We start from the raw sequence: 115,343 nt of genomic DNA, 5'->3' as shown, positions 1-115,343 counted from the left end.
CGCGGCCAGAAAGCAGACCGGGATCGGAACACCCTGGATCGATAAAAGTGCCGCAACCACGCCGCCGAGACTCACGATGTTTCCGATGGAAAGGTCGAACTCGTTGACGGTCATAACGAAGGTCGCTCCCAGCGCCACCATTGCGAGAGGCGCTGCCTGGCGTGTTATATTAAGGAAGTTTTTCAGTGTAAAAAACGACGCAGGTCTAAGGAGTCCGAAAATTCCGATGATGATGACTAACGCCGCCACCGTTCCGTAATTCTTTAATGCTTTTCCTCTCATCTGTCGTTTTCCTCCCTCCCCGCCTCATAACAGCACGCCAGCACGTCCGTCGGTTTCAGGTCTTTATTCTCAAATGTCTTTCGTACTCTTCCGCATGCCATGACAGCAACCTCATCGGCAACCTCTAAAAGTTCCGTGAGATCGGATGACACATAAAGGACGGCTTTGCCCTTTTTTGCCTCTTCCTTCAGAAGCCTGTGGATCTCCTGTCGTGTTGCCACATCCACCGCCTGAGTCGGCTCATCACAAAGCCAGATCGACGGCTCCGTAAGGAGTGCCTTCGCGAAAATGACTTTCTGCTGATTTCCGCCAGACAGCTCCTTTGCCGGCTGGCTCACACCAACGCATTTGATCTTTAATGCCTCGATCATGTCCATCGCCTTTTTGTCGGCCGCCCGCTTTTGAAACCAGCCGCTTTTCGTGTAGCGGTCGATGGAGGAAAGCATCATTTCCTCCTCGTTTTTGTCGACTGCCTCTTGCGGGAATCAGTAAGGGGTAAAGCAGCACGTTGAAAATAAGTAAAAACGAATGTGCCTTGGCACATTCTCGCGCCTCGCGCGGTCGCTTGCGACAATCTACATCTTCGCGCGAGTGCGCATCTTTGGCACGTTAATGCCTTTTTACGTAACAGGGAATTCCTCGGAATTTCCAGTTACATAAAAAAAGTCCCGGACATAGTTTTCACTATGCCGGGACGAAATTGTTCGTGGTGCCACCCGATTTCACAGATCAGTCTTCCTCGAAAGCCAACTGCTCCGTGCCTACGGCACTCCCACAGTTGCCGCCTCCATTCGTAATCCGGGCTATCGCCCTACTTACTCATGTAGGCTTGGTTGTCAAATGTCTATCCAGCCTGACAACACTTTCAAACAAAAATAGCAGCTATCCCACATCGGAATATCTGCCACCAATCTGTCTCATTTCAGAGTACGGAAATCTCTTTCGATACTCTTATCCTTTAACGCAGGAATCACGGCCGCAGCTACTCGAATCTCTTTCACCTGGCGTCTCACAAACCCATTCCATAGGGAATTCCATACTGTCTTCCACCACCGACAGCTCTCTGTGATTTCATTCCGAATGTACTCTCTTTGCTCATCGACTTTTTGTTTTTAATTTTTATGGATTAAAGATTAGCACACTTCTTTCCATATGTCAATTTTATTTTCAGAATATTTGCTATTAAAAATTCCTATATCCAGTCACTATTTTTTCCAATCATATCCGGTTCGAACAAAAATCGGCTCCTGAAAGACTTTCCAAGATCAGATCTATCATCTCTTTGTTGACAGTTTTTTCCATTTTGTAGAAACAAAAGTTACATAATTCTTATTTTTTGATTATTGTGCCGAATTAAGTAAAGTGAATTTAAAAAATACTTGACTTTTTTAAGTTATGGTTTTATTCTTAAGCACATAATTTTATTAACGATCCATTCCAACTATCAAAGGCGATAACTTCTGACAAAAGTGCGCCTTTCTTTTTTACCCGGACTTCACTGTAAGATTATTGAGCAGTTCCTCCGGTTCTCCGGAAGCGACTGCCGGATACCCACCGGCACCGGAGATTCCCCACCCGGATCGTTCGTAAAAGAAAAGAGAGAGGAGAGATTCATTTATGAAGAAGAGACGACTTATTGCACTCGCAGCTGCAGCCGTTATGGCAGCATCTTCCCTGGCAGGATGCGGCGGTTCCCAGACATCCTCCACAACAGCAGCCGGTTCCACCGCTGAAACAGCAGCGGCTTCCTCCAATGCGGTATCCCCGGACGCAAAGTCCACGGATCAGACACTCGGCGGAGGTATCGCGGTCGGCTCAAGTGACGGCGAAGCAGTAAAAGGCGGAACGCTTGTTGTGTCAATGCCTTCATCCCCACGCACTCTTGATCCAAAAGCCTACTCAACCATGTACGAAAACCACATTATGTACAATGTTCTCGATACCCTGTTTGTCTGGGATAAGGATTACAAAGAGGTGATTCCGAGTCTGGCAACTGATTACACTGTCAGTGATGACGGCCTGACCTACACCATCAACCTCCGTGATGATGTATACTTCCAGAAAGGTAAATTCCAGGACGGAAGAAAGATGACCGCGGATGATGTTGTATACTCTCTTGAACGAAGCAAGGAAGAGAGTACCACAGATCGTATCTGCCGTGATTTCTTCGATTACTGCGAAGCTGCAAGCCCGACACAGGTCGTTATCCATATGAAATCTGTTGCAGGACCGTTTATCTCTCAGTTAGCCGGTATCGGAAACGCAATCCTCCCGAAAGAGGAAGTTGAAGGCTGGGGAGAAGACTTCGGTTCCCACATCGTCGGCACAGGTGCTTTCACACTGGAAGAGATCGTAACCGATGAAAAAGTCACATTAAAGAAAAATGAGAATTACTGGGGCACAGAGCCGAACGTAGACGGCATCGAGTTCCGAATCATCTCCGATTCCAATCAGGCGATCAACGCAGTCCAGACCGGTGAGGTCGACATCGCGATGTATCTTCAGGGCGAAGCCATCAAGCGTGCGCAGGATGCGGACCTCTTACTTCAGGCACCGAGTTCCGCTGTCACCTTTGTCCGCTTCAATATGCAGAACGGACCGACCGCAAACGCTGATGTCAGAAAAGCACTCACAATGGCTGTCGATATCGACTCCATGGTAGCCGGTATCTATCAGTACGGCGAAGGCACAAGAGCTTATCAGCCGCTTCCGGTATACTCCTTCGCTTATGACACGGCATACAATGATCTTGTACCGTCCTACGATCCGGAAGGTGCAAAGAAGCTCCTCGCAGAAGCAGGCTACCCGGATGGCTTTACCATGAGCCTTTACATTGGTTCCACTACCTATCGCGAGAAGATGGCACAGATGTTACAGTACTACTGGAGCCAGATCGGTGTAACACTTGATATCAAGTCTTCCACCATGGCCGACTGGTCCGCAGCGGTCGTTGATTCCTGGCAGTCCGATGTTGTAAACAGCTACGGAGTAAGCTGGAACAGCGATCCGGATCCTTACGGTTTCCTTGGAAAGTTCTTCAGCTCCCAGACACTTCACGCCTCCTCCAACGCAGGCGGCTACAACGATGCGGAACTGGATGAGCTCTTAAATGAAGGCTTTGGCTCCACAGACAACGCAAAGCGCGCGGAGTCCTATAAGAAAGTCATTGAGAAGGTTATGAACGAATACACCGGTATCTACTACGCATACGAGTGCCGGAACTGGGCCGTATCCCCGAAGGTACATAACGCAGTTCTCCGTGCCGATAATCAGATGTTAGTCGCAACACCATTCAACAATATCTGGGTTGAAAAATAGAATTTGACGACCAAACCGGTTTGAGTAAGCAGGGTGATAGCCCGGATTACGAAAACCGGCGGTCGCTGCGTGAGTGCTAAAGACACAAAGCAGCTGGATTCCACACATAGAAAGGGGGAGGCAAATCCTAAGTTTGTTTCCCTTTTTCTGTACACTCACAGAGATTTAACTGTTCCATTCTCTTCACATTCTTCCCGGTGAAGAGAACAGGACAGCTATGAAAGGATTGGATTTATATGGGAAAGATCATCATAAAACGATTATTGCAGACGATTCCCACACTTCTGGTCGTCGTCACACTTACCTTCTGCCTCACACGAATGCTTCCGGGCGATCCGGCAGTGGCGATCTTAGGTATCGAGGCAAATGCGGAGGACATCGAAGCTATGAGAGCCGAGATGAACCTCGACAAATCACTCCCTGAGCAGTACGCCCTCTATCTTGGCGGACTTGTCCACGGTGACTTTGGTTACTCCTACAGCTACCGTCAGGACGTTCTTCCACTCATCACTTCCAGAATTCCGAACACATTAACCCTGACGCTGACAGCACTTCTCTTCGCTTTCATCATCGGAACCAGCGTTGGTATCATCGCTGCATTAAAGCAGAATACGATCTTCGATTACATTGTCATGGTCATCACGCTCATAGGTGTGTCCATGCCGATCTTCTGGCTGGCGCTCATGCTGGTTCTTCAGTTTTCCGTTAAAATGAATCTTCTGCCTGTTATGGGTATGGGCGATCTCTCCAAAGGCTTCGGCGATGTTGTGAGCCACATGATCCTTCCCGGCTTCTGTCTCGCGACGATCCCGATGGCAACCTTTGCGAGAACCATGCGTTCCAGCATGATCGATATCATGAGCAGCGACTACATCCGATGTCTCAGAGCCCGTGGAATCAAAAAACTCAAAGTCATCCTGATCCACGGATTAAAGAATGCTCTCCCGCCGCTCATCACAGTTTTAGGTCTGCAGATCGCCGGAACCTTCACCGGTGCCATCATCACCGAGGGAATCTTCTCCTGGCCGGGCATGGGAACCATGATCAACACCGCGATCAACAACCGCGATTATTCCCTGATCCAGGGTGCGGTCCTGTTCTCCGCGATCATGTTCGTCTTCTGCAACATGCTGGTCGATATCGCCTACGCGATTCTGAATCCGAAAGTTAAACTGGAAAAGGGGTGATGAGTTATGACATTATCAAAAAAGAAAAAACCTGCTGCTGCGTCCTCCGTTGTTTCCGGTGAGGCGCTTGGAATGGATGCCAATATCGCAATGCTCGTAAAAGAGCGGAACGCGAACAATGCCTGGCATAAATTAGCGAGAAACAAAACAGCCCTCGTTGGCTTCTTCATCGTGGCTTTTATGGTAGTCATCGCCGTATTTGCCCCGCTCATCGCGCCATATGACCCGAACGCGATCAACCCGGTCCTGCCCTTTAAGGGAATCGGCACTCCCGGACATCTCTTCGGCACGGATGACCTTGGCCGTGATATCCTGTCCCGTATCATCTACGGCTCCCGTATTTCCATGATCGTCGCCGTAGGCGCCACCATCGTCGGCGCGATCATCGGCGTTCTCATCGGACTTACCGCCGGATATTTCGGTGGATGGATCGACGCGGTGCTCATGAGGATCATGGACGGCATGTTCTCCTTTCCGTTCATCCTGTTAGCCATGATCCTGATCACCGTTCTCGGAAACGGCGTCATGAACGTCATTCTGGCCATCGGTATCGCAAGCGTACCGGGATTTGCCCGTGTCACAAGAGGCCAGGTACTGATCGTAAAGGAAGAAGAATACTGCAACGCCTGCCGCGTTGTCGGTGTTTCCCCGGTAAGACTTCTGTTCTTACATATTTTGCCGAACTGTGTATCCCAGATCATCGTTTACGCGACACTCCGTATCGCAAGCGCTATCATCTCCGAGGCATCCTTAAGCTTCTTAGGACTCGGCATCGCGCTTCCGACCGCCTCCTGGGGCAGCATTCTCCGTGTCGGCCGTGACTGCCTGACAACCGCCCCGCACGTTGCGGGAACCGCAGGCGCGTTTATCCTCGTGACTGTTATCGGTTTCAACCTGTTGGGCGATGGTATCCGTGATGTCATGGATCCGAAAATGAAACAGTAGGAGGTGCAGGCTATGAGTGAAAACGATGCAATCTTAAAAGTAAATGGATTAAAAACATATTTCTATCAGGCAAGCGGCGTTTCCAAGGCTGTCGATGGCGTAAGCTTCAGCCTGCGTCAGGGCACGACCATGGGGATCGTCGGTGAGTCCGGTTCCGGAAAGAGCGTCACAAGTGCCTCCGTGATGCGGCTCATGCCGTCAAAGACCGGAAAGATCGTAGATGGCTCCATCATCTTCGACGGTGTGGACATCCGGAATCTCTCTGAGGCACAGATGGAAAAGTTCCGCGGCGATGAGTGCTGCATGATCTTCCAGAACCCGATGACTTCCCTCGATCCGGTATTCAAGATCGGCCACCAGATGGTGGAAATGATCAGAGAGCATGAAAAGGTCAGCAAAAAGGAGGCCTGGAACAAAGCCGTTGAAGCCTTGAAGCTTGTCGGCATCCCGGAAGCCGAGAAACGGATGGATGCCTATCCTCACGAGCTTTCCGGAGGTATGTGCCAGCGTGTCATCATCGCCATGGCTGTCTGCGGACATCCGAAGCTCATCATCGCTGACGAGCCGACGACCGCCCTCGATGTGACCGTACAGGCACAGGTTCTTGAGCTTTTAAAGGATCTCCAGAAGAAGCTCAACACAGCGATCTTACTCATCACCCACAACCTTGGCGTTGTCTGGGAGATGTGCGACACCGTCATGGTCATGTATGCAGGAAATACCGTAGAATACGCGGATACAAAGACGCTCTACAAAGAGCCGCTTCACCCGTACACCTGGGGTCTTCTTGACTCCATGCCGAAACTCAGCAGCTCCACGAAGGAGGACTTAAAGACGATCCCGGGCACACCGCCGGATCTCCGCCTTACCGGCCACTGCTGCAACTTTTATAACCGCTGTCCTTACGCGACGGAGATCTGCAGACAGCAGGTACCACCGCTTAAGGAAGTTGCTCCCGGACATTTCGTGGCATGCCACAGACAGGACGGCGAGCACAGATTAACACGAGGGGAAGTGAATGTGACATGCAAAAAAATGTAATCATGAGCGTCGATCATCTCAGTAAGGATTTCGTGATCCGCGGGAAGAAATTAGGGGAAAAGAGTAAGCTTCTCCACGCATTGAGCGATGTTTCTTTTGATATTTATGAGGGTGAAACCCTTGGCATCATCGGTGAGTCCGGATGCGGCAAATCCACGCTTGGCCGCTGTCTTGTAAAGCTCCACAAGCCATCCGCCGGAACGATCACCTACAATGGCAAGGATCTCTGGAATCTGCCGGTCTACGAGCGCGAGGCAGCCCGCAGGGACATCCAGATGATCTTTCAGGATCCGTATTCCTCTCTGGACCCGAGAAAAACAGCTTCCTACTCTATTGAAGAAGCGATGAAGGTCCACCACATCGGTGACACCGCAAGGGAACGCCGCCAGAAAGCGTTAGAGTCTCTTCAGGAGGTCGGTCTCGACATCCAGCACATGGAGCGCTATCCCCACGAGTTCTCCGGCGGCCAGAGGCAGCGTGTGAACATTGCCCGCGCCCTCTCCATGGAGCCGAAGATCATCGTCTGCGACGAGCCGGTATCCGCACTGGACGTTTCGATCCAGGCACAGGTCATCAACCTCTTCCGCCGCCTGCGGAAGCAGTTTAACCTGACATATGTTTTTATCTCCCATGACCTCGGCATCATCAAGTACATCAGCGACCGGATCATGATCATGTATCTGGGACGTGTCATGGAGTTCTACACTTCGGAGGGAATCTACGCAGATCCGAAGCACCCGTACACTAAGGCGCTTCTCTCCGCGATCCCGCCGGAAAGCCCCTTTGATAAAAAAGAGCGTCTGCCCCTCACCGGCGATATCCCGAGCCCGATCGGGGATCAGGTAGGCTGCCCGCTCGCAGGCCGCTGCCCGCACTGCACGGAACGCTGTAAGAAAGAGATTCCGAAGCTCGTGGACACCGGTGACGGACATATGGTGGCTTGTTTCCTGTACGAATAAGCTTTCACATCCGCAGCACCTGTCCGGGCAGGAAAGTACCCGTTTCAGCTTTTTCTGCACCTGGCAGATTCATAACTGGCTTTGTAACTGTTCATTCCTCACAGTTACGCGCAAAAATCCATTCCACATCGGCTGTGCCGATAGGATTTTTGCCTTCTAGTCTAAGTTTTCTTACGGTCAGCGCAGTAAATGCGCAGACCTGCTGAACAGTTACCTGACTTTTTTATAAAGGAGTAATAAAACAATGGTAGATTCTAAAAAATTAATTTCTCTCGTCGAAAAATACGAAAAACTGATCTATGACACCGCTGACCATATCTGGGCACATCCGGAGACAGGATTCCGCGAGTGGAAGACTTCCGCCTACATGGAACAGCATTTTGAGGAGCTTGGCTACACACTTACAAAAGCCGGCAACATCCCTGGATTCTACACAGATCTCGACACCGGAAAGCCGGGTCCGAAGATCGCGATCCTCGGCGAGCTGGACTCCCTGATCGTTGCAAACCACCCGTGCTGTGATCCGGAGACCCATTACGTCCACGCCTGCGGCCATCATGCCCAGTGTGCCGTTCTTCTCGGAACTGCCGCTGCCTTAAAGGAGCCAGGCGCTCTCGACGGTCTCTGCGGATCCATCCGTTTCATCTCCGTTCCGGCTGAGGAGCTTATTGAGCTTGGATACCGCGAAAGCTTAAGAAAACAGGGCATCATCAAATATTTCGGCGGAAAAGTTGAATTCATCCATCGTGGATACTTTGACGGTGTCGATATGGCGATGATGATCCATTCCGGCAAGCTCCCGGAAGGAAAAGCGCTCTCCATCAGCGACGGATGCAACGGCTGTGTCACAAAAAATATCACATTCAAAGGGATTTCCGCCCACGCAGGCGGCTCGCCGGAGAACGGCAGAAATGCCCTCTACGCCGCAACCTGCGCTTTAAACTCCGTCAATGCCCTTCGTGAGACATTCACAGACAATGACCATATCCGCTTCCACCCGATCATCACAGAGGCCGGTCTCGCCGTCAATGCGATCCCGGAGACAGCGAAGGTGGAATCCTATGTGCGCGGCGCTTCCTTCGACGCGATCCGCAAATACAATACAAAAGTAAATCAGGCTCTCGCCGCTTCCGCCGCCGCCATCGGCTGCAATGTGGAGCTTGATGACCATCCGGGCTACTTCCCGTTAAATAACGATAAAAATATGGCCGCTGTCATGAAAGAGGCTATGGAGACTGTTGCAGGCCCTGACAGCGTCGTTGAGGGCGGCTGGGGAACCGGCAGCACCGATATGGGCGATGTGTCCGCCATCATGCCGGTCCTTCACCCGCACGCAAACGGTTCCATCGGAACAGGTCATGGCAAAGATTACTATGTTCAGGATAAGAAGCTCGGCTGTCTCTATCCGGCAGAATGCCTTGTGCTCACCGCCGCAAAACTTCTTGCGGACGATGCCGCTCTCGGAAAGAAAGTCATCGCGGAAGCAAAACCATATTTCAAGTCAAAAGATGAGTATCTTGCCGCCATCGATGCAATCACCATGGATAAGGATGCTGTTGTATACAACGAGGACGGTACGATCACCCTTAACTTTACAAAATAGATTTGTGCCCAACCTGCCACTTGACTTTTCTTGCTGTCATCATTGCAAATGTATACATCTGACAGTAATTCCGCACATTTTGTAACTTCGACTGAGTGCAATATTTCAACCGGTCTTATCAAACATTTATTCTGCTTTTATCTGCGTTAAATTTACGGAAAGGACGGGAGATCTTGTATGAAAAACTTTGTTATCACAGTTGCCAGAGGATTCGGTTCCGGCGGACGTGCAATCGCCGCCAAGCTGGCAGATGAGCTGAATATCCACAGCTACGACAACCGTATCCTGACGCTCGCTTCCCAGTACAGCGGTTATCCGGAACATTACTTTAAAGAGGCCGACGAGACCTTAAACGGCAGTCTGATCACGAAACAGCTTCAGACACTGCCGAAACGCCATTCACCGACCGGTGAGTTATCGAGATTTACTTCAGATGACCGGCTCTTCGAGTACCAGAAGATCATCATCGAGAAGCTTGCCGCTTCGGAATCCTGCGTGATCGTCGGAAAGTGCGCCGATTATATCTTAAAGGACTATGACAACGTGGTCAGCATTTATGTGGAGGCACCGAGAAGCTATACCCTGCGCCGTGTCATGGAACGCATGGATGACATTACTGTCGAGGAAGCGCACCATCTGATCACGAAAACGGACAAGTACCGCGCGGACTACTATAAGTATTACACCGGCGGCAACTACTGGACAAATCCGGTCAACTATGACCTGACCTTCAACAACGCCAGACTCGGTGACGATCGCTGCGTGAAGCTTGTTCTCGAGTGTATGAAGTTGAAATTTGGGGATGATTTCAAAGAATATATGAAGAGTATCGGAAAAGATATTTGATATGCTATTTCACTTAATTTTGTAATACCGGCACCGGGGTCTTTCCAATCCTGTCCCCGTGCCCGGGTTCCCCGCCGCGTTCCCCTCTCTCTCACGCGGCGGGGATATTTTATTTCTCTAAATTCTCAAAATACGCTCTCAGCTCATCCACCAGCTCACCGAACTCTTTTCCGGTCTCATCCAGTGTGATGTCCGCATATTTCTCGTAGTACGGAAGTCTCTCATTGTAGAGATCCCTGAGTGTCATGCCGTCCTTTAAGACAACACCGCGGTCCACAAGGTTTCCGAGACGTGATTCCAGATCCTCATAGCGAAGCTTCAGGTACACGATCGTCGCGGTCTCTTTGTAGTGTTCCATGGCCTTCGCCTCATAGATCACACTACCGCCCGGCGCGATCACGGACTTCTCTACATCCAGCTCTAGGTTTGCCTGCTCCTCGACACGCAGGAAACCGTCATCGCCCTCTTCCGCGATGATCTCCTTCAAAAGCTTTCCGGTCTTCTCCTGGATCACAAGATCCACATCCACGAAGGAATATCCAAGACGCTTCGCAAGCAGCACGCCGATGGTGCTCTTTCCGGACGCCGGCATTCCGATCATCAGAATATTTTTTTTCTTCATAACTTATGCCTCGCTCTTTTGTCTGTCGCTGTAATTATCTCTGGTTAACTGTTCCGTATGACTGCAGTCACTCTGCAGACTACTTCTGTCCCTTCTTATCATTCCGCGGACCGTCGGATTTCTGACTATTCGCCTTTCTGGTTTGTTCCGGCCGGGTAGTTGCTTTCTTTCCGCCGTTCACGTCTGCAGACTTTCGAACTTTCCCGGCACCTCCGGCTTTTTCCGCTGATTTTGAAGTTTTCCTGCCAGCCTTCGCACCCTTTTCCTGCTTTCTCACGCTGTACCCGAAGCTTCCCAGCTCCTCGCCCATCCCATAATATCTTCCATGGGAATAGGCTAACGGCTTCGCCATGGAAAGATGGAAGGTGTCCTTTTCATCCATGTACGCCTCGTCCACATCCACTGCCACGACATCGGCGATAAACATGTGATGGCTTCCCAGCTCTTCCACTTTCACAACACGGCACTCGATGTTCACCGGGCTCTCTTTGATCACCGGTACATCCACCACGTTCGCCTTCTCCGGGGTCAGCCCGGTCTCTTTCCACTTATCCACGTCGCGCCCGGAGCGCACGCCGCAGTAGTCTGTCGCCCAGGCCATGGACTCCGTCGTCAGGTTTACGACGAACTCCCCAGTTTCCTTCATCATATGGTAGGAGTGTCGTTCCGGCCGGACACTGATGGACAGCATCGGCGGATTCGTACAGATGGTTCCCGCCCATGCCACCGTAAAAATATTCGAATTTCCTTCCCGGTCAGCCACCGTCACAAGGACAGCCGGAACCGGGTACAGCATATTTCCTGGTTTAAACTGTCTTTTTCCCATCTTTACAGATCCTGCCTTTCTTCAATCGCAACCTTTCCGGCATCTTACACCTGCAGTGTCTGCCATCCGTACTTTCTGTAAAGCGGACATTCGCAATCCGCTTCGCTACTTGCTCATGAACGCAGTCGCTTCGCGATCTGTCAGTGGGAGCTTTCAACTCCCACTGACATAAGCATCCCACTCACCCACCGCTTAGTGCTCCGCGCACTTGAAGCGGGGGAATGCTTATCTGCGTTCAAATGTGTAACAACCGCTGCTTCCAACTTATAAATACGGCAGCCCGGTCATGACTTTTCCTGATCCAGCCGGTCCCACAGCCGAACTGCCGTCAAAAATTACTACTGTAATGCCATCATGATCTGCGGCGCAAGCTGTTTCTTTCTGGAAACAACGCCCGGAAGCTTCACGATTCCGGTCTGTCCGCTGACGTTCTCCACATCCTCATCCTTCACATGGAATGCATTGGCGACAAGCTGCTCCGCTCCCTGTCCGGTGCAGATCAGATCTGTGGACTCTGTCAGAATGTTTGTGAGCATGAAGAACATCATGTCGATCTCATGCTGCTCTCTCTCTTTCTCCGTATATGCGGACATTCTTGTTCTCAGATCCTTGAGCTCCACTGCATTTAAGGAAGTGATCTGGCCGATTCCGAATACGGAATTTCCTACCGTGAATCTCTTGAAATCCTGGTAGAAAATATCACCGTCGGATTTTCCCTTCAGGTTGCTTCCCGCGGCGAACATGTCGATAGCGTACTTCTCGATATCGAGACCAGCGATCTGCGCGAGCGCAAGTCCGGCTGCCTTATCGATCGGTGTGCAGGTCGGGGAACGGAATAACAGGGTATCGGAGATGATCGCGCTGCATAAGAGACCGGCGGTCGTTTTATCGATCTCCATGTGGTTCTCCTGGTACATCTGGTAGATGATGGTCGCGGTGCAGCCGAGCGGCTGGTTTCTGAAGAATACCGGGGACATGGTCTCAACAGTTCCGAGACGATGATGGTCGATGATCTCGCGGATATCGGCGCTCTCCATGCCCTCTACGGCCTGGCTCTTCTCGTTGTGGTCCACAAGGATGATACTCTTTCCCTTTGCGCCTAAGAGGTTACGTCTGGAGATCATGCCGATGTACTTTCCGTCAGAATCAAGAATCGGGAAATCGCGGTGTCTCTTGCTCGCCATGATCTCGCGGATGTCGTCGAGGTAATCTTCCTCAGAGAATTCGATGATGTTTTCCTTCGTCATAAAGTAGCTGATCGGCATGGACTGGTTGATCAGACGGGCTGTTGTGTAGGTGTCATACGGTGTCGTAATGACTGCACAGCCGCGCTCCTGTGCCAGTTTGCGGATCGTAAGGGATACACCTGCGCCCTCGCAGACGATAATGCAGCCTGCTTCCATCTCGATGGCGCAAAGCTGGGACTCATAGCGGTTTCCGAGAATGACCAGGTCATGTTTCTCGATGTAGTTCTCCATCAGGTCCGGGTTTGCGGCCGCGATCAGGACTTTTCCGCGGTCAAAATATGCCTCAGAATCGCCGACTACCATACTTCCTTCCAGAGTATCAAGGATGTTCGCGTACTTCGTGCACGCTTTTGAGATAATGCTGCTGTCATATAAGTTCATGTAGGACTTGGTGATATCGCCGATCGTGATAACGCCCTCCAGGAGACCTTCCTCCGTCACACACGGAAGTGTGACGACGTTGTTCTCCTGCATGAGTCCCCATGCATTCTTTAAGGAAATTCCACGGGACACACCTTTTGTCTTGCGGATCTCGATGTCCTTGACCTGCGTCTTGACGTTCTCCACGAGGCGCGGGGCCTTTAATTTAAAATAATCCAACACATACTGTGTCTCCGGGTTTACATTTCCGGCACGGCACGGCTCATAATTCTCGCCGGTAAGCTGATGCTTGAAACCAGCATAGCAGATGGCTGAGCAGATGGAATCCGTGTCAGGATTTCTGTGTCCCAGGACAAGTGTTTTTTTCAGTTCTTCAACTGCCATTGATCTTCTCCTTCTATTGCGTTTTTCTCAGACGTACAAATAAGAATGTGTTACAATAACTTCATAGTTCGTTCACAATTTGTTCACATTCGTTTTTTATACTTATTGCATAAACAAAAAGTCGTTTGACTTAACCAACTAGACAAATTGCACATAGATTTTTCATAATTGCCCCGGTTGTCGCGACCGGGGTCTCCTCTTTTTTAGAGGTAATGTGTGTCCGCTTATGGCGGACACTTTTCTTTTTCACCCATACATGCGCTATGTGCGTTCACAGCAAAAAGGGAGTCCGTCACCGGACTCTCTCTTCTTTATCCGATGATCAGCTTCGCGGCACCGTAGATTCCGGCATCATTTCCAAGCTTCGCAAGAACGATGTCCGCCTTCTTTGTTGCCATCGGAGATAACTCATCGTGGTACCTCTTAATAATATCAGTCAGGAATGTTCCGGCCTTGGATACACCGCCGCCGATCAGGAATGCCTGTGGATCCAGAACCATGGAGATCGTCGCAAGAGCCCAGCCAAGGTAATAGCAGGACTTATTGAGGGATTCCAGTGCAAGCGCATCTCCCGCCTTCGCTGCATCCAACACGTTCTTCGCGCTGATGTTCTTTAAGCTTCTGAGAGTGGACGGGCGGTTATCTGCCGCCAGCATTCTTCTTGCGGTTCTGGCGATTCCTGTCGCGGAAGCCACCTGCTCTAAGCAGCCGTGTCCGCCACAATTGCACGCTTCTTTCTCACCTTCCATCACATGGATATGGCCGATCTCACCGCCGACCCCCTGTTCGCCGGTCCAGATCTTTTCATTCAGGATAATGCCGCCGCCGACGCCGGTTCCCAGAGTTACCATGACAAGGTTTTTGTAGCCTTTTCCGCCTCCCTGCCACATCTCACCGAGAGCCGCGACGTTCGCGTCATTTCCGCTTTTTACGACCATACCATCCAGCAGTCTGCTGAGCTCCTGCTGTGGATTTCCGGCCTTCCAGCCGAGGTTTACACACACTTCGCAGTGTCCGTTCGGAAGAACCGGTCCAGGGAATCCCATTCCCGCTCCGGAAAAATCAGAGAGCTCCAGACCGCTTTCCTTTGCCATTCTGCGGATCGAAGCCGCAATATCGCCCAGGATATACTTTCCGTTCTCCTCTTTTCTTGTCGGAATCTCCCACTTCTTTACGAGAGTTCCGTCTTCCTCAAAGATACCGAGCTTCACGCTTGTTCCGCCGATATCGATTCCAATACACTTTAAACTCATGTGTGCTCCCCTTTTCCCTGATTTTCCGCTATCCGTCCAACAACGGCTTTCAGCCATCTGTCCGGACAGCACACGACCTTGCGGAGCTGCCGCCCCATAGTCCAGGCGCCAGCCCCTATTTTTCACAGCCGCCCATTTCACATCGGGCTGCCGCATTTTCCATCTATCTGATTAGAACAGGGTCTTTACAGTATTTACAACGTTCTCGACCGTAAATCCGAACTTCTCGAACAATTTTGCTGCCGGACCGCTTGCTCCGAAGCTCTTCATGGTCACATAAGCTCCGTCGAGGCCGACATACTTGCCCCAGCCGAAGTCGGAAAGTGCCTCAACGACAACTCTTCTTCTGACTTCCTTCGGAAGTACGGACTCCTTGTACTCTGCGCTCTGCTCCTCGAAGATATCCATACACGGCATGGATACGACGCGGATCTTCTTGCCTTCAGCTGTAAGCTCTGCTTTCGCCTTAACCGCAAGATCAACCTCCGAACCGCTTGCGATCAGGATTGCGTCCGGTGTTCCCTCGCAGTCATCGATCACATAGCCGCCCTTTAACGCGTCCTTGCTGCTTCCCGGGATCGGATTGAGGTTCTGTCTGGAAAGGACAAGCGCTGTCGGTGTCTTCTCAGATGTTACTGCAGACAGCCATGCTGCGGATGTCTCTGTCGCGTCACACGGACGGAATACATGGAAGTTCGGCATTGCGCGGAACATAGCGAGCTGCTCGATCGGCTCGTGGGTCGGTCCGTCTTCGCCAACGCCGATGCTGTCGTGAGTCAGAACAAATGTCAGCGGAACTCCCATCAGTGCGGAAAGTCTTGCCATCGGTTTTACATAATCACTGAACACGAAGAATGTCGCAACATAAGCGCGGAGACCGCCGTGAAGCATGATACCGTTGCCGATCGCTGTCATTGCAAGCTCTCTTACGCCGAAGTGGAGGTTTCTGCCTGCCGGGTTCTCTGCGGAGAAGTCGCCCGCATCCTTCATGGCTGTCTTGTTGGACGGAGCAAGGTCAGCAGAACCGCCGATCATGTTCGGCATGATGTCCTTTAAGATGTTGATCATCTTGCCGGAAAGGGAACGTGTTGCCTCTGCCTTGTCTTTTGTGAGCCAGAGTGCCTCGTTCTCGATCAGTGACTTTGCGTCCGGAGCTGTGTGGTACTGCTCCCAGAGCTTCTCCATCTCCGGGTACTCGTCGCAGTATGCGGCAAACATAGCGTTCCATGCTGCCTCAACGTCTGCCTTCTCCTCCGCGAGACGGGAATAATGCTCATAGACCTCTTCCGGTACAAAGAACGGCTCCTCATACTGCCAGCCGAGAGTCTCTCTCATTGCTTTGATGTTGTCAACACCTAACGGCTCGCCGTGGGCGCTTGCCTTGCCCTGTTTAGCCGGGCAGCCGAAGCCGATCTCAGTCTTGATGGTGATGAAGGACGGATGCTCAGTATCAGCCTTTGCAACCTCAATTGCTGCGCCGATGGCATCGATATCTGTTCCGTCTTCAACGGTAATTGTCTGGAAGCCGAATGCTTTCATGCGCTCTTCCACGTTCTCGCGGAATGCGATGTCTGTGCTTCCCTCGATGGAGATGCGGTTGGAATCGTAGAGAACGATAAGTTTACCAAGTCCAAGTGTTCCTGCAAGGGAGAATGCCTCAGAGGAAATTCCCTCCATCATGCAGCCGTCGCCGCCGAGTACATATGTGAAGTGATCGACAACCGGGTAGCTTTCCTTGTTGAATACGGATGCCAGATGCTTCTCAGCCATTGCCATACCAACAGCCATGCCCATACCTGCGCCTAACGGTCCTGTTGTAGCCTCAACGCCTACGGTGTGGCCGTATTCCGGATGTCCCGGAGTCAGGGAGCCGACCTGACGGAAGTTCATAAGGTCTTCCTTTGTAAGGCCGTATCCGAACAGGTGAAGCAGGGAATACAACAGCATGGAGCCATGTCCGCCGGATAAGATAAAGCGGTCACGGTTTGCCCACTCCGGGTTTGCCGGATTGTGGTTCATGTGGTGTGCCCAGAGCTCATAAGCCATCGGCGCACTGCCGAGGGGAAGTCCCGGATGGCCGGAATTTGCCTTCTGGATCGCATCTGCGGATAAAATTCTGATGGAATTGATCGCCAGATTGTCGATTGTGTTCATTGTTTCATTCCTCCTGATAATCCATAGGTGTGGTAACTGTTCATTTTCTTCACAGTTATCAGTGTTGTAACATGTTTTCACTATTACATTTATTTACCTTAATTTAATCTCTTTCATTACCTCGCTGCCTGCGGTAATCAGAGAATTGGTACGATTTTTGCCTGCTCTTACGAGCGATACAGAAAAGTCAAACTGTCCGTTAAACCTCTCGTGTCCGTCCAGGTTGTATTCCCTGCACGATTCCTCATTATACAGGATAAGCCTGTCCCCGTCAATGAGGACGCCTGTGTAGGCGTAGTCAAAATCAATGCTTGTAACCTTCTTTCCATCCGTGTTGTATACATCAAGCCGGTACGGACTTCCGGAGGTACTGTCGACAACGACAGCCGCATATTTATCTGAGTAGCAGATACTCTGGATCTCTTCATCCACCGGAACAAACGTGACATTTGTGTCCGGGATCACATTTTTTACAGAGATAAAGGTCAGCCCTTTATCGGAAAAGGCGCAGACCGTCTGATCATTTAAGTAGCGGATGCGTCCCACCATCTTGTCATCAAATTCTTCTTCAAAAGCGGCGATAAAACGGTTGTTGACATTTTTTCCGATCTCAGAGAAATCGTAGAACGCCACCTTGTTCTTCAGAGCGCCATTTTTCATATACATAACGGACATGACGATCTGTTTTCCGTCTGGAGAAAGCGCGATGTCCACCGGATATCCATCTCCGGATAAGAGCATCTTGATGTTGATCCCCAGCGACTCGCCGTCCTTCTTGAAGTAGAATATGTAGCTCGCCGTGCTGTCCTCAACGACTGCCGCCGTGACACCGCGGGCAGATACCGCCGCCTTCGTGATCGGAAGCTGCGTCTTCGCCGTTCCGGTACATCCCTCTTTGCTGCAGATGTACATCTCGTTTCCCTGCTGGTCCGCGATCACAGCGTAGTCCCCGTTGATGTTGATGATCGGTGTTTTCATCTCATAGCTCTGGGTCCAGATCGTTTTGCCGGAGGCATCGATATAGGAAGCGCCGTCCTTTGTATACTTGATCACGTTGTCGCCGAACATGGCGAACTTCACAAAGCTGCTATCGCCGACCGTTTTTGACGCTTCTGCCGGTGCAGAAGTTTCCGCGGACGCCGTCTCATCTGGGGTTCCGCTTCCCGCCCCGGAAGCGCCGGAGCTTTCTGCCGAAGCAGTCTCACCGGCTCCGTCTGTCCCTGCGCTGTCAGCCGCAGCACTTGTCTCTGCTACCTGTGTTTTCTTATCCGCGCCAGAGTTTTCTGTGTAGCGCATGGACCGCTCCCACTGGACGCTGTAGCCGGTATACTCATATTCATTCATGTACCGGTAGCCGGTAAAACCTAACGCCGCGATAAAGCAGACGGCTGCAACCGCGATGATCCGCTTTTTTCTTCTATATTTGGCAAGCCGGCCACCATCCATCGGTTCTTCCGATCCGTTGTCCGGCATCTGTACGATATTCTGTCTGAGCTGCCTTTTTTTGTTCTCTCTGTCCATAGATTGCATATCACTCATAAAAATCTCCTGAAAATGGACATATATAGGCTAGTATACACCATTTTCAGGAGATGCGCATTAAATTCTTTGTTTTTATTGCAGTTCATTTTGCGGGGCGGAACCAATCTTGACCTGCAAGATAATTTTTCAAAATTTTTACAGGTTCTGATACATTTTTAACAGGAGAAAAGTCTGAAATTTACGGCAGAACCAGCTTCTGCCCTGCCACAATATGGTCCACATTGTCCAGGTGGTTCAGTTCGCAGATTTCGGACAGCCGCTTCAAATTTCCATACTCTTTCCAGCAGATTCCGTATAACGTCTCCCCGTCACCGATCTCATAGATCCGGTAGCCGTTTGCGGACGCGGCAGCGTAATCGACGGGTTCCTTCTTGGAACTTTCCGTGCTGCTCTGTTCACTCTCTTTTCCCATTCCGACGCGGGGCTGGGTCGGAGACTCGGCGCTGGTGGACGGAACTGCCTCCTCTACAGCACCGGATGCGGCGGCGGTCTCATTGCTGGCTGCCGCCGCGGTGTCTGACGGCTGGCTCACTGTGCCCGTCTGCCCACCGGAACTGCCTGGCGTGGACTGCGCCTGCTGCCCATCTGTACTGCCTGTACTATGATTCTGCGTCTGATTGTCCACGCTGGCGGCCTCCGTATCCGTCGCGGCTTCCGTCGTCTCCATAGTCTCCGCCGCATAACTTTCCCCGGTCTCACCGCTGGCCTCTGTCGGGAACACATTTCCCGGGCGCTCCTCGATGACAAAATCCGGCTCCTGATTCAGCTTGTCCAGGTAATCACTCCAGTTCGCCGTCCCCGCAGGCACCACAGAAGTCAGCACAGACTCCATCTGCCGCATCTTGTGATAATTGTTGACGAGGACCACACCTCCTGCCAGCACCGCCACCGTGAGGACCCCGCAGGCCGTCCCCAGGATTCCGGACATATGCCGTCCGGCATCCGCCTGTTCTTTCCGAACCGTCATCCGCTGGCGGAAATCCTTAATGACCTTCTCGTGGGACCCGGACTCCACCCGGCGAACATCTTTCCGCGTCACCATGTAATCCTGCATCATCTGATTCCGCTCATAGTAGATACAGTGGCCCTTTAACCGGTAAAATCCGTCCTCCGACGTGACATAGACCGCCTCCTCGCCTTCCAGTCCATGATTCAGGTACATAAGCTTGTTCTTCCCATTGAAATACTGGTTGTGCTGCTTCCAGTAATTCAGCGGACTCAACTGGCTCGACGGCGCCCCGCAGATAAACCATCCCTGGACCGTCCGCTTCGGAAATGACTCCTCAATTCCCCGGTATGCCTTCTTCCAGGCATTCTCCGAGAATTCTATCTTCTCCCCGGACACCTCCACGTCCTCCATCTCGATGGCCCCATCGATAAAGATATACGGCGTCCCGTCATAATTTTCCGTGCTGCCCAGCAGAAGTCCCACCCGCAGCGTCTGGTTTCCCGCCGGATACAGGCGCTTTAAATATGTATTTACATAATCCTCCACATACAGCCGGACCACCTGGTCCGTGTCACCGATCTGGCGGATATTTTTCGGAAGTTTCGGAAACGGATTGTATAATTCTCCCATGCTGTCACCTCGTTCTATCTTCAGGCGGCCGGCATGTCCAGATACCGGCCGCCTCTATATTTACGCGAACCACGAAACCGTGCTTCGTCGGATTCTTTCCGAAGTATAGCATGATACACCCGCAAAACATGTCAAAACGGTGCAGCCTGACTGGAAAAGTTTTCGACACGTCTCCCAATGATCCGCATCCCGAGACAGATGCTGCGGCTGATGCAGTCCGCCAGGCGCATGACCATGGACAGGCGGATGCTCTGCAAAAACAGGGGATCCCCGCTCTCCGCCCCGCCGACGATCCCGGTAATGGAGATGTCACCCACGGCGGCAAGCTCCTTCCGAACGCCCAGTCCCGGGCGGAGCGGTCCTTTTTCCAGTGTCACGAGCCCCACATGATCCCAACGACCAACGGCGGCATCCACGGCGATGATGATCGCGTCCGGATAATGTTCCTCGATATGCTCCAGCGTCCGGTCAAGATTCACCGCATGGACCGGATGTTCCAGTGTCCCGATCACCACCACATTGCTGATCTCCTCCGCCTCCAGCCGTGAACCAATGAGCGGCCCCAGGCTGTCCCCCGTGGACCGGTCCGTCCCGATACACAAAAACACCACCTGGCGGCGGCCAGATGCCCGCATCTCATTCATCAAAAGAAGCAGAAGTCTCGCCGCAAATTTCTCCGCTTCAAATCCCGCTTCCGTATCATAATAAGTGATCTTCCGCCTCCCGAATCTCATGGTAAACACTCCGTTTCCTGGCTGGTTTCTATGAGACATTATAGGCAGAATACGCAGAGATTATACATGTTATTCCCTCTCCGTTCTGTTCGTTACTTTTCACGATATTTTTATGTAATATGGAATTTCTCAAAAATCTCCCATTATAAAAAAGAATGTGCCTTGGCACATTCTCGCGCCTCGCGCGGTCACTTGCGACAATCTACATCTTCGCGCGAGTGCGCATCTTTGGCACGTTAGTGCCTTTTTATGTAACAGGGAATTCCTCGGAATTTCCTGTTACATAAAAAAGAGACCAGGTACCCTCAAATACCCAGTCTCTCATCAAATCTCTATTTTGCTTAGTAATCAAAGTGCATCATATCCGCTCTGCTGAATCCGGCTCCCCAGTTCCATCCATGTTTTCCAAATGCCTTCACAACATCACTGTCACGTCCAATGGAATACGGATTCACGCCCGGCTCCCATTTATTTCCGACGAGAACTGTTGTACCGTCTACATCGATCTGCGGGTTTGCGTCAGGATTGATATCAATGGCAGTTCCAGAACTATGGTTGCTTCCAAGTCCGTTGCTTCTCCAGTTGTATCCGCCGACACTCTCGATCGGGAACTGCTCCGGTCCATTATAGATCTCTGTAAAGATCTCCTTTACATCATTCGCGATGGAGCTTAACACCTGCACATGCGCTGTTCCGGCAACCTTCTGGCCATTTCTCAGTCTCCATACCGGAATCTCCACACTGACCATCTCAGCGGATGCGGTCGCATCACACGGATTGGCCGCGATTCGGTCAACCTGTTCTCTCACTTTTGCTATTTCATCCGGATTGTAAGCATCCCAATTATAATATTTTGAAGAATAGTGATAAGCTGCCTTATCTATTTCGCTCAAGTAATCAGCTTTCAGATACCAGTCCGGATCATAATTATAGCCATAATTCCAATAACCGGAATTATTCGAATTGCTGTTACTGTTGGAACCACCGCTACTGTTTCCGGAAGTTCCAGAGCTGCTGTTCTTCGTCTCCCCACCGGCTTTCTGCTTTACCTCGCCGCCAACGACCCAGGCACCGATCCTGTTTACCTGATAGCCGTCCGGTGTTGTCGTATTTCTCAGGACATAGCCGTTTTCATCAAAATAGAAGCTCTCTGCCATTCCATCATTGTCCGTATCGATCCATGCCCATCTTCCCTTCGGATAGGAACCGTCATCAAACTGGTACCACATTCCGTTCGCGTCGGATTTCCATGTTCCCGCAAATGAGGCAAATGGCATTGCCATGCAGAATACCGCGGCAGCAACCGCAATCTTCATTCCAAGCTTTCTCATCTTTTGTTTTCCTCCCCTGTGATGCCGTTCTTCCTGTCTTTTTCGCACCACTTTAAAATATACTTTTTCTCCAACTATCCAGTACCTTTATAGTTACAAGCAAAAATCCATTCCGGATCAGCTGCGCCGATGGGATTTTTGCCTTCCAGCTTATGTTCTCTTGCGGTCAGCACAGCAAGTGCGCAGACCTACTGAACAGTTATCTTTTCCTTTTCCATTCGTTTTTTATACGAATCGGTATTTTCGTCGGACTTGCTGAGCGTTTTTTACTTTGCCGTCTCTTCCTGGCTCTTATAAACAGCAATCGCGTCACTTATATTGGACGCTGCTCCGCTTCTCACGATATCCGCCAGCGCCTGCAGCTTCTCAGAAGTCATATAGCCTTTTCCTATATATACCTCGTAGTTATCCGTAATAAACAGCGATTTCTCCTTCGCCGCTGTACGCGTACTGCGGAGTTTTTCCGACAAAGAAGCAAGATCATCCTCCATCCGGCCGATCTCTTCTTTATTGTTTGCCGTGATCTCGTCGGAGATGATCGTCCGCGTCACGGTATCGAAGGTCGTCAGCGCTTCTTTCTTTTTCCGGTTGATCTCAGCCACATCCTGATCGAGCTGGGCAATCTCGTCATCAAATTTCTGGAGATTGTAGATCGTCTCGTTCTTGTCCCGGCGGATCGTCTTCGCGATCACTTTCATCTCTTTTTTATTTGCACGGATCTTCGCACGGATGCCAAGTCCCTCTTTCAACACGTCCATGTAGCGCACCTTGGTCATATTTCCCACCGTCACATAGATTCCGCCGAAAATAAGGATCGCCACCACATAAATTCCAACGAGATACATGGTCCGTCTCTCCGGGATCAGAAAATACGTGCCGCAGGGAATCGCAAGAAAACAGATCAGGATCGTCACAAGAAGTGCCAGAAAATCCTTAAATGTCCTCGTAAAGTAAAGTGCGTAGTAATAATTTCCCCGGCAGAAGCCCGGAACATGATTGGCCTTAAATAAGGTCTTCATCTGATCCGCCAGTTCTTTATTTTCCCGCACAAGTCCCCGGGTGTCCTCCTCGATCCGTTCCTTGACGCCCTGGTTTTTTGCTTTTTCACGCTTCGCTTTTACTTTTTTAAGCCGCTCCTGGGCCTTTCCGAGTTCCGCGTCATAGCTTTTTGTGATCTCTTCTTTCCGCTGCTTCACCGTCTGACTGATGGTTTCTGTAACAGAACGCTGTTTTCCCTTAAGGGAACTCTCTAACTTTTTCTCGTCCGCTTCGAGCTGCTCCACTTCTGTATTCAGAGCTTCCAGTTCCTGTACTGCCTGTCCTGCGCTGGCAAAAAAAGCAGCATAATCTGTAATTGGCTGTCCCATCTTTTGTCCTCCTGGCTCTGGTTCAAGTATGTCATCAAAATGTCCATATAGATATAGATTACTACAATTTTTCTGACGATACAAGGCATTTTGGGCAAAATGTTGTGCCTTTACTTTCTGGAAAAAATCCGTTATACTGTTTTTCAAATCATGATCGTGAAAGCAATCGAATGGAGGACGTTTTTATGTTCCGGATCTGGGGAAAAATATGGAAAGATAACCATCTTGTGCGAGATATGGTTTCCTGCAATAACGACTATTCCATGTCAAGAACCGCCATGGTATTTCAGGCGTTGGATGAGATCTGCCATGAATTTGACTTAAGCCAGCCAATCTGGCTCGACTCGAATATCCGCGACTTTCAGCTGCATGATAAGACGCGGTTTACGAAGGACAGTTTTATTGAATCGATCGATTTTGATTATCTGGAATTTCAGGTGATCGAGGAGTAAGCTCCGGTTCATGCACCGTGCAGGCAAAAACCGGAACGAAAGCAGGATAACCTTCCGGGAAATATGGTAATCACCTGATGGATCTCCGCAGGCAGTGTCTTGCCGACGGAGAACAATCAAATTCAAGTCGAACGTCCGTGAGACTTGGCGCGTGATTCTGGTCAGCGCAAGCTGACATATTCTTTACAGAATCACTGCGCATCCTCGCGGAGCGTTTATCTCAGTTGGAGATTGGACTCCCACTGAGACTAATTCGTTATGACTCACCACCTGAAATGGTGGGAGTCTTCTCGACTGAGATAAAAATCAGCCCAACATCCTATCGTGTATTTCCTGTCTGGAGAACACCTGGATATCGGGCTGATTTTTATTTTCATCTCTATCTACGGCTGACTTTTTGCGAATGTTTTTTCTCTTTCTGCCATCTGCATACTTCGCCTCACAAGCCGCATAAAATATTCGTCCTTATAACTTATAATCTCTTGAGAAGCGCCTCTCTTGCCTCCTCATAGCCCGGTTTTCCAAGCAGGGCGAACATGTTCTTCTTGTAGCTCTCAACACCCGGCTGGTTAAACGGGTTGACACCAAGGATGTAGCCGCTGACGCCGCAGGCAAACTCGAAGAAGTAGAACAGCTGGCCAAGGCTGTAAGCATCCTGCGCCGGGATCTTCACCATAAGATTCGGCACGCTGCCGTCTGTGTGCGCGAGGATCGTTCCGTTCATGGCGCTCTTGTTTACAAAATCAACTGTCTTTCCTGCCAGATAGTTCATACCATCTGTGTCGACATCCTCTTTCTGAAGGACGATCTCCGCCGGAGATTCTTCCACGTTCAGAACGGTCTCGAACATGATACGTGCGCCGTCCTGGATAAACTGCCCCATGGAGTGAAGGTCTGTTGTGAGATCAACGGCTGCCGGGAAAATACCTCTCTGGTCTTTTCCTTCGCTCTCACCGAAGAGCTGTTTCCACCACTCAGATACATAATGAAGGCTCGGCTCGTAGTTTGCTACGATCTCCACCTGTTTTCCTTTTCTTAACAGGATGTTGCGGACCGCGGCATATAAAAGTGCCGGGTTCTTCTCATACTCTGTCTCAAGAGCGACCTTTCTTGCGTCCGCTGCACCTGTCATCAGGGCGTCGATATCTGCTCCGCTGACTGCGATCGGTAAAAGACCTACGGCTGTGAGCACGGAAAAACGTCCTCCAACGTCATCCGGAACAACGAAGCTCTCGTATCCCTCTTCGTTTGCCAGATTCTTTAAAGCTCCCTTTGCCTTGTCTGTGGTCGCATAAATTCTCTTGTTGGCCTCTTCCTTGCCATACTTGCCGATCAGCATTTCCTTGAATACGCGGAAAGCGATCGCCGGCTCTGTGGTTGTGCCGGACTTGGATATAATATTAATGGAGAAATCTTTTCCTTCCAGTACATCCTGAAGATCATGGATATATTTGCTGCTGATGCTGTTTCCTACGAAATAGATCTCAGGAGTTTTTCTCTTTCCCTTCGGCAGCACATTGTAGAAGCTGTGGGATAAAAACTCGATCGCAGCGCGGGCTCCGAGGTAAGATCCGCCGATACCGATCACGAGAAGCACATCGGAATCTCCCTGAATCTTTTCTGCCGCTTTCTTGATCCTTGCAAACTCTTCTTTATCATAATCAACCGGGAGGTCGATCCATCCAAGATAGTCATTGCCTGCACCGGATTTTGCTGTCAGGACATCTTTCGCGCCCATAACGGTGCTCTTCATGTTTTTCATTTCCTCTTCGCTGATAAATCCGGCTGTCTTGGAATAATCAAATACGATTTCTTTACCCATAACCCTGTCTCCTTTTCTTGTGTGAGATTCACAATCTCCGTTCGTTATTATACCACTTCGTGAAACCCTTGACAATGGACGGAAGCAATTTTATCGGCACTACATCTTCACTCATCATCCGCTTTCCTCCCCCAGGTTTTAAGCACTGCGCCGTGCTCCTGATTTTTCGATTTGTTTGCCGTTCTGTTTCACCGTCTGCCTTGTATTGTTAAAATATGGACTGCCTTGCTGATTTTATACCCCGCCACTCTGCAATGTATTAAACAGCGTCTTCAGCATGTCCAGCTCCGCCGGCGGGATTGAATTCCGTATCAGATCCAGCCTGTCCGAATCTTTCAGCATCTCCTCCGGTTGCTCCCTGCTCGCGGCGATCTGCTTCAGGCTCTCGCTCAGATGATTGATACTCTGGGCAAGCTCCGTCTCACTTGTCGGTACTTTTCCGCCTGTTCCTGAATTTTCCTGTCCAATATCCCGGACATTTTGAACTGTGCCTCTATTATAATCGGCCTTTCCCGCCGTTTTTTTTGATGAACTGCCTGCGCTGTTCCCATTTACGGCCTGGTCGTCCTCATTTTCCTGGAACGCGGGTCCTTTTCCGTCCAGACGTGACGTTCTCCCGGTGTCCCTGGTCCTGGCGAGACTCCCTTTTTCCACCTGGTCCGTTTCCCCGTTCCCGTTAGCAGCCTGTGCGTCCTTCTTTTTTCCAAGGACAGAAAAGCGGCTGTTGAGCTTTTCTTTTCTCGCATTCTCCTGGTTTCTTCCATATCCAATGCCGCTGGTGCCTGAAAAATCTACGATATCGGAAGAGCCCACCGCCTTTTTCCGCTCCTGCCCGGCGTAGGCGCTGTTATCCACACTTTTATAAAAATGCGGAGAGTTTTCCACATAATCAACTAAATGATCCGCAAGCTGTTTCCGTTTTGTCCCGGCACCGATCCCGTTGTCCACAAATGCGAGGAACAATCCGCCAAAAACGCCCGCTGCCCCGTAGAGCACAATATAATAGTTGTCACACCGATACCAGTAAGCACCGAACGCCGCCGCTCCGCCTGCCATAAAGCAGAGGATCATCGCCTGCACCGACAAATTGTCCCACCCGTCAAGGCTCATATGCAGGAAGCGGAATCCGTAGAGCTGTTTTTCTATGTACGCGTTCACATTTCGGATCCCGTGGTTAATAAGGAACACATTTTCCATGCGCTGTTTCAGCGCCTTTAAATTTTTATCCTTCGTGAGAGCCATGTTTCCGGTTTCCTTGATCAATCTTTTGTAGAGGCTGCCTGTTACGAGTGTGCTGAGTGTCCCGAGCGCACAGATCGCTGCCAGGACATAGAGCATTCTCCCTGTCTGTAAAAATTCCAGCATAATCAGTTCCCCTTTCTTCGTCCAGATCAATTCCAGATGATGCCACTAATTATACCGGGCTAGAATGTTTTTGAGAAGGTTGAGAACGGAAGAATCGTTCGTCAAATGGGGACAGGAATCGCGTTTTAAGGTGATAGTGGAGGTAAAATATTCTCGTAGAAAGTAGTTCTCGCAGCTTTCTTGCTCCAGAAAACTTTTTGAGTCTTCTCTTTTTAGATTCTCTTTACAAGTGCAAGCATCAGGTTCACGGAATGCTCAACAGCCTTTGCCTCAAACTCGCTGTAATCCATATGGGCGCTGTCATCTGCCTTGTCAGAGATCGCACGGACGATCAGGTACGGAACCTTGTTTAAGTATGCGGCCTGAGCGACTGCTGCGCCTTCCATCTCTGTGCAGTACGCGTCGAAGGTGTCATGGATCCAGTCCTTTTTCTCCTTGCTGTCGATAAACTGGTCGCCGCTGGCAACGCGTCCCTTGAAAGTGCTGATATCCGGGTTTGCCTCTCTGCATGCCTCTTCCGCGAGAGCTAAAAGTCGCTCATCCGCCGGGAATTCCTTCACGCCAAGCTGGGGAATCTCACCTGCCGGATATCCGAATCCGCCTGCGTCCACATCGTGCTGTACTGCAACAGTAGAGAGAACGAGGTCACCGATATTGATCTCATTTCTTAAGGAACCTGCGATTCCTGTATTTACGATTCCATCCACCTGATAAAGATCCACAAGGATCTGGCTGCAGATACCGGCGTTTACCTTACCGATACCGGAGCGAACGATGACAACGTCCTTTCCCTCCAGTTTTCCCCTGCAGAAATTCATTCCTGCCACTGTCTTCATCTCTGTCTCTGTCATTTTCGCGCGAAGCTTCTCGACTTCCACTTCCATTGCTCCGATAATACCAAGCATTTGAATTCCTCCGTGTTGTATCATATGATTTTAGTCTGATCTCGAAAGCAGCAGTTCATCTGCTGCTCTTAAACATAGATTCTATCTGAGTTTCAGACGCGTTCTTACCGTCTTTATCGTTCTCATTATACGGGATACAGAGCGGAAGGTCAAATAAAATCCTTAGCTCATCCGCCGATAAAATCCTCAACTCATCCGTCGATCTCCAGAATAACCAAGTCACTAAGTTCGCTCGCTCTTCTACTCACCTCGAACTAAGCTGGCCCGTTTTTAATAATTCCGATATTTGCTTCGTCTGTAACCTGTAAACTTATTTTTTCCGTCTGGAAATCTTGCTTTATCGCCTATCCTCAGCTCTTTCCGCGCTTCTCTTGACAATGATTCTCTGCTGTGAGTATAATAAGGATACTTTCAAACTGGCCGCAAGGTCATATTTTTTACAAACGGAGGTTTTTATATGGTATACAAGACACAGGGCACCTGCTCCAGAGAAATCCATTTTGATGTAGAGAACAACAAACTCAAAAATGTAAGCTTCGTTGGCGGCTGCAATGGAAACTTAAAAGGTATCGGCCTTCTCGTTGAAGGCATGGATATCGACGATGTTATCAAGAGAGTCGAAGGCGTAAGCTGCAACGGCCGCCCAACCTCATGTCCAGACCAGCTTGCAAGAGCTTTAAAGCAGTACAAAGAGCAGCAGGCTTAAACATCAAAAGTGAGTCATTTCCAGACGTAAAAATAGCCCCGCAAGAGGTTTGTTGTGCGCGGGGCTATTTCTTTTATTCAGTTCATAAATTGTCGAATCATTATTCTCACCGGCCTCGACCGGTTTTATCTAAGGTATCTTCCCATCAACCATCTCCCTTTATCAGTTTGTGTCTATATTATCCGGCCGGAATAATATACTAAAGTATTAAAGGTTAAACTGCATGGTCGGTGAGAAGGACACCGTTTGTCTGGGTAACTTTAGCTTCCGCCTCGTCGCCCCACTCAACAAGATGCATTGCACGGGCACGGTAATAACGATTTGGCTGGCAACCAGTTACTGTAAAGCCCACATGATACTCTGCAAATATCTCATCCTCTGATTCTTCTTTTGTCTTTTCAAAATCCCATTTACCAATTTGCTTCCAATCTTCACGATCCTCATCCCATTCATCTAGAAATACGGTCTGATAGATTGTATCAACTTCCTTATGTGCAAATGTTTCTACTGTAATATGTAATGTTCCATCTTCTCCATTAGTAATTTGCAATACTCCTGCTGATAGTCTAATCCCCCGCGCATTGTCCTCTGACTCAAGCACTGGGCTTTGTAATAAAACACTGGGCTCATGATACTCTAAAGAAGCATTACCTATCGGCTCTCCTGCATATACCATTTTGACCATCGCAAGCATCAATAAAACGGTACTGCACCATATTCTTTTTACTAATTTCATTTACATCTCTCCTTTTCATTTATTTACTAATACAAACGTAATCCAAAGAGAAATGTGACCATTTTTTAATAAAAAATTATATTTTTTAAAATTTTTTCGAACTCAAGCTTTGGCATATTACCAAATAAATAATACGCTCCTCCATTTTCCAAAAGCACCGCTTCATATTCTGTACTTCCATCCTCTACAGTGTTACTTGAATATTCTATGTTTTTCTTTAACCATTTATTGTAGATTGTATTTTTCTGCTGTCTATCTGATATCATATTAGCAGATGTACTTTTTTTATTTTGAATTTGTAAAAGCCGAATTATATTTTCTTCATATAAGAAAGTTAATTCTACTTCATTGTTATTGTAAACTGTATATCCTTCAAAAGACATATTAGTTGGACGGTAATTTAGCCTCAGTAATGGAATATTCATATCTGATTTAATTTTGTTATAGGCTTCTTCTAAGTGAGAATTTTCTTCTTTATTCTTATCATTATCCATATAAATTGCCGGTTCACTATTTTTTAATCGTCTAAAGAAATAACTCTTCTTCCCAATCGCCGTCCCCCCAAGCATCCCTGCAATCACTGCCACCAACGCCGCAGTAGCAAGGACCTTCTTCTTTCCGAATCGTATCACTTTCTTCTCATTCTTCTTTTTCTCTTCCGCTTCAGAGATTACTGTTACCGTCTTCTTTGGAAGCTCTTCTGCAATTTGAATGTTGGCTGATTCGTTCTGTGGAACCAGAGTCGGTGTCTGGGAGGCGGTTTCCTTTTCAAGTTCGGCTTTTCGTGCCAGGAAACGTTTCATGAGTCGATCTTCGGCGCCAGTGAAGTTTACATCTTTGAAAGTCTCGTTTGCCTGATCCAGCTGTTTTAACAGCTGATCATCCGAATAGCCAAACGCTTCCCGAAGACATTCGCTTATTTTCTGATCCTCACGATTCTCCGTGTCTGCCATGATTCAGCACCTCGCTTCTTCCTTTGTATCTATTAGGGGTTGACATTTCTCTTTCAGCCGTTACTATTAAATAGTCAGCAGCTGTGAAATTCTTGCTCCATGGAGGCAATTTTTATGAAAACCATTCTTCTCACCGGCGGTGGTACAGCCGGTCACGTTACTCCGAACCTTGCCCTGATTCCGTCTCTCAAGGCAGCCGGATATGATATTCGATACATTGGTTCCTACAATGGTATGGAACGCAAACTGATTGAAAACGCAGGTATTCCTTACGACGGAATCTCTTCCGGAAAACTGCGCCGATATTTCGATTTAAAGAACTTTACCGACCCATTCCGCGTATTAAAAGGTTACGCAGAGGCCTTAAAGTTGATGAAAAAATACAAACCGGATGTTCTCTTCTCTAAGGGCGGCTTTGTTGCGGTTCCTGTTGTCCTCGCTGCAAACCATTACCACATTCCGACGATCATCCACGAGTCCGATATGACTCCAGGTCTGGCAAATAAACTCTGCATTCCGTCTGCAAAATGGGTATGCTGCAACTTCCCGGAGACCTTAAAGTATCTTCCGGAAGGAAAGGCAGTCCTCACAGGATCCCCGATCCGTGCAGAACTCCTTCAAGGTGACCGTCTTGCCGGTCTGCAGTACACAAACCTCTCTGCGGCAAAACCGATTATTCTTGTAATCGGTGGAAGTCTGGGCTCCGTAAAAGTAAACGGCGCGGTCCGCAGTATTCTTCCAAAGCTCTTAGAACAATTCCAGGTGATCCATATCTGTGGAAAAGGGAACCTGGATGAGTCCCTGATTGGAACTCCCGGTTACGTTCAGTATGAATATGTTGACAGTCCGCTGAAGCACTTATTTGCGGCAGCTGATCTGATTGTCTCCAGGGCAGGTGCAAATTCCATCTGTGAAATTCTTGCACTCAGGAAGCCGAATGTCCTGATTCCGCTCTCCGCAGCGGCCAGCCGTGGAGATCAGATCCTGAATGCCAATTCTTTTGCAAAACAGGGGTATTCCACGGTTCTGGAAGAGGAGAAAGTGACTGACGCCACTCTTTTTGACGCGATTCACGATACCTACGAGAACCGCCGGACATTCATTGATAGTATGGAAAAGAGCCATTTAAATAATGCAATTGATACGATCATGAAATTGATCAACGATTGTGCTGATCACAAATGACCGCGGTCCATACGACTTTTCAGGTTTTCTCTTAAGTATTTTCTTGCTCTTGAAATTCGCGAACGACACATGTCGTTCGTGATTTCAAGACGCTCACAAATTTCTTCAGTCGTAAATCCCTGGATGAAATACATCACCGTGACATCCTTCCACGATTCCCTTAAACCATCCAGGACCTCGAAGATCTGACCGCAGCTTTCTCTGCTAATTACGGATTGCAGCGGATCGTATGTGGAAAGATCTGCGACATACTCCAGTTCACTCACATCTTCGTCCTCATTCGGCTTGATGCTTCGCTTCTCTTTTCTAAAATAGTCGATACATTTATTCTCGACAATACGCGCCAGCATCACTTTTATAGCTTTTTCACTCTCTAGCTTCCCGCCATAATCCGCCCGGTAGAACGACCAGAATGCTTCCATGACAATGTCTTCCACATCATCATATGGCACTCCGATCGCATAAGCCAGCTTCATATACATTTGAGCATATTTCGTAATCAGTACTTGCAGCAGTTCATCTTTGTCCTGCGGCATAAATTCTCCTTTAAAAATCTCTCTGATTACAGTGCATCTTTAATCTTTTCTGCTGTCTCAGCAAGAACCTCCGGATCTTCTTTTCCCGGTTCCCATCCAGCGATCACCGGACCGCCCTCATAGCGCGGGATCACATGTACATGGAAATGGAATACCGTCTGTCCTGCTGCTTCACCGTTATTCTGTACCAGGTTGAAGCCTGCGCAGCCCAGGGATTTCTTCATTGCGGTTCCGAGTTTCGCTCCTAACGGAAGTACTTTTGCAGCAATCTTCGGATCCAGCTCGGTAACGTCCTTAAAGTGTTCTTTCGGAAGGATCAGGGCGTGACCTTTCGCAGCCGGACCAAGGTCCAGAATTACACGGAAATCTTCATCCTCATATACAGTTGAGGAAGGAATCTCACCATTCGCGATCTTACAGAAAATACAGTTACAGTCTTTCATCTTTTGATACCTCCGTCCGCCCACCAGTCTCTGGCAGGCCTATGATATAAAATTATAGCAAGCACAAAGCCTATTACAAGGCCAGACAGGTGTGCGATATTGTCCACACCGGTGCTTGTATATCCTAAATACAGGGAGAAAAAGATCATGATCACAAGTTGTCTTGTATTCAGATCTTCCAACTGCCCTCTGTTGGCCGTAACCACATAAAGCAGGCCGCCGACCACTCCAAAAATTGCGCCGGATGCCCCGGCTGATACTGTCATTGTATCAGCTGTGTGCGCCATCATAGACACCCAGTTCGAGCCAATTCCGCAGAGCAGGTAAAATATCAGGTACTTCACATGTCCCAGTGCCCGTTCCAGGTTGTCCCCGATCACAAACAGGACCAGCATATTGTTCATAATATGCCGGATTCCAAAATGCATAAACATCGCTGTCAAAAGCCGGTAATACTCACCGTCCTCCAGGACTGCAGGTGCAAACATCGCGCCCTTTGTATACATGAAATACGCGTCCTCCGAGGAACCGGTGATCTCCAGATACAGGAAAAACAGCACATTCAGAGCAATCAGAAGTCCATTTACATAAGCCTTCTTTCCATATCGGCTTCCCATGGGTCTCATCCTTTCTACTCTGTTATTTCATGACCCCAAGTCCTTTTGCGATGATCGTGATAAAGTCCTGGACATTCGTCACGATAGTCGTTGCGGAGAGGCTTCCGCGGTCCATCAGCTTGTTTACCACAAACTCGTCCGCATCAACAGTATAGAGATATACCGGGCGGATCGTTCCGTCCTTCATAACACGGAATGACGGAGTCATATTGCCCGTGGCAATCGTGTGAAGCATTGTAGCTAAGCAGATCACACAGGTGGCATCCCGCACCATATCGCGCATGGCGCTCTGTCCTTTATACGCGTCTCCGATGACTTCCGGCATTGGACCGTCATCGCGGATCGAACCGGTCAGAACAAACGGAACATGATTCTTCACGCATCCATAGATAATACCATTGTCAATGTGATTATCCTCGATAAATTTCGGAATGGAACCGCTTCTGCGGACCTTATTTAACACATCCAGGTGGTTGTAATGGCCATTCGGCTGGGATACCTGCGTGTAGATATCCTGTCCTAGTGCCGTATGCAACAGCGCGCCCTCCAGGTCGTGGGTCGCGAGCGCGTTTCCTGCCATCAGACCGTGGGCATATCCGTTATCGATCAGGGACTGCATTGCGTTTCTCGCGTCATAGTCGAAGGAAAACGCCGGTCCCATGACCCAGACAATCTTCCCATGTTCTTTTTCATAGCGAAGAAGGTCCATCAGGCGGTCATAGTCTCTCGCATAGGAGGTCTCCCTGCTTCGTCCCTGGCGGAACACAAATTTATCCGCAAGCGCGTCCGCTTCTGTCTGGAATCCTGTACTGTGGACATAAATTCCCTCCTCGCAGGCTTCGCTCCGTCCAAGAATAACCTTGTCACCTTTTTTGAGATTCCTGTTTTCGACTACCTCCAAATGTCCATCCGGGCAGATCACAACGCTGGAATCCATGCGGCTCTCTTCCGCTAACACCCACTTGCCCTGGATCTTAAAATATTCCGGGAACATAGATGTACTGTGAAAGTATTCTGGGGCAACCCCATCGATCTCCACGATTTCCCATTTCGCGTCAGGGGCCTTGATAAACTGTTCCTTTGAAAAATCGGGCTGATGATATTCTGGCATCTGAAAAGCCATAATACCCCTCCTTTCATCATTGATGGATATATCATAGACCAAATGTCCGAAAAACACCACCCCTGTTTTGTATTTTTACTTTCTCTTTAACGGAACTTTTACCCAGGAGATCCTACAAAAAACGGTATCTCTGATCCGCAAAAGAGAGCATTTCCCCTGGTTCTATATGAATACTCTCATTTGTCTCCAGGAACCGCCCATTTACACTGGTTCCATTCGTTGAATTGAGATCCGTGATCATATATCCGTCCTTATCTTCTTCAATTTTCGCGTGGATCCGGCTGATCTGAGGCAGATTCAGGCAGAAATCCGATATTTCCCGGTTCTTTCCAATAATAAACGGGAAATATCGGACCAGGACGTCCTCGCCCCCATTTTCCGGGACGAGACGTCTTGTCGCCGGGTATATCTGTCTTCCCGTAAGAAGCACTGTCTGCATTTCATCAGATTCTCTTTGTCTTACATCAGTTCTTAAGTCATTAGGATCAGTATAAATGCCATTCTCATTATTTTCTGCATCTCCCCACACTTCCGCCATATCTCTCCGGTATTCAATTTTGTCCGGCATTCCTCCGCGCTCCCTGTCCTCTTCTTCCCGGAACTCAACTTCCCAGTCCTCTTCTGTTTCCCCGGTCTCTTCTTCATCTTTTCTCACACGAAAGAATATCACGCCGGCCATCAGCACACCTTCCGCCGCAAGGATTCCCCATTTCCATTCCAGAATCCGATCGATTCCGACAATAAAGTAAACTGCCACCGGAACAGCTACCATCAAAACCGCAAACAGCACTGAAAACAAGTTTTTCCCGTGCTTCAGCCCTTTCTCCTCTGCCAGTTCTTCTGTCTCGCCTGAAAGATCCATTTTCTTGATCTCAGAATATCTGTACTTTCCTTCTGATCCATTTTGCTTTTCTCCCTGGTGTCGCGGCAGCTCTCCTGCTGCCCCTGTCCCATATTCCCTGACCATTTTTCTCTCTGCTTCATATAACTTTTCCTTTCCAGTGTTTTCCCCGAAAATATCTTCTTTCCCGTCTCTTTCTCCCGCCCGCAGACATTTTTCCAGATCCCGGATCCCCAGATTTTCCTTTTCTCCTGCCCGAAACAGAGCGAATGCCAGAACTACCGCGTCTCCGTCTGTGTGATCCACATGGTCCAGAATATACCGTGCCAGTTTCCGGAAACTCTCCTCAAACTGACTGCCACTCCCTGGAAGAAGGCAGAAATTCGCTTTCAGGTCATCCGGATCCACATAGATCATATCCGGTTCCAGACAAAGCTGGTCTCCGTCCATCAGGAACCTTTCCAATGCCGTCATGGTGACGACCAGATCACTGGTGATCTGCCGGATCTCCTTTGCCTTAAATGACCGGTATTCCATCATTCTGGCTAGCGACTGTCTCGACGTGATATTAAAATACAGGAATGTCTCCCCATCGATCCTTTTTTCCTGAAACGGCAGAAGTCCGTTGATCCTGTTTTCCGACAGCATCCGCAGCGCATAGGATCCCCCGATCTCTTTTTCCGGGTGCAGTACCATGTAATTTCGGTTCATTTCTCGTTTAAATTCTGTTTTCATCAGTCATCGATCCTGTCTTTTATTTTCTTCAAGGCGTCCTGCTGCCGCAGAAAAGTCTCCGGGTGGATATCCGCCCGCTCTATATGAAGACTCCAGTCCCCCGCCGCCGCGTCACCTTCTGCCGTCAGCGCTCCCAGATTCAGATGGAGCTCATATGCTCCCAGATAAAGCCTTGGGTTCCCCATCTGGCTTCCCTCCTGCTCAAAAGAATCTATCGTTTTTTTCTTATTGACGTTATTCCTGGCCCGCTCCAGTGTTTCCTCCAGGATCATACTGCCAGTCACCGTATCATGGACCGTATAGGCATATCGGATAAATGCCGCCAGGGATAGTAAGACCACCGAAAGAATTATGGATGCCTCTACCGTTATGCTGGCGCTGTAATATTTCTTTATGCAAGTCGTCTTTCTCATATCATCCTCATAAGCACCATCCACAGTGACGCAGGTAAAAGAAACGGCAAAAACGGCAGCCGCAGTTTTCGGATATTTTCCCTTCCAGTTCCGATCTGTGCGCCGACCATTATCGCAAGCCCAAATATTCCGCAGAAAATCTGCCCGGAGATCAATAACATCACACACTCCTGCCACCCAAGGAAAAATCCGGATACAATAAAAAACCACCCGTCGCCCTCACCCAGGAGCCCCCTTGTCAACATTCCAATCAGCAAAAGCATAATTCCAGGAATCATCGCCAGAACGATCTCCCCCGGAAGCCGTTCCTTCCATATGCAGGTTATGATCCCTACTGCCGCTCCGCCCGCCAGTACCTCCAGGCTGATGCTTCTCGTTCTGAGATCCTGCCAGGCTGCGGTTCCTAAAAAAACAAAAAACAGATTCATTCTGTCTCCCCCTTTTTCCTCACACAGTATGAGCACAATCCCAGATGTTCCGCCTCATCCTTCGGTACTTCCCGCACATAGGATATCATAGACCTGCAATTTTTATTGCAGTGATAGTGCTCGCCTGCCGTCGTGATATAGACGGTCTCCGATCCATCTCCCTTTTTCCCGCAGACGGCACAGGGCGTTCGCTTTTCTCCGGGAACCTTGCCGTTTTCTGCCTCAGATCTTGTGACAGTCATGTACTCATTCGAAATATAATGGCAGTCCCGGAACAGGTGATATCTCCCTATTCCGGCCCCTACATAGACCATCTCCGTCTGCTCATCCCCATCACCATCTTGAGAAGTCCCGTCTCCCTTTAATTTCCCGGGAATTCCGATCCAGGACCTCCGTTTCACAGCCACAGTCTCCGTCTGTTTTCCCAGAACTGTCTCAAAAAATGGAATCTCCTCCTGATACTCCGCCGCAAACTCGATCTCACCGTTCTCTCCGTATACATCTGCCTTTTTCACCGTCACATGATCCGCGTACTGCCCGACTTTTCCCCGGATCCAAAGAGCTGCCGCAGCGTCCGTACAGAATGCCGGCAACTCACTGTCTCCGGTTTCCACCGACTCCGCCAAAATCCCATATTGACTGATCTCCTCGCCAATCCGCTCCATGGCAGTCTGAACCTTTCTCTGCCTGTCAAGCCAGATAACTGGTTGGAGAAGTGCCAGAAAGAAAAACAGGGCGAGTGGAAGGACAAGCGCAGCCTCCACTGTCATGGAGGCCGGGAGTGAGGAGGTGCATGGATGCGCTCTCCTTGCCAGCAGGGGATCATGTACTTGGAGAGACATATTTTTCCTATAAGAATGGCATTGCTTATTCATTTCATCAAAACTGGCAAAGAAGAGCACAGCCATACACCTCCTTTATCTAAATTAAATGTAACTACTCAGTACCTTCATAGTTACAATCAGGAATCTATTCCAGATCGGCTGCGCCGATGGGATTTTTGTCTTCCAGATTATGTTTTCTTACAGTCAGATGATGGGGGCTGTTTCCACAGCATTAATACGATCCCGCCACATACACAGTTCCCTTATATTCCTCTTTCTGAAAAAACATATGCTTCTGCAAAACCTCCGCCTCGATCTCAATCTGGTATGCGCAGTTCGCCACTGAGAAATCCGCCTGTTCCGTCCGGATATTCCACTGGATCAGATCCATCATCCGGAAATTTCTTGTTTTCCGATCCATGAGAAAGATCAAGCAGCTTAAATACTCCGTATATGTTCTTCCATCCCCGGAGCATTCCCCTGTCTCCTTCAAAAACGACTGATCCAACAGCCCGGAAAGACAGGTCTTCCAGGTTCCTTCTGTCTTCCAGAACGGTATCTTTCCGCCCGCCAACAGCATTTTTACATCCAGCACTGCCTCCCCGAACGCCCACAGCGTCAGGATAAAAAAAGACAACGCCATCTGCGCTGGTACGATTCCCACCGCCACTGCTGCCGCCAGGGCATCCGCCTCCGCCTTTTTATCCGGAGAATTCAGCAAAAACAGTAAGTTCATTGCTCCTCTGAGTGTAAGTACCTGGTTCACAGCATCCTTTAAGTTTTCCCGGTCCGATTTTTTTCCTGCAAGAAGATATTCCATCTCATATCGCAATGCCGATGGTTCTGATTCATTTTCTTTTAAGAATGAAGAGAAATACAGCGGAACATATGCATTTACAGCCATCTGTCTCGATGCCGCCTCCAAAAGCCCGGTTCCCTCTGTATCTGAGCTTTCCGTATCATTCTGATATTTCGACGCGGACGGAATTCCTTTTAAGGAAACAGCGTTCTGCGAGATCGCCGTTCCGGCAGGAAGAAGAATATCCAGCAGTTCTTTGTCAAAAAGCTCCTCCAGGCGGTCCACTGCAGCCGCTTTCTTCTTATCCTTCGGCCCAGAATCCACTGACTCCAAGTTCTCCATCTCCTCCACGCACTGACTGATCTGCTCCCATTCTGTTTCTTCCTCCTCTTCATCCTCCGCATCCGATTCCATATCGAGAAGCCCGCATGCCTCCTCCAGAAGCTCCAGGTTCCGCTCGGTTTGCGTTTCATTCTGCAGATATCCATCAAGCCGCTCCTTTGCGCTTTTGACCACCTCATTACATGTTGATATTTCCTGTCCCAATGTCCCGGACGCTGTCTCGTCTTCCAACTGTCCGGAATCCATTTTTTTGTTCTCTGTTTCCAGGCGCTCCAGTTCCTTCTGAAACTGTTTCACCAGACCCGGAAATCCTTTTAGTTCCCGCTTTAAAACAGCCGCATGCCTCTTAAATGCAGCCGCTCTCTCTTCATCTGCCGCATCGCAAAGCTTTTCCCGAGTTTCTTCTATCGTCTTCAGTGACTTTTCAACCGCCTGCCCCGCCTTTTCCAGCCTGCGCACCGAACGCCCGGATCCGCAGCAGGAATCATACAGAGTATGGAAGTCTCCCGCTTTCTTTACCTGCTCCGCTTCCTTCAAAACCCCGCTTCCGGACACTGCAAGCTCCGGGAAACGGTACTTCATATAGGCAGCGATCTCCTCCTCAAGCCATCTCCCATTCTCATCCACCATACGGGACATTCCGGAGAGTGTTACGTTTTTCCGTCTTGCCGGATACATATTTGCCTGTTCCAGATAGAAATCGAGATAGCGGCCGAAGGTCTCCTTGATCGCCGCCTCCGATTCATATTCCAGAAATAGGAGCTGATAGCGATCCCATAAATTTCGGTTATAGTAACTCATCACCGATGACACCGCCGAATCCGATGCCATCCGAAGATACAGTCTCGCTCCCGCTGTTCTCGCCGATTCCACAAGTCCCAGAACAAGCGACAGTACACATATCAGCGTCAGACTCAGAAAAACCGTAATCTCTCCCCGGTATCTCATCTAATATACCTCTTTCGCCTGTTTGTTGATCTCCGTAAAGATTGCCGTCAAAAGCTTGTTGATCTGGGTCTTAAACACAATGACAAGCCCAATGAGCACTACGAGGATCAGAACGACCTCAATAACTCCAACGCCATCTTCTTCCATAAGAAATTTCTTCAACTGCATACATACACCTCCCATATCTCTTCTGGATCTTCCCATTCCTGCCGCAGGCATTTTCCACCATGCAGCTAAAACAGAAAGGATCTTTTTTTCAGTCTCTACAGTGCCAAAAACGCCGGTGCCACCACCATGACCATCACAACCCCCAGCATGAGAAACATTGGGATCAGAAGCTTTGTGGACGCCTCCTCGCCTTTTCGGAGCGCAAGTTCTTTTCTCTGACGGAATGCCGTCTCCATCTCCTCCTCAAGAAGCCGCCTCAGATCTTTTCCTCCCGTACTCACACTGTTTCCAAGCAGGGACGCAAATTTTATATAGCATCCCAGACCGATCCGCCGCCCAAATTCCCCGTATGCCCGGATCTCAGGTGTCCCGGTCTCCATCTGGTTCAAGGCACTTCTCATCTCCCGATATACCGGATGAAGAAGCACTGTGTTTTTGCTTTCTGCATCCATGACCTGCTTTTTCCATGCCTGTCGGACCGGATAACCGGCCCCGGTCAGAACCACAAAGTTCAACAACAGCTCCGGATAATCCAGGATCATCCGGTCTTCCCACTGCTTTTTCGCTTCCTTGGCGTCACTCTTTTCCTTCAGGAACAGACACAGCGCCGCAGCGATCCCCAGAAAGATCAGTCCGCCGTTTCCGCCTCCATCTGCCGACCGATAATGTAAAGTTCTCCCGTCAAAAGTCTCGGGCAGCACCACCTGTCCTGTCTCCAGATCTTTCTTTGCAAGCTTCCCCAAAAACACAGCAAATGTTTCTCCCAGCGTCTCGGCTTCCGGAAACACCGTCACAGGGATCTCCACCCAGGTAACTGAGGATCCGTTCATAAGTCCTGCCCGCAGAGTCACCGTTTTCCCGCTCTCAGGCACCTCGGAGCCGATCAGTCCCATATCGCTCACGGTCTCTGGGGCCTCGGACTCCCATTCAACAGAAAGTCCATACTTTGCAATCGTCCTGGTAAGGTTCAGGTCACTCTGTACCTTCGAAAGAGACGAATTTTTCCCCAGTATCTCCCCCTCCAGGTACTCCACGATCCCCGGAAGTTCTTTCCGGACCTCCGCGTCTGACATTTTCCTCTCGGGAACCGTGACTTCCACCTGTTCCTTCCCGTTTTCCAGACCTTCCACCAGAAGCTCATACTGCCGGTCCCCGCCGCCATACTCATTTCGGACGAGAACTCTGTCACGGACAGGATCCCCTATTTCTCCTGCCGCCTCTGATAACCCGTAGAGTGCGAAACCAGAGAGCACACACGCCGCATACTTTCCATACTCTTTTCCGTATTCGTTCAACCTGCCTCTTCGCGACTTCTCTCTCATACTTCGATCTCCAGAAAATGATCGGCCAGCCAGCATGAAGCAAGATAGACTGCAAGGCAGACCGTCATCAGCATCCGCCCGACCAGCGTTGTATACAGGATCCCAAAGAATCCCGGTGACGTCAGCTCAATGTAGATAACGATCAGAACAGGAATCCCGCTCATGATCCTTTGCTCCATGCGTTTTGATGCCGTTGCCGTCAGGATCTCCTCCTGGATCCGGATCTTTTCCCCGATGATCTCTGCGGTCCTGGCGATGATCCGCATCAGTTCCCCACCGCTCTTTCTCGCCGCAAGAAACACGTCCGCAAAATTTTTCACATCGTCCAGGCCGCTTCTCGCCGCAAAGTCCCCCAAAGCATCCTCAAATGTCAGATTCATCCGGACCTTTCGCAGGATCAGCCGGATCTCCTTCGCGATCATAGAATCGCTCCCGTGGATCTCCTCCATTTCCTTTAAGCTCACCGCAAATGCATTCTCCACCGAATACCCTGCATTCAGCCCTGATGCCACCGCGAGGATCGCGTCCTTAAACTCTCCCCGCAGTTTTTCCATCCGCCTCTGCTTCAGCTTATTCTTTAAGGTCAGTGGAAACAGGATCCCTGCCGGAAAAATAAGCAAAATCAAAAGAAAACTCCGGTAAAACACATAGTCCAGCGCCGCTGCCAAAAGAATTCCTTCTGCCCCGTAAAGCACCCACTCCCTTCGGCTCAGCGTATACGTCTCATACTCGATACCCTGCAAGTCTGAGTTTTTCCCGGTGCTTAAGCGTTCCGATCTGCTCAAGACTTCCTTCCACTTTCCCTGTATTTCCGAAACCGTCTCCTGCTTTTTCCGCTTCACGGAAGGTAAACAGGGGATTGAGGATGATCTCGCCGTTTTCAAATCTGTCCACCTCCTCGATCGCCGTTACTTTTCTCGTCTTGTCCCGCATTCTTGACACATGGACCATAATGTCCACCGCCGACGCGATCTGGCTCCGGATCGCCGCCAGCGGCAGATCAGCTGCCATCAGCACCATAGTCTCAAGCCTGGACAGCATATCCTTCACACTGTTGGCATGTCCGCTGGAAAAGCCGCCGTCATGTCCTGTGTTGAGGCTCTGTAAAAGGTCCAGCGCCTCTTTTCCACGTACTTCACCGATAATCAACCTGTCCGGCCGCATACGAAGGGCCGCCCGGATCAGCTCCCCGATCCCAATAGCCCCGGCACCTTCCGCATTGGCTTCCCTCGTCTCCATCCGCACCAGGTTTTCGATGTGGTTTAACTGCAGCTCCGCTGCGTCCTCGATCGTGATCACGCGCTCACCGGGCGGGATAAACTCTGAGAGTGCATTCAAAAAGGTCGTTTTTCCCGCTCCGGTTCCGCCGCTGACGAAAATGTTGTACCGCGCAGCTACAAGTGTTTTTAAGAGGTCCGCGGCTTCCGGGGAAATACTTCCATAATCCAAAAGGCGTTCCATCGTCATTGGCTCCGGAAATTTCCGGATCGTCAAAATCGGACCGTTTAACGCTATCGGCTCCAACACCACATGAACTCGGGATCCGTCTGAAAGCCTGGCGTCCGCCAGCGGCATCGACGTGTTGACGATACGGTTCACACTGCTGACGATCTGCTGGATCAGATCTTCCAACTGCTCCCTGGATTCGAAAGACTTTTCCCACCGCCCGATCTTTCCCCCTGTCTCTACGAATACCTGGTCCGGCCCGTTCACCATGATCTCCGTCACCCTCGGATCGTCCACCAGCTCCTGCAGGATATCCAGACGTCTGAACGAATCAAAGAGTTCCCGGTGAAGCTTTAGGCGCTCCCCAAGTGTCTGCGGGAATTCCTCCGGCTGTTCCTCCATACAGACATCCATCCTCCGATCGATAAGCTCCGCGATCTCCTCGTCCGACATCTGCCGGTCATATGTCATCTCTGCCAGGATCTGCGCCCGCAGCATCTGTTTCAGCTGTCCCATAAGTTCCTCTGTCCTTTCAGCAGACTCCTCACAAAATCACCCATATCCCCCCACAGAAGTTCCTGGGGAAAATGCTCCATTCTTCTCCCGCCGGTCACCATCGGCACATGGATCTTCTGGATCTTTTCCATGACCGCGCCGTTTCCCACTGCCTCCAGGTATTCCTCAAACTCCCGCATTTTTTCTGCAGAAAACGGGTCCTCCCGGATCGGCGTGTAGATCACCTGGCATTTTTCCAGTAACGGCAGCGCATCCCGCCCGTAATCCCCCACATCGAGAACCAGCGTCGTATAATTTCCTTCCTGCAGGATCCGTTCCAAAAGATCCGCCATCTCCTGCACCGACAGCTGCGTATAGTCCTGTGGAATGCGGATCGGCGGGATCCACGCCATGTCCCCCAGATAATAGACGATAGAATTCAGCCGGATCACATGAAAACGATCCTGTTTATAGTAGTAGATGAGGTCAGAAAGATCACGTTTCCACCGCTCATTTAAGAGTCCTGTAAACCCCGTAAAGGTATCCAGTGTCACAAACAGGACCTTCTCCTCCTTAGCAAGGATCTGTCCGATTGCTAACGCCAGGCATGTCTTCCCGCATCTTCCGATGGGCGAGTAGACTCCGATGATCCGCCTGGACTGCCCCATAGCTCCAGCAGTATTGGGCCGGATCCCCGGAATCTCACTGTAGGCAGCCATCACCTCCCGGATAATATCGTCCCCGGATTGGAACTTATAGATCTCCTTTCCAGAATCCATCTGCTTCTCTGTCTCCTCAGACATATAGATCTTCTGGGCCGACGGGATTCCGGAAATATCCCCGGAATCCGTCCGTTCCCCCGAGAGCAGAACGTCGATCTCATGCTTTTTCGCGTACTCCGCCAGCTTTTCCTTTGAAGTAAACGCCTGGGCGGTAAAAACTCCCTTTTCCTTTCGGTTTACATAATCAGACAACCGTTCCGCATACCTGGTATCCGCGTCATAAACCGCTATCAGCTTTTTCATGTCTTCTCATTTCCTTTCCCCCGCCGGAATCAGACTCCGGCATACGTTCAATCAGACCGCTAAGCAGTCCTGTAAGATATGCGTTCCCGTCTCTTTACTGGATCAGTAAAAACAGACAGTACCCCGCAAACAGATACGGCCCCAGCCGTAAAAGACTTTCTTTTTCAAAATACCCCGGATATTCCGTAAGCCGCCCTTTCATTCCCGTCTCCACCGCAAATCTGGCGGCCCGCTCCATGCGATACCAGAAAGTTCCCTGTTTGATCATCCGGTAAGACGCCGCTACAGCAGCAAAGACCATTCCAAGACCAATTACAAGCACGCCATCCCAGACTCCCAGAAATCCAGTGACTACTCCCATAAGCTTGATATCCCCCGCGCCGATGGTCCGGCACAGGAAAAACGGGTAAAAGACCGCGCATGTCCCCACAAACCGCAGGATAAATGATCCAACCTCGATAAACGCCAGAGTCACCAAAGGCTGCGCCCCCGACGACTTGTTGCTTTCTACAAAAGCAAGGACTATTCCAGCCGCGATCCCTGCTATGATCTGAATGTGAAAGATCTTTCCTTTCTTTCAGTCTGTCACCGCTGCGGACAGCAAAACTGCAAACAATACCACGATAAGATCACCTCCCGCACAGCCATCTTTTCCAATCACCTTCCCCGGAGAACAGAATTCTCCCGAAAGGATCAAAAAAGAGCCTTTTCCCAGTTACTGCAATTCAAAAATCAATACGTTAAACGGATTTCATGCCCTGAATCCGGGCATCCGGCGAAGCTGCCGGTCATACATCTGCTATCTAGAAATGAAGAACTCATTTCTGAATGTGCCCCTATTATCTCTGAATTTTGGCCGAAAGTCAATTTCAGTTTCGTAAAATCAAGGTGCCATTTTTCGTCAAATTTTACCAAAAAATATTATGTCACCCATCATTTTCCAGAAATGTTGAACAATTCATTGACGCAATTCAGGAAAAATGGTAAAATGCAATTAAGTTTAAATTTTTAAACCAAAACATTCCGGAAAGGAGAGAATTCATGATCTCAGAAAATCTTCTGGGCGATATCTTTGAAGAGTGCATTCCTTTATTTATTGCGCTCGGTGACCGAACAAGACTGACGATCCTGCAGTGTCTCTTTGAGACACAGACCACTGGTGAAGGACGGATCCCCGGCTTAAATGTCAACGAGATCACGGACCGGACAAGTCTCTCCCGTCCAGCTGTTTCTCACCATTTAAAGATTTTAAAAGATACCGGCCTGATCGATGTTTTAAGAAAAGGCGTGTGCAATTATTATTATCTCACAAACAAAAGCGCCATCGACAAGCTCGGTCGTCTGAAAGAAGAGCTTGAAAAATATCCGGAATCCTGAATATTCCGGGTGAATGATCCTCATACTACCAATTACAGAAACTTCTGGTTTTCTCCACAGACAGACGCGCCGCGATCCGGCAAAGCCTATCTGTGAACAAAATTCGGCAAAACAGCCTTCGGCCGCCTGAAACAGACTGCTGTTGGCACTATCCGTAAAGGAATTGGGGTATGATATTTATGTTTTTTTCGAAAAAAAATGCTTCCAAACAGGCTTACCGCCGGGAAACAAATGAACTGAAGCGCCAGATCGAGCTCAGCAAAACGGCGATCTTATCCGCCCAGAACCAGTTCGAACAGGTCGTTGACCCGACCTTAGTCGACTGCTATATCTATGAGCTGAACGCCGCGCAGCTCCGGTATCAGTTTCTTCTCCGCCGCCTGAAAAAACGGGAGCTTCAGGAGGTCTGATAACCATGCATACCTGGTACGAACAGGCTGTCTTTTACCCTATTTATCCCCTTGGACTTTTGGGGGCAGAAAAAACAAACACGCTCACAGAGACCGCCCACCGGCTCACGGAGCTTGAGTCCTGGATCCCGCATATCAGCGACTTAAATGGCTCCGCGATCTACATCGGACCGCTCTTTGAGTCCTGCACCCACGGCTACGATACAAAAGATTTCCGTCTCGTGGACCGCAGACTTGGTTCCAACGAAGATTTTGCCCGTTTTGTGCGCCTCTGCCATGAAAACGGAATCCGCGTTGTGGTGGACGGCGTCTTCAACCATACCGGACGTGAGTTTTTCGCTTTCCAGGATATCCGCGAAAAGCGGGAAGCTTCCCCGTATAAGGACTGGTACCGCGGCGTAAACTTCGGCTGGGGAAGCCCTTTGGGTGACCCATTCGGCTACGAGGCCTGGCAGGGACATTTCGAGCTCCCCTGCTTAAATCTCCGGAACCCGGAGGTCCGCCAGTATCTGTTTGACTCGATCCAGTTCTGGGTCGACAACTTCAATATCGACGGGATCCGCCTGGACTGCGCGAACGTCCTGGATTTCGGGTTCATGAAAGAGCTCCGGGAAAAGACCTCCGCCATGAAACCTGATTTCTGGCTCATGGGCGAGGTGATCCACGGCGAATATAACCGCTGGGTGAACCCGGAAATGTTGCATTCCGTGACAAACTATGAGCTTCACAAGGCGCTCTACTCCGGTCACAATGACCACAACTACTTTGAGATTGCCCACAATGTGCGACGTCTGGAGGCGGTGGGAAGATCGCTTTACACCTTTGTGGACAACCACGACGAGGACCGGATCGCAAGTAAATTAAACAACCTGGCAAACCTGTTTCCGGTGTACCAGCTTCTCTTCACTCTCCCCGGAATTCCTTCTGTCTATTATGGAAGTGAGTGGGGAATTGAAGGAAAGCGTTCCAGAACATCCGATGAGGTCCTTCGCCCGGCACTCAACCTGTCTGACATGCTTGGAAAAGCTCCGGAGCTCGCGTCCCACATCGCGGCACTCGGAAAAATCCACACAGAAAATGACGCGTTCCACAACGGCTCCTACAAGGAACTTCTCCTCACGAACCGCCAGTATGCTTTCAGCCGGTCCGGGGAACATGGAACCGTGATCTCCGCTGTCAATAATGATGAACAGCCGGCATCCATCTCGATCCCGCTGCCATGCGCAGCCTCAGATGTTGTATCCCTGCTGCCCGGAGAGATCCCATTCTCCCTCGAAAACGGCAGACTTTCCGTCACGCTCCCGGCAAACGGCGGCGCGATCTTTAAACTTCAGGAGGTTTAAGTGATGACAAGAACAAAGAAAACCACAGCTCCTGCCAAAACAAAGGAGATCGGTCTCGGTTTCATCACCGAACTGGACCGGTATCTCTTCGGACAGGGGACCCATTATAAAATCTTCGAAAAACTTGGTGCACATCCAAAGACTTATAAGGGGAAAGCCGGAATGTATTTTGCCGTCTGGGCTCCCCACGCAAAGGCCGTCGGTGTTGTGGGCGATTTCAACGGCTGGGATCCGGACGCCGCACCGATGTCCCCGTTAGCTGACTCCGGAATCTACGAGGCGTTTATTCCCGGCGTCGGTCTCGGAGAACTCTATAAATTCGCGATCACCACACAGGAGGGAATGATCCTGTTCAAGGCTGACCCGTATGCGGTCCATGCGGAATTCCGTCCGGGAACCGCTTCTATCACAGAAGACATTAACGGCTTCAAATGGGATGACGCAGCCTGGATGGAGACAAGAAAAAAAGCTGATCCTGTGAAATCCCCGATGGCAATCTACGAGGTCCATCTCGGTTCCTGGCGCAAGAAAGACCGTCCACAGAAGGAAGGTTACTATACATATATGGAAGCTGCCCACGAGCTGGCTGATTATGTAAAGAAGATGGGCTACACCCACGTAGAACTCATGGGAATTGCGGAACATCCATACGACGGTTCCTGGGGCTATCAGGTTACCGGCTACTACGCGCCGACTTCCCGTTACGGCACTCCAAAAGAGTTCATGTACTTTGTGAACTACCTCCACAAAAAAGGGATCGGTATCATCCTTGACTGGGTTCCGGCCCACTTCCCGAAGGATGCCCACGGACTTGCCGACTTCGACGGTCAGCCGCTCTATGAATACGCAGATCCGCGAAAGGGCGAGCACCCGGACTGGGGCACAAAGGTCTTCGATTACAGCAAAAATGAGGTCAAAAACTTCTTGATCGCTAACGCCCTCTACTGGGTAGAGAACTTCCACGTTGACGGTCTCCGCGTAGATGCCGTTGCGTCCATGCTGTATCTGGATTACGGCCGCAGCGACGGAAACTGGGTTCCGAATAAGTACGGTGAAAACAAGAACCTCGAGGCTATCGAGTTCTTCCGCCACTTAAACAGCGTACTCACCGGGCATCTCACCGGTGCCATGATGATCGCCGAGGAGTCCACCGCATGGCCGGGTGTCACAAAACCGCCGGAAGAGGGAGGTCTCGGCTTCACCTTCAAGTGGAACATGGGCTGGATGCATGATTTCCTGGAGTACATGAAACTGGATCCATATTTCAGAAAATTCAACCACAATAAGATGACATTCGGCATCACCTACGCCACCAGTGAGAATTATATCCTGACGCTGTCCCACGACGAGGTCGTTCACCTGAAGTGTTCTATGATCAACAAAATGCCGGGCTTAAATGGCGACAAGTTTGCGAACCTGAAAGCCGGATACACCTTCATGATGGGGCATCCGGGAAAGAAGCTCCTGTTTATGGGCCAGGATTTCGGTCAGTATCATGAGTGGGATGAGAAAGTTTCCCTCGACTGGTATCTCGCCGACGAGCCTCTTCACAAAGACCTGCAGAAATATTACAGCGACCTGCTGCATGTATACCAGAAATATCCGGCACTGTGGCAGCTGGATTCCGACTGGAACGGTTTCCAGTGGATCAACGCCAACGACGGTGACCGCAGCATCTTCAGCTTTATCCGCCGTGACGAGACGGGCAAAAAGAACCTCTTATTTGTCATCAACTTCACGCCTGTTGCCCGTGATGATTACCGGGTAGGCGTTCCGAAATCCGGAACCTACTCCCTGATTCTGGATTCCGGGCATGGGCTCTACAAGCGCGGCGAGCATGCGTTCTCCGCCCGCTCCAAGAAGCGCGAGTGCGATGGCCAGCCATACTCCTTTGCGTATCCGCTGCCGGCATACGGGGCTGCGATCTTTAAATTCAACTAAAAATATATGTTTTGCAAGTAACATATCCGTCCTGGATCCACTAAAAACAGATTCAGGACGGATGTTCTGATTTTCACAAGCAGCACACCCAGATACATATTTCAGGAAATTTTGACGCATGCAGCTTTGTTGCAATTTCCCACATAAAAAGGAACTGCCCGACTTCCATTCTCCTCAGAAAACGGTAAGCGGACAGCACCTCAATCATCACCTATATTTCTTGCATTTATTGACCTTACTTACTCTTACTCCACGTTCTTCGTCGCCACAACATCAACTCCCGTTCCGGCAACGTCCTTCATGATCACATCCCCGATATGCACCGGAGCAGCAACCTCGACTGTCTTTAACGCTTTCACACAGTCAAAGATCTTTCCCTTCGGGATATCTTCTTTCGTCTTCACCGACACCATGTCGATACTTCCGCCGGATACCCGCACTGTGGAAGTCACGATCCTCGTCGGGTTTGTCACTTCTTTCCGTCCATAGATCTCGCCGCGCTTACAGGTATTTCCCGTCACGCTTACGACATCACCGCCGTCCATCGTTACGACAAGAGGACAGCCCATCGGACAGCCGATACATGTTAATCTTCTTTCCTCCATCGTCTATGCCTCCTCGATTTTGACCGTGATCGTCTCAAGATCCGGATATTTCAAAAGATCTGCCTTTTTGAGTTTCAGTTCCTCCATCTCCCCCGGTGCCACGACCGGACGTTTTCTGTGGATCACACGCTCGTCACCGAAATACGCGCTCACATAGCAGTTCTTATAAACACCGCCCACGCGGAAACGGACGGTCAGCTCCTCGTCCATTCTCGCCGGATCGATGGTTCCCGGAACTGTGTAGCGCACGCCTTCGATCGGATTTAAGACGATCTCATGTCCGCCGGACGGACGGTTCTCGCCTTGTTTTACATAGACCGCCGCGTTTTTTCCGGCGATCGCCGCTTCCTCGGATACAAAATCCACGAGATCATGTACATGGAGCACATTTCCGCAGGCGAAAACACCTTCGATGTTCGTCTCCAGGCTCTCGTTGACCTTCGGACCGGATGTCACCGGGTTCATGTCCACGCCCATTCCCCTGGATATCTCATTCTCCGGGATCAATCCGACGGAGAGAAGCAGCGTATCACAGCTGTATTCCTCCTCCGTTCCCGGGATCGGCTTTCCTTTTCCGTCTACCTGCGCCAGCGTAATTCCTTCCAGCCGTTCTTTTCCTCTGATGTCTACAACCGTATGACTTAACTTCAGCGGAATTCCGTAGTCATCGAGACACTGGACGATATTTCTCTTTAAACCGCCGGAATAAGGCATCAGCTCCGCGACAACCTTGACTTTCGCGCCCTCAAGCGTCATACGTCTCGCCATGATGAGACCGATATCTCCGGATCCCAGGATCACGACTTCGCGTCCCGGCATATATCCCTCAATGTTTACAAGTCTCTGGGCCGTACCTGCAGAGAAGATTCCCGCCGGTCGATATCCCGGAATGTTCAAAGCGCCTCTCGACCGCTCTCTGCATCCCATTGCGAGGATCACAGCCTTTGCCTGGATCTCAAAAAGACCTTCCTCCCGGTTCATGGCCGTCACGATCTTCTGCTCACTGATGTCCATGACCATGGTGTTCAGCTTGTATTCAATGTTCAGTTCTTCCGCCTGTCTGATAAAACGCCCCGCGTATTCCGGACCCGTAAGCTCTTCTTTGAAGGTGTGGAGTCCAAATCCGTTATGAACACACTGGTTTAAGATTCCGCCGAGTTCCCGGTCACGCTCTAAGATCAGGACACTGTCGATCCCGTTCTTCTTTGCGGAGACTGCTGCTGCAAGACCCGCTGGTCCGCCTCCAATGATCACAATATCATACGTTTTCATGCTCTGACACCTCCCTCTTATAACGAATCCTTATTGATGCCTTTGACGATCTGCGAGTTTCCGCCGGATTTCGTGATCTCGAACATGCTCTTATGGCACTCTCTCGCAAGGATCTCCATAGTTCTCGGGGAACAGAATCCTGCCTGGCAACGCCCCATTCCGGCTCTCGTTCTGCGTTTCACTCCGTCTAAAGATTTTGCACCTAAAGGTCTTCGGATCGCATCGATGATCTCGCCTTCTGTGATCATCTCGCATCGGCAGATAATATTTCCATATTCTGGCTTTTCTTTAATTAACTGGATTCGTTCTTCCTTACTTAAAGTATTCGGATTCAGAACACCTTTTCTCGTCGCGATGAAGTTCTCTTTTTTCTTGAGATCCATCTTCTCTTTCAGGATATCCGCCACCATCTCGCCGATCGCAGGGGAGCTTGTCAGGCCCGGAGACTCGATTCCTGCACAGTCGATAAAGCCTTTCGCGTCCTCCAGCTCACCGATCAGAAATTCATGTCCGTCCTCATGGGCACGGAGTCCGGCGAAGGAAGTGATCACCTGACGCATCGGAATGTTCTTCACATTCATCTCTGCCTTTGTGATAACTTCATTTAAGCCCTCTCTCGTAGTATTGGTTCCCTCTTTATTCTCAATATCGATCGCTGTCGGTCCCACTAATAGATTTCCGTGGACCGTCGGAGTCACAAGAACGCCTTTTCCGTATTTTCCGGGAAGAGCAAACACCGTATGGCTCACATGATTTCCGGCAGTTTTATCGAGCAGACAGTAATCTCCACGTCTCGGGGTGATATGGATCTTCTTTTTGCTTACCATATTGTGGAATTTGTCTGCATAGACACCCGCCGCGTTCACGACATACCGCGTCTTATACGTGCCCTTGCTTGTCCGGATCTCCCAGCCGTCTTCCACCGGTCTTAAGTCGGTGACCTCCGTATCAAAATGGAATTCTACTCCATTCGCGTTGGCATTCTCCGCCATAGCGATATTTAAGTTAAACGGACATACGATTCCGCCCGTGGGTGCGTAGAGAGCTGCGCATGCCTCGTCGGAAATATTCGGCTCCATCGCCCGGAGTTCTTCCCTGTTTAAGATCCGAAGATCCGGTACTCCATTTGCAATTCCCCTTTTATATAAAGTTTCGAGACCTGACATCTCGTCCTCATGCAGACATACTACCAGTGAACCATTTCTTTTGAATGGGAAATCCAGATCCTTCGACAGTTGTTCCATCATTTCATTTCCGCGTACATTGAGTTTTGCCATCAGGGAGCCTTCCGCCGCGTCATAGCCTGCATGGACAATAGCGCTGTTTGCCTTGGAAGTACCGCAGCAGACATCCTCTTCTTTCTCCAACACGCAGATCTTTGCCTGATACCGCGACAATTCTCTCGCAGATGCCGCCCCGGCTACTCCTGCTCCGATTATGATCACATCATACATTTACCGTTCACTCCTTTACATCCTGTCTCTTTTAGAAGTTTTCCGCCATTTCTGCCGTTTTTGCAGATCCAGCGATGTTCCGGTTTTAAGAGAAAAGAGCCTGCCAAGTAAACGCATACCCTTATGCGGTTATCCTGTCAGGCTCTCTCATCTCATGCCATAATTATCTGATTGTTAAGCTGTACTGCACCGGGCACAGCCCTCTGTTTTTTATCCTACCACGGGATCGCTCCATAAAGGAGAACCGCCACGATTGCGCCGATGATCGGTCCAACGATCGGAACTACAAGACCGTAAGAGAAGTTGGAATCGCCTTTGCCCTTGATCGGAAGGATTGCATGTGCAAGACGAGGTCCTAAGTCTCTTGCCGGGTTGATCGCGTAACCGGTAAGTCCGCCGAGGGACATACCTACGGAAACGATGATTCCAAATACAAAGAGTTTATCAACACCTGTTGAAAGACCAGTTACATTGCCGATACCTTTGATCGCGAAAACGAGGATAAATGTACCGACTGCTTCGCTTAAAATATTTAATCCAGTGTTCGGGATCGATGGACCTGTACAGAATACGCCAAGCTTTGTTCCCGGATCTTCTGTAGCGTCAAACTGTCCCTTGAAGAGCAGGTAAACGATCGATGCGCCGACAAATGCACCTGCCAGCTGTGCGATCACATATCCGGGCACCATAGACCATGCGAAGCTTCCCTCTACCGCCAGTGCGATCGTGAGCGCCGGGTTGAAGGACGCGCCGGAAGCTTCTCCGAAGATAAATGCCGGTACCAGAACCGCAAGGCCCCATGCCAGTGTGATCTGGACAGCTCCTGCACCTTTCATTCCGGACTTGTTAAGGTTTACGTTTGCAACAACACCATCACCGAGGATGATAAGCATCATGGTTCCAAGAAACTCTGCAATATAAGGCAGCATAGAAAATCCCCCTTTTTGTTGTTTTAGGCATCTCCGGCTTTCGTTCCCCTCAAAAGCCGGAGATAGTTTTCTGCTTTTTCAAAACTTTCTGATTTGTTCCTGTAACTTCGGATAATGATTTCCATTCAAGTCCATTTTTTACAAGCCGTACGTCTTACCCAAAACCTTTTCCTCATTTAATATATGGTTTAATCTTCTTTTGCCCAGCCGTAAGCGTATTTCACAGCCTTATTCCATCCCTTGATCCTTTTTTCTCTCTCAGCAGCCTCGATCTTCGGCTCAAAGGTCTTATCGATCGCCCAGTTCTTGATAACGTCTTCCTTGCTGCTCCAGTAACCAACCGCGAGACCTGCAAGATAAGCGGCACCCATAGCGGTTGTCTCTACACACTGCGGACGGTTCACCGGTGCGTTGATGATATCGGCCTGTGTCTGCATTAAGAAGTCGTTGGCACTTGCGCCGCCGTCAACCTTAAGAGCCGCAAGCTCGATACCGGAATCCGCCTTCATCGCTTCCAGAACATCGTTTACCTGATATGCGAGGGATTCCAGAGTCGCACGGATAATGTGGTACTTATTGACACCACGGGTGATTCCTACGATCGTTCCGCGCGCGTACTGATCCCAGTGCGGAGCTCCGAGACCTGTGAATGCCGGTACAACATAGCAGCCGTTCGTATCCTTTACTTTCTTTGCCATGTACTCGGAATCCGGTGCGGAATCGATAATTCTTAACTCATCGCGGAGCCACTGGATCGCAGCGCCTGCAACGAAGATAGAGCCCTCAAGTGCGTAGTTGACTTTTCCATCTAAGCCCCATGCAATTGTTGTAACAAGACCGTTCTTTGAGAAGATCGGCTTCTCACCGGTGTTCATCAACATGAAACAGCCGGTTCCGTATGTATTCTTCGCTTCACCAGGATTGAAGCAGGTCTGTCCGAACAGTGCGGACTGCTGGTCACCAGCAGCTCCTCCGATTGGGATCGGTCCGCCGAGGTAAGACGGATCTGTCTCGCCGTAAATGCAGCTTGACGGCTTCGGCTCCGGAAGAATACACTTCGGGATATCGAGTTCCGCCAGGATCTCATCATCCCACTGTAAAGTATTGATATTGAAGAGCATTGTACGGGACGCGTTGGAATAGTCTGTAACATGAACCGCGCCCTTTGTAAGTTTCCAGATCAGCCATGTCTCAACCGTACCGAATAACAGCTCGCCCTTCTCCGCTCTTTCTCTCGCGCCCGGTACATTGTCAAGCAGCCATTTTACCTTTGTGCCTGAGAAGTATGCATCGATCACGAGGCCTGTTTTCTCTCTGAACTTGTCGGTCAGGCCTTTTTCTTTTAAGGTGTCGCAGTATTCCGATGTTCTGCGGCACTGCCAGACGATCGCGTGATGGATCGGCTCTCCGGTATTCTTATCCCAGACGATCGTTGTTTCACGCTGGTTCGTGATACCGATGGCCGCGATATCCGACGCGGTGGCACCGATCATATTCATTGCCTCTACAGCAACCCCCAGCATACTTGCCCAGATCTCGTCTGCATCGTGCTCTACCCAGCCCGGCTTCGGGAAGTACTGGGTAAACTCTCTCTGCGCTACACTGCACATCTCACCTTTTTCGTTGAACAGGATACACCTGTTGCTGGTTGTCCCCGCGTCGAGTGCCATTACATACTTTGCCATACCAATTCCTCCTTCAATATAGTTTTTCCCATGCTTTATCTCAACTGCCCTTTTCCCGGCATTGAAACAGCTTGTGTTATCATTCTATTCACAGCTTCCAGACTTCATGATTCGTAGATGAAACTGCCATCGCTCCCGCTGAGAGGGCGCTCATAACGGATTCTTTCTCGGAGATCAGTCCACCCGCGATGATCGGCGCTTTCGACACCTTACACATCTTTGAGATGACCTGCGGCATGATTCCCGGAAGAACCTCGATATAATCCGGCTTCACCTGATGCTGCTGCTGTCTTAAATTTTCATACGCCATGGAATCCAGTAAAAAGCACCTCTGGACCGTTATGAAATTCAGTTCATTTCCCCTTCTGATCAGTGGGACCTTTGTACTAATGATCCCATCTGCCTCTGTCGACATTTTAATGAAGTCCACCACGACCTCCTTGCTGCTTAAACCCACGATCAGGTCTACGTGTACGATCACGATTTTTCCGGCGTCCTTTAAGCGTTTTACGATCGTCCGGATCGTACAGATATCGCCGAACAGGACAAATACCACGCGTATCTCTTCTATGGAACAGCAAAGCTCCAGATCATCCATGTTTTTGATCGCTGCGATGATCGGGTTTTCTTCCAATGCATGATAAAAATAACGTTTCACTAAACTTTTCTCCATTTCTCAAAAAGAAAAGGAGCGCACCAAACAACAGCTAATCGTTAGCTGATCACATTTTGCTCTCCTATCACGGCTTCTTTTTTAAGTTAACTCAATCATAACACATTGCACAACTATTATCAACCTTTTCACGGTAAAATATGTATTTTGTACAAATCTCACAAAGTTTTCTATATTTTTTTATTATTTTAACCTCTTGCGTGATTATTTATCCCTCGCTTTCACAACATTATACACAAATTTTTGCGTTCATATTTTTTTACCTATTCCACTGCATCAAATCGCCGCGTCGTACCAAAAGCTTTTCTGAACTGAAATTTTTGTACAATACAGTAACACCTTTGTTACTTTTCATGGGTAGGAATTTTCTGAACTAAAAATTCCGTATGATACCGTTATGGCCGCGGATTTTGCCGATTCGGAATGCGAAGCATCGGCAAAATCCTGTTACAGTGCGCGGGCATGGAGTATCCGTGTACTATAACACTCCTTTACATCTCTACATAAAAATTTAAGAACGTTCCTTATGTTTTTGCGTCATTTTTATGCTATACTGGATTATGATATATTTTTTTCTTTGATTTGATTTTTTTGTAACTGGAAACATGATCAGTTACGATTTTTCATCTTTTATTATGTCTGATATGAGGAGGAATCGATTATGCCAACCATTCTCGTCTGCGATGACGACAAACAGATCGTAGAGGCGATCAATATTTATCTGACCGGCGAAGGTTTCAATGTAATTAAGGCCTACGACGGCTACGAAGCACTGGAGCTTCTGGAGAAGAATGAAGTAAACTTAATGATCGTGGATGTCATGATGCCGGGTCTCGACGGAATCCGCACCACACTTAAGGTCCGCGAAACCAGCAGTATCCCGATCATCATCCTCTCCGCGAAATCCGAGGATACCGATAAGATCTTAGGGTTAAACATCGGCGCTGACGACTACATTACAAAGCCGTTTAACCCATTAGAACTCGTAGCCCGCGTGAAATCCCAGCTCCGCCGCTACACCCAGCTCGGCAATTTGAACCAGCAGGGCAGCTCCCAGGTCTACAAGTGCGGTGGACTGATGATCAACGATGAGAACAAGGAAGTTACCGTCGACGGAGAGCCGATCAAGCTGACACCGATCGAATACAACATCCTGCTTCTTCTCGTAAAGAACGCGGGGAAAGTTTTCTCTATTGATCAAATTTATGAAAAAATCTGGAATGAAGACGCAATTGGCGCGGATAATACCGTTGCGGTCCACATCCGCCACATCCGCGAGAAGATCGAGATCAACCCGAAAGAACCCCGCTACTTAAAGGTAGTCTGGGGCGTCGGCTATAAGATCGAGAAACAGTAAGGAGAGTCCAGATGGCAGAAAAAAAGACAAACTCATTCTTCAAGCGTCTCGTCGGCTTCCTTCACTTTCTCTTTGCCTGCGTGACACTCGTGGGGATCGGGTTCATGTATTTAAACAGCAACTACGGGCGCGGTCTGGACTGGATCAAAACGGAGACCTTCGAACAGTCCCCGGATTTCAGCAAAAAGGTTCAGGCGGATATCACAAATATCTTTGATTATGTCCAGTATCAGGATATTTTTGAATCCAACGGCGAGGTCGACTACTCCAAGATCGTTCTGGAAGTCACCACGGGACCTGGCGGTGAGAAATCCTATACTCTGGACGATATTATCCAGTACGGAAAATCTCTGGGCTACTACATGGACGAGTCCGACAATTACGCGTTAAAGGGCGGTCCGGAGACGCTCTCCGAGGAAGATCAGGAACAGGTCTATGTCCGCTACCGCTGCTACCAGTCTGAGGAAGACTTAACGAGCCCGGATCAGTCTTTCTCGACGATGCCGGATCTGATATATGAGATCTTAAGGCGTTTCTCTTCCTACTACTCGATCTATTCGAGACTCATGAGCGACTTTACGAATCTCTATTTCCGCGTGGCGTACTACTCAAAAAATAATGCGATCTATGAGATCCATACCAACGCGCCGGAGATGTCCAACGATGACATTATGGCCATGGGAAGATATATCTACTATTCCGGAGACTCCAACGACCTTGCGGTCCGGACGAACTTCGAATCCAACTTTCCGAGTATCCCGGCGCTGATGTCGAAAAATAACCCGTACAACGGCAACAGCTACTATGTGGTCATCGGTCTCGACACATCCTATAAGGCGAACGATGACTATGCTCAGGCATATACCGCCTATAATAAGTCCCGCGTGAATTTCTCCAACGGACTTTATATTACGATCGCGGGACTTGCCGGTTCCCTCGTGACCTTCGCGTTCCTTCTGTTCCTGTCCGGACATGCGTCGATCTCTGACCGGACCATCACGCTTTACCCGTTTGACCGGACAAAAACGGATTTCATGCTGCTCCTGATGGCATTCGTGTCCTACCTCTGCATCCACATCATGGCGCCGGTGACATCAAAGCTCCTGCACCTGGTAGTGACATCAGATTACTGGGACCGCGCGAACCTGCTGGTGGCCTTCGGATACCTGTATTTCTGCGTCATCCTGACCTTCTTCAGCCTGATCCGCAGATACAAGGCGGAGACACTCTGGAAGAACAGCTTTCTACATGATCTTACAGAAACACTCTCCGAGAGCACGTTCCGCTACCGGATCACAATAGGCTTTGTGCTGTATCTTGCATACAACGTATTCATGATCACCGTGGGGGCATTCATGATCTTCCATCATGAAAATTCCGTTTTCCAGTTCATGCCGTTCATCTTCGTGATGATCGCCTGGATCGCCGGAAACCTTCTGGTATTCTACTTTATCTACCGGAATGCGGACCAGACGGACAAAATCCATGCCGCCATCGAAAAACTCGCCTCCGGGGAGACGAGCTACAAGGTGGATGTCAATGATTTCTCGAGTCTGGAGGCGGAACTCGCCGAAGGACTGAACCGTATCAGTGACGGTCTGGAGACAGCTCTTGCCGAACAGGTAAAGAGCGAACGCCTGAAGGCCGACCTGATCACGAACGTGTCCCACGATATCAAGACACCGTTGACCTCCATCATCAACTATGTGGACCTCATCAAGCGCCAGCACATTGAAGACCCGACGGTTCAGAAATATCTGGAGGTTCTGGATCAGAAATCCCAGAGGTTAAAGACACTGACCGAGGATCTTGTGGAAGCTTCCCGCGCAAGCTCCGGAAATATCAAGCTGGAGATCACGAATATCGATTTCGTGGAGCTCGTCCAGCAGACGACCGGAGAATTTGAGGAAAAATACGCGATCCGCCATCTGGAGATCGTCAACACACTTCCGAACGAGGTCATCATGATCGAGGCAGACGGACGAAGGCTATGGCGTGTCCTTGAAAACCTCTATAATAACGCTTTCAAGTACGCGTTAGAGGGAACCCGCGTCTACGTCACGATCGAGGACCATGGCGCCGACGTTGTGTTCACGATCAAGAATGTGTCCGCGAACCCGTTAAATATCAGCCCGGATGAGCTCACCGAGCGTTTCGTCCGCGGTGACGTCTCCCGAACCACCGAGGGAAGCGGACTTGGGCTTTCCATCGCGAAAGACCTGACAACTCTTCAGGGCGGAAAGTTCGAGCTGATCATCGATGGCGACCTGTTTAAGGCGCAGATCACGTTTCCGATCAAAAACTAAATAGCTTCTTATAAACAGAGAGCGTACCACCTTTTTTAGGCAATACGCTCTCTGTTTATATCTTATATATTGAAATCTCTCAGATCGTCAGCACAAACGAAGCCAGCATCGCGATCCTCGGAATATACTGGTCGATCAGGATGTACTCGTTTGCGGAGTGGGCCCCGTCACCGGCTGCGCCGAGACCGTCAAGGGTCGGGATACCCATAGCAGATACCTCGTTTCCATCGCTGCCGCCGCCCACAAACTGATGGGAAAACTTAAGCCCGACCTTCTCGCCGCAGATCTTCGCCTTCTCAAAGAGCGCCATGTTCGCCTCCGTCTCCTCCATCGGCATCTTGCTGTCCCGTTCGATGACTTCCCTTGTGGTTCCCGGAACCGTCGTCCTGATCTCGTTGATCGCCTTGCGGACCCTGTCTCCCTCGGCGGCTGTCTTTACGCGGCAGTCGATCTCGATCTCTGCCTCGGCCGGGACAACGTTCGGTTTTGTACCGCCACTGCAAACGCCCACATTGACGGTAGTTCCAGCCTCGTAATCTGTCAGTTTCTGGATCGCAAGGATCTCATGCGCCAGCTCCTCGATGGCGTTGATCCCCTCTTTATGGGCATTTCCCGCATGGGATGCCTTTCCGTGGATCCTTACGGTAAAGCGGACAAGACCTTTTCTTCCTGTCTTTAAATCTCCGTTCGCTGTACACGGCTCGCAGACAAGCGCCGCCTTCGCGTCCTTCGCAAGCTCACAAATGATATCGGTAGACTCAGCACTTCCGGTCTCCTCGTCACCGTTAAAGATGAATTCCAGCCTCTTTCCCGGATCGATCCCAAGATCCTTATATGCCTTTACAGTCCAGATCGCGGAAATAAGTCCGCCTTTCATGTCATAAACACCCGGCCCGTGGAGCCCATTTCCTTCTGTATAATACTTCAGCGCACCGATGAGATGTACGGTGTCATAATGACCGATAAACAGGATCTTCTCCGTACCCTTTCCATACTGGAACCGCACCGGACAGTGTCCGTTCTCCGCCTCGTAGACAAAGCAGTCCTCTCCTGTGCGCTCCTTGATCAGCATGACCAGCTTTTCCCGCACCTTTGCCAGAGCCTCAATATCTGAAGTGCTGGCCTCTGTCAGGACCAGAGATTTTAAGTCCTCAAAGATCTCCGTCTCATGTTCTTTTAAGTAAGCAAGTATTTTCTGTTCCATGATTTCTGTCCTTTCTTCTGTAATTGATACTGTATACCTATCTATATCTTACTTCTTTATCACGCGGACCTTCTTCCATTTTCCTGTCAGATACCATCCAAACGAGATCACATAATTCGCAGCCCAGCCAAGGGGAACCGCCATCCATGCTACCTGGATTCCATAAATCGGTGCAAACAGGTTCGTCACGCTGACACGGATCGCGAGATTCACGAGGTTTGCCACCGTAAATGCCGTCACATCACCTGCGCCGCGCAGCAGACCGTCCGTGGACGCCTTGAGGCCGATAAACGAGTAGAAAAACGATAAGAACTTCACATAACTGAGTCCCACCGAATATGCTTCACTGCTGCCGCTGTCAAGGAACAGGGACACGAATGCGCCTCCTGCCAGCTGGTACATCACGCAGAGCACCGCACCCGCCGTCAGGACGATCACATAGCACATCCGGTAACCTTCCTTCACCCGGTCGATCTTTCCGGCCCCCATATTCTGGGCTGTGAAGGTTGACATGGCATTTCCCATGGCGAGCATTGGCACGATGCTTAAGGACTCGATCCGCATGCCCGCGGAGTATCCGGCGATCGCCGTGGAGCCGAAGCTGTTGATCACAGACTGGACCAGCAGGATTCCGATATGGACGATGGACTGCTGCAGTGTGGACGGAACGGCGATCTTCACCATGGAGACCGCCATCTCTCCGCTGTAGAGACGCACCGCTTCCTCGGCAGGATACCCCTTTAGCTTCCGCATCAGAAGCAGGAACGAGATCACCGCCGAGATTCCCTGTGCGATCAATGTCGCCAACGCAACGCCCCGGACGCCCTGCTTGAAAATGATCACGAGGATCATGTCCAGCACGATGTTTAACAGGGAAGAGAAGATCAAAAGGTACAGCGGCTTCTTTGAATCTCCCAGTGCGTTGAAGATCGATGCCTGAACGTTATACATGAACAGGAACGGCAGTCCGAGAAAGTAGATCGCCAGATACAGCACCGCATCCGAGAAAATATCCTCCGGTACGTTGACGAGATTCAGGATCCGATTGTTGAACAGGAGCCCCACTGCTGCCAGAAACGCCGCAATCCCAAGGAAATTGAACATCGTTGTGTAGACTGCCGTCTTCATCTTCGCGAGTTTTCCCGCTCCCAGAAACTGGGAGATCACCACGGAGCTTCCGATTCCGCCGCCGATGGCGATGGCAATAAAGACGTTCGTGATCGCATAGGATGCGCCAACCGCCGCTAACGCCTGTTCCCCGACGAATTTTCCTACCACTACTGAGTCCGTGATGTTGTAAAACTGCTGAAAAAGATTTCCGAGTATCATCGGAAGCACGAAGAAAAGCAGGGATTTTCCCGGATTGTCCGTCAGCATGTCATATTTTTTTCTTGTCTCTTTCATGTCTGTCAAAACGTAATGATGGAAGCCAACGCCAGTTTCGCTCTGGAAAACAGTGTCTCAGCTACCGCATACTCCTCCATTGAATGATTGTTCGCGCCCTTGACGCCCATGGCGCAAACTACCGGAACGCCTTCCGCCGCAGCCAGGCAGGAATCGGACCAGCCGCCAACTTTCTTTGTCTGCAGCTTTCCGTAACCGATCATGTCTGCCGTCTTCTGGACATGGCGGAAAAGTTCCAGATTTTTCTCCGATACCGGCATTACCGTGCTCGGCTTCGTCCAGGTCACATCTGCCGTCGTATCCGGGACAGTTCTCGTCTCCGCAATCTTTTTGATCGCCTGAAGTGTTTCCTCAAGGCGTTCAAAGCTGTCGTAGCGGATGTCGATTCCAACCTCACAGGACGCAGCCACTGCGTTTGCAACCGTTCCGCCCTGAATCACACCTACATTCACAAAAAGTCCATGTTCAAAGTCATGAAGCTTCTGGATCTCGATGATCTTATGCGCCATCTCCAAAATCGCGTTTCTTCCGCGCTGCGGATCATTTCCAGCGTGGGCCGCGACTCCGTGAACGGTGAGTGTCACACGGCAGGAACCTTTTCTTCCAACAACGAGTCCGTCATCGATAAATCCCGTCTCAAAGTTGAATGCCGCCGCGCATCCCGCGCAGAGTTTCCGGATCTCTGACTCCGCATTTGTCTGACGGTGTCCGTTCTCCTCATCTCCCGCAAAGACAACGCGGATCGGGCGTTTCCCATATCCGTACTCATGGAGCGCCTTTAAAACGTAGACAACGATCACAAGTCCCGCCTTCATATCCAGAACTCCCGGTCCGTGGGCATTTCCGTTCTCATCGATGCGGAACGGATTTTTCTCCAGTGTGCCTTTCGCGAATACCGTGTCCATGTGTCCGATCAGGACGATGGGCTGGCCTGCTGCCTCTTTATTCCATACACCTGTCAGGAGGTTTCCGAAACGTTCCATCGGGATCACAGCTGTCTCCACTCCGGCACTTTCCAGTTCATCCTTTAAGACCACACCTACCCGGTCAACGCCCTCTTTATCCGGGGTTCCGCTTTCGATAGAAACGATCTTTTCCCATAGCGACAGCATCTCGTCCCTGTGACGGTCTATATACGCGGATGTCTTCACGATTAGTTCTCTGTCTTCCATAGCCTGCATCCTCCTTGCCATTTTATTCATCTATGATATAACAAACATACTGAAATGAAAATACTGAAAATCTATAAAAATCTGGAATTCCGCCTGACGGTAACACCTTCCCGGTTACAAGCTTGACTTCTACGTCTCTGCGAATTATAATGAGTAAATTAAACCTACCATTTTACTATGAAGATATGACCACCCGTACGAGACTGCTAAGATAAACGCTCCGCGAGGATGCGCAGTGATTTTGATAGAAATATGTCAGCTTCTCTGACCAGAATCACGCGGCAAGTCTCACGGACGTTCAACTTGAGAATATGAAAGGACGGAGAATTCCTTATGAACAACACGATCAACGTTTCCATAGACTGCGTTCCGGCCGCACTCCGGGAATTTTTTGCGGAGCATTCTACCATCGCTCTTGCTTTTTCCGGCGGAACGGATTCCTCTTATCTTCTCTATGCCGCAAAGGCCTGCGGAGCAAATGTACATGCTTACTATGTCTCCACTCCGTTCCAGCCGCAATTTGAGTTAGATGACGCGAAGCTTCTCGCTGAATCATTACACGCGGACATGACGGTCCTGCCCTTTGATGTGCTGACGGATAAAGTCGTAAAGAGCAATCCGAAAGACCGCTGCTACTACTGCAAGAATCAGGTATTCGGCGGAATCCTGAAAGCCGCAAAGGAGGACGGCTTTACCGAGATCATGGACGGAACGAACGCCTCCGATGACGCCGGTGACCGCCCGGGCATGCGCGCTTTAAAAGAAATGAAGGTACTGTCCCCGCTGCGCCTTTCCGGAATAACAAAAACGGCACTCCGGGAATATTCCCGAAATGCCGGATTATTTACATGGAACAAGCCCGCCTACGCCTGTCTTGCGACGAGAGTTCCGTCGGGAATTTCCATCGAAGCTTCTGTATTAAGGGATGTGGAATGGGCGGAGAAATCCCTCTCCGACCTTGGATTCCGCGATTTCCGCGTCCGCGTGTACCCGGATCCCGCTGCCGCAGACCCAAAGGCCGATGCGCCGTGGTGCGCAAAACTCCAGCTCACCGAGGACATGATCCCGAAGCTTATGGAGCAGCGGAAGGAGATCTGCGCGCTCTTAAAGCAGAGATTTACGGATGTGACACTGGATCTTGTGGCGAGAACACCGTCGATGTAGGGAACGTCTCCCACATCTGTACATCAGATCTAATGCTCTGTATACGCAGATCGGCTAAAGTCTATAAAACAGGGAACGAGTATAACCGGCTTAACTTCACCGGTCATACTCGTTCTTAAAATATTTTCACCCCGAAAACTTCCGGGCCTTTTTGTATACAGGATTCCTCTCTATGTCACCTCATTCAGCCAGGCTACTGCCGCTTTGATCCCGTCCTCGCTGAACTCAAATTCCTGATACGTCTTTTTTTCATCTTCCGTCACAGAAAAAATAAACGGCCCCGGCCAGGTGATCGCCTGGATCTTATCCGGCTCGCCTTCCTCTCCGCTGATCTTCCGGATCATAAAATTCGTTCCCTTTTCACTTCCGGTAAATGTTGTCTTCTTTAAATATGGAATGGAGATCATTCCTGTCAGATCGATCATAACAACCTCTTTTCTTCTTTTCCATTGCAAATTGTTAAAGTGTTCGCTATACTTACACCATAAACCACCGTACAGGAATCATTATACACCATTCCTGTCCACGAAGCATCAGGAGTATCTCATGTTAGCTGTATTTTTATCTCCGGTCTACCTGTTATTTCAGGCATACATTCTTTTATGGCTCTACGCCTGGGCGGATTCCTGCTCCCCGGCGCTTCATTCACTGTTTTTCAGGATCCCTGTCACAGTCCTCTATCTATTTTTTGCCGTCAGCCCGCTGACCGGATTTCTGATCACAAAAGAACCACTTCACCATTTTCTCCGGGTGATCAGCAACTACTGGCTCGGCACTCTGGAATATATCCTGCTTTTTATCATCACCTTCGACGTGATCCGCCGTGTCACCGGCCATTCCTTCTTTATGAAATACCGGTACCCGGCCATGCTGCATACCATGCCGAAAAATCTCGTGATCTTTGGCGGATTTGCCATTGGCCTGATCCTTATGGTCAGCATTTACGGTGTCCTGCATGCAAGACGGGTCTATGTGCGGCAGGATCCGGTCGTCATCGAAAAGAGTTCTTCTCTTCCGGGACTTAAGATCGCCCTGATCGCGGATCTTCACCTTGGATACAACTCCACGAAGTCCCATGTAAGAAAGATCGTAGACACCATTAACTCCCAAAATGTCGATCTCGTCTGCATTGCCGGAGATCTCTTCGACAATGATTACAACGCGATCAAGGACCCGGATGAGGTGGCTGACATTCTATCCGATATCAAGAGCCGGTACGGCACATACGCCTGCTGGGGCAACCATGACGTAAGCGAGAAGATCCTCGCCGGATTCACATTTCCACAGAAGGAAACGATCGTCCGGGACGGGCGGTTTACGGAATTTCTGCACCACGCCGGTATCACGATGCTGGAGGACGAGACCGTCTGCATCAATAATGCATTCTATCTTGTCGGCCGCCGGGATAAGGATATGGCAAAAAAAGAACAGCTCCCGCGGAAAACCTTTGCTGAGATCACCGAACCTCTCGATCCCTCACTTCCCATCATCGTCATGGATCACCAGCCGGGAGAATTGTCAGAAGCCTCCGATGCCGGTGTCGATCTGGACCTCTCCGGCCATACCCACGATGGGCAGATGTTTCCGGCAAACCTTGTGATCCATTTTCTCTGGGAAAACGCCTGCGGAATCCTGAAAAAGGGGGCTATGACGTCTATTGTCACCTCCGGCGCCGGTGTCTGGGGACCGGCGATGCGGGTCGGGACTAACAATGAAGTCGTGATCGCAAATGTGTCGTTTGATCCAGCCACAGACCAATAAGCTGTTGTTCCGATAAGTTGTTCCTATAAATAGTATAAACGAGAAAAACGGAGGTCTTATATGAAAGAATTTGTCAAGTCCATCACAAGCCCCTATGAAAAAGAACTGATTGAAACACGCCGTTACCTGCATCGACACCCGGAGCTTTCCTTTCAGGAGACAGGCACTGCCGATTACATCCGCAGCACCCTGAATGCCCTGGGCGTCCCACTGATGGAAGGGATCTCCGGAACCAGCACGGTCGCTGTCATAAAAGGCGAAAAAACCGGTCCATGCATCGCGTTCCGCGCGGACATCGACGCGCTCCCGGTGGAGGAAGAAAATGATCTCCCGTTTAAGTCCGAGGTTCCCGGCGTTATGCATGCCTGCGGACACGATATCCATACCGCAGTCCTTTTAACCTTCGCAAAGGTCCTCACAGCCCATCCGGAGCTTGTCCGTGGAACTGTGAAGCTGATCTTTCAGGCAGCCGAAGAAAAGCTCCCGGGAGGCGCCAAGGCGCTCTGCGAGGAAGGTGCCATGAAGGATGTCGATCTCATCTATGGTTTCCACTGTGCTTCCGCGTTTCCGCTCGGCACCATCGCCGTGACTCCCCGGGCGTATTCCGCAGCGATCGGTATTTATGAAGTGAAGATCCATGGAAAGGGCGGTCATGGCGGTTATCCGCAGAATGCCCTGAACCCGGTCCCCGTGGCCTGCATGGTCGGATCCGCTTTAAACCAGATCCTGGCTGAGAAAAAGAATCCTCTGGAAGGCGGTGTTCTTACGGTTTCCTATATAAATGGCGGCCAGTATCCGAATATCATCACGGACACTGTGACTCTCGGCGGCAATGTCCGCACTTTAAACAATGACCTGATCGACAAAGTCTTTGACTCCATCCACTCCATCAGCAGGGGGATCTGCGCCGGATTCGGCCTCACCTGCGATGTGACCACGACTCTGGGCTATCCGGCAGCCATCAACGTGCCGGAGGAGATCGAAACGGTCCGCAGTGTCACAAGAGACCTCGGATATACCGTCTACGAACGCCCGGATGCCCTTGGCGGTGAAGATTTTGCCTACTATCTTCTTGAGAAGCCGGGTGCCTACTTCCAGATCGGAATGGCTGATCCCGAACGCCCGATTACCTCTTCCCCGCACCATAACTGCCATTTCCAGTTAGATGAGCGCGGAATTTCAGAGGCGCTTGAGATGGAGCTTGGTCTGTACCTGCGCGTGACAGGACAGATGTAACCGTATAGAAAAAGCGGCTGTCATATCGGCAAAGCTTTGCCGGGCAGCCGCTCTTTTTCGCTCTTTTTTACAAATCCTTTGCTCCAACAAGTCCGTAGGCCGACTCCGCGCTCCTCACAGCCCTCAGGATCGCCTCCGCCATAACCTGGGCACCGAGGGTTCCGACCATATCCTGATCTGCCTTCACATCGCCCACAGACAGCGCGTAGATGCTGTCTCCGTCGGAAGAAGTATGAACAGGGCGGATCGCCCGCGCATAGCCGTCGTGAGCCATCCCGGCGATCTTGCAGAGGCTGCTCTTCGGGAATGCCGCGTTCGTAATCACCGCACCGATGGTCGTATTCTCTGTCGCGCCGGTGAACTTGTTCTTGACCACTTCATAGCTCTTATAAACGGCTTCTTCTGTGTCCGCAAATGTCTTCCTGTCCGCATTTAAAAGACCGGCGACCTTCTTTCCGTCCTTCCAGTCATAGATATCGCCTCTCGCATTCACCGCAACGATTGCGCCGACCTTCAGATCCCCAATCTGCACCGCATAGCTTCCGATTCCGCCCTTCATGCAGAGAGACTTGTCCCCCAGCTTTCCGACGGACGCACCTGTTCCAGCGCCGAAGTTTCCATCCTGATAATTATTCTTCTCCGCGCCCTCGCATGCCGCGTATCCCATGGCCTTATCCGGTCTCGTCTTAAAATCCCCGACCATCAGGTCAAACAGGCAGGACTCGCATACAAGCGGTACCTTCGTGATTCCCACATCAAAGCCGATCCCACGTTCTTCCAGATACTCCATAACGCCCCCAGCCGCGTCCAGACCGAACGCACTTCCGCCGCTGAGTAAAACTGCCTGGATCATGTCAGCCGCCGCCATGGGCTTTAAGAGCTCCGATTCCCTGGATGCCGGACCGCCCCCGCGGACATCCAGCCCGGCTGCTGCGCCCCGCTCGCAGATAATAACCGTACACCCGGTCCCCGCTTCTTTATTCTCTGCGCTGCCGATCCTGATGTTTTCAATCTCTGTGATCTTGATTTCTTTCATCCTTTTAATCTCCCTTTAATTACCTGTGATTCCGAAACAGGATCCCCTAAATGAGGATCCTGTTGGTAAATTTTTCATACACTTCTTCTATTTATATAGTATATCACATTTTTAAATTAAATTAAAATCATAAAATCGGGAATATATAATGGATAACAAATATTTGAACGAATGATATGATTATTGAATGATTCGATATCAGTGTAACAAAAAACACCGTCCCGGCGGCTTACCATCCGCTAAAACAGTGCTTTTCTTCGTGCACCTTCAGGGATTCGAACCCTGGACAAATAGATTAAGAGTCTACTGCTCTACCAGCTGAGCTAAAGGTGCTTGGTTTGTTGTTTTTCTTTGTTTTGTTTGCCTCATCCGTGGCACGTTTTGTATTATAGGATAAACCAAGAAAAAAGTCAACACCTTTTTTGAAATTTTTTTAATTTTTTTGTTTTTCAAAAAACAGGTACAAATGAAACGATTAAAAAAGCCAGCAAACATGCGGGTTTGCCGGCTTTTTTGTCCCTGTTTCTTACAACATCTCTTTGATCGCATTTTCCAGAACTTCTTTATCCTGAAGTCCAACGCTCTTGGAAAAAACTTCTCCGTTCTTAAAAAGGATGATCGTCGGGATAGACATAACTCCGTAGCGGGCAGCAATATCACTGTTCTCGTCTACATCGAGTTTGCCGATCTTTACTTTTCCGTCGTACTCCTCAGCGAGCTCTTCGATCACCGGAGCCATCATACGGCACGGGCCGCACCATGTCGCAAAGAAATCCACAACCACCGGGATCTCTGAGCCCAGAACATCAGCATCAAAATTTGCGCTTGTAAATACTGTTTCCATATTATTTTCTCCTTCCATAATATCCTGCTGCATTCAAAGCTTTTCCACCGCATTCGCTTACCGCTCCGGCGGTCACAGAAAACCTCTCTGCCGCGCTTATTTTTTCTTTCTGCCGCAGACAACATCATTTGCCTCGTCAAAACATTTCCTGATCCGGATAATTTTCCGATTCAGTTCCATCTTGTCGCAGGTTGCCTGTGAGAGCCACCGCTTTACACATGCCCACATACTCATCCGGCACACGGCCTTTCCGTCATTTCATGTCTATTATATGCAGATATTTATGACTTATCACGGCGGGCGGTCAGCTTACAGATCGGCTTGCCCTCCGCGGAGAACTTCGTCTCGTACTCTGTCATAACATTTCCCTCGGCCATATCACTGTGGTGAAGATCAAACGTATGGGATGTGACCTGCCAGCCTGCCTCCGGAATGGATTCTAATGAATAGCGGAACAGGTCCTGATTGTCGGTCTTAAACTCGATGATTCCGTCCGGCTGTAAAATCTTATCATACACGGCAAGGAAACGGTCCGATGTCAGACGGCGCTTCGCGTGGCGGTCCTTCGGCCACGGATCAGAAAAGTTTAAGTAGATCCGCTCCACCTCGTCCTCCGCGAACACGTCCGCAAGCTCTAACGCATCGATTCTCATAAAATAAATATTGGAAAGCTCCAGCTCCGCGCGCTTCTGAAGTCCGCGAAGCAGAACGCTGGAGTAACGCTCGATTCCCACGTAATTGATATCCGGGTTCATCTGGGCAAGCTCCATGATGAATTTTCCTTTTCCCATTCCGACCTCAATGCGGATCGGATTATCGTTTCCAAAAAATTCATGCCACCTTCCCTTCAGTGACTGCGGATCCTGGACCACATATGGGCTCTCAGCAATCTCTTCTTCAGCGCCTTTGATATGGCGTAATCTCATAATGTATTTCCTCCTGATATTGCTTGTGTCTCATTTTATCATTGAAAGCCTTATTTTGCAAGGTAACAGTGACGCGCAGAATTTTTCTGGTTACAGTTCAGCCATGCGCTGGTTTGAATGAGAAAGTGTGTTGCAAGCTTGCTTGCATAAGCACTTTTTCATCCAAATCAGCATATGGTGGAACCACCAAGCTTCTTGTTTTCATGAATATGAAAACAAGAAGATGTAATGGCTGAACTGTAACTTTTTCTGAAATTTTTTCTTTCAATATATCTTTTGGAAACAGAAAATTCTTAAATTGTCCAAAAATTTTTCGTGCAATTTTCCCACTGTTCCAGTATAATAAAGATAATGGCTGACAAAATCGCTCTTTTCGTGTCTGCGATCGTTTCATCAGGCGCACAGCATTACATAGAAGAAAACGGCATCTGTGAGTATCCGGCACCTTCACCGGCACCGGATTTTCACCTTCACGCGCCGTTAAAATACATAAAACGGAGGGATTTATATGGCAAGAAACGACATTCCTAACGGATGGGATAAGATCCGTCAGAATGTTCAGGAGACCGAGCGTCTCATGGGACAAAAACAATACAACCAGTCCATGATCAAAGCAAAACAGACCGTGGAATACATGGTTAAGCTCCAATGTGAACAGGCGGGGATCATGGAAGGCTCCATGGACTCTATGATCCACGAGCTCTACAACAACGGCTGGATCTCAAAATCCACCGCCGAGCACTACTTACAGATCTACGACATCGGCACAAAAGCCGCAAAAAACGGCGATAACGGTGCCTACAATGCAAACCAGGCCTACCACGTGCTGTCCCAGGAGATCTACTCCTTTGCAGACAACGGGAAAGCCCCCCGCGGAAGACGCCCGGCCGGTAGCCGTCCCCAGCAGTCCAGAAACCGCAGCGCCGGTTCCCGGCAGTCCGGAAGCGGCATGCAGCCGGCTGATCTTTTAAAATTTGTGGTTCCGATCGTCCTCGTGATCATCCTGATCGTCCTGATCCGTGTCCTCACGCCGAAGAAACCGGCTACAGAGGAGACCTCCGCACCAGTGATCACAACGGAAACAGCAGAGACCACAGCCCCGGAGACTGAACCGGAGAGCACAGCTTCCGGCTCCTCCTACAAGACAACAACGACCTTGAACGTCCGCAAAGAACCGTCCACCGACGCGGACCGCATCGGAAAACTGGACCCGGGCGCATCCGTTGAATATCTCCGCGACCACGACGATACCTGGGCCGTCATCAAGTACAACGGACAGGAAGCCTATGTCGCGAAGGAATTTCTAACAGCGGAGTAATAACTTATTGGAATATCAAATTCAAAAAAGCTCTAAAGCCAATATTTAGGGCGGGATTCCGATGGATCCCGCCCTATTGCTGACTTCAGAGTTCTTTTTTCATTTATACTACATTCTTACACCGTCACATCTCCCATCCCCGACGGGTCTTTCTCAAAATACTTACAGAAATAATTCACAAACTCATCCACCACCGGCTTATTTCCTGCCTGCTCAAACACCGTGACCACCAGGTCACGCCTGCAGTTCGGGTAACGGATCGGGATCAGGACAACACCATGCCCCGGCTTTCCACCCCAGGCTTTTTCCGGCCAGAAGCCGATTCCAAGCCCTGCCGCGATCAGGTTGCGCACCGACTCCGGACTGTTGCTCTCAAACACCGCCTGAGGGCGGATCCCCGCTCTCCGGCAGAAATCATCGCAGATCCCGCGGAGCTGCCAGCCGTTTCCGAGACGGATGAAATTTTCTTCCTTCACTTCCCGCAGATCGACGGTCTTATGTTTCGCAAACTTTGAATCCGGCGGTACTGCCAGAAAAATCTCCTCCCTCAGATATTCCCGTCTTACCACGCCATCCGGAAGTTCCTGCGGATGCGGAGGCGTCACAGATATAGCGATCCTTGATTCGATATGGATATCACAGCTCTCCGTCATCTCAAGCTGGGATACCTGAAACTGGACATCCGGTTTCAGGGCCCGATAGGAAATAATACTGTTCGTAATGAGGTTCGACGCGGACAGGAAATTTAAATAGATCGTGCGCTCCGATGAATAAACCGACTCCCAGAGCTCATCCTTTAGATTATCGATGGATTCCAGAATCGGGATCAGGCGTTTTTTCAGGAGTTTCCCCTGTTCGTTGAGCTCGATCCGGTGATTTTTCCGGTCAAAAAGGCTTACGCCGAGCTCCGTCTCCAGACGCTTGATGGACTGGGACAATGCCGGCTGGGCGATATGCAGATCTTCTGCCGCTTTTGTCAGATTTTCATACCGCGCTGCCGCCAAAAAATACCGAAACTGCTGGATTTCCATATCATTCCCCCTTTTTCTTTCGCGCCTTAACGATCATGTTAATTTTGTGCTAATTTTTTGTTCATTTATAGCATTTTCCGATTATTATAACATTCATGTTATAACAGCATAATTATTATATATTTGAAATTCCTGATTTTCAAGCTATATTATAATGTTACCGGGGTCAGACACCCAGGAAAACCTGACTTGAATTTTACCGCATAAAACTCCGAGGTTTCTGGCCCCATCCCCCCGGATGAGGGAAAATCCTTCTCAGAAAGGAGACAAATCAATGAACAATATCATCAATCAGCTCTCCCAGATTGAAGAAAAGACTGTCGCGATCTTAGACGGCGCTGCTGACAAGAAAAAAACTCTTGCAGCAGAATATGAGGCAAAGACGAAACAGTTTGACAAGGAGCTGAATCATGAAACCGAACTGGAGATCCAGTCCATGCGCCAGAAAATGGAGGCAGAAGCCGCCGCGGAGCTTGACAGGCAGAAAACCGCCGCCGGTGACCAGATCGCCCGCCTGGAACAGCATTACGAAGAAAAGCATTCCTGGTATGTGGACTCCCTCTTCCGTTCTATGACCGAGGTGTGATCTATGAGAAGTCTCATCACTTACAGTGCGATCGCTGCCAAGCTTGCCGCGATGCGCGGGCATTTCCTCACGGATGATGAGTTCTCGGTCCTCGCGGGAATGGAGAATGTACCGGCTGCGGTCGAATACCTGAAAAGTTCTCCCGCCTACAGGGATGTTTTTTCCGGTGTCGAAAATGAGGAACTCCACAGAAGTAAGATCGAAGAGCTTTTGTGGCACTCCCTCTATGGTGATTTCTCAAGGCTGTTCCGATTCGCAAACGGAACCCAGAGAAAATTTCTGGATCTCTACTTTCTCCATTTCGAGATCGATGTCATGAAACGGTGTCTGAGGGACGCGGTTTCCGGAAAACGCTCAGATTTGAACTTTAAGAGCTTTGAGCCCTTCTTCCGAAAGCACTCCCATCTGGATTTCACCGCCCTGACTGATTCAAAAGATCTGGACGAATATCTGGACAGCATTCAGAACACCCCTTATTATGGTCCGTTAAAGGACTTAAGGGATCAGGGCATCACTTCCCTGTCTGAGTTCGAATCTGCTCTGGACATCCTGTACTTCATCCGTTTCTGGAAAAGTTTAAAAGACCAGCTTTCAAAAGACGACCGGGAGGCCATCGCCGACTGTGCCGGTGAAAAGATCGATCTTTTAAATATTGAATGGCTCGCAAGAGCGAAACGCCACTACAAATTATCTGCCGATGCCATTATGGAGCTTCTGATCCCCGTATGGCACCGTTTAAAAAAGTCTCAGGCAAGAGAGCTTGCCGAAGCGCCGTCTATAGAGGAATTTGACCGGATCCTAAAGGGGACCCGCTACGGAAACCGGATCTTTCGGGCATCCGGCGAACAGCAGGAGAATCCGGAACTGCATTCCCTGTTCCGGGCGCTTCTGGATGCTGTGTACAGCAAATCCGGACGGAATGATCCGTATTCCGCGGCTGCGTTAAACAGCTACTTCTATTTTAAGGAAGAAGAGATCAGAAAAATCATCACCACCGTTGAGGGGATCCGTTACAGCCTTGGCAGTTCAGAAATTCTCACCTGCCTGGCAGAAAGTTAGAAAAGGGGGTATGCTCTGTGATCGAAAAAATGAAATTCGTTAGCATCTCCGGGCCAAAGAACGATCTGGACCGAATGGTCAACCAGTATCTCTCCCACTATGAGATCCAGCTGGAAAACGCGCTGACCGAATTAAGATCCGCATCAAAATTAGAACCATATCCCGGAACCAATCCATACCGGGAACCGCTTCAGAAAGCGCAGAAACTTCTCGCTTCCTGTCCCGGCGCAAAACAGCAGGAGATTTCCACCGGAACAATGCCCGTGGAGAACGCCATCACACTTGTAAATGACATGGATACGGAGCTCGCCGCCTCCGATGAGGAGCGGGAGTCCTTAAAGGCAAAAGAAAAAGAAGTCTCTTCCCTGTTGGAGCAGGTACGCCTCTACGTGGAACTGGACTTCGATATTCCGGCAATTCTGAAGCTGAAGCACATCAAATACCGGTTCGGACGTATCAGAAAGGAAAGCTTCCCGCAGCTTCAGGCATTCGCCGACCGCTCGGATGAGACGATCCTGTTCAAATGCCACGAATCAGACCACTATATTTCTTTGCTCTACTTCACACCGGATATCACCTCCGACCGGATCGACACCGTCTTCTCGTCCCTGCAGTTCGAGAGGATCTATCTCCCGGATGAGTACGCCGGAACCCCGAAGACCGAGGTCGAACGTCTGGAAAACGAGCTTGCAAATCTGAAAGCAAAGGAACAGGCCCTGGACGCAAAAGATTCCGGGTACCTGCTGACGAGACAGACCAGTCTCCGGGATGCCAGCCAGGTGCTGAAATCCTATGAAGCAAACTTCAATGTGAGAAAGTATGCGGCATGCACCCATGATAAGGATCATCCGTTCTACATTCTCTGCGGCTGGATGACAAAAGAGGACGCGGAAGCTCTCCACAGGGATCTCGCAAAAGACGCAGACACCTTCTTCGTCTTAGAGGACAGCAAAGAGCACGTGACCAGCATTCCGCCCACCAAGTTAAAAAACATTCCGCTGCTGCGGCCGTTTGAGATGTTCGTAAAGATGTACGGACTTCCGTCCTACGACGAGTTTGATCCGACGCTTCTGATCGCCATCACCTACTCCATCTTCTTCGGCTTCATGTTCGGAGATGCCGGACAGGGACTTGTCCTTCTGATCGGCGGTTTCCTGCTCTATAAGTTCAAAAAGATCGATCTGGCAGCCATCATCTCCTGCTGCGGATTCTTCTCGACGATCTTCGGATGCCTCTTCGGAAGCGTCTTCGGATTTGAAGATGTGATTCCGGCGCTGTGGTTAAAGCCGACCGAAGCCATGACGGATCTTCCGTTTGTAGGTCGTCTGAACACCGTGTTCGTCGTTGCCATTGCTCTCGGCATGGGAGTCATCCTCTTTACGATGATCTTAAACATGATTACGAGCTTTAAGAACCATGACACCGAAAAGACCTGGTTCGATACAAACGGTCTCGCAGGCTTCGTCTTTTATTTCAGTCTTGCAGCCACCATCGTAATGTTCATGAGCGGACATACACTTCCGGCTGCAGCGGTCCTGATCATCATGTTCGTCCTGCCGCTTCTCGTGATGTTCTTTAAGGAACCGCTCACAGCAGTTCTGGAAAAGAAATCTGAGAAGATCTCCGGTGGCGTGGGAATGTTCATCACACAGGGATTTTTCGAGCTGTTTGAAGTACTCTTAAGCTACTTCTCCAACACGCTTTCCTTCGTCCGTGTGGGCGCCTTCGCCGTCAGCCACGCAGCCATGATGCAGGTTGTTTTAATGCTCGCAGGTGCAGAGTCCGGAACACCGTCCATACCGGTCATTGTTCTCGGAAACCTGTTCGTGTGCGGCATGGAGGGCCTGATCGTCGGGATCCAGGTACTCCGTCTCGAGTACTACGAGCTGTTCAGCCGGTTCTATAAAGGAAGCGGCCGGGAATTTAAACCGTTCTACGAGAAATAAGAATAAATGGTAACTGTTCAGTAGGTCTGCGCACTTGCTGCGCTGACCGTAATAAAACATAGGCTGGAAGGCAAAAATCCCATCAGCGAAGCTGATCCGGAATGGATTTTTGCGTGTAACTATGAAGGCACTGAATCGTTACAATAAATGGTAAAATACAGATTTTAGGAGGTCATCGTCATGACAATCGCAGTAAAACTTCTTTTAACCGTTGCACTTATCTTCAGCATTGCTGTCCCCTTCGGAGCTTTCGCCGCAGGTGAAAAGACAAAAGGACGCTATAAAACAGCCCTCGCGGCCAACACCGTAATGTTCTTCGGAACCATGCTCTTCGCTGTCTGCGTACTCTTTGGCGGCACTGCATTCGCAGCCGAATCCACAGCTGCAGCCGGCGGCATCTCCACCGGTATGGGCTACATCGCAGCTGCTCTTTCCACCGGCCTTTCCTGTATCGGCGGCGGCGTTGCCGTTTCTGCGGCAGCATCCGCAGCACTTGGCGCTATCAGTGAGGATTCCTCCATTCTTGGTAAATCTCTTATCTTCGTAGGTCTTGCCGAAGGTGTCTGCCTGTACGGACTTATCATCTCCTTCATGATCATCGGTAAACTTTAATGCCTGACAACATGGCTGAACTATTACCAGGAATGGAGACCGGCTATGAGAATGTATTTGATCAGCGATAACACTGACACGCTGACCGGCATGCGGCTGGCGGGCGTGGACGGTGTGATCGCAAATGAAAAAGAAACGCTGGAAAAGGCGTTGAACGAAGTGTTAAAAGACAAAAATATCGGGATCATCCTGCTCACCGAAGCTCTCGGAAAGAAGTATCCGGAGCTGGTTAAGACGGTACGCACAGAACATAAAAAGCCGCTTCTCATCGAAATTCCGGACCGCCACGGAACAGGACGGCGGCCCGATTTCATCACGGCATATGTAAATGACGCGATCGGACTAAAGTTATAGTATGCACACAGCGGTTCCGTCCGCAGGCAACAGCGATCCGGAACCGCTGCAGATCGATATTGGAATCAAGGAGGTGGCTGCTTTGACAACCGAAGAAAAGTTACAGCATTTTGAAGACATCTGCACAGGCGACGCATTAAAGAAATACGAGCAGGCAGTCTCTGATTATACTGCTTATGAGGAAAAGATCCTGAATGAGCATAAAGAAAACGCCAGAAAGCAGGCAGCATTGCAGATCGCTGCCGAAAAAGAGCGGATCGCACGGGAGACCAACAAAAACCTGTCCTTAGGCCAGATCGAGATCCGCCGTTCCTACAGCAGAAAAGATGAGGAACTCCGCGGAAAAGTCTTCTCTGAGCTTCGCGACAAACTGGCGCGGTTCATGGAGACCCCGAAATATGACGCACTCTTAGAGGCGCAGATCAAAAAAGAAAAAGCATTTGCAGGATCCAGTGAGATCCATATCTATATCGACCCGTCCGACAGGGAAAAGCAGAATCTTTTATCCTTAAGGACCGACTGCGACATCCGCGTCAGCCAGTACCCGTTTCTCGGCGGCACGCGGGCCGTCATCGCCTCGAAAAATATCCTGATCGATAACTCCTTTGAGACGAAGCTTAAAGAAGCTGAACAGGACTTCCAGTTCTCACTGTAACTGTGCGATACGTTTCCGCAGGCAGCGCGGTACACGCGCAGACCTGCCGGACAGTTACTTTTTATAACATTTTTGGAGGAAATCAACATGGCTGCAAAAGGCACAATTTACGGAATCAACGGCCCGATCGTCTATATTGCCGGTGATTCCGGTTTTCAGATGAATGAGATGGTCTACGTCGGAGAGGCAAACCTCGTCGGCGAGGTCATCGGACTGACCTCCGAACGCACAACGATCGAGGTCTATGAGGAGACCACAGGTCTGAAGCCCGGAGAGCCGGTCACAGGAACAGGAGCTCCTGTCTCCGTCACACTTGCCCCCGGCATTATCACAAATATTTTTGATGGAATCGAACGTCCGTTAGCCGCGATCAAAAAATCAAGCGGCTATTATATTGACCGCGGTGTTCATGTAACATCCCTTGATACAGAAAAGAAATGGCAGACCCACATGACCGTAAAGCGCGGTGATCATGTCTACGGCGGCACCATCATCGCGGAGGTCCCGGAGACGAGAGCCATTACCCATAAAGTCATGATCCCGCCGGATCTGGAGGGCGATGTCCTCTCCGTTGTCTCCGACGGTGAATATACGATCAATGATACATTGATCACTCTTATGACAAAGGACGGAACAGAAAAAACCATCACTATGACACAGAAATGGCCGATCCGCATCCCGCGTCCGACCGTAAAGCGCTATCCGGCATCCAAACCGCTGATCACAGGACAGCGTATCCTTGACACCCTGTTCCCGCTCGCAAAGGGCGGCACGGCGGCGATCCCGGGCGGATTCGGTACCGGAAAGACCATGACCCAGCACCAGATCGCCAAGTGGTCTGATGCCGATATCATCATCTACATCGGCTGCGGCGAGCGTGGAAATGAAATGACACAGGTTCTGGAGGAATTCAGCGAGCTGATCGACCCGAAGAGTGGAAACCCACTGATGGAGCGGACTACGTTGATCGCCAATACCTCCAACATGCCGGTTGCCGCCCGTGAGGCGAGTCTTTACTCCGGCCTGACACTTGCAGAATACTACCGCGACATGGGATACAACGTAGCGATCATGGCAGACTCCACCTCCCGTTGGGCAGAGGCGCTCCGTGAGCTCTCCGGCCGTCTGGAGGAGATGCCGGCCGAGGAAGGTTTCCCGGCTTATCTGGCATCCCGGCTGTCCCAGTTCTATGAGCGTGCCGGAATGGTCCAGAACTTAAACGGAACGGAAGGTTCCGTATCCATCATCGGAGCCGTATCCCCGCAGGGCGGCGATTTCTCCGAGCCGGTCACACAGAACACCAAGCGTTTCGTCCGCTGCTTCTGGGGACTTGATAAGAACCTCGCCTACGCGAGACACTTCCCGGCGATCCAGTGGCTGACCAGCTACTCGGAATACCTCACGGATCTTTCTTCCTGGTACTCTGAGCATGTGGATAAAAACTTTGTCAATTACCGTAACCAGCTCGTCACGATCCTGAATCAGGAAAGCAGCCTGATGGAGATCGTAAAACTGATCGGATCCGATGTTCTCCCTGATGACCAGAAGCTCGTTCTCGAGATCGCCAAGGTTATCCGTCTCGGTTTCCTTCAGCAGAACGCTTTCCATAAGGAAGATACCTGCGTTCCGCTGAAAAAGCAGTTTAAGATGATGGAGATCATCCTTTATCTCTATAAAAAATCCCGTGCCCTCGTTGCCATGGGCATGCCGGTATCCGTCCTCAAAGAAGAAAAGATCTTTGAGAAGATCATTGCCATCAAATATGACGTCCCGAATGACCGTCTCGACATGTTTGACGACTATAAGAAGCAGATCGATGACTTCTACAATTCCGTCATCGAGCGCAACGCATAAGGAGGCAGATCACAATGGCAGTCGAATATCTTGGCCTTAGTTCCTTAAATGGCCCTCTTGCCGTCCTCGAAGGCGTTTCCGGGGCATCTTATGATGAAATCGTGGAAATGACCGTCGACGGAAAAGAAAAGAAGCTCGGACGCATTATCGAGGCGTACGAGGATAAAGCCGTGATCCAGGTGTTTGAGAGCACCGGAAACATGGCATTGAAAAACACTCATACCCGTCTCACCGGACATCCGATGGAGATCGGCGTCTCCGCCGATATGTTAGGCCGTACTTTTGACGGTCTGGGAAATCCCATCGACGGTCTGGGACCGATCTTAGCTGATAAAAAACTGGATGTAAACGGAAAGCCGTTAAACCCGGTGGCCCGTGAATATCCGCGTAACTACATCCGTACCGGTATCTCCGCCATTGACGGTTTGATGACCCTGATCCGCGGACAGAAGCTCCCGATCTTCTCCGGAAACGGACTTCCCCACGACCAGCTGGCAGCACAGATCGTCATGCAGTCCTCTCTGGGAGACAATTCCGATGAAAAATTCGCCGTCGTATTCGCAGCTATGGGCGTCAAGTACGATGTTGCCGAATACTTTGAACGTACCTTCCGCGAGAGCGGCGTTCTGGACCATGTTGCCATGTTTATCAATCTTGCAAATGACCCGGTCGTCGAGCGTCTGATCACACCGAAGGTTGCCCTCACAGTTGCCGAATACCTCGCATTTGAAAAGGGCATGCATATCCTGGTCATCCTGACGGATATGACCTCCTACGCTGAGGCGCTGCGTGAGGTCTCCTCCTCAAAGGGCGAGATCCCGTCCCGTAAGGGATATCCGGGATACTTATACAGTGATCTGGCATCTCTCTATGAGCGCGCCGGAATCGTCGCCGGAGTCAACGGATCTGTCACACAGATCCCGATCCTGACTATGCCAAACGATGATATCACCCACCCGATCCCGGACCTTACCGGTTACATCACAGAAGGTCAGATCGTTCTGGACCGCAGCTTAAACGGTCAGTCCATCTACCCGCCGATCAGCGTGCTTCCGTCCCTGTCCCGTCTTATGAAGGACGGCATCGGTGAGGGATTTACCCGTGAAGATCATCAGGATGTGGCAAACCAGCTGTTTTCCTGCTACGCAAAGGTGGGCGACGCGAGAGCCCTCGCATCTGTTATCGGTGAAGATGAGCTCTCCCCGATCGATAAAAAATATCTGGAATTCGGCCGGGAATTTGAAAAACGGTTCATCGGACAGGATATCCATGACAACCGTACCATCATCGACACCTTAAGCATCGGCTGGGAGCTTTTAGGACTTCTTCCGAGAGAAGAGCTCGACCGTATTGACACGAAGATCTTAGACAAGTATTATAAACCTGCAGACGCCGCTTCAGACGCTTCATAAGGAGGGGATCTCATGAATCCGAACACATTCCCCACCAAGGGAAATCTGATCCTTGCGAAAAACTCCCTCGCCCTTGCGACTCAGGGGTACGGACTGATGGATAAAAAGAGGAACATCTTGCTGCGGGAACTTATGGGCCTGATCGATCAGGCAAAAGCAATCCAGTCCGAGATCGATTCCACTTTTACCGCCGCCTACAAGGCACTCCAGAAGGCCAATATCGAGATGGGAATCCACTATGTGGAGGAGATCGCAGGTTCACTTCCCGTCACGGATGATATCCGGATCAAGGCGCGCAGCATCATGGGAACGGAGATCCCGCTTGTCGAGTATACACCGTCAAAAGATGAAAAACCGCCTTATTCGTTTTACAGCACCAGCGATTCGCTGGACGAGGCACGAATCGCCTTCGAGCGCGTGAAGGAACTGACCGCAGACCTCGCAACCGTGGAGACATCCGCCTACCGTCTTGCCGAGAGCATTAAGAAGACCCAGAAGCGGGCCAATGCATTGAAAAACATCACGATCCCGTCATACCAGGCACTTGTGAAGGACATTTCAAATGCTCTGGAGGAAAAGGACCGCGAGGAGTTCACAAGACTAAAAGTAATCAAACGGAGTACCACGAAATGACAAAAACAGCAAAGACCATTACCTACGCCGCCGGGATCTTCACCGCGTTCTGGCTGATCATCGCGTTCCTTATCACGTCCGTTGAGGCAGTCACCTACTGGACGCCGGGATATTATGAGAAGGAATACACGAAATACCAGGTTTTAAACGATCTCCCTGAGATGACCATGGACGATCTTCTTGACGTCACCGACCAGATGATGGCGTTCCTTCGCGGAAAGCGCGAGGATCTTCACGTATACACCACCATGGGCGGGGAATACCGGGAATTTTTTAATGACCGGGAGATTGCCCACATGGAGGACGTGCAGGGACTCTTCATCGGCGGCCTGTGGCTCCGCCGGATCGGGATCCTGATCACCCTATGCTTCGCGGCCCTGGCTTATTTCCGGGGACGTAAGAGTGCGGAGCGGACAGAGGCGTTAAAGCGCCTGATCCCGAAATCCCTCTGTATCGGCACCGGCGCGGTCTTTGCTGTAGCACTGGCCCTGATCGGCATTATATCCACAGACTTCTCAAAATATTTCATTGTTTTCCACAAAATCTTTTTCAACAATGATCTGTGGGTCCTCGATCCACGTACCGACATGCTCATCAACATCGTTCCGGAAGGTTTCTTCTTCGATACCGCCGCCCGGATCGCGATGGTGTTTGCAGGGATCGTTATGGTATTTTTTGTTGGAAATCTGGTATTATATAAAAGAGCCGGCAGATAGATCTGCCGGTTTTTTTATATCATTTATCGGTTGCAGCCCTGTCTTCAAACTGCTATAATCCATAGTACGAGTACTGTGATCATTCAATCCTTCACAATTACAGGCAAAAATCCATTCCTGATCGGCTGTGCCGATGGGATTTGAGACATCAAAACAGCCGCCACGTCGGGTAAACATGGCGGCAATTTTTTCAAGGAGTTCCATGAAACGAATTTTAAGTATTTTTCTCTGTCTGACGCTGATCCTCGGCTTTTGTCCGGGACAGACGGCATATGCGGCGGCTGAGTGGCCGTCGGAGATCTCGATCTCGGCGGACGGCGGGATCCTAATGGACATCAATTCGGGAGCGGTTTTGTTTGAGAAGAACAGCCATGAACCGTATTATCCGGCAAGTATCACAAAGATCCTGACGGCACTGATCGTGATTGAAAACTGTGGGCTTGATGAGACCGTGACGTTCTCCAATACAGCGGTGAACTCTCTTGAGCCGAACTCCTCCATTCTGGGGGCCCGCGCCGGAGATACGTTAAGTGTCCGGGACTGTCTTTATGCCCTGCTTTTACAGTCCGCGAATGAGGTTGCAAACGCTCTGGCCGAACACTGCGCAGGCAGTATTGATGCTTTTGCGGAGAAGATGAATGAGAAGGCGGCGGAGCTTGGATGTACGGACTCCCATTTCGCAAACCCGAGCGGTCTGAATAATCCGAATCACTATGTATCCGCTTATGACATGGCTCTGATCGCGAAGGCGGCATTTAATAATCCGACATTTGTAGAGGTTGATTCCACAACATACTATGACGTTCCTGCGGGGAAATTAAAGCAGTACCCGGATGGCTGGCGCTACTACGCCCACCACAGAATGCTGCGGCGGAATGATTCCCTTTATTACGACGGTGCCATCGGCGGAAAGACCGGTTACACCCTGCTCGCGGGAAATACATTGGTGACATGCGCGGAGCGCGATGGAATGAAGCTCATAGCTGTCGTTCTCAATGGTCACCAGACCCATTATTCCGACACAAAAGCACTGTTTGACTATGGATTTAAAAATTTCAAGTCCGTTCCGGTTGCGGATCAGGACAGCACTTACAGCAAGGTGGCTGATGATCTGACGATCTCCGGGATCTTTTCCGGGAGTGCTACAAGACTCACGGTAAATAAAAACAGCGCGGTGACTTTACCTGCGGATGGGAGCTTCTCCGATGTGACTTCCACACTGGACTACGACCTGACTGACGATGCACCGGATGGGGCGATTGCACGGATCGATTACCGCTATGGGGATAAGCTTGTGGGACAGGCTTATCTGGAGGCGACTGTGACACAGGGATATGTGCCCGGAGCAGTGAATCAGAGCACGGATACCGCGGAGACTGAGACTGTGGCTGAAACCATTCCTTCTAAGGCACCTGACAAGGAAACCGAACCTTCCTCTAAAAAAACGGGCAGCAATAAGACATCCTGGACCTCCTCTCCTGCTTTCGGCATTGTTAAGAAAGTCCTGATCGCTGCCGCTGTCATCGGAGCCATCGGCGGCGCCGTCTCCGGAATCATGATCTATCAGGAAAACAAAGCCCAGAACGAGCGTTTTCTCCGTCATCAGCGGCGCGAAAAACGTTTAAAGGAATGGGGATATTCTTCCACAGAATTTGATATGATCATGGAAAAGCACTTAAGATCCAAGTCCGGGATTAAGCAGCCGGGATTCCGGGAGCGGCTCAGAGATCATTTTCGGAGACGATAAGTTTTATTTTATGTAAACTAAAAGAGCAGATGTATGCTTTTTGAAGCAATACCTCTGCTCTTTTTCTATCTTTTCACATCCGTTTTTTCAGGAGCAAAGTGCTCAATTGCTGCCGTATCTTCCGGGCTGCCGCCTCTATTCCACTCCATGGAGTTTCTTCTGCCTGCTTTTCTCCGCACGGCGGATCCGGGCCTCCTCTTTTTTCAGGAAAACAGCTTCTGCACCTTCCTCATCCACCGGTTTTACCGTCTTTACGGCAAAAACTCTGCCGTCCTCCGACTTTTTCATCCGGATTTTTCCTTTCATCATACCGTGTTCCGGGCATGTCGCAAGGCAGAGGTAATAGCGCTGCCCCGAGGAAAACCAGCGGATCTTTTTCCTCAACATCCGGCGGCACTTCGTGCAGACAACATCTGTCACCCGCTTCTCCTCCATCGCCTCTTCCTTTGTCTCAAACATCCGGGACACAAACTTCGTGTACTCCGGGAAACGCAGCGTGAACTCCTCATCCTCGCTCTCCGGCGGCATATAGTAGTCCACGGACACATAGTCCTTCACAGACTCAAAATCCATGGCCCGCATCACACGTCCCGTATACTCTGCGTCGCCAAGCGCCCTATGGAACGGCGCGTCCACGTCAAGTGCAAAGGACTCCACCGCCTCATCCAACGAAATTCTCGCCTTTCCGTCCTGATAACACAGGCTGTACAGTTTCTGGACATCATAAAAAAGGAACGGTTTCGGGAACGGGATCGTCATCCCATGATAGACCATGTTCCTCTGCAGTTCCGTAAGGTCCATACTTCCCCAGGTGCAGAATATGCAGTCCTCTCCACACCATTTAAGGAAATCCTCCATTACCGCCGCAAACGGCTCTCCATCCCGCTCTAACTCTTCGATGGAAACATGGGTCACCTCAGAGATGATCCGGTGCATCTGGCGGTACACGCAGGGACGGATGATCCGGTGAAACTCCGCGACCTTCTCACGCTCTTCATTCAGTTTTACTGCTCCGATCTCAAAGATCTCAAAAGGAAGCCGCTCCACAGACGCTTCTTTACCGCCCGGGTTCTGGTTCCATTCCAAATCAAATACAATAAAATTTTTCATAATACAAGAGTATAGCACAGTTTTTTCTGCCCGTCACTGAGAAAATTGTTGCTGTACACGGGCAGGGATCAGTCGCTTACTTTTTTCTTGCACTCTGTTTCAAATAATCCTATAATAAGCATAGTTTGAGATAGAAAAACTACAGCAACAGCGTTTCCGCCTCTGTAGGATCACTCAGGTAAGACCATCTGCTTCTGATCTGGTGCTTTTATCTGGAGATTTGCTGCGCTGGAACGCGGAAAGGATTCTTATCATGAAACACATCACAGGACTTGCGCATATCGCGCTTTTCACAAAGGATCTTGAAACATCCATAAAATTCTACGAATGTCTCGGTGGAAAGGTCACTGGACAGGCTGATGTCCAGAAGCCGCTTGGAACTAACCACATCAAGATCGTCAGCATGCCGGGCTTTGACCTCGAGATCATCGAGCCACATGACGGCACTGATGTGACCGCCCTGGGCAGTCTCTTCCCGCACATCGCAATCGAAGTCAATGACATCGACGCTGCCATCGCAGACTTAAAGGCAGCCGGGATCACAAACTTCCGGGGCGGTGTCGACAAGGCAGCTGACCTCCCGATCTTCGGCGGCATCCGCAACGCATTTTTTATCGGACCGAACGGAGAACAGCTGGAGCTTTTACAGCATCTGTAAAATTCGGTTGACCGCAGATCATGCGGATCACTGTAATTTAAGTACATAAGTAAAGTCCCCGGATAAGGAACTACCGCAGCTGGTCAACTGACCGATGGCACATTCCCTATCCGGGGGCTTTTTATCTTATCCCAATAACGCCTTCAAATCCTCCTCCGGCGTTGTCACCGGCCCGATTCCATAATTTTCCACAAGGAAATTCAGGATATTCGGGGAGAGGAACGCCGGTAAGGACGGGCCGAGGCGGATATTCCTGATCCCAAGATGCAGGAGTGTCAGGAGAATACACACTGCCTTCTGCTCATACCAGGAGAGCACGAAGGACAGCGGAAGCTCGTTCACCCCGCACCCAAACGCCTCCGCCAGCGCCATAGCCACCTTGATGGCACCATAGGCATCGTTGCACTGGCCCATGTCCATGATCCGCGGGAGACCGCCGATATTTCCAAGGTCCAGATCGTTAAAGCGGAACTTTCCGCATGCTAACGTCAGGACAAGGCTGTCCGCCGGAGTCTGCTTTACAAAATCCGTATAGTAGTTTCTTCCCGGCTTCGCGCCATCGCAGCCCGCAACGAGGAAGAAATGTCTGATCGCGCCGGATTTTACCGCGTCGATGACCTGATCAGCCATGGAAAGGATCGTTCCATGTCCGAATCCTGTCATGACCTGAGTTCCGCCGTTGATTCCCGTAAACTGGCGGTCTTCCTGATATCCGCCGAGTTCCAGCGCCTTCTCGATCACCGGGGTAAAGTCTTTCTCATCATCAATATGAACCATTCCCGGATATGCTACGACCTCCGTCGTGAACACGCGGTCCGCGTAGGATTTCTTCGGCGGCATCAGACAGTTTGTGGTAAAGAGGATCGGAGCCGGGATATCCGCAAATTCCTTCTGCTGATTCTGCCATGCAGTTCCGAAATTGCCCTTTAACTGCGGATACTTTCTGAGCTCCGGGTAAGCGTGGGCCGGCAACATCTCGCCGTGGGTGTAGATGTTAACGCCTTTTCCCTCTGTCTGCTTTAAGAGAAGCTCCAGGTCCTTGAGGTCATGTCCCGTCACAACGATAAACGGTCCTCTTTCTACTACAAGCGGTACGCTGACCGGGATCGGAGTCCCGTAAGTTCCCGTGTTTGCTGCGTCCAGCATCGCCATGCAGGTGAGGTTCACCTCGCCGACCTTCAGGACCGTCGGGAGCAGGCTTTCGACGGTACCGTCTTTTGCGATCTCCCGGAGCCCCGTTAAGAAGAACTGGTTTACCGTCTCATCAGATGCCCCCAGCATCAGCGCATGGTACGCGTACGCCGCCATACCCTTTAATCCGAACAGGATCAGGGATTTCAGGGAGCGGATATCAGGGTCCATGTCCCACAGCAGACCGAGATTATAATCATCCGTATCTTGCACACTTGCTGCCGCACCTGACTCTCCCGCTGCCTTTTCGCGCGGTCCTGCACTTTTCTTCACCGGCGCTGCGAGCAGCCGCTCCTTCTCCCTGTGCGTCTTCTCAATCTGCGCCCGGATCGCGTCATCATCAAAGCTTACATTCGTAAGTGTCGTAAAAAGCCCCTCGATCACCGTGCGGTACACTCGATCTCCCGGACATTCCACGCCTTCTGCCGCTCTCGCAAGCCCGATCATCGCACCTACAAGCTGGTCCTGCAGCCTTGCTGTCTCCGCCGTCTTTCCGCAGACACCCGTGCTCCCGGTACATCCCGCGCAGCCTGCGGTCTGCTCACACTGATAACAGAACATTTTTTGATCCATTTCATATACCTCCATATATTTCCCCGACTCTTCCCGCGTGACTCCAGGCAGCCCATACAAGCAGCCAACACTGTCTTCGCAGTTTTGCCGATCTCAAATTATCCTGACACGCCTGCCGTCCCTGCGGCAGCCATAACCGATAAGTCATCATGTTTCCCTGTCCGGCACCGCCGAACCATGTACACATTATATCCGCGAAATCAGCTTTCGTATGTTGTAATTACAACATTTTTAAACAGACCACCTGGAAATAATTTCCACACGTCCACCTCTCACACTTTTCGCAGACCAGAACGGATCCAGCCGCTCTTTATAATTTCCTGTGCGAATCAGGAATTTTCAGGACTTTAAAATCCATAAATTTCGCTTTTCTTTACATCCATAAACGTTTATAATGGAACAAATGCTTTATGAAAGGATTCAGATTATGTTTCGTATTCTTTCCGCTTTCAGGCGGTTAAATTCATTTCAGATCATTGTTTTAGGCTTTGCCTTCGTGATCTTGCTCGGCGCCGGCATCCTGATGCTGCCGGTATCCTCCGCGGACGGAAGCTGGACTCCATTTGTAAACGCCCTGTTTACCTCCGTCACCTCCGTCTGCGTGACCGGTCTTGTGGTCTGTGACACCGGAACCTACTGGTCTTCCTTTGGACATGCCGTAATTCTGCTTCTGATCCAGACCGGCGGTCTCGGCGTTGTGACGATCTCCGCTTCCTTTACGATCCTCTCCGGAAAGAAGATCGGTCTTTCCCAGCGGAGTATCATGGCAGAATCGGTCGCTGCCCCTCAGCTCAGAGGAGTTGTCCGCCTGACCGGTTTTATTGTAAGAGTCACTCTCGGTATCGAACTGATCGGCGCTCTCCTGATGGCACCTGTATTCTGCCGCGATTTTGGTCTTTTCCGGGGACTCTGGATGTCTTTATTCCACTCCGTATCCGCATTCTGCAATGCCGGAATCGATCTGCTTGGTGTCCGGGGAGCATATTCCTCCCTGACATCCTACGCATATGACCCGCTGATCAATCTCGTGATCATCCTGCTTATCGTGATCGGCGGAATCGGTTTCCTGACCTGGGATGATATTTACAGAAACCGCCACCATATTTCCCGATACCGGATGCAGAGTAAGGTCATCCTCTCCTACTCGCTGGCACTGATCTTTATCCCGGCTATCCTCTTCTTTTTTCTGGAATTTCAGGATATCCCGGCCGGAAAACGGATCCTTGTATCCTTATTCCAGTCGGTGACAACGCGAACTGCCGGTTTTAATACAGCGGATCTTTCCTCCATGCGGGAATCCGGCCAGTTTCTTATGATTCTTCTCATGCTGGTCGGAGGAAGCCCGGGATCCACCGCCGGCGGAATCAAGACGACCACTCTGGCCGTTCTGATCTCCTGTGCGACTGCTGTCTTTGCCAGAAAGGACAGCCCGGAAATGTTTAAACGGCGCATTATCCCCGATATTGTCGCCACAGCGATCGCGATCCTTTTCATGTATACAAGCCTCGGTATCCTGTGTGCCATGACGCTCAGCATTCTGGAAAGCCTGCCTCTTATACCGTGTCTGTTTGAGGCGATTTCTGCGCTTGCTACGGTAGGCTTGAGCTTCGGGATCACCCCGACACTTTCCGTTCCATCGAAGCTGATCCTGATCACATTTATGTTCATCGGCCGTGTTGGCGGGCTCACGATCATCTACGCGACCATGTCCGGTTACAGGATCCGGTGCGGAAAATTCCCGCAGGAAAAAATTTCCGTCGGATAATAGATCATATATTTAAGGAGAAAATTATGAAATCAATTCTTTTGATCGGTCTCGGCCGTTTTGGAAAACATGTTGCCATGCATCTTCACAACCTCGGACACCAGGTTATGGCCATTGACAGTACGGAAGAACGTGTCAACGCAGTCCTTCCCTATGTGACGGAAGCGCAGATCGGTGACAGTACAAATGAGTCCTTCCTTTCCTCTCTGGGAATCCGCAATTTTGATGCCTGCATCGTCGCGATCGGCGATAATTTCCAGAGTTCCCTTGAAACGACCTCTCTCTTAAAGGAGCTCGGAGCAAAGCTCGTTGTCTCCCGCGCTTCCAGTGACGTTCACCAGAAATTTCTTCTGCGAAACGGTGCCGATCAGGTCGTCTACCCGGAACAGCAGCTTGCGAAATGGACAGCGATCCGCTTCAGCTCCGACCACATTCTTGATTTCGTCAATCTGGAAGGCGACTACGATATCTATGAGGTTGATCTTCCGGAACGATGGGTTGGCATGAGCGTAGGTGAGATCGATATCCGGAAAAAATACGGCATCAACATCATTGCCGTCCGTCGAAACGGCACCCTGGATTTCTCCGTCAAGCCGGAAACCAGCTTTGAAGAAGGCGATACGATTCTGGTTCTCGGACAGTATCGCGATCTGCAGAAATGCTTTAAGATTTAATATCCTGTTTGCTCCAGTGCGCGCCTGCGAAACCTGCCGCCGGCAGCTTCTTTTGTATGCATGGCAGCATAAAAAGCCATTTTATGGATATCTCCTGAATTCCAGGACTTTCCCATAAAATGGCTTTTTATTGACATTTTTATTTCACATCTGTTATTTATCTATCCACATATTCCCCATAAGCGATCAGCGGATCCCCTGTCTTCACGCCAAGACCTACCGTCTGGTACAGAACGATTCCCGGATAGTCTGCCCGATACTCCCGTAAAAGGTTTCCCCAGATATCTCTCACCGTTCCCAGAACCGCACCTCCCGCGAACGTATCTCCTGCGGAAAATACCGGATACCACAATCCATCTGTCTCTGCCTCCAGATACTCTGCTCTGGTCACATTTTTCTGCTGCACTGTATGAACCTCTTCACCGGAAAGAAGTCCCATGCGGATCATAATATTCTTCACATCCCGCTTATATGCCTGAACTTCGCTGTCCGTAAATTTTCCGCCGCCTCCGCGCTCCATGAGGATCGCAGGAAGACCTCTTTGGCAAGCGCTGCTATACGCGCCGGTGGTCGCTGTGGAGCTGGCACGCACTTCCATATCCGCTGCCATTGCCATGTTCGCAGACACCCTGGCGATCTTTTCTCCTGCTGCCACATTATAATAGACAAACGGCATAACCTCTTCACTGGTATCCCCCGCATGAAGATCGATATAGTAGTCCGCCTTTGACTGGAGTTTTTCCGTGATCGTCCACGCGATCCGCTCCGACAATGTTCCATCCTTTTTCCCCGGAAATACCCGGTTCAGATTTTTTCCATCTTCAGGCACGAAAAAGCGCACATAATCCCGGAATGCTGAAGGATTTGCCACATGAAGGCAGATCACATTCCCCGCAGTATCCTTGGGATCAAGCTCTCTGGAAAGCTCGGAAAGCGCCTGCACGCCGATATATTCCGCTCCATGGACTCCCGCTGATATCATCATCGTAGGTCCTTCCTTTGCCCCGCAGATAAGTGTTAGCGGAAGTTTCTGTCCGCCGCCTTCTATTTCCAGCCACCCAGTCTTCTTTTCTCCTGCTTCTGCACAGATCATTCCGATCTCCAGCATATTTCTGCCACCTCCTGAGCATATTTTCTGTCGTGCACTGTAACTGTTCAATGCACTCACAGCTACTATGCACTTTCTTCACTTTCTTTTACGTCCATTTCATCATCGTACTCTTCATCAAACTCAATAATGGAATCCAGCAGCTTTCGCGCATACACATCCGTAGTCTGCGCGATCCGGGATACCGGGATATGTTCCGTGATCCGTCCTTTATATAAGAACATGACTTCGTCGCAGAGATATGTGACTGATGTAAGGTCGTGGGTGATAAACACATACGTCAGCCCCAGCTTCTCCTTCAGCTCCTTTAAGAGATCCATCACCTGCACCTGCGTGTGCGCGTCGAGGGAAGAGATCGCCTCATCAAACAGGATAAACTCCGGCTCACACGCCACGGCACGGGCGATGCAGACACGCTGAAGCTGTCCACCCGAAAGCTCATGCGGAAAACGGTCGAGAAACGTCTCATCCAGGCCGACTAACTCCAAAAGTCTGCAGTATTCCGCGCTCCGGTCCGTTTTTTTTCCGTTCTTCCGTTCCTTCACCCGGATTCCTTCCGCCAGAATATCCCGGATCCTGAACCGCGGATTTGCAGATGTCGTATAATCCTGGAATACAACGCTGAGCATGTTCTGAAGATTCTTCTTTCCATCTCGTGACGCATACACATTTTTCCCTTCCAGCAGGTATTCCCCGCTGTCCGGCTTTAACAGACCGCAGATCACCCGTCCAAGCGTCGATTTTCCACTTCCGGATTCACCTAAGATTCCAAGGCAGCTTCCTTTGGGGATCGAGAGTGACACATTAAACAGTACCTGTGTCCTGCTGACACCAAAGATCTTTTCCTGCCGCTCACTGCGAAAGCTGACGCAGATATCTCTCATCCGGATCATGCCGCACCTCCATTCTCATGCCCAATGCTTTCCCTGTATTTTTTCATGACCGCCGACCGTTTTTCCACCAGAAGTCTCGTATATGGATCTGACGCATGATGCAGGATATGGGAAAAGCTTCCCCGGTCCGCGATCGTTCCGCTGTTCATGACCACAAGGTCGTCCGCAACCTTAGAGATCGCACCGAGATCGTGGGTGATAAAGATCATTGCCGTATCATGCTCTTTCTTGATCCGGACAAATTCTTCCAGGATCTCATACTGGGTGATCGAATCGATGGCCGTTGTCGGTTCATCCGCGATCAGAAGTGCCGGTTTTAATGCCATCGCGATCCCGATCATGATCCTCTGCAGCATGCCGCCGGAGAGCTGATGCGGGTATTTCTGAAGCGTCTCCTCCGGATTGCGGATCCGCATGCGTTCCAGTGTCTCCAGTGACTTCTCTCGGATCTCGTTCGCATTCCAGTCCGTGTGTGTCGCAAATGTCTCCCCGATCTGGCTTCCGATTCGGTAGAGTGGGTCAAAACACGTCATCGGGTTCTGTAGGACGACAGCGATCTCACTCCCACGGATCTTTCTCATGGACTCCCCACTTTCCTTTAAGAGATCCTTTTCCCCAAACCAGGCATGACCGGAGACGGAGAAATTCTTATCGAGAAGTCCCAGCATCGCCTTGATGCTCATGCTTTTTCCGCTTCCCGATTCTCCCAGGATTCCAAGGCATTCCCCTCGCTGAACCTCAAAGTTTACATGGCGGACAAGCTCTTTTTCCGGTCTGCGCGGAATTTTTAACGTTACGCACAAGTCTTCCGCCCGTATCACTGTGCTCATACATTCACCTCCTTCGGATCAAGAACATCCCTCAGCGCGTCTCCCATCAAGTTGAAGGCAGATACCAGGATCACGATCGCGACACCCGGCACGATCATCTGGGTGGGGTTGCTTGTGAGGACATTTTTTGCCTCATTTAACATCGCTCCCCACTCCGGTGTCGGTGCCTGAACACCGAGTCCCAGGAATGAAAGCGTGGAGATATTGATGATCGCCCAGCCCACATCGAGTGACGCGAGAACCGCGAGGTCCGCCGCGATGGACGGCACCAGATGGCGGAACAGGATAAATCTCTCCGGAGTTCCCACGCATCTGGAAAACTGGACGAAATTGCGGTCTCTGTGCTGCATGACTCCGGTCCGGATCATTCGTGCATACCAAGCCCACTTGATGAACACATTCGCCAGGATCACGTTCTGGACATTGATGCCGAGAAGCGCAACCACCGCAAATACCATAATCTGACTTGGGAAGGAGAGCATAACGTCGACCGTCCGCATGATGATCTCCTCCGGGATTCCGCGGAAATATCCCGCCAAAAGTCCCATAAGAGCTCCAAGACCGATGGTTCCAAGCATCGTCAGGACTGCCAGCCCCAGTGTCGGGCGGATCCCATAGATCATTCTCGAAAGAATACAGCGGCCAAGATTGTCCGTTCCAAGCGGATATTCAGCCGAAAATCCGGCAAATTTGTTGAGGATGTCCGTTTCATACGGATCGTTCGGCGCAATAAACGGGGCGAAGATCCCCACGAGCGCTGTGAGGAGAACGATCACCACAGTGAACATTGCAGTCCTGTTATGTAAAAAGCGCTGAAGCATTAATGTTCCTCCCTTCTCATACGCGGGTCTGATACCGTCTGTAAAATATCGAATAACAGATTGAAAACGACAAACAGGACTCCGATCAGAAGCACGTATGTCTGGATCACCGGATAATCCCGGTTAAAAATAGAACTGATGCAGAGCGTCCCGAGTCCAGGCCATGCAAACACATTTTCCACCACGATCGTTCCTGAGATCAGCTGCGGAATGCTCATTCCGACTGCAACGATACAGGTGTGCATGGAGTTTTTCAGGATATGTTTTACAAGGATCAGCTTCTGGGGCAGCCCCCTGACATTCGCGTAAAGGACATAATCCTGCTTCATATTTTCCAGCATGTTGTTGCGGATCAGACGGATATAGGTAGAAATATAGCTGAGTGACACCGTGAATGCCGGGAGGATCAGATGTTTCCATGTTCCGTTTCCGCTTGTCGGAAGAAGATCCAGCCTGATGGATACAAGCCACATGAGAAGTAGTCCCACCCAGTATGCCGGCATCGCCGTTGTCATAAAGACGATGGCTCTCATGATCTTATCGAACCATCCATCTTTATAGACAGCGCAAAGAAAGCCGATCGGCAGACTTAAAAGGATCACCATCACGAAAGAAACGCCCGCCAACTGGAGTGTCGCAGGCATACATCTTGCCAGTTCACCCGCCACAGTTCTTTTCGGATTTACATAACTGATCCCAAAATCTCCCCTCAGGCAATCCGCAAGCCAGGAAAAGTACCGCACAAGATATGGCTTATCAAGTCCCAGCTCTGCACGGACTTCCGCGATGGCCTCTTCTGTTATGATGGGCACCTGGCGGACACGCAGCGCTACCTCCGCCGGATCCGACGGGATCAGGTTAATAAATACAAAGCAAACAAATGAAATCACGATCAGAAGAGGGATCGCTGACAGGATCCGCTTAATGACGTACTGTTTCATGAAATTCTCCTTTCCGTACATACGCACAACAACAAGCCGCCCGGATGGACGGCCTGTCAGATCGGGCTTTATCTCAGTCTCCGACTGAGATAAACGCTCCGCGAGGATGCGCAGTGATTCTGTAAAGAATATGTCAGCTTGCGCTGACCGGAATCACGCGCCAAGTCTCACGGACGTTCGACTTGAATTTTTACTCAAAATAGAAATCCGCAAACGGAACTTCGTACTGGGTCTGTGTGAAATGGAAGCCCTGAAGATCCGAACGGTAGATCGCCTTATTGCACTCATATGTGAGCGGAATGTATACCGCGTCCTCATGGAGTCTTGTCAGGACAAATGTGTAGAGTTCCTGGCGTTTTGTCTCATCGGTGGATACAAGAATATCCGTGATCGCCTGGTCGATATCCGCCTTATCTTCAAGTCCGAGCTGCGCTGCATAGTCACCGTAAACCGGTGCGCGCATCGCTGCCAGGGAAGACTGTGGATCATACGGCGTACCCCAGCAGATATTGAATACCATGTCGAAGTTACCGGCTTTCATATTGTCGCGATAGGACTGTTCTTCCTCTCCGTGGATATTTAAGGAAATTCCGATCTTCTGGTATTCACTCTGCAGATACTCAGCGATCGCTTTCTCTGTTACGCTGTCACTGTTGTAAAGAAGATCGATGTTTAACTTCTGACCGTCTCTTTCACGGATCTTGTCCGCTCCAACGACCCATCCGGCTTCGTCTAACATACTCTGGGCAAGCTCCACATCGTATGCGTACGGCTCAAGGTCGATATCGCAGTACGGAACTGTCTTCGCAAACAGAGTGTCTGCCGGCTGCTCAAGTCCATAGAAGATGCCGTCGGAAATTGCCTGCTTGTTGGTCGCGTGCTGAAGCGCCTGGCGGACTTCCTTATCCGCAAGGACATCTCTTGTCGTGTTTAATACGATCTGACGGGTAGATGTCGGGTCAGAAAGGGATACTGTAAATTTATCGTTTCCTGTGTACTGGTTGATAGCGTCCGCGTCGATCATGTTTTTACCGAAAATCATGTCGATCTCGCCTTTCTCCAGCGCAAGGATTCTCGTCTGGTTATCCGGGATCACCTTAACTGTGATCTTTTTGATCTTCGGCTGTTCACCCCAGTAATTTTCATTTGCCTCAAAAACGGCATATTCGTCTGTCACAAAATCAGTCAGGACATACAGACCTGTTCCGATATACGCGTTGACTCCGTCCTTTGTGCTTCCATCCTTCATCGCCTTCGGAGAGATCATGGCAAACGGTCTCGTAACACCAAGCTCTGTTAAAAGCGGGTAGTAAGGCTCGGAGAGTTCGATCACGAAGGTCTTATCATCCGGTGCCGATACGCCCACGAGAAGATTCATCATCTCCAGCCATGTATGACGGTCCTTGTTCTCAATGATCGCGTCAAAGTTTGCCTTGATCGCGTTTGCGTCGCAAACTTCCCCGTCGGAGAATTTCACGCCGTCACGAATGTGGAATGTATAGGTCTTTCCGTCATCACTGATGTCCCAGGATTCCGCCAGGCATCCCTCATATCCATCTGCCGTAATGTTTACAAGTGTCTCATAAAGCATCTCCTGGGCATACATTTCTCCTGCGTAGAGATGTGGATTTAAATCGCGGATATCGCGATAGTTTACAAATACAAGTTCTTCTTTTCCTTCAGAAGCACCGGCTTCCGATGCTGCGGCACTGTTCTCTGCTCCTGCTGCTGCCGTTGTCTCTGCTGCGTTTCCTGCTCCGCCGCATCCTGTCAAAGATGCCGCCATAAGACCTGCCAGGCACAGGCTAAGTACTCTTTTTTTCATGTTGTCCTCCTCTTGAGTATGTGTGGGGGATCTTTACATTTTTGCAATCCCCGCTTGTGTCTGTTTTTCGCAGGAATTACTATACCATGGTTAGTTCAAACTTACCAATGCCATTTCATGGGGGATCAGTTATAACAAAAGCGTATAGCAATGAGGATTTTTTATATGATATCACTCATATAAATACCATCTGCTATACGCTTTTCATTTCAAGTCGAACGTCCATGAGGTCTGGCGCGTGATTCTGGTCAGCGTAAACTGATTTATTCTTCACAGAATCACTGCGCATCCTTGCGGATATCCATTCCAGATCGGTTCCGTCAACAGGATTTTAGAGTTCAAATACGCAGGCCTGCTGAACCGTTACTGACTAACATCATCACTGTAAATATGTCTTCAATTTCCCCAGATACTGCTCTGCCTCCGCAGACAGCGAGGCATTCTCCGCCGCCACAAACCCGAATGCCAGGAATGGCTCACAGTCCTCGATTTTAAGTGCTTTGATTCCGTATTTCCGGTAACCTGCCGGGACAATATCGATCCCCAGGCAGCACACGTCAGAATGCAAAAGCAGGTTATTGATCATGTAATCGCTGTTTGTATAAAACCTGTCATTCATATGCTGTTCCGAGATGAACGCACCGACGCTGATCCTCTCGATATGATGTTCCATGGCAAAGAAATCTTCCGTCTCCGTCACAAATTTCATCCCCTTCAGTTCAGGAAAGCGAATAGATTCCCGTTCATATAGCGGATGATTTTCCCCAACATAGACACAAATCCCCCTAAGCGCCAGCTTATAGAATTCCAGTTTTTTATGCCACATGATATGCTGAAAACACGGCATCTGTGCTTCCGCGAAATAGACGATCCCGATCTCTGAGATCCTTGCCGCCACGTTATCTGTGATCTCCTCCACAGTTCCTTCCCGGTATTCATATTTTATCTGCTCTCTACCGCCCTGATACAGCTGCACCATCAGTTTTGTGAGCAGGCCACTCCTGTAACCGGACACCGAAAATCTTCTCCCGTTCGGCCGCTCCGACATCGAACGGATGACATTGGAGTGTTTTAAGATGCTCATCGCATGACCATAGAGTTCTTCCCCCTGTGGTGTCATCTTGATTCCCTTGTTGCTTCTCTCCAGAAGCGTCACATGCAGCTCTTTTTCCAGACTGTTTAACACGCGGCTCACATTCGGCTGTGTTGTATATAATTTCTCTGCCGCGCGGTTCAGGCTCCCATACTCCACCGCCGCCGCAAAATATTCCAGTTGTTTGATCTCCATTTTATTATTTTCCTGTAACCATTCAGTACCTTCACGGTTACCTTTTCCTTTCCATTCACAAGTACATGCTGCAGCACAGTTGTCTGTGTGATATGTTAGCACAAACTAACTCGTGCGGCAAGCTCTTTTTCCATTTCTGTTTTGCCGATCCATGTCTCGACCATCGGAAAACATCGTTACATTTTTCTTGATAATGCCGCTGATTTTGATAAAATATAATTATCTACGACAGAGGAGTGACAGCCATGGTTACATTAAATGATTATCTTTATTCCGGCGATACCATGTTCAAAATTTTAAAAAACTACAGCCAGGACCTGAAGAAAGAGGCAAAATGCACCGGCAATGAGATCGACCTGATGCATGCGAACTTTCTGCTCCAGATCCGGGAGCTGCTCGAGCACAATGATTTCCTTACTGCCCAGTCCCAGAAGATCCGGGAATTTTATATCCATATGGCAAAGGAATATCCGCTTTTGGCCTTTAACTTCAAAGGGCGCATCAAATCCCTGATCCGCGCGGAGGCAAAGTTCAACGGCTACATCGTCGAATATATCTATGATTACTATATGGAAAATAAGGCCTACCCGTCGATTTCCGAACTCAAGCAGCGCCTCAGCTGTTTTCGGGATCTGATCGCATACCGGATCGTGACTTCTCTGCCGAAATGCTACCTGAAACCTGATGAATCTCAGGAAGAAGCTGACCTCCGATACCTCTACCAGATCGCCAACGAACTTCCGGGCTTTCTCGAAGAGCGGGGATTTACCGCGGAACCGGCCTACGGTGTGAAGAAAAGCACCTCGCCGTTATTAAACGATGATGTGAAGCCTTACTACCGCGACTATATCTGTGGAAATACTTCTGAGGACTACCAGTCACTCCACATCACCTTCTACGACAACAGCTCCCGCAGCTATATGGAAGTCCAGCTCCGCACCAAGCACATGGACGATATTGCGGAGATCGGTGTCGCCAACCACTTAAGCTACGAGAAGCGCCAGGAGGGCGAGCGCGCCCGCCGCGACGAGATCCCTGTGGGCGAATGCGTCTACTTTGATGAAGCCTACGAGCGCTGCCGCCGCCTCGTAACCTTAAACCTCGCCGACCTCGACGTAAACATGTTCTCCGCCATCAATAATGACCTCGTAAACGATGGCTGCGGCCTCTACCGCGGACGGTTGATCCTGCCCTATGAGCATTTGTCGAGACATCAGAATGAGCTGGTGGATTAACCCTCAATCACTGATCATATAAACAATTTTGTACTCCTGCAGGAGTATCGCCGAAGATCCTGTCTTACTATGGGGCAGGATCTTTTTATTTCTATCCTCACGTTATTTCACTTTCTGAACTATCATTGATATTTCTCCGGTTCTGCCATATATTTAGGTTCCGAAGTAATATTTGGATTTGCTTTTTTTCGCAGAGGAACTGCTTCTGCTACATGATCCAATGGATCTTAAACTTTATTCTGGTGGAATCCGCGCTTCATCCCGTCTACCAAAAAGATATCGAAAAGGAATTTTCTCACCACATTACTCAATCAAGTTTATCGTAGAAAATTCCGTGAATAAGACAAAGGTCACATGACTCCCACCGATCAAAGGGGGCCAAGTGACCTTTACTTCTTCTGAATGCACTACCCCAGCTTATCTGAAGCGGCAATACACTTTTACAGCATCTTCAAAATCTCATCCCGATCCAGTACAATACTCTGGATTCCTTCTCCAGACAAGATCTCCTCCGCAAGAGCACTCTTGCTCTCCTGAAGCTTTTTAATCTGCTCCTCGATCGTGTTCTCCGCGATCAGGTCATAGACCGTCACCGTGTTCCTCTGACCGATCCGGTGCGCACGGTCTGTTGCCTGATTCTGCGCAGCAACATTCCACCATGGATCGTAGTGGATCACGATATCTGCCGCCGTCAGGTTCAGTCCTGTACCACCAGCTTTCAAGGAAATACAGAACACAGGAACATCGTCCGTCTCAAAGGAATCCACAAGCCGGATCCTCTGCTCCTTCGACACGCTTCCATCAATTCGGTGATCCTCGATTTTCTCTTTCGCAAGCGCCTTTTCAATTTCATCCAACACACTCGTAAACTGGGAGAACAGAAGCACCTTATGTCCACCGTCGACTGCCTGTCTCACAAGTTCCACACAGGCATCCATCTTCGCGTTTTCACCGTGATAGTTTTCCAGAAATAACTCCGGACCGCAGCAAAGCTGGCGCAGTCTTGTGAGTTCCTTCAATACTTCCAGCTTGCTCTGTTTAAATTCCTCTTTGCTCTGCTTTTCCAGATACAGTTTCAGCCGCTTTGCGTATGCGTCATACAGCTTTCTCTGCTCTCCTTCAAGCTCAATCGTTACCGTCTTTTCAATCTTGTCCGGAAGCTCCGTGAGCACATCCTTTTTCAGTCGGCGAAGAATAAACGGATGTACCATGCTGCGCAATCTCGCACTCACTTCTTCATCTCTGTCATTCATGATCGCTTCTTCAAATTTCTCCCGGAAGCCTTGGTATCCATAAAGGAAGCCTGGCATCAGGAAATCGAAAATACTCCAAAGCTCACTGAGACGGTTTTCCATCGGAGTTCCCGTCAGCGCCATCCGGAATCCACTCTGGATCAGACGCACACTCTTTGCCGCCTGGGTACCATGGTTTTTGATGTACTGCGCTTCATCGATCACCTGATTTGCGAACCGGATATTCTCGTAGCATGCAATATCGCGTTTCAGAAGGTCATAGGATGTGATCCAGATATCCCTATCTTCCTCATTCTGGATCATTTCCTGCCGCTCTGCCGCATTTCCTGTAATCACCTTGCAGGAAAGCTCCGGCACAAACTGGCCGATCTCTTTTTTCCAGTTGTATACAAGAGAAGCCGGAGTAACGATCAACGTCCGCAGTTCATCTCCTGTCTTTCCTTCCTCTTTCTCAGATAGCAGGAACGTCAGCATCTGAAGAGTCTTTCCAAGTCCCATGTCATCCGCAAGGATTCCGCAGAAGCCGCATCGTTTTAACGTCTTCATCCACCGGAATCCATCCGCCTGATACGGGCGCAGGATTCCCCTCAAGGATTCCGGGACCTCATCATTTGCCTCTTTTGCTGTATCCATATTAAAGAGCAGCTCTTTGTACTTCCGATTCTCCTCAAGGATAATCCCATCCCGGTTCTTCAGCATCTCGTCCAGATAAAGTGCCCGGAACGCCGGAATCTCCATACTCGCCGGATCTTTCTTTCCATACTGTAAAAAGGTCTCAGCAAGAACCGCCCACTCCTTCTGTTTTTCCGGATCTGTTGTCATAAAGCTGCCATTTTTCAGGCGGAAAAATTTCTTTTTATTTGAATATAACGACAGGATCTCCGCAAGCTCATCCTTTGTCATATCCGGCGCCTGAATCGACATATAAAGAAGACCTGTATCCATGCGGATTCCGATATCCACCGATGGCAGCTTCCGCACCTTCAGTTTCTGAAGCGCGTCCGAAATAAATACTTCCCCGGATTTTCCTAACTCCGTCACACTCTCTGTCAGAAAATGATACAGCTCCTCCGGACCGCCGGAGAGGCACATTGACTTGTTGGTCTCATCATAAGCATTGAAATATTTTCCGGTCACTCTCCGCAACTCTTCCTCAAATCCGTTGTTTCTCACGGAACGGTCTGTCTCATCATAAAGAAGATATTCTTTCCCGCTTCTGTCATACCTGCATTTTACCTGGCAGGAGATGATCTCATCCTGAGAGATATCAAGATAGATCGATACTTTCGGGATCTCCGGACGATACTCATCCAGCGCAAATCCCGTTGTCTGGATCTCTGTCTGATCCTCGATTGCCGGAAGCACCTGCCCAAAAAACAGGGGGAGTTCTTTATTTCTGATATAAAATTCCGACTTTCCAGACAATAACTCCAAAATTTCTCCCAGACGTCCACCCTGCTGATTCCTGGTACGGCTGACCCGGTCTCCTGTCTGAAAATAGATCCAGTCTTCCGTCTTAGCAAGGATAAAAAAGCTTTCCGTCTTTAAAAGCATTCCATATGGCTGCCTCTCCATGGAAATCTCCGGTCCCGCACCATCAAGTCTGATTCTTACCTGATCATCTCCGACATAGCATGGAATCTCTCCCACATTTTCCATCCATGCGTCAAGATCGCGTCCTTCCAGATAAACATATCTCTCATTGTAACTGCCACTCGTGCGCAGAAACATAGTTGAGAAATATGGTGTGCTCTTTTTATGACGGTACTGTCCCAGCAGAAGCTCCATCGCTCTCCGCCCATCCATGTCAAACTGGTCAAGCGATGAAAGACAGTCTGTCTTTCCGATCTGGTACACTCTTCCCTCATCGCAGGATCTAAACAATTCCAGCATGCTTTTTACCACATACCTTCTCTTACTTCCGATCTTCAGCTCCAGGGAGACACCACCCTTTTCTTTCGCCAGATGGCATTCCATATGAAGTTCCGTGTTTGTCGCAAGTTCCGCCAGCGGATCCATATTCCCGACCTGGGGCATGTTCAACATTTCAAGAAGATCCTGATCCGTTTTTCTCAGAACTCCCGGAACAAATGGATCCGGTACTCCGGCCTGCTCCGCCAGCTTCTTTTCGATTTTTGTTCCCCGGAAAATTTCCGTTCCCCAATGATCCATCAGATATTGGGAGAGAAGCGCGGTGACATGATGGCAGCAATATCTGTTCCTATTAAATTCTGAGCAGCTGCAGTTTGCCGAGATCCATTCCCCGTGTGTTTCGTCCACGTACACGTTGCATAACGCGCTCTGCGTATTGGAATCATTCTTCCAGACTGCCCTCAGTGAAAAGATCTTATCCCCTGACACATAAGGAATCCCAGCCTCCCTCTGCTCGTTTGCCAGCATCTTAATCCTGATATCTTTTTTAGGCTCCGCCAGAGCCAGCTCCAGACCATTGACCTGCTCTGTCCCATTGAAATCTCTCTCAAAATGTCTGAGATCGTAAACTATCTCATTCTTTGTCCCCACGCCTCTCACCTTCTTCCACAGCAATTCTTGTATTTCTTTCCGGAACCGCACGGACACGGGTCATTCGGATATATCTTCTTTTCGACCCGTACTACTTTTTTCTTTGTCACCGCACGGTTGATCTCCGTCTCCGTATATCCTCCCAGTGGTATTTTCCTCACCGTCCGCTGCGCACGTTCAAGAATCTCCATGATATCGCCAAGGTATGAGGATCTTCTGCCCGATAATAATACCTTCTGAAGATATCCGGTAAGCTCTCCCACCGGAATTCCTGTATGTATCGCTTTTTCAAGTTCCCCAACTATAAATCTTCCGTTCGTTCTCTCACAGCGGTATTTTCTCTCCATCATGTCTATCAGCGCTTCCCTGTCTTTTTCTGAAAAACCGATGCCGGAAATTGCGATATCCTCGATCTCCGCCTTTGTCGGAACATAATGGAACCGGTCTGACGTAAGAAATGACCGATATAACAGCTTTACAGAATTGGAGGAAACACTCTGCGAATCATAGTAGACTTCCATCCCCACTATCTTTTTGATATTATACTGGAGTGCGCACTGCATCGCCTGTTTCCAGAAAGTTCCTACCCGCTCTGCCGCATTTTGCTCCGGACACATGATCTTATAAAATTCAGTCACCAGCTCCCGGTCCGCAAAGCCGTAAAGCCTGCATGCTGCCAAAAAGCAGGTCTGCTCCGCATGGTCCTTTATGTATTCTCTTTCTTTTCCGCTCCCCAGCCAGTTTTCAAAAAATTCCATGAATTCTTTTGCCAGTATCGTGCGATACCAGTAATTCTCATCAACAAGACGGTTCCTGCTTAAAACCGGGAATGTTGTATCCACCGCGTCTCCATTTACAAATTTACTGCCCTGAATGCAGAGCTCTTTGACCTGAAAATACTCAGTGATTCCCATTGTCTGCATGATATTTTCCCAGAAATCTGATTTTCCTGCTTCTTTTATGATCCCCTTTTCCAGCTCCGCTTTTCTCAGATAGACATTGACGGGAAGCTTGTTTTCTTTTATTAATATTTTCAGATCCGCAGCCGTACCGGAATCCAGCAATGATTGCCACGGTGTCGCAATTTCCCAGGCAAAGTCCGGCACCACAAGTTCCGGGGCGAATACCTTACTGATCTCCTTATTCAGATATTTTTGAAAGCGCTCCGCCTCTTCAGGCGCAAACACAGGATAACCAAATGCCGTCTTTCTTGTCCGCCTTGGAATTATCCTGTATCTTTCGAGAATCGGGGCTGTCTCCCCGGATCCATCAAACTCCTCAAGGACTTCCAGATAAATCGGTGTGATCGATTTGTCCGCATAATTTACGGTCAGGAGATCTCTGACGTGGATCCGGTCCTTAAGCTTTGTCTCCGGGGACTGGCTGGCCCCCGCCTCATTTAACAGACTTCCTCTTACATCCCCATATTCATATACAATACGGACAAGTTCCAGAAGTTCTCCCACCGTTTTTTCCGAATCGATCCGCACCTCACGGATCTGCTGTGGGTTTGTCCTCGCCGCCGTCATTTTTATCCTGAACATCCTCATTATTTTTCTCCCAGCTGCCTGACAGGCACCTCTGTCTGTGTATTTTTCTCTCTAAATTTTAAAAAAAGGAGATAACTCTTCCTCAAGCTATCTCCTTGTCCTATATTCAGAATTATATGTACTTTTACAGTTTCCGTCAAGATATTTGTCTTCTACACCAGATTCTTCATATCCTTAAACGCCGTCCGCTCCATCTTCTCCCGAAGGTCATTCCTGATCTTCGCGAAGTCCTCACGGACAAGCTTCTTTTCTTTTACGAGGCACTCACCCGCAACATAAACATCTCTCACATTCGATGCAATCGCGCTGTACACAAGTGCCGAATACGGGTCGTATACCGGAAACATATTCGGGGAGTCGGTCTCTACGAGGACGAGATCCGCCTGTTTTCCGGGCTCGATGGAACCGGTGATGTCACCGAGTCCTAACGCTCTTGCTCCCTCGATGGTCGCCATGGAGACGACCTCTTTTGCCGGGAACGCGCTGCGGTCGTGGAGCTCATTTTTGTGGAAGTTCTCACACATCCGCATCTGGATGAACAGGTCTAACGTATTTCCGCTCGCCGGACCGTCGGTGCCGAAGCCGACGGACATGCCGTGCTTATGCATCAGTGACACCGGGGCTACGCCCTTTGCGGCCTTCGTGTTGGAGGCGATGCAGTGGGCCACGGACGCGCCATGCTTCGCGAGGATCTCCACATCATGTTCCGTCGTGCGGATGCTGTGGGCCGCCAGCGTATTCGGTCCGAGGACTCCGATATGCTCCATAAACTCGATGGGCGTCATGTTATACTGTTCCCTTAACTGGGTCATCTCGTAGTCCATCTCCGCCACATGGAGCGTAAATACGGTTCCCGCCTTTACATCCTCCTCATAGGCCCTCTTTAAGGTCTCCGGGCTGCAGGTCGTTGTTCCGTGGGGCGTGATCGCTCCGGAAACGCGCGGGTGATCTTTGTACGCCTCGATCAGGGCGATTCCCCGCTCGATGGCCTCATCCGCGTTCTTACTGTCGCAGGAATCCTTTTCCATCACCGTCTCCCCGGCGATTCCACGGATCCCCATCTCGTCCATGACCTTCGCCACAACTTCCTCGAAATAGTACATGTCAAGCACCGTCGTCACACCGGAGAGCAGCAGCTCGCCGATGGCATATCTCGTGGAAAGCCTGACCATCTCCGCGTCCATGGCCTGATTCTCCATCGGAAGCAGGAACACCCGCAGGCGGTCCTTGCAGTCGTCCCCGAGACCGCGGAACGGGATCATGCCGAGGTGGCAATGGGTGTTTACGAGGCCTGGGATCACGATAGCGCGCTTCGCGTCGATCTCCTCGAAGGTCTCGCCAGCTTTTAAGATCCCCTGCGCAGTAAGCTCCTGAAGCGTTTTCTCAAGCTCATCTTCCGGACCTGCTGCCAGGATCTTCGTATCCTCAAACATTACATAACCATGATCCCAGACATCACCTGCCGCGTTCATCGTCACAACAATGCCGTTTTTGATAATCTTCTTCATCGTTCTAATTTCATCCTTCATAATTTCGATCTGATCCGGCTCTTCCACTATCCGGGGAGAAAACCGGCGGCGGGCCGTAAAACTACTTCCCGTACTTCTCAACCAACGGCACATGTTCCTGCCCCGGCACCGTCAAAAGCCCGTGATCCGTGAGCTTTAACTTCGGTGAAACCGGCAGACAAAGCGTGGACATGGACATGATCACGTTGTTGTTCACATATCCGAGACCTTCCATCGCCGCCCGGACTTCTTTCAGTTCCTGTCCGAGGACCTCGATCGGCTGATCCGAAACGATGCCGCCGATTGTAAGTCTCGCCTCTGCCAGGGATCTTCCTTCAGAGAACACCACATATGCCCCCTGGAGCTCCAGGACGCGCCTCTGGGTCAGTTTCATATCGTTCTCATCTGTTCCCAGGACAAACAGGTTATGGCTGTCGTGGGACCACGTGGTGGCCACAGCACCCGGTTTCGTCAGCGCTCCTTCCACAAGACCATATCCGACATTTCCATTCTTGCCGTACCGCTCGAAAACGACTGCAAGGGTAAGTCCCGCCGACTTCCAGTCAAGCACACCGTCCTTCACCTCGACTCTGCGCTTCACCGGCGTGGTAGCCGTTCCGAAGGTGCCGATCTTCATGACATTGACTTCCGCCCATTTCGCGTCTGGATCTTCCGCCTTTAACACAAAGTCGGAGATCTCCGCCGGACGGCAGTTGATCGTGTGGTAGAACGGATCAGGGAAACTGCATGCCGCAGCTTCTGCCGCACCGCACGCCTCCTCGTCCTTGCAGTACACACACTCGCCCTTCTTATAAACCACCACCGGCTCGATCCCGTCCAGACTGTCAAGCAGCATAAAGTCTGCGATCTTTCCCGGCGCGATCATCCCTCTGTCATCCAGATGCATCCGCCGCGACGGTGTCCAGGTCGCGCAGTAGATCGCCTTCTCCATCGGCATCCCCGCCTTCACAGCCGTCTCGATGATCTTATTGAGATGTCCGGTCAGAAGCTTATCTGCCATCGTGTCATCCGTCACCAGCGCCACATTCTCATAGAGTTCATGATCGCAGACGGTCTTCACGACCTCCGGTGTCAGGGATTTGGACTGCAGTTCCAGAAACATCCCAAGCTCCGTCTTCTCCATCACCGATTGCGGTGTCTGCTGGGTGTGGTCCGCATCAACACCTTCATAGATAAAGCGGTTAAGATCCGTCCCCGTAAGTCCCGGGCAGTGTCCCTCGATCCTTAGATTCTTTCCCGCCTTCCGGCACACATCGATGAGGGCCCTCGTCCGGCTCTCGCCTTCCGCCGAGAGATCCTTATAGTTCATGATCTCTCCAAGGCAGAGAACTCCATCTAAGGATGCCATCTCAGAAATTTCCTTTACACCAAGGGCCGCCCCGGCTGTCTCTAACTTCTCATTTGTCGCCGGTACACTGGACGGGATCGCCCAGAAAATGTCCTGCTTCGTCTTCTGGGCCATAAACGCCCGGATGCCGTCCATGCCGAACACGTTCGCCATCTCGTGGGCATCGGCAACCACCGTTGTCACTCCATATGGAAGCGTGATCCTTGAAAACTCGCCCGGATATGTCATCGAGCTCTCGATGTGCATATGGATATCCACGAGACCAGGCAGCATGTATCTGCCTTTTCCGTCGATCTCCCGCACTCCCGGATATGAAATTGCAGGGGAAATGCAATAAAACTTTTCCCCTGCAACTGCCACATCCCGTTTTTCAAAGCACTGTCTGAAGGTCTGATAGACCATGACATTTTTCAGAATGAAATCGGGTCTCATATAAATTTCCTCATTATTAGTTGTTGATCGTTCTGTTCCACTGGTCGATCCAGTTATTTAAGATCGGGTTTACGAAAGCGTAGTCAACAACTTTAACCTTCTCAGCTGCATCGCCGTAAGTCATGTTCTGGGACTCTTCCTCAGTGAATGTAACATCCATGTTGGTCGGAGCTTCGTTTAATGCCTTACCTGTCTTTGTCTGGAGCTCTTCGCTGATGCGGTAGTTGATGTACTCGTAAGCAAGCTCCTTGTTCGCACAGTTCTTTGTCACATTGATGGTGTTGAAGTTTGCGTAAGCTCCGTCCGGTGTTACATAAACAAGTGTCGGGTTTGCTGCTACGATCGTCGGAACACCGAAGTCACCGACAACTGCCGCTGCAACCTCACCGGATGTGAACATGTTGATCAGGTCGGAAGACTTTGTGTATGTCTTAACAAGGTTCGGCTTTAAGTCAGCAAGTGCCTTGAAAGCTGCCTCGCCGTTATCAGTTGTCACATCAACGCCTGCATGGTCACTTGCAACATAAACCATAGCCGGTCCGAATGTTGTTGTGATCTCCGGAATGGAAACCTTGCCTGCAAGACGCTCATCCCAAAGGTCGTCAAAGCTTGTGATATCAAAGCCTGTAAGCTCCGGGTTGTAGATGATACCGATGCTGTTGATCGTGTACGGAACACCCTGTCCTGCCTCTGCAATCTCCTTTGCAGCCGGAATTAACTTCTCAGCGTTCGGGATCTTGCTTAAGTCGATCGTATCGAAAAGTCCCTCGTCAGTGCCCTTCGCTGTCATAGCCTGGGAGAGTTCGATCACATCGATGGTGGAGTTCGGGTCTGCCGCTAATTTTGTATAACGGTCGTTTGTGCCGCCTGTCTCAGTAACGATCTCACAGTTGAACTCGTTCTCAAACGGTGTGTAAACTTCCTCTTCGGAAATGTCTTCGCTGAGGCCGTATGTGGATAATACGAGCTTCTGTGCGTCTCCGGAAGCTGCCTTTGTCTCTTCTGCGGAAACTGTGGTCTCAGAACCTGCTGCCTGGCTTCCTGCTGCTGTGGTCTCTGTTGTGGATGCGCCGCCGCAGGCGGTAAGCATCATTGCTGCGCAAAGTACAACTGCTGCTGTTTTCTTCATGATTTTTTTCTCCTCTTTCTCTCTTTTTGAGATAATATTTCTTCGCGTTGACAGGATCTCTGCCCGCGCGATGGTTCACTAAGTTAAATTTTTATTTTCTCACCAGGATCAGCTTGTCCTTCGGGAGATACAGGCGGATCTTTTCGCCCTCTTTGTAAACATGGTCGGTACCCATATTGACCTTTAAGACTCCGGCTGAAGTCTCGACCTCGTACTGGTAGCTCTTTCCGAGGAAGGTGCGGACGCCGATCGTTCCGCTTAAAACATTCTCTGTCTGGATCTCATCCGCCAGGCAGATATCGTCCGGCCGGATCGTTCCTGCAAAGTTTTCACAGTCAAGATCCATGGAAGTTAAGAACTCACTTCCGTCCGGCGCTGTGTAGACGCCGTCCTGTTTTTTCGCAAGTTCCAGGAAGTTCTCGAAACCGATGAATCTTGCGACGAACTCGGTCGCCGGTCTCTTGTAGATGTTCTCCGGTGTGTCAAACTGCTCGATCACGCCGCCGTTCATAACGGCAACTTTATCGGATATGGAGAAACATTCCTCCTGGTCATGGGTGACAAATAATGTCGTGATTCCAAGGCGCTTCTGAAGACGTTTGATCTCAACACGCATGGAAAGTCGTAATTTCGCGTCAAGGTTGGATAACGGCTCATCTAAGAGCAGTAACTTCGGCTCGATGACAAGTGCTCTCGCGAGGGCAACTCTCTGGCGCTGTCCGCCGGACATCTGCTTCGGGAAACGGTCTGCAAGCTCGGTCAGACCGCAGACCTCAAGGATCTCTTTGACCTTCTTATCGATCACGTCCTTGTCCATCTTTCTCGTTCTGAGTCCGAATGCCACGTTGTCGTAAACACTCAGATGCGGGAACAGAGCGTAGCTCTGGAATACCAGACCAAACTGGCGCTTGTGGACCGGAACCTTCGTCATGTCCTCACCGTCCAGTGTGAAGGTGCCGCCCTGCGGGTCGATAAATCCGGCAACCACGCGCAGCGTTGTGGATTTACCGCATCCGCTCGGTCCGAGAAGGGAAACGAGCTCACCTTCCTCGACCTCAAGATTTAATCCCTTTAAGATCTGTTTCTTTTTATCGTAACTAACATCGATTCCATTTAAACTCATAAAAGCCATGGTCATATTCTCCTTATTTTGCCAGGGCTGCGATACCCAGTGTGCGGTCTACGATCACCATGATGACCACGGTCGCTGCCATTAAAAGTACGGAAACCGCCGATACGGTCGGATCATAATTGTATTCAATATAGTTCATCAGTGTCGACGGGAATGTCGATACGCCCGGTCCGGATAAGAACATGGAAACCGGAATGTTGTTAAAGGAATTGATGAACGCCAGCATGAATGCGGAGGAAATTCCGGAGGTCACGTTCGGAAGAACGACCTTGAAGAATGCCGCTCCCTTCGGGCATCCAAGACTCCACGCCGCCTCCTCGATGGAAAAGTCGAACTGTTCCATGGAGGAACCGACAACACGGATCACATACGGAAGTGTGACCATGAAATGTCCTGCTAAAAGTCCTGCAAATACCGGGATCCGGAGTGTCAGGATCAGGCACTGGTACATAATAAAGCCGATTACAATTCCCGGAACGATGGTCGGGGAAAGGAAAATGGACTTTAACAGCTGTTTTCCCTTTAATCCGGCTCTCGCAAGTGCGTAAGCTGCCGGAATGCCGACCAGAAGAGAGATGCATGTCGCGAGGAGCGCGACCTCAAGGCTGGTCAGGAATGATCTGCGGAAAGACTTTAACGCGAACACGTTCGCAAACCATTTCGTCGAGAAGGACTCGATCGGGAATGTGATGGCGCTTCCGCCGCCGAATGCTGTTACGGTGATGATCAGTAACGGGATCATCAAAAATGCAAATACGATCGCTGCCCAGATGGTCAGCACTTTATTTTTACGCATAATCTTCTCCTCTGCGGTCCAGCCGTGCGGCCAGAGCGTTAAATCCTTTGATCACAACCAGAGTTACAACGATCATGATGAGGGCGATCACGGACGCGCCTGTCCAGTCACTGACGGACATCGCTCTCTGGTAGATCAGGGTCGCCATGACCATGTTGCTGTTGCCTCCTAATAACTGCGGCGTCGTGTAAGCTGTCAGGGTTCCGGTAAATACCAGAATACCGCCGACGATGATTCCAGGAAGACTCATCGGGAAAATGACTTTCATGAACGCTTCCGTCCTTGAAGCTCCGAGGCTCTGTGCCGCCTCCATCATGTCATCATCGATATTTTCCATAACACCGGCAACTGTCACGATCATTAACGGCAGGAACAGGTAAACAGAACCAATGATGATGGAAAAATCAGTGTAGAGAAGCTTCATCGGCTTCTCGATCAGTCCCATAGCGATCATTGCCTTGTTGATGATCCCGTTGCTTCCGAGAATATTGATCCATGCAAAGCTTCGGATAACGGAGTTCGTCATCATCGGGAAGATCGACGCAGAGAGAAGAAGACCTCTCCATTTCTTATCGCAGCGGCTGATGAAATACGCCGTCGGGATACCGCCCACCATACAGACAAAGGTGGTGATGACCGCGATCTTCACGGTTCTCAAAAAGATCTTTCTGTAATACTCGTCCTTAAAAAAGTCCACGTATGCGCTGAACGGGTAATCTCCCGTAAACACGCTTGGAACCAGAACGCGAAGCAGCGGGATCATCAGGAAGAGAAATAAGATCACCAGTCCCGGAACCAGCATGCACCATGCACTGCTCTTTTTCATTGGTTTGCCCCTTTCTTAACTGTGCGTTATAAATTTTAATTAGCGTTTCTTATAAATATTTGTTTTTTCATCAATTACACTTATATTTTACATTCATTATAAAAAGTGATATACTATACGTCAAATACATATTATCTATAATTTTTATGTAGTAAAGCTATGAGGAGGCCCTGTATGGAATTAAAAGAAGCCCGCTATATCCTGGCGATCGCCCGCCACCAGAGCATCGGCAAAGCCGCCGAATCCCTTTATATCTCCCAGCCGTCCCTGAGCAAGTACTTAAAGAACCTGGAAGAACGTCTCGGCGCTCCGCTGTTCAGCCGCCACGAAAACCGCTACTACCCAACCTACATGGGTGAACGCTACCTCCACTACGCCGAACAGATCGTTGCCTGCGGCGATGAGTGGATGCAGGAATACGACGATATCGCTCACCGCCAGCGCGGCCGTTTAAACATCGCCGTGCCGATCATGATGGGCAGCACGCTGATCGAACCGATGTTAGCGCCGTTTCATAAACGATACCCCTATGTGACCTTAAATATCATGGAAGCTGTAAATTTCATTGCGGAGAACAGTCTGGAGACCTCATCCATCGACCTGACTCTTTACAATATCCATGAATTTCCCGAGACCATGGACTACCAGATCCTGCGCTCTGAGGAGATTGTTCTGGTCCTGCATGAAAACCATCCTCTCGCCGCAAAAGCCATCACACGCCCCGGCTTCCGCTACCCGTGGTTAGATCTTTCCCTATTAAAAGAGGAAAACTTCATTCTCCTCTACCCGGACCAGAACACCGGCGGCATCGCTCTGGATCTCTTTAAAGAGTACAACATCAATCCACCGGTCTCTCTCCACACGAGAAACTCCTCCATGTCGATCCATCTGGCTATGGACGGCGTCGGCGCTGCCTTCGCCCCGGAGAGCTATTTCCACCATGAAAACCAGTACACCGGAAACCGCGCCCTCTGCTTTTCCGTCGGCCATAAACCGGCCCTCACAACTACCATCGCCGCCTATCGGAAAAACCGGTATCTGCCGCAGCATGCGAGGGATTTTCTGGAAATGATCCGGGAATATTGCCGTGAGAAATAAAACGTTCTCCCAGAAATTTATATCCATCTGCAAAGTGCGCCGTCTGGCGCACCTCGTAAAAGAAGCCGGACAATCTCTTTCAGTATCCGGCTTCTTGCTGCGAATCTTCTGGCACCTTTAGCTCTGGTAAACAAACAGACGGTTCATTCCCTCCTGCCACGGGTATTCGAATTCCAAATATATGATCTCTTTCCCAAAACGTGCAAATTTTTCTTTCCAATAGTTTGTAGTTGCCTGTCTTAATCTCATAATATGATCTTTTTCATAAATATTATTACCCGCATTTTTATATTCAAAGCTTTCAAGCTCTTCTTTTGAATAGTACGGATTCATCTTAATAAACCAATATCCGCCGGGCTTCAGCACCCGTTCCAGATCATCGATCACGGTTGTTGATATGTCCTTCGGCATTACATCCAGAACATTGGACAGGATCACTCCATCAAACGACATGGGTTCCATCTTTAAATCCAGATTTCTCAGATCCACCGGTATACATTCCTCAAAAACCCGGGTTCACATTTCTATTTCCTGCTCATATGCTTTCTTCAAAGCTGATCATCTCCAATATGAATTTTATCTCTTCGTTGTTTGGCAGTTTAAAATCTCTCTAAGATTTCTTTATCTATACTCGACAACATCTCTTAATGCTTTTCGTGGCCTTTTCGGCGGAGCTTCATTTGCAGTTCCAACAGCAACAATTCCTGTCAGCTGGTTGTCTGTTCCGATAAATTCTATCAGCTCATTATAGGCAAAGCAGGTATTGGCAATCCATAATGTACCTAATCCATATCCGGTCGCTGTCAATATCATATTCTCAACAGCCGCACCAATCGACAGCGAATCGCAAATTTCTACGATCCGTTTTTCTCTCTCGATGCTTGCAAATGGTGTATATTGATTTGTATTAAGCACTGCTATAAGGCACGGCGCCTCCTGCATGATTCTGACTGTATTTTCAGCATCGGGGATTGCAAATGCCCATTCCGGCATAAGTTCATGTGTGATTTTTTCTGAATTTATACCATGGCGCATAACCTCAACCAGTTTATCTTTCGCTTCTCCCTGATATACGATAAATTTCCATGGCTGCCGGTTTTTGGCTGATGGCGCAAGAGTAGCACTATATATGATCTCTTCGATCAGCTTCCTGTCAATCTCATCGGATCTATATTTTCTTATACTTCTTCTGTTCTCAATTTCTCGTATCATAGTCTTCTCCGTAAATTTTGATTTCAATGTTTTTTCCAGTCAATACATTTCTGACCACCGGACATCGTGTACCACTTACTTTCTTTCCAATCCACCTCACTCTTCATCTGCGGTCACCCCGGTTTCCTTTTTGTTCGACGTAAACAAATAAAACATAGCACAAAATACAAATGCAAATACAACGCCGAAAACATTCTGAATCACTCTCTGCAATATTCTCCCATGTATTATACATTATATCATTGCAGATAATATATGGTGTACGAATTTTCACGCGCTCTTTATAAAAGCGCTTCTGGATTTTTTTCTATGATCACTGCCCGTTCCGTATTCTCGCTGCGTTCATTCCACGAATCATTTTGTGTTTCTTTTCAGGTCGTCACCCGGTTTTCGGCATCAAAAAAACGCCATACTCATCACCATTCCGGCAATGAGCAGACGCTTTATATTTTGTCCGTATTCTTTTGCAAAAGAGAAACAAATGAAATGTAAGTTTGTAGCGCATGTCGCATCTGTCTATGATAATATTAGCACAGGTCAATTCTGAAAAAAAGAGGCAGAATGGTAGCAAAAGGATAGTAATTGGTAACAAAATGGGAGTAATACGGAAACATGCTGCACATTCCCCTATCCTCTCAGATTTAAAAACCATCTATCAGGCTGCTGATGAGCAGAAGGCTCAGGCTGCTTTAGACCGTGTGACAGAAAAATGGAGTCCGAAATATCCGAATTCCATGAAACGCTGGAAGGACAACTGGGATGCTGTTTCTCCAATTTTTAAGTTTTCAACCACTGTCCGGAAGGTCATTTATACAACAAATGCGATAGAATCACTGAACTCCACATACCGGAAACTGAATCGTCAGAGAAGCGTATTTCCAAGTAATACAGCGCTGTTAAAAGCCTTATATCTGGCCACTTTCGAGGCTATTAAGAAATGGACAACTACCATCCGGGACTGGGGCCAGGTCTATGGGGAGTTGAGTATCATGTACGAAGGACGACTTCCAGAATAAGTAAAAACATAATCTAAGACAGGCGGCCAGCCGCCTGCTCTTGACATGCCTAGCAGTAACTGTTATATATAAAACAAGGGTGAAAAGCCTGATTTGTAAGCTTATCACCCTTCATTATCATAGAAGAATCTAATTTAACCTATTGTGCTATTTCAAATAAAACGTTTAAAAACTTGTAAAAACCGCAAAGAATCCCTGTTTTTTTGATAAACAAATTTTGTAACTATTCAGTACCTTCATAGTTACACGCAAAAATCCATTCCAGATCAGCTTCGCTGATGGGATTTTTGCCCTCCAGCCTATGTTTTCTTACGGTCAGCGCAGCAAGTGCGCAG

At 49.8% G+C, this 115,343-nt stretch carries 104 protein-coding genes and 1 tRNA gene (1 of these 105 running past the window's edge); 37 read left to right on the top strand and 68 right to left on the bottom strand.

The genetic code is table 11. The features are described 5' to 3' along the window. Together ABCW45_RS06285 and ABCW45_RS06280 are read right to left on the bottom strand one after the other, a co-directional pair. A protein-coding gene (locus tag ABCW45_RS06285) for an ABC transporter permease (RefSeq protein WP_117483574.1) crosses the window boundary here: on the bottom strand, positions 1–282 show its start. The gene continues 660 nt to the left of window position 1, outside the view; 282 of the gene's 942 nt are visible here — the first part of the coding sequence; it begins with the start codon at positions 280–282; the stop codon falls past the left edge of the window. Beyond that, on the bottom strand, positions 279–731 hold the full coding sequence (locus ABCW45_RS06280; protein ID WP_343220490.1) for an ATP-binding cassette domain-containing protein: 453 nt from the start codon (positions 729–731) through the stop codon (positions 279–281). Before ABCW45_RS06280 ends, ABCW45_RS06285 begins: the two co-directional genes overlap by 4 nt. A 1,168-nt stretch (positions 732–1,899) precedes the next feature. Here ABCW45_RS06280 and ABCW45_RS06275 point away from each other — a divergent pair. The 7 genes from ABCW45_RS06275 (at position 1,900) to ABCW45_RS06245 (ending at position 10,181) form a co-directional block, all read left to right on the top strand. Further along, a complete protein-coding gene (locus ABCW45_RS06275; RefSeq protein ID WP_117471029.1) occupies positions 1,900–3,600 on the top strand; it encodes an ABC transporter substrate-binding protein in 1,701 nt (566 codons plus the stop codon). 236 nt (positions 3,601–3,836) lie between these two features. Further along, positions 3,837–4,787, top strand: a complete 951-nt coding sequence (locus ABCW45_RS06270) for an ABC transporter permease (RefSeq protein ID WP_117483576.1) — start codon at positions 3,837–3,839, stop codon at positions 4,785–4,787. 6 nt (positions 4,788–4,793) lie between these two features. Continuing rightward, positions 4,794–5,732: an ABC transporter permease gene (locus tag ABCW45_RS06265; RefSeq protein ID WP_242990670.1), complete on the top strand. Its 939-nt coding sequence runs from the start codon at positions 4,794–4,796 to the stop codon at positions 5,730–5,732. A gap of 12 nt (positions 5,733–5,744) precedes the next feature. After that, the gene (locus ABCW45_RS06260) at positions 5,745–6,773 is read left to right on the top strand and encodes an ABC transporter ATP-binding protein (protein WP_117471030.1); all 1,029 of its coding nucleotides are present in this window, start codon (positions 5,745–5,747) and stop codon (positions 6,771–6,773) included. Then, entirely contained in the window at positions 6,758–7,732 is a 975-nt protein-coding gene (locus ABCW45_RS06255) for an ABC transporter ATP-binding protein (RefSeq protein WP_343220489.1), read from the top strand. Before ABCW45_RS06260 ends, ABCW45_RS06255 begins: the two co-directional genes overlap by 16 nt. Positions 7,733–7,976: 244 nt before the next feature. Then, the gene (locus tag ABCW45_RS06250; RefSeq protein WP_343220488.1) at positions 7,977–9,335 is read left to right on the top strand and encodes an amidohydrolase; all 1,359 of its coding nucleotides are present in this window, start codon (positions 7,977–7,979) and stop codon (positions 9,333–9,335) included. 177 nt (positions 9,336–9,512) lie between these two features. Continuing rightward, positions 9,513–10,181 carry a cytidylate kinase-like family protein gene (locus ABCW45_RS06245; protein WP_343220487.1) on the top strand — a complete coding sequence of 223 codons (669 nt, stop codon included), beginning with the start codon at positions 9,513–9,515 and terminating at the stop codon, positions 10,179–10,181. A gap of 109 nt (positions 10,182–10,290) precedes the next feature. On the opposite strand, the gene ABCW45_RS06240 is transcribed toward ABCW45_RS06245, so the two are convergent. The 10 genes from ABCW45_RS06240 to ABCW45_RS06195 all read right to left on the bottom strand — a co-directional run bounded on the left by ABCW45_RS06240 (position 10,291) and on the right by ABCW45_RS06195 (position 23,601). Continuing rightward, complete coding sequence (locus ABCW45_RS06240; protein WP_117471033.1) at positions 10,291–10,803, bottom strand: shikimate kinase; 513 nt, start codon at positions 10,801–10,803, stop codon at positions 10,291–10,293. A gap of 79 nt (positions 10,804–10,882) precedes the next feature. After that, positions 10,883–11,629: a flavin reductase family protein gene (locus tag ABCW45_RS06235; protein WP_343220486.1), complete on the bottom strand. Its 747-nt coding sequence runs from the start codon at positions 11,627–11,629 to the stop codon at positions 10,883–10,885. A 338-nt stretch (positions 11,630–11,967) separates the two neighbouring features. Continuing rightward, positions 11,968–13,641: a putative manganese-dependent inorganic diphosphatase gene (locus tag ABCW45_RS06230; RefSeq protein WP_120039858.1), complete on the bottom strand. Its 1,674-nt coding sequence runs from the start codon at positions 13,639–13,641 to the stop codon at positions 11,968–11,970. Between the two features lie 311 nt (positions 13,642–13,952). Continuing rightward, the gene (locus ABCW45_RS06225; protein WP_015552913.1) at positions 13,953–14,894 is read right to left on the bottom strand and encodes an ROK family glucokinase; all 942 of its coding nucleotides are present in this window, start codon (positions 14,892–14,894) and stop codon (positions 13,953–13,955) included. Between the two features lie 171 nt (positions 14,895–15,065). Further along, positions 15,066–17,048 (bottom strand): transketolase, encoded by a 1,983-nt coding sequence (tkt, locus tag ABCW45_RS06220; RefSeq protein ID WP_117567256.1) that lies wholly within the window; start codon positions 17,046–17,048, stop codon positions 15,066–15,068. A gap of 93 nt (positions 17,049–17,141) precedes the next feature. Next, on the bottom strand, positions 17,142–18,587 hold the full coding sequence (locus ABCW45_RS06215) for a DUF5711 family protein (protein WP_343220485.1): 1,446 nt from the start codon (positions 18,585–18,587) through the stop codon (positions 17,142–17,144). A 181-nt stretch (positions 18,588–18,768) separates the two neighbouring features. Beyond that, the gene (locus ABCW45_RS06210; RefSeq protein ID WP_117483584.1) at positions 18,769–20,169 is read right to left on the bottom strand and encodes a LysM peptidoglycan-binding domain-containing protein; all 1,401 of its coding nucleotides are present in this window, start codon (positions 20,167–20,169) and stop codon (positions 18,769–18,771) included. A gap of 131 nt (positions 20,170–20,300) precedes the next feature. Continuing rightward, a complete protein-coding gene (gene yyaC, locus ABCW45_RS06205; RefSeq protein WP_015552908.1) occupies positions 20,301–20,903 on the bottom strand; it encodes a spore protease YyaC in 603 nt (200 codons plus the stop codon). Between the two features lie 341 nt (positions 20,904–21,244). Then, positions 21,245–22,234, bottom strand: a complete 990-nt coding sequence (locus ABCW45_RS06200; protein ID WP_207659883.1) for a M15 family metallopeptidase — start codon at positions 22,232–22,234, stop codon at positions 21,245–21,247. 266 nt (positions 22,235–22,500) lie between these two features. Beyond that, positions 22,501–23,601, bottom strand: a complete 1,101-nt coding sequence (locus ABCW45_RS06195; protein WP_343220484.1) for a hypothetical protein — start codon at positions 23,599–23,601, stop codon at positions 22,501–22,503. Between the two features lie 185 nt (positions 23,602–23,786). On the opposite strand from ABCW45_RS06195, the gene ABCW45_RS06190 reads away from it, so the two are divergent. Continuing rightward, positions 23,787–24,053 carry a hypothetical protein gene (locus ABCW45_RS06190; protein WP_015552905.1) on the top strand — a complete coding sequence of 89 codons (267 nt, stop codon included), beginning with the start codon at positions 23,787–23,789 and terminating at the stop codon, positions 24,051–24,053. Between the two features lie 472 nt (positions 24,054–24,525). Here ABCW45_RS06190 and ABCW45_RS06185 read toward each other — a convergent pair whose 3' ends face one another. The 3 genes from ABCW45_RS06185 to ABCW45_RS06175 all read right to left on the bottom strand — a co-directional run bounded on the left by ABCW45_RS06185 (position 24,526) and on the right by ABCW45_RS06175 (position 28,145). Next, on the bottom strand, positions 24,526–25,875 hold the full coding sequence (locus ABCW45_RS06185; protein WP_117503583.1) for a glucose-6-phosphate isomerase: 1,350 nt from the start codon (positions 25,873–25,875) through the stop codon (positions 24,526–24,528). A 234-nt stretch (positions 25,876–26,109) separates the two neighbouring features. Beyond that, positions 26,110–27,240 carry a hypothetical protein gene (locus ABCW45_RS06180; protein WP_343220483.1) on the bottom strand — a complete coding sequence of 377 codons (1,131 nt, stop codon included), beginning with the start codon at positions 27,238–27,240 and terminating at the stop codon, positions 26,110–26,112. Positions 27,241–27,452: 212 nt separating this feature from the next. Next, positions 27,453–28,145: a 5'-methylthioadenosine/adenosylhomocysteine nucleosidase gene (locus ABCW45_RS06175; protein WP_343220482.1), complete on the bottom strand. Its 693-nt coding sequence runs from the start codon at positions 28,143–28,145 to the stop codon at positions 27,453–27,455. Positions 28,146–28,602: 457 nt separating this feature from the next. Between ABCW45_RS06175 and ABCW45_RS06170 the strand changes: the two genes are divergently transcribed. Continuing rightward, complete coding sequence (locus ABCW45_RS06170) at positions 28,603–28,851, top strand: TIGR03905 family TSCPD domain-containing protein (protein WP_015552901.1); 249 nt, start codon at positions 28,603–28,605, stop codon at positions 28,849–28,851. Between the two features lie 214 nt (positions 28,852–29,065). On the opposite strand, the gene ABCW45_RS06165 is transcribed toward ABCW45_RS06170, so the two are convergent. Then, on the bottom strand, positions 29,066–29,587 hold the full coding sequence (locus ABCW45_RS06165; protein WP_343220481.1) for a DUF6147 family protein: 522 nt from the start codon (positions 29,585–29,587) through the stop codon (positions 29,066–29,068). A 65-nt stretch (positions 29,588–29,652) separates the two neighbouring features. Further along, positions 29,653–30,540, bottom strand: a complete 888-nt coding sequence (locus tag ABCW45_RS06160; protein WP_343220480.1) for a DUF4367 domain-containing protein — start codon at positions 30,538–30,540, stop codon at positions 29,653–29,655. A gap of 114 nt (positions 30,541–30,654) precedes the next feature. On the opposite strand from ABCW45_RS06160, the gene ABCW45_RS06155 reads away from it, so the two are divergent. Further along, positions 30,655–31,725, top strand: coding sequence for an undecaprenyldiphospho-muramoylpentapeptide beta-N-acetylglucosaminyltransferase (locus tag ABCW45_RS06155; RefSeq protein ID WP_343220479.1), 1,071 nt, complete (start codon positions 30,655–30,657; stop codon positions 31,723–31,725). On the opposite strand, the gene ABCW45_RS06150 is transcribed toward ABCW45_RS06155, so the two are convergent. The 15 genes from ABCW45_RS06150 to ABCW45_RS06080 all read right to left on the bottom strand — a co-directional run bounded on the left by ABCW45_RS06150 (position 31,716) and on the right by ABCW45_RS06080 (position 44,708). Beyond that, positions 31,716–32,261: an RNA polymerase sigma factor gene (locus tag ABCW45_RS06150; RefSeq protein ID WP_117472544.1), complete on the bottom strand. Its 546-nt coding sequence runs from the start codon at positions 32,259–32,261 to the stop codon at positions 31,716–31,718. The genes ABCW45_RS06155 and ABCW45_RS06150 overlap by 10 nt on opposite strands. 26 nt (positions 32,262–32,287) lie before the next feature. Beyond that, complete coding sequence (locus tag ABCW45_RS06145) at positions 32,288–32,704, bottom strand: HIT family protein (protein WP_015552896.1); 417 nt, start codon at positions 32,702–32,704, stop codon at positions 32,288–32,290. Further along, entirely contained in the window at positions 32,701–33,321 is a 621-nt protein-coding gene (locus tag ABCW45_RS06140; RefSeq protein ID WP_117503589.1) for a rhomboid family intramembrane serine protease, read from the bottom strand. Before ABCW45_RS06140 ends, ABCW45_RS06145 begins: the two co-directional genes overlap by 4 nt. Positions 33,322–33,343: 22 nt before the next feature. Then, positions 33,344–34,444: a putative NPN-dependent ornithine cyclodeaminase gene (locus ABCW45_RS06135; RefSeq protein WP_117471044.1), complete on the bottom strand. Its 1,101-nt coding sequence runs from the start codon at positions 34,442–34,444 to the stop codon at positions 33,344–33,346. Between the two features lie 112 nt (positions 34,445–34,556). Continuing rightward, on the bottom strand, positions 34,557–36,020 hold the full coding sequence (locus ABCW45_RS06130; protein ID WP_343220477.1) for a DUF6382 and FHA domain-containing protein: 1,464 nt from the start codon (positions 36,018–36,020) through the stop codon (positions 34,557–34,559). Next, the gene (locus ABCW45_RS06125; protein ID WP_343220476.1) at positions 36,020–36,433 is read right to left on the bottom strand and encodes a hypothetical protein; all 414 of its coding nucleotides are present in this window, start codon (positions 36,431–36,433) and stop codon (positions 36,020–36,022) included. Before ABCW45_RS06125 ends, ABCW45_RS06130 begins: the two co-directional genes overlap by 1 nt. Beyond that, complete coding sequence (locus ABCW45_RS06120) at positions 36,430–36,861, bottom strand: A24 family peptidase (RefSeq protein ID WP_117471047.1); 432 nt, start codon at positions 36,859–36,861, stop codon at positions 36,430–36,432. The genes ABCW45_RS06125 and ABCW45_RS06120 overlap by 4 nt, the downstream gene beginning before the upstream one ends. Then, entirely contained in the window at positions 36,858–37,703 is an 846-nt protein-coding gene (locus ABCW45_RS06115) for a pilus assembly protein (protein ID WP_178276497.1), read from the bottom strand. Before ABCW45_RS06115 ends, ABCW45_RS06120 begins: the two co-directional genes overlap by 4 nt. Before the next feature lie 214 nt (positions 37,704–37,917). Next, entirely contained in the window at positions 37,918–39,774 is a 1,857-nt protein-coding gene (locus ABCW45_RS06110; RefSeq protein WP_343220475.1) for a DUF5702 domain-containing protein, read from the bottom strand. Beyond that, complete coding sequence (locus ABCW45_RS06105; RefSeq protein WP_117471198.1) at positions 39,775–39,942, bottom strand: Flp1 family type IVb pilin; 168 nt, start codon at positions 39,940–39,942, stop codon at positions 39,775–39,777. It abuts the gene before it with no gap. A 95-nt stretch (positions 39,943–40,037) separates the two neighbouring features. Further along, on the bottom strand, positions 40,038–41,264 hold the full coding sequence (locus ABCW45_RS06100; protein ID WP_343220474.1) for an immunoglobulin-like domain-containing protein: 1,227 nt from the start codon (positions 41,262–41,264) through the stop codon (positions 40,038–40,040). Beyond that, positions 41,261–42,007 (bottom strand): type II secretion system F family protein, encoded by a 747-nt coding sequence (locus ABCW45_RS06095; RefSeq protein ID WP_343220473.1) that lies wholly within the window; start codon positions 42,005–42,007, stop codon positions 41,261–41,263. Before ABCW45_RS06095 ends, ABCW45_RS06100 begins: the two co-directional genes overlap by 4 nt. Then, complete coding sequence (locus ABCW45_RS06090) at positions 41,988–43,226, bottom strand: TadA family conjugal transfer-associated ATPase (protein WP_015552885.1); 1,239 nt, start codon at positions 43,224–43,226, stop codon at positions 41,988–41,990. Before ABCW45_RS06090 ends, ABCW45_RS06095 begins: the two co-directional genes overlap by 20 nt. Then, positions 43,214–44,230, bottom strand: a complete 1,017-nt coding sequence (locus tag ABCW45_RS06085) for a P-loop NTPase family protein (protein ID WP_015552884.1) — start codon at positions 44,228–44,230, stop codon at positions 43,214–43,216. Before ABCW45_RS06085 ends, ABCW45_RS06090 begins: the two co-directional genes overlap by 13 nt. A 94-nt stretch (positions 44,231–44,324) precedes the next feature. Beyond that, on the bottom strand, positions 44,325–44,708 hold the full coding sequence (locus ABCW45_RS06080) for an A24 family peptidase (protein WP_343220472.1): 384 nt from the start codon (positions 44,706–44,708) through the stop codon (positions 44,325–44,327). Between the two features lie 563 nt (positions 44,709–45,271). On the opposite strand from ABCW45_RS06080, the gene ABCW45_RS06075 reads away from it, so the two are divergent. The 4 genes from ABCW45_RS06075 (at position 45,272) to glgB (ending at position 49,301) form a co-directional block, all read left to right on the top strand. Continuing rightward, positions 45,272–45,607 carry an ArsR/SmtB family transcription factor gene (locus ABCW45_RS06075; protein ID WP_015552883.1) on the top strand — a complete coding sequence of 112 codons (336 nt, stop codon included), beginning with the start codon at positions 45,272–45,274 and terminating at the stop codon, positions 45,605–45,607. A gap of 179 nt (positions 45,608–45,786) precedes the next feature. After that, the gene (locus ABCW45_RS06070) at positions 45,787–46,017 is read left to right on the top strand and encodes a YaaL family protein (protein WP_117471201.1); all 231 of its coding nucleotides are present in this window, start codon (positions 45,787–45,789) and stop codon (positions 46,015–46,017) included. Between the two features lie 5 nt (positions 46,018–46,022). Continuing rightward, a complete protein-coding gene (locus ABCW45_RS06065) occupies positions 46,023–47,360 on the top strand; it encodes an alpha-amylase family glycosyl hydrolase (protein ID WP_343220471.1) in 1,338 nt (445 codons plus the stop codon). Between the two features lie 3 nt (positions 47,361–47,363). Continuing rightward, complete coding sequence (glgB, locus tag ABCW45_RS06060; protein ID WP_117471193.1) at positions 47,364–49,301, top strand: 1,4-alpha-glucan branching protein GlgB; 1,938 nt, start codon at positions 47,364–47,366, stop codon at positions 49,299–49,301. Between the two features lie 245 nt (positions 49,302–49,546). Here the strand turns inward: glgB and ABCW45_RS06055 are convergent, their stop codons facing one another. The 6 genes from ABCW45_RS06055 to ABCW45_RS06030 form a co-directional block, all read right to left on the bottom strand. After that, entirely contained in the window at positions 49,547–49,906 is a 360-nt protein-coding gene (locus ABCW45_RS06055; RefSeq protein ID WP_117483844.1) for a DUF1667 domain-containing protein, read from the bottom strand. A 3-nt stretch (positions 49,907–49,909) separates the two neighbouring features. After that, positions 49,910–51,178 (bottom strand): NAD(P)/FAD-dependent oxidoreductase, encoded by a 1,269-nt coding sequence (locus ABCW45_RS06050; RefSeq protein WP_343220470.1) that lies wholly within the window; start codon positions 51,176–51,178, stop codon positions 49,910–49,912. A gap of 17 nt (positions 51,179–51,195) precedes the next feature. Next, positions 51,196–52,632 carry an NAD(P)/FAD-dependent oxidoreductase gene (locus tag ABCW45_RS06045; RefSeq protein ID WP_343220469.1) on the bottom strand — a complete coding sequence of 479 codons (1,437 nt, stop codon included), beginning with the start codon at positions 52,630–52,632 and terminating at the stop codon, positions 51,196–51,198. A 215-nt stretch (positions 52,633–52,847) separates the two neighbouring features. Continuing rightward, entirely contained in the window at positions 52,848–53,561 is a 714-nt protein-coding gene (locus tag ABCW45_RS06040; protein WP_343220468.1) for an MIP/aquaporin family protein, read from the bottom strand. Between the two features lie 188 nt (positions 53,562–53,749). Further along, positions 53,750–55,246 carry a glycerol kinase GlpK gene (gene glpK / locus ABCW45_RS06035; RefSeq protein ID WP_343220467.1) on the bottom strand — a complete coding sequence of 499 codons (1,497 nt, stop codon included), beginning with the start codon at positions 55,244–55,246 and terminating at the stop codon, positions 53,750–53,752. A gap of 88 nt (positions 55,247–55,334) precedes the next feature. Beyond that, the gene (locus tag ABCW45_RS06030; RefSeq protein ID WP_343220466.1) at positions 55,335–55,904 is read right to left on the bottom strand and encodes a glycerol-3-phosphate responsive antiterminator; all 570 of its coding nucleotides are present in this window, start codon (positions 55,902–55,904) and stop codon (positions 55,335–55,337) included. 676 nt (positions 55,905–56,580) lie between these two features. Between ABCW45_RS06030 and ABCW45_RS06025 the strand changes: the two genes are divergently transcribed. Beyond that, the gene (locus ABCW45_RS06025; protein WP_015552872.1) at positions 56,581–57,276 is read left to right on the top strand and encodes a response regulator transcription factor; all 696 of its coding nucleotides are present in this window, start codon (positions 56,581–56,583) and stop codon (positions 57,274–57,276) included. 11 nt (positions 57,277–57,287) lie between these two features. Then, the gene (locus ABCW45_RS06020) at positions 57,288–59,582 is read left to right on the top strand and encodes a HAMP domain-containing sensor histidine kinase (RefSeq protein ID WP_117471188.1); all 2,295 of its coding nucleotides are present in this window, start codon (positions 57,288–57,290) and stop codon (positions 59,580–59,582) included. Positions 59,583–59,661: 79 nt separating this feature from the next. Here the strand turns inward: ABCW45_RS06020 and ABCW45_RS06015 are convergent, their stop codons facing one another. From ABCW45_RS06015 to ABCW45_RS06005, 3 genes are read right to left on the bottom strand one after another with little or no spacing between them, the layout of a single operon-like run. Then, complete coding sequence (locus tag ABCW45_RS06015; protein ID WP_117471187.1) at positions 59,662–60,786, bottom strand: M20 family metallopeptidase; 1,125 nt, start codon at positions 60,784–60,786, stop codon at positions 59,662–59,664. 48 nt (positions 60,787–60,834) lie between these two features. Next, a complete protein-coding gene (locus ABCW45_RS06010; RefSeq protein WP_343220465.1) occupies positions 60,835–62,190 on the bottom strand; it encodes an MATE family efflux transporter in 1,356 nt (451 codons plus the stop codon). 5 nt (positions 62,191–62,195) lie between these two features. Continuing rightward, positions 62,196–63,362 carry a M20 family metallopeptidase gene (locus tag ABCW45_RS06005; protein ID WP_343220464.1) on the bottom strand — a complete coding sequence of 389 codons (1,167 nt, stop codon included), beginning with the start codon at positions 63,360–63,362 and terminating at the stop codon, positions 62,196–62,198. Positions 63,363–63,695: 333 nt separating this feature from the next. On the opposite strand from ABCW45_RS06005, the gene larE reads away from it, so the two are divergent. Then, positions 63,696–64,526 carry an ATP-dependent sacrificial sulfur transferase LarE gene (gene larE, locus ABCW45_RS06000; protein WP_117471185.1) on the top strand — a complete coding sequence of 277 codons (831 nt, stop codon included), beginning with the start codon at positions 63,696–63,698 and terminating at the stop codon, positions 64,524–64,526. A 170-nt stretch (positions 64,527–64,696) separates the two neighbouring features. On the opposite strand, the gene ABCW45_RS05995 is transcribed toward larE, so the two are convergent. Then, the gene (locus tag ABCW45_RS05995) at positions 64,697–64,951 is read right to left on the bottom strand and encodes a hypothetical protein (protein WP_021904031.1); all 255 of its coding nucleotides are present in this window, start codon (positions 64,949–64,951) and stop codon (positions 64,697–64,699) included. Positions 64,952–65,072: 121 nt separating this feature from the next. Between ABCW45_RS05995 and ABCW45_RS05990 the strand changes: the two genes are divergently transcribed. Together ABCW45_RS05990 and ABCW45_RS05985 are read left to right on the top strand one after the other, a co-directional pair. Further along, on the top strand, positions 65,073–66,287 hold the full coding sequence (locus ABCW45_RS05990; RefSeq protein WP_343220463.1) for a metallophosphoesterase: 1,215 nt from the start codon (positions 65,073–65,075) through the stop codon (positions 66,285–66,287). 60 nt (positions 66,288–66,347) lie between these two features. Further along, positions 66,348–67,523 carry a M20 metallopeptidase family protein gene (locus ABCW45_RS05985; RefSeq protein WP_117503606.1) on the top strand — a complete coding sequence of 392 codons (1,176 nt, stop codon included), beginning with the start codon at positions 66,348–66,350 and terminating at the stop codon, positions 67,521–67,523. Between the two features lie 67 nt (positions 67,524–67,590). Here ABCW45_RS05985 and ABCW45_RS05980 read toward each other — a convergent pair whose 3' ends face one another. From ABCW45_RS05980 to ABCW45_RS05955, 6 genes are all read right to left on the bottom strand, one after another. Further along, entirely contained in the window at positions 67,591–68,559 is a 969-nt protein-coding gene (locus ABCW45_RS05980) for a P1 family peptidase (RefSeq protein ID WP_118531255.1), read from the bottom strand. Positions 68,560–68,819: 260 nt separating this feature from the next. Next, positions 68,820–68,892, bottom strand: a tRNA-Lys gene (locus ABCW45_RS05975). 193 nt (positions 68,893–69,085) lie between these two features. Continuing rightward, positions 69,086–69,403 carry a thioredoxin gene (gene trxA, locus ABCW45_RS05970; RefSeq protein WP_117513504.1) on the bottom strand — a complete coding sequence of 106 codons (318 nt, stop codon included), beginning with the start codon at positions 69,401–69,403 and terminating at the stop codon, positions 69,086–69,088. A 96-nt stretch (positions 69,404–69,499) separates the two neighbouring features. Then, complete coding sequence (locus ABCW45_RS05965; protein WP_165859928.1) at positions 69,500–69,637, bottom strand: hypothetical protein; 138 nt, start codon at positions 69,635–69,637, stop codon at positions 69,500–69,502. Between the two features lie 47 nt (positions 69,638–69,684). Next, positions 69,685–70,329 carry a tRNA (guanosine(46)-N7)-methyltransferase TrmB gene (trmB, locus tag ABCW45_RS05960; RefSeq protein WP_118597662.1) on the bottom strand — a complete coding sequence of 215 codons (645 nt, stop codon included), beginning with the start codon at positions 70,327–70,329 and terminating at the stop codon, positions 69,685–69,687. A 97-nt stretch (positions 70,330–70,426) separates the two neighbouring features. Then, the gene (locus ABCW45_RS05955) at positions 70,427–70,786 is read right to left on the bottom strand and encodes a hypothetical protein (protein WP_343220462.1); all 360 of its coding nucleotides are present in this window, start codon (positions 70,784–70,786) and stop codon (positions 70,427–70,429) included. A 51-nt stretch (positions 70,787–70,837) separates the two neighbouring features. Between ABCW45_RS05955 and ABCW45_RS05950 the strand changes: the two genes are divergently transcribed. Next, on the top strand, positions 70,838–71,647 hold the full coding sequence (locus ABCW45_RS05950; RefSeq protein WP_015552858.1) for an SH3 domain-containing protein: 810 nt from the start codon (positions 70,838–70,840) through the stop codon (positions 71,645–71,647). Between the two features lie 116 nt (positions 71,648–71,763). Here the strand turns inward: ABCW45_RS05950 and ABCW45_RS05945 are convergent, their stop codons facing one another. Further along, entirely contained in the window at positions 71,764–72,678 is a 915-nt protein-coding gene (locus ABCW45_RS05945; protein ID WP_117470994.1) for a LysR family transcriptional regulator, read from the bottom strand. 274 nt (positions 72,679–72,952) lie between these two features. Between ABCW45_RS05945 and ABCW45_RS05940 the strand changes: the two genes are divergently transcribed. The 11 genes from ABCW45_RS05940 (at position 72,953) to ABCW45_RS05890 (ending at position 84,252) form a co-directional block, all read left to right on the top strand. Next, a complete protein-coding gene (locus tag ABCW45_RS05940) occupies positions 72,953–73,264 on the top strand; it encodes an ATPase (RefSeq protein WP_117483838.1) in 312 nt (103 codons plus the stop codon). A gap of 3 nt (positions 73,265–73,267) precedes the next feature. After that, a complete protein-coding gene (locus ABCW45_RS05935) occupies positions 73,268–74,323 on the top strand; it encodes a V0D/AC39 family V-type ATPase subunit (RefSeq protein ID WP_343220461.1) in 1,056 nt (351 codons plus the stop codon). Between the two features lie 17 nt (positions 74,324–74,340). Then, positions 74,341–76,269: a V-type ATP synthase subunit I gene (locus ABCW45_RS05930; RefSeq protein ID WP_117483837.1), complete on the top strand. Its 1,929-nt coding sequence runs from the start codon at positions 74,341–74,343 to the stop codon at positions 76,267–76,269. A gap of 180 nt (positions 76,270–76,449) precedes the next feature. Then, positions 76,450–76,881, top strand: coding sequence for an ATP synthase subunit C (locus tag ABCW45_RS05925; protein ID WP_015552854.1), 432 nt, complete (start codon positions 76,450–76,452; stop codon positions 76,879–76,881). A 45-nt stretch (positions 76,882–76,926) separates the two neighbouring features. After that, positions 76,927–77,235 carry a V-type ATP synthase subunit F gene (locus tag ABCW45_RS05920; protein ID WP_015552853.1) on the top strand — a complete coding sequence of 103 codons (309 nt, stop codon included), beginning with the start codon at positions 76,927–76,929 and terminating at the stop codon, positions 77,233–77,235. Positions 77,236–77,308: 73 nt separating this feature from the next. Next, positions 77,309–77,890, top strand: coding sequence for a V-type ATP synthase subunit E (locus ABCW45_RS05915; RefSeq protein WP_343220534.1), 582 nt, complete (start codon positions 77,309–77,311; stop codon positions 77,888–77,890). Between the two features lie 87 nt (positions 77,891–77,977). Next, positions 77,978–79,744, top strand: coding sequence for a V-type ATP synthase subunit A (locus ABCW45_RS05910; protein ID WP_117566523.1), 1,767 nt, complete (start codon positions 77,978–77,980; stop codon positions 79,742–79,744). 14 nt (positions 79,745–79,758) lie between these two features. Next, positions 79,759–81,156 (top strand): V-type ATP synthase subunit B, encoded by a 1,398-nt coding sequence (locus ABCW45_RS05905; RefSeq protein WP_343220460.1) that lies wholly within the window; start codon positions 79,759–79,761, stop codon positions 81,154–81,156. A 12-nt stretch (positions 81,157–81,168) separates the two neighbouring features. Next, complete coding sequence (locus ABCW45_RS05900) at positions 81,169–81,789, top strand: V-type ATP synthase subunit D (RefSeq protein ID WP_117566524.1); 621 nt, start codon at positions 81,169–81,171, stop codon at positions 81,787–81,789. Then, positions 81,786–82,505, top strand: coding sequence for a TIGR01906 family membrane protein (locus ABCW45_RS05895; RefSeq protein ID WP_117551970.1), 720 nt, complete (start codon positions 81,786–81,788; stop codon positions 82,503–82,505). The genes ABCW45_RS05900 and ABCW45_RS05895 overlap by 4 nt, the downstream gene beginning before the upstream one ends. 202 nt (positions 82,506–82,707) lie before the next feature. Then, the gene (locus tag ABCW45_RS05890) at positions 82,708–84,252 is read left to right on the top strand and encodes a D-alanyl-D-alanine carboxypeptidase family protein (protein ID WP_117471002.1); all 1,545 of its coding nucleotides are present in this window, start codon (positions 82,708–82,710) and stop codon (positions 84,250–84,252) included. Positions 84,253–84,387: 135 nt separating this feature from the next. Here the strand turns inward: ABCW45_RS05890 and ABCW45_RS05885 are convergent, their stop codons facing one another. Then, a complete protein-coding gene (locus ABCW45_RS05885; RefSeq protein WP_117503610.1) occupies positions 84,388–85,362 on the bottom strand; it encodes a 3'-5' exonuclease in 975 nt (324 codons plus the stop codon). A 253-nt stretch (positions 85,363–85,615) separates the two neighbouring features. Here ABCW45_RS05885 and ABCW45_RS05880 point away from each other — a divergent pair, with 253 nt between their 5' ends. After that, positions 85,616–86,020 (top strand): VOC family protein, encoded by a 405-nt coding sequence (locus ABCW45_RS05880; protein ID WP_147324922.1) that lies wholly within the window; start codon positions 85,616–85,618, stop codon positions 86,018–86,020. A gap of 126 nt (positions 86,021–86,146) precedes the next feature. On the opposite strand, the gene hcp is transcribed toward ABCW45_RS05880, so the two are convergent. Beyond that, a complete protein-coding gene (hcp, locus tag ABCW45_RS05875) occupies positions 86,147–87,784 on the bottom strand; it encodes a hydroxylamine reductase (protein WP_117471005.1) in 1,638 nt (545 codons plus the stop codon). 427 nt (positions 87,785–88,211) lie between these two features. On the opposite strand from hcp, the gene ABCW45_RS05870 reads away from it, so the two are divergent. After that, on the top strand, positions 88,212–89,549 hold the full coding sequence (locus ABCW45_RS05870; RefSeq protein ID WP_117471006.1) for a TrkH family potassium uptake protein: 1,338 nt from the start codon (positions 88,212–88,214) through the stop codon (positions 89,547–89,549). A gap of 26 nt (positions 89,550–89,575) precedes the next feature. After that, on the top strand, positions 89,576–90,223 hold the full coding sequence (locus ABCW45_RS05865) for a potassium channel family protein (RefSeq protein ID WP_117471007.1): 648 nt from the start codon (positions 89,576–89,578) through the stop codon (positions 90,221–90,223). A 157-nt stretch (positions 90,224–90,380) separates the two neighbouring features. Here the strand turns inward: ABCW45_RS05865 and ABCW45_RS05860 are convergent, their stop codons facing one another. From ABCW45_RS05860 to ABCW45_RS05830, 7 genes are all read right to left on the bottom strand, one after another. After that, on the bottom strand, positions 90,381–91,331 hold the full coding sequence (locus ABCW45_RS05860; RefSeq protein ID WP_117471008.1) for a M14 family metallopeptidase: 951 nt from the start codon (positions 91,329–91,331) through the stop codon (positions 90,381–90,383). A 65-nt stretch (positions 91,332–91,396) separates the two neighbouring features. Continuing rightward, positions 91,397–92,224 carry an ABC transporter ATP-binding protein gene (locus tag ABCW45_RS05855; RefSeq protein ID WP_117471009.1) on the bottom strand — a complete coding sequence of 276 codons (828 nt, stop codon included), beginning with the start codon at positions 92,222–92,224 and terminating at the stop codon, positions 91,397–91,399. Further along, positions 92,221–93,054, bottom strand: coding sequence for an ABC transporter ATP-binding protein (locus ABCW45_RS05850; protein ID WP_117471010.1), 834 nt, complete (start codon positions 93,052–93,054; stop codon positions 92,221–92,223). Before ABCW45_RS05850 ends, ABCW45_RS05855 begins: the two co-directional genes overlap by 4 nt. Beyond that, on the bottom strand, positions 93,051–93,875 hold the full coding sequence (opp1C, locus tag ABCW45_RS05845) for a nickel/cobalt ABC transporter permease (protein WP_117504417.1): 825 nt from the start codon (positions 93,873–93,875) through the stop codon (positions 93,051–93,053). Before opp1C ends, ABCW45_RS05850 begins: the two co-directional genes overlap by 4 nt. After that, positions 93,875–94,816: a nickel/cobalt ABC transporter permease gene (opp1B, locus tag ABCW45_RS05840; protein WP_015552835.1), complete on the bottom strand. Its 942-nt coding sequence runs from the start codon at positions 94,814–94,816 to the stop codon at positions 93,875–93,877. The genes opp1C and opp1B overlap by 1 nt, the downstream gene beginning before the upstream one ends. A gap of 190 nt (positions 94,817–95,006) precedes the next feature. Beyond that, positions 95,007–96,641 (bottom strand): nickel ABC transporter substrate-binding protein, encoded by a 1,635-nt coding sequence (nikA, locus tag ABCW45_RS05835; RefSeq protein ID WP_343220459.1) that lies wholly within the window; start codon positions 96,639–96,641, stop codon positions 95,007–95,009. A 379-nt stretch (positions 96,642–97,020) separates the two neighbouring features. Then, the gene (locus ABCW45_RS05830) at positions 97,021–97,929 is read right to left on the bottom strand and encodes a LysR family transcriptional regulator (RefSeq protein ID WP_117566527.1); all 909 of its coding nucleotides are present in this window, start codon (positions 97,927–97,929) and stop codon (positions 97,021–97,023) included. Between the two features lie 245 nt (positions 97,930–98,174). Between ABCW45_RS05830 and ABCW45_RS05825 the strand changes: the two genes are divergently transcribed. After that, positions 98,175–99,164 (top strand): nucleotidyltransferase family protein, encoded by a 990-nt coding sequence (locus ABCW45_RS05825; protein WP_021904008.1) that lies wholly within the window; start codon positions 98,175–98,177, stop codon positions 99,162–99,164. A gap of 440 nt (positions 99,165–99,604) precedes the next feature. On the opposite strand, the gene ABCW45_RS05820 is transcribed toward ABCW45_RS05825, so the two are convergent. From ABCW45_RS05820 to ABCW45_RS05785, 8 genes are all read right to left on the bottom strand, one after another. Then, a complete protein-coding gene (locus ABCW45_RS05820; RefSeq protein WP_147324924.1) occupies positions 99,605–102,940 on the bottom strand; it encodes a DEAD/DEAH box helicase in 3,336 nt (1,111 codons plus the stop codon). A 5-nt stretch (positions 102,941–102,945) separates the two neighbouring features. Beyond that, positions 102,946–104,484, bottom strand: a complete 1,539-nt coding sequence (locus ABCW45_RS05815) for a YecA family protein (RefSeq protein ID WP_242992103.1) — start codon at positions 104,482–104,484, stop codon at positions 102,946–102,948. Positions 104,485–104,642: 158 nt separating this feature from the next. Next, positions 104,643–105,998, bottom strand: coding sequence for an amidohydrolase (locus ABCW45_RS05810; RefSeq protein ID WP_117566529.1), 1,356 nt, complete (start codon positions 105,996–105,998; stop codon positions 104,643–104,645). Between the two features lie 82 nt (positions 105,999–106,080). Then, positions 106,081–107,799 (bottom strand): adenine deaminase C-terminal domain-containing protein, encoded by a 1,719-nt coding sequence (locus ABCW45_RS05805; protein WP_117566530.1) that lies wholly within the window; start codon positions 107,797–107,799, stop codon positions 106,081–106,083. A 16-nt stretch (positions 107,800–107,815) separates the two neighbouring features. Then, on the bottom strand, positions 107,816–108,928 hold the full coding sequence (locus ABCW45_RS05800) for an ABC transporter substrate-binding protein (protein WP_343220458.1): 1,113 nt from the start codon (positions 108,926–108,928) through the stop codon (positions 107,816–107,818). Positions 108,929–109,019: 91 nt separating this feature from the next. Next, positions 109,020–110,060, bottom strand: a complete 1,041-nt coding sequence (locus tag ABCW45_RS05795) for an ABC transporter ATP-binding protein (protein ID WP_015552828.1) — start codon at positions 110,058–110,060, stop codon at positions 109,020–109,022. A gap of 13 nt (positions 110,061–110,073) precedes the next feature. Beyond that, positions 110,074–110,856 (bottom strand): ABC transporter permease, encoded by a 783-nt coding sequence (locus ABCW45_RS05790; RefSeq protein WP_118297651.1) that lies wholly within the window; start codon positions 110,854–110,856, stop codon positions 110,074–110,076. Further along, positions 110,849–111,682 carry an ABC transporter permease gene (locus ABCW45_RS05785; RefSeq protein ID WP_015552826.1) on the bottom strand — a complete coding sequence of 278 codons (834 nt, stop codon included), beginning with the start codon at positions 111,680–111,682 and terminating at the stop codon, positions 110,849–110,851. Before ABCW45_RS05785 ends, ABCW45_RS05790 begins: the two co-directional genes overlap by 8 nt. Before the next feature lie 174 nt (positions 111,683–111,856). Between ABCW45_RS05785 and ABCW45_RS05780 the strand changes: the two genes are divergently transcribed. Continuing rightward, entirely contained in the window at positions 111,857–112,780 is a 924-nt protein-coding gene (locus ABCW45_RS05780) for a LysR family transcriptional regulator (protein ID WP_117504407.1), read from the top strand. 117 nt (positions 112,781–112,897) lie between these two features. Here ABCW45_RS05780 and ABCW45_RS05775 read toward each other — a convergent pair whose 3' ends face one another. Together ABCW45_RS05775 and ABCW45_RS05770 are read right to left on the bottom strand one after the other, a co-directional pair. Continuing rightward, entirely contained in the window at positions 112,898–113,269 is a 372-nt protein-coding gene (locus ABCW45_RS05775; RefSeq protein ID WP_117471020.1) for a methyltransferase domain-containing protein, read from the bottom strand. Positions 113,270–113,401: 132 nt separating this feature from the next. Next, a complete protein-coding gene (locus ABCW45_RS05770; RefSeq protein WP_117471021.1) occupies positions 113,402–113,992 on the bottom strand; it encodes a nitroreductase family protein in 591 nt (196 codons plus the stop codon). 503 nt (positions 113,993–114,495) lie between these two features. Here ABCW45_RS05770 and ABCW45_RS05760 point away from each other — a divergent pair. After that, positions 114,496–115,008, top strand: coding sequence for a transposase (locus ABCW45_RS05760; RefSeq protein WP_343220457.1), 513 nt, complete (start codon positions 114,496–114,498; stop codon positions 115,006–115,008). Positions 115,009–115,343 lie beyond the last annotated feature (335 nt).

Origin of the sequence: Pilosibacter fragilis (assembly GCF_032490495.1) — a bacterium.
GTDB lineage: Bacteria > Bacillota > Clostridia > Lachnospirales > Lachnospiraceae > Pilosibacter > Pilosibacter fragilis.
This window is presented reverse-complemented; position numbering and strand designations above follow the sequence as displayed.

What these genes read in the sequence shown, in the direction of transcription:
- ABCW45_RS06245 (WP_343220487.1), top strand. Translation starts at nt 9,513, where the DNA reads ATGAAAAACTTTGTTATCACAGTTGCCAGAGGATTCGGTTCCGGCGGA.
- ABCW45_RS06175 (WP_343220482.1), bottom strand. Translation starts at nt 28,145, where the DNA reads ATGCTTGGTATTATCGGAGCAATGGAAGTGGAAGTCGAGAAGCTTCGC.
- ABCW45_RS06010 (WP_343220465.1), bottom strand. Translation starts at nt 62,190, where the DNA reads ATGAAAGAGACAAGAAAAAAATATGACATGCTGACGGACAATCCGGGA.
- ABCW45_RS05865 (WP_117471007.1), top strand. Translation starts at nt 89,576, where the DNA reads ATGAAATCAATTCTTTTGATCGGTCTCGGCCGTTTTGGAAAACATGTT.
- ABCW45_RS06145 (WP_015552896.1), bottom strand. Translation starts at nt 32,704, where the DNA reads ATGAAAGACTGTAACTGTATTTTCTGTAAGATCGCGAATGGTGAGATT.
- ABCW45_RS06185 (WP_117503583.1), bottom strand. Translation starts at nt 25,875, where the DNA reads ATGGGTAAAGAAATCGTATTTGATTATTCCAAGACAGCCGGATTTATC.
- ABCW45_RS06065 (WP_343220471.1), top strand. Translation starts at nt 46,023, where the DNA reads ATGCATACCTGGTACGAACAGGCTGTCTTTTACCCTATTTATCCCCTT.
- ABCW45_RS06155 (WP_343220479.1), top strand. Translation starts at nt 30,655, where the DNA reads ATGAAAACCATTCTTCTCACCGGCGGTGGTACAGCCGGTCACGTTACT.
- ABCW45_RS05885 (WP_117503610.1), bottom strand. Translation starts at nt 85,362, where the DNA reads ATGAAAAATTTTATTGTATTTGATTTGGAATGGAACCAGAACCCGGGC.
- ABCW45_RS05790 (WP_118297651.1), bottom strand. Translation starts at nt 110,856, where the DNA reads ATGCGTAAAAATAAAGTGCTGACCATCTGGGCAGCGATCGTATTTGCA.
- hcp (WP_117471005.1), bottom strand. Translation starts at nt 87,784, where the DNA reads ATGGATCAAAAAATGTTCTGTTATCAGTGTGAGCAGACCGCAGGCTGC.
- ABCW45_RS06160 (WP_343220480.1), bottom strand. Translation starts at nt 30,540, where the DNA reads ATGGCAGACACGGAGAATCGTGAGGATCAGAAAATAAGCGAATGTCTT.
- ABCW45_RS05760 (WP_343220457.1), top strand. Translation starts at nt 114,496, where the DNA reads ATGTCGCATCTGTCTATGATAATATTAGCACAGGTCAATTCTGAAAAA.
- ABCW45_RS06050 (WP_343220470.1), bottom strand. Translation starts at nt 51,178, where the DNA reads ATGAAAACGTATGATATTGTGATCATTGGAGGCGGACCAGCGGGTCTT.
- ABCW45_RS05805 (WP_117566530.1), bottom strand. Translation starts at nt 107,799, where the DNA reads ATGAGACCCGATTTCATTCTGAAAAATGTCATGGTCTATCAGACCTTC.
- ABCW45_RS06230 (WP_120039858.1), bottom strand. Translation starts at nt 13,641, where the DNA reads ATGGCAGTTGAAGAACTGAAAAAAACACTTGTCCTGGGACACAGAAAT.
- ABCW45_RS05795 (WP_015552828.1), bottom strand. Translation starts at nt 110,060, where the DNA reads ATGGCTTTTATGAGTTTAAATGGAATCGATGTTAGTTACGATAAAAAG.
- ABCW45_RS06265 (WP_242990670.1), top strand. Translation starts at nt 4,794, where the DNA reads ATGACATTATCAAAAAAGAAAAAACCTGCTGCTGCGTCCTCCGTTGTT.
- glpK (WP_343220467.1), bottom strand. Translation starts at nt 55,246, where the DNA reads ATGGCAAAGTATGTAATGGCACTCGACGCGGGGACAACCAGCAACAGG.
- ABCW45_RS05925 (WP_015552854.1), top strand. Translation starts at nt 76,450, where the DNA reads ATGACAATCGCAGTAAAACTTCTTTTAACCGTTGCACTTATCTTCAGC.
- ABCW45_RS06210 (WP_117483584.1), bottom strand. Translation starts at nt 20,169, where the DNA reads ATGGGAGAATTATACAATCCGTTTCCGAAACTTCCGAAAAATATCCGC.
- ABCW45_RS05935 (WP_343220461.1), top strand. Translation starts at nt 73,268, where the DNA reads ATGAGAAGTCTCATCACTTACAGTGCGATCGCTGCCAAGCTTGCCGCG.
- ABCW45_RS06235 (WP_343220486.1), bottom strand. Translation starts at nt 11,629, where the DNA reads ATGGGAAAAAGACAGTTTAAACCAGGAAATATGCTGTACCCGGTTCCG.
- ABCW45_RS06135 (WP_117471044.1), bottom strand. Translation starts at nt 34,444, where the DNA reads ATGGCTTTTCAGATGCCAGAATATCATCAGCCCGATTTTTCAAAGGAA.
- ABCW45_RS06180 (WP_343220483.1), bottom strand. Translation starts at nt 27,240, where the DNA reads ATGCTGGAATTTTTACAGACAGGGAGAATGCTCTATGTCCTGGCAGCG.
- ABCW45_RS05910 (WP_117566523.1), top strand. Translation starts at nt 77,978, where the DNA reads ATGGCTGCAAAAGGCACAATTTACGGAATCAACGGCCCGATCGTCTAT.
- ABCW45_RS05815 (WP_242992103.1), bottom strand. Translation starts at nt 104,484, where the DNA reads ATGTTCAGGATAAAAATGACGGCGGCGAGGACAAACCCACAGCAGATC.
- trxA (WP_117513504.1), bottom strand. Translation starts at nt 69,403, where the DNA reads ATGGAAACAGTATTTACAAGCGCAAATTTTGATGCTGATGTTCTGGGC.
- ABCW45_RS06090 (WP_015552885.1), bottom strand. Translation starts at nt 43,226, where the DNA reads ATGGGACAGCTGAAACAGATGCTGCGGGCGCAGATCCTGGCAGAGATG.
- ABCW45_RS05940 (WP_117483838.1), top strand. Translation starts at nt 72,953, where the DNA reads ATGAACAATATCATCAATCAGCTCTCCCAGATTGAAGAAAAGACTGTC.
- ABCW45_RS05995 (WP_021904031.1), bottom strand. Translation starts at nt 64,951, where the DNA reads ATGATCGATCTGACAGGAATGATCTCCATTCCATATTTAAAGAAGACA.
- ABCW45_RS05985 (WP_117503606.1), top strand. Translation starts at nt 66,348, where the DNA reads ATGAAAGAATTTGTCAAGTCCATCACAAGCCCCTATGAAAAAGAACTG.
- ABCW45_RS05950 (WP_015552858.1), top strand. Translation starts at nt 70,838, where the DNA reads ATGGCAAGAAACGACATTCCTAACGGATGGGATAAGATCCGTCAGAAT.
- ABCW45_RS05870 (WP_117471006.1), top strand. Translation starts at nt 88,212, where the DNA reads ATGTTTCGTATTCTTTCCGCTTTCAGGCGGTTAAATTCATTTCAGATC.
- ABCW45_RS05880 (WP_147324922.1), top strand. Translation starts at nt 85,616, where the DNA reads ATGAAACACATCACAGGACTTGCGCATATCGCGCTTTTCACAAAGGAT.
- ABCW45_RS05785 (WP_015552826.1), bottom strand. Translation starts at nt 111,682, where the DNA reads ATGAAAAAGAGCAGTGCATGGTGCATGCTGGTTCCGGGACTGGTGATC.
- ABCW45_RS06165 (WP_343220481.1), bottom strand. Translation starts at nt 29,587, where the DNA reads ATGAAATTAGTAAAAAGAATATGGTGCAGTACCGTTTTATTGATGCTT.
- ABCW45_RS05770 (WP_117471021.1), bottom strand. Translation starts at nt 113,992, where the DNA reads ATGATACGAGAAATTGAGAACAGAAGAAGTATAAGAAAATATAGATCC.
- ABCW45_RS05990 (WP_343220463.1), top strand. Translation starts at nt 65,073, where the DNA reads ATGTTAGCTGTATTTTTATCTCCGGTCTACCTGTTATTTCAGGCATAC.
- opp1C (WP_117504417.1), bottom strand. Translation starts at nt 93,875, where the DNA reads ATGCTTCAGCGCTTTTTACATAACAGGACTGCAATGTTCACTGTGGTG.
- ABCW45_RS05855 (WP_117471009.1), bottom strand. Translation starts at nt 92,224, where the DNA reads ATGATCCGGATGAGAGATATCTGCGTCAGCTTTCGCAGTGAGCGGCAG.
- glgB (WP_117471193.1), top strand. Translation starts at nt 47,364, where the DNA reads ATGACAAGAACAAAGAAAACCACAGCTCCTGCCAAAACAAAGGAGATC.
- ABCW45_RS05905 (WP_343220460.1), top strand. Translation starts at nt 79,759, where the DNA reads ATGGCAGTCGAATATCTTGGCCTTAGTTCCTTAAATGGCCCTCTTGCC.
- ABCW45_RS06120 (WP_117471047.1), bottom strand. Translation starts at nt 36,861, where the DNA reads ATGAATCTGTTTTTTGTTTTTTTAGGAACCGCAGCCTGGCAGGATCTC.
- ABCW45_RS06055 (WP_117483844.1), bottom strand. Translation starts at nt 49,906, where the DNA reads ATGGAGGAAAGAAGATTAACATGTATCGGCTGTCCGATGGGCTGTCCT.
- trmB (WP_118597662.1), bottom strand. Translation starts at nt 70,329, where the DNA reads ATGAGATTACGCCATATCAAAGGCGCTGAAGAAGAGATTGCTGAGAGC.
- ABCW45_RS05980 (WP_118531255.1), bottom strand. Translation starts at nt 68,559, where the DNA reads ATGAAAGAAATCAAGATCACAGAGATTGAAAACATCAGGATCGGCAGC.
- ABCW45_RS05830 (WP_117566527.1), bottom strand. Translation starts at nt 97,929, where the DNA reads ATGGAGATCAAACAACTGGAATATTTTGCGGCGGCGGTGGAGTATGGG.
- ABCW45_RS06280 (WP_343220490.1), bottom strand. Translation starts at nt 731, where the DNA reads ATGATGCTTTCCTCCATCGACCGCTACACGAAAAGCGGCTGGTTTCAA.
- ABCW45_RS06200 (WP_207659883.1), bottom strand. Translation starts at nt 22,234, where the DNA reads ATGAGAAAGCTTGGAATGAAGATTGCGGTTGCTGCCGCGGTATTCTGC.
- ABCW45_RS05945 (WP_117470994.1), bottom strand. Translation starts at nt 72,678, where the DNA reads ATGGAAATCCAGCAGTTTCGGTATTTTTTGGCGGCAGCGCGGTATGAA.
- ABCW45_RS06115 (WP_178276497.1), bottom strand. Translation starts at nt 37,703, where the DNA reads ATGTCTCTCCAAGTACATGATCCCCTGCTGGCAAGGAGAGCGCATCCA.
- ABCW45_RS06215 (WP_343220485.1), bottom strand. Translation starts at nt 18,587, where the DNA reads ATGAGTGATATGCAATCTATGGACAGAGAGAACAAAAAAAGGCAGCTC.
- ABCW45_RS05900 (WP_117566524.1), top strand. Translation starts at nt 81,169, where the DNA reads ATGAATCCGAACACATTCCCCACCAAGGGAAATCTGATCCTTGCGAAA.
- ABCW45_RS05920 (WP_015552853.1), top strand. Translation starts at nt 76,927, where the DNA reads ATGAGAATGTATTTGATCAGCGATAACACTGACACGCTGACCGGCATG.
- ABCW45_RS05965 (WP_165859928.1), bottom strand. Translation starts at nt 69,637, where the DNA reads ATGAGTATGTGGGCATGTGTAAAGCGGTGGCTCTCACAGGCAACCTGC.
- ABCW45_RS06075 (WP_015552883.1), top strand. Translation starts at nt 45,272, where the DNA reads ATGATCTCAGAAAATCTTCTGGGCGATATCTTTGAAGAGTGCATTCCT.
- ABCW45_RS06040 (WP_343220468.1), bottom strand. Translation starts at nt 53,561, where the DNA reads ATGCTGCCTTATATTGCAGAGTTTCTTGGAACCATGATGCTTATCATC.
- ABCW45_RS06045 (WP_343220469.1), bottom strand. Translation starts at nt 52,632, where the DNA reads ATGTATGATGTGATCATAATCGGAGCAGGAGTAGCCGGGGCGGCATCT.
- ABCW45_RS05800 (WP_343220458.1), bottom strand. Translation starts at nt 108,928, where the DNA reads ATGAAGAAAACAGCAGCAGTTGTACTTTGCGCAGCAATGATGCTTACC.
- ABCW45_RS06110 (WP_343220475.1), bottom strand. Translation starts at nt 39,774, where the DNA reads ATGAGATACCGGGGAGAGATTACGGTTTTTCTGAGTCTGACGCTGATA.
- nikA (WP_343220459.1), bottom strand. Translation starts at nt 96,641, where the DNA reads ATGAAAAAAAGAGTACTTAGCCTGTGCCTGGCAGGTCTTATGGCGGCA.
- ABCW45_RS06070 (WP_117471201.1), top strand. Translation starts at nt 45,787, where the DNA reads ATGTTTTTTTCGAAAAAAAATGCTTCCAAACAGGCTTACCGCCGGGAA.
- ABCW45_RS06250 (WP_343220488.1), top strand. Translation starts at nt 7,977, where the DNA reads ATGGTAGATTCTAAAAAATTAATTTCTCTCGTCGAAAAATACGAAAAA.
- ABCW45_RS06005 (WP_343220464.1), bottom strand. Translation starts at nt 63,362, where the DNA reads ATGGAAGACAGAGAACTAATCGTGAAGACATCCGCGTATATAGACCGT.
- ABCW45_RS06085 (WP_015552884.1), bottom strand. Translation starts at nt 44,230, where the DNA reads ATGAAAAAGCTGATAGCGGTTTATGACGCGGATACCAGGTATGCGGAA.
- ABCW45_RS05810 (WP_117566529.1), bottom strand. Translation starts at nt 105,998, where the DNA reads ATGAAGAAGATTATCAAAAACGGCATTGTTGTGACGATGAACGCGGCA.
- ABCW45_RS06195 (WP_343220484.1), bottom strand. Translation starts at nt 23,601, where the DNA reads ATGGGACAGCCAATTACAGATTATGCTGCTTTTTTTGCCAGCGCAGGA.
- tkt (WP_117567256.1), bottom strand. Translation starts at nt 17,048, where the DNA reads ATGAACACAATCGACAATCTGGCGATCAATTCCATCAGAATTTTATCC.
- ABCW45_RS06140 (WP_117503589.1), bottom strand. Translation starts at nt 33,321, where the DNA reads ATGGGAAGCCGATATGGAAAGAAGGCTTATGTAAATGGACTTCTGATT.
- ABCW45_RS06275 (WP_117471029.1), top strand. Translation starts at nt 1,900, where the DNA reads ATGAAGAAGAGACGACTTATTGCACTCGCAGCTGCAGCCGTTATGGCA.
- ABCW45_RS06170 (WP_015552901.1), top strand. Translation starts at nt 28,603, where the DNA reads ATGGTATACAAGACACAGGGCACCTGCTCCAGAGAAATCCATTTTGAT.
- ABCW45_RS06100 (WP_343220474.1), bottom strand. Translation starts at nt 41,264, where the DNA reads ATGAGAGAGAAGTCGCGAAGAGGCAGGTTGAACGAATACGGAAAAGAG.
- ABCW45_RS06225 (WP_015552913.1), bottom strand. Translation starts at nt 14,894, where the DNA reads ATGAGTTTAAAGTGTATTGGAATCGATATCGGCGGAACAAGCGTGAAG.
- larE (WP_117471185.1), top strand. Translation starts at nt 63,696, where the DNA reads ATGAACAACACGATCAACGTTTCCATAGACTGCGTTCCGGCCGCACTC.
- ABCW45_RS05895 (WP_117551970.1), top strand. Translation starts at nt 81,786, where the DNA reads ATGACAAAAACAGCAAAGACCATTACCTACGCCGCCGGGATCTTCACC.
- ABCW45_RS06190 (WP_015552905.1), top strand. Translation starts at nt 23,787, where the DNA reads ATGTTCCGGATCTGGGGAAAAATATGGAAAGATAACCATCTTGTGCGA.
- ABCW45_RS06150 (WP_117472544.1), bottom strand. Translation starts at nt 32,261, where the DNA reads ATGCCGCAGGACAAAGATGAACTGCTGCAAGTACTGATTACGAAATAT.
- ABCW45_RS06130 (WP_343220477.1), bottom strand. Translation starts at nt 36,020, where the DNA reads ATGAAAACAGAATTTAAACGAGAAATGAACCGAAATTACATGGTACTG.
- ABCW45_RS06270 (WP_117483576.1), top strand. Translation starts at nt 3,837, where the DNA reads ATGGGAAAGATCATCATAAAACGATTATTGCAGACGATTCCCACACTT.
- ABCW45_RS05780 (WP_117504407.1), top strand. Translation starts at nt 111,857, where the DNA reads ATGGAATTAAAAGAAGCCCGCTATATCCTGGCGATCGCCCGCCACCAG.
- ABCW45_RS05890 (WP_117471002.1), top strand. Translation starts at nt 82,708, where the DNA reads ATGAAACGAATTTTAAGTATTTTTCTCTGTCTGACGCTGATCCTCGGC.
- ABCW45_RS06020 (WP_117471188.1), top strand. Translation starts at nt 57,288, where the DNA reads ATGGCAGAAAAAAAGACAAACTCATTCTTCAAGCGTCTCGTCGGCTTC.
- ABCW45_RS06240 (WP_117471033.1), bottom strand. Translation starts at nt 10,803, where the DNA reads ATGAAGAAAAAAAATATTCTGATGATCGGAATGCCGGCGTCCGGAAAG.
- ABCW45_RS06105 (WP_117471198.1), bottom strand. Translation starts at nt 39,942, where the DNA reads ATGCAGTTGAAGAAATTTCTTATGGAAGAAGATGGCGTTGGAGTTATT.
- ABCW45_RS06015 (WP_117471187.1), bottom strand. Translation starts at nt 60,786, where the DNA reads ATGGAACAGAAAATACTTGCTTACTTAAAAGAACATGAGACGGAGATC.
- opp1B (WP_015552835.1), bottom strand. Translation starts at nt 94,816, where the DNA reads ATGAAACAGTACGTCATTAAGCGGATCCTGTCAGCGATCCCTCTTCTG.
- yyaC (WP_015552908.1), bottom strand. Translation starts at nt 20,903, where the DNA reads ATGAGATTCGGGAGGCGGAAGATCACTTATTATGATACGGAAGCGGGA.
- ABCW45_RS06260 (WP_117471030.1), top strand. Translation starts at nt 5,745, where the DNA reads ATGAGTGAAAACGATGCAATCTTAAAAGTAAATGGATTAAAAACATAT.
- ABCW45_RS06125 (WP_343220476.1), bottom strand. Translation starts at nt 36,433, where the DNA reads ATGAGAAAGACGACTTGCATAAAGAAATATTACAGCGCCAGCATAACG.
- ABCW45_RS06025 (WP_015552872.1), top strand. Translation starts at nt 56,581, where the DNA reads ATGCCAACCATTCTCGTCTGCGATGACGACAAACAGATCGTAGAGGCG.
- ABCW45_RS05860 (WP_117471008.1), bottom strand. Translation starts at nt 91,331, where the DNA reads ATGCTGGAGATCGGAATGATCTGTGCAGAAGCAGGAGAAAAGAAGACT.
- ABCW45_RS06255 (WP_343220489.1), top strand. Translation starts at nt 6,758, where the DNA reads ATGCAAAAAAATGTAATCATGAGCGTCGATCATCTCAGTAAGGATTTC.
- ABCW45_RS05850 (WP_117471010.1), bottom strand. Translation starts at nt 93,054, where the DNA reads ATGAGCACAGTGATACGGGCGGAAGACTTGTGCGTAACGTTAAAAATT.
- ABCW45_RS05825 (WP_021904008.1), top strand. Translation starts at nt 98,175, where the DNA reads ATGGTTACATTAAATGATTATCTTTATTCCGGCGATACCATGTTCAAA.